Genomic DNA, 111966 nt, shown 5'->3' on the forward strand with positions numbered 1-111966 from the left:
TTGAGCCTGTTCGACCTTTACAACACCCTGGCGCTGGGCATTGATGGCACCGAAATGCCGTCCTTCGCCGACCAGCTGGATGAGCGCCAGCGCTGGGACGTGGCGGCCTACATCGCCAGCTTCACGGCCAAGCCTGAAGCCGCCAAGGGCGACAAGACCTGGAACATCGCCGACCTGGCACGGCAGACCCCGGCCGAAGTGGCCGCCAACGAAGGCGCCGCGTCGGTCGAGGCGTTCCGTGCCCAGCGTGCCCAGCCGCCGCAGGTCAAGCGCGGCCCGTCGCAGTTGCTCGCTTACACCGCCAGCACGCTGGACAAGAGCCTGGCGGCTTACCGTGCAGGTGATCGTGATCAGGCCTACGACCTGTCGGTAGCGGCTTATCTGGAAGGCTTCGAACTGGTCGAAAGTTCGCTGGACAACATCGATACCGTAGCGCGCAAGAGCACCGAAAAGGCCCTGATGGCCTACCGTCAGTCACTGCAGGACGGCCTCTCGGTGGCCCAGGCTGAGCAACGCCTTAGCGAAGCGAAGACCAAGCTCGACCAGGCCGCCAAGCTGCTGGGCAGTGATGGCTTGAGCTGGTCGCTGAGCTTCATTTCCGGCCTGCTGATCCTGCTGCGTGAGGGCCTCGAAGCGATCCTGGTGCTGGCCGCTGTGCTGGCCTTCTTGCGCAACACGGGCCAGCAGTCGGCCATACGCAGCGTCAACATCGGCTGGGGCCTGGCGCTGGTTGCAGGTTTTGCCACCTGGGCCGTGGCCGCCTATGTGATCGACGTCGGCGGTGCCCAGCGTGAGCTGCTGGAAGGCAGTACCGCCTTGTTTGCCAGCGTGATGGTGCTGTGGTTGGGCGTGTGGATGCACGACCGCCGTCATGCGGCTGCCTGGCAGGACTACATCAAGAGCAGCCTGGTCAGCGGTGGCGGGCGCTTTGGCTTTGCCGTGCTGGCGTTTTTCTCGGTGTACCGTGAGCTGTTCGAAGTGATCCTGTTCTACGAAACCCTGTGGCTGCAGGCTGGCCCGGCGGGCCACCAGGCGGTGCTGGCCGGAGGGGCCACCGCGCTGGTGCTGCTGGTGGGGTTGGCGTGGGTGATCCTGCGCGGTTCGGCCAAGCTGCCACTGTCGCTGTTCTTCAGCATCAACGCCGGGCTGCTGTGTGCCCTGTCGGTCGTATTCGCCGGACATGGCGTGAAGGCCCTGCAGGAGGCGGGCGTGCTGGGCACGCGGCCAATGGCGTTCTTCGAGTTCGACTGGCTGGGGATTCACCCCGATGTGTATTCGCTGAGTGCGCAGGCAGTGGCGTTGCTGGCGATTCTGGTGTTGTATGGGCGTAGTCGCCTGGCCGAGAAACGTCGGGCTGCCGTTTAAGGTTGATGCTGCTGGCCTCTTCGCGGGTAAACCCGCTCCCACAGGTACTGCACAGGTCTCAGATACTGTGCGATCCCTGTGGGAGCGGGTTTACCCGCGAAGAGGCCAGTGCGGGAAAATAGAGATCTAACTGAATGCGCATCTGGATCGACGCCGATGCCTGCCCCAAGGCAGCCAAGGACCTGATCGTCAAATTCGCCCTCAAGCGCCAGCTCGAGGTGGTCATGGTGGCTGGCCAGGCCGTTGCCAAACCGGCCTTCTCGATCGTCCGCCTGATCGTGGTGCCTAGCGGCATGGACGCGGCCGACGATTACCTGGTCGAGCACGCCGTGCCCGGCGAACTGGTGATCTGCAGCGACGTGCCGCTGGCTGACCGGCTGATCAAGAAGGGCGTGGCCGCGCTGGATCCGCGTGGCCGCGAGTTCGACGAACGCAACATGGGCGAGCGCCTGGCGGTGCGCAACCTGTTCACCGAACTGCGTGAACAGGGCCAGGTCGGCGGCGGGCAGGCGCCCTATGGCGACCGCGAGAAGCAGGCGTTCGCCAATGCTCTGGACCGTATCCTCACCCGCCTGAGCAAAGGCTGATCACTCCCCTTCGTGGGTCAGCTCCAGCACCCGGTCCACCAGTTTGTAGATGCCACTGGCGGCTTCACTGATCGACTTGGCCACCATGTAGGCCGGGGTGGTCACCAGCTTGCGCTGGGGGTCTTCGACGATGTCATGCACATCACACACTTCGTGCTTGCCGCCCATCTTTTCCACCGCCGCCGCGGTACCCGCGTCATTGCCGATGGTGCAGACCACGCCCGGGCCATAGATCTTCGCCGCCAGCGCCGGCGAGATGCAGATCAGGCCGATCGGCTTGCAGGCTTCGGCAAAGGCTTCGGCCAGGCTCAGCACGTCCGGGTTCACGGTGCATTCGGTACCTTCCACGGCAAAGTTGGACAGGTTCTTCGCTGCGCCGAAACCGCCGGGCACGATCAACGCATCGAAATCCTCGGCCCTGGCCTCACGGATGTCCTTCACTTCGCCACGGGCGATTCGCGCCGACTCGGTCAGCACATTGCGTGACTCGGGCATTTCCTGGCCGGTCAGGTGGTCGATCACGTGCATCTGCGCAATGTTCGGCGCAAAGCACTGCACCTGTGCGCCGCGCTGGTCCAGGCGCAGCAGGGTGATCACGCTTTCGTGGATTTCCGCGCCGTCGTACACACCACAGCCGGAAAGAATCACCGCTACTTTCTTGGTCATGCTCATTACTCCATTTTCGAGGCGCTAAATGTCGTCTAGTTTGGCAGATGTGGCCATAGGGATTACGCCGGGCGCATCCTAATCTCTGTGGATAACCCTATCGAGCGTTGCCCATGGACCTGATACTGCTGGCCGTGCCGTTCTTCTTCGTGCTGATCGCTGTGGAACTGCTTGCCGACCGTGTGCGCGGTCAACGCAACTTCACCCTTGCCGATTCGATCAACAGCCTCAGCACCGGCGCGCTGTCCACCAGCACCGGCCTGTTGACCAAAGGGGTCGGGCTGTTGACCTATGCGCTGGCCTGGGAGCACCTGGCGCTGCTGCGTCTGCCGTCGAATGCCATGTGGGTCTGGCTGCTGGCCTTCGTGCTGTACGACCTGTGCTACTACTGGCTGCACCGCCTGGGCCATGAGCGCAACGTCCTGTGGGCGGCGCACTCGGTTCATCACCAGAGCGAGGAGTACAACCTCACCACCGCCCTGCGCCAGACCAGCAGCGGCTTCATCTTCTCGTGGATCTTCTACTTGCCGCTGGCGCTGATCGGCGTGCCGCCCGTGGTGTTCATCACCGTGGCGTCGCTGAACCTGCTGTATCAGTTCTGGGTACATACCCGGCATATCCCCAAGCTTGGCTGGCTCGAGTGGGTGTTGATCACGCCCTCCAACCATCGCGTCCACCATGCACAGAATCCTGTCTACTTGGATCGCAACTACGGCGGCGTGTTCATTGTCTGGGACCGTCTGTTCGGCACGTTCAAGGAGGAAGACCCGGCCGAGCCGGTCGTGTTCGGTGTGACCACACCCTTGGCCAGCTGGAATCCGCTGTGGGCCAACCTGCAGTTCTACGCCCAGTTGTACGGCGACGCCCGCCGCACGCGCAGCTGGAAGGACAAGCTGCGCATCTGGTTCATGCCCACTGGCTGGCGCCCGGCCGATGTCGCGACAGCTTATCCACAGGCGAAGCAGAACCTGGCGTTGTTCCGCAAGTTCGAGATTCCCCTGGGCCGGGCGTGGCAGGTGTACGTGGCAGTGCAGTTCGCGGTCTACATCGCGTTGGGCAGTTATCTGATGGACGTGGCCGAGCGTGTGCCGAGCGCCGCGCTGGTGCTGGGTTGGTCGCTGATGGCGTTTGGCTTGTTCGTGCTGGGTGCGGCCCTGGAAAACCGGCCGTGGGCGGTGCGCCTGGAACTGGCGCGCCTGCTGACGCTGGTGCCGGCGCTGTACCTGGCCGGCACGCTGGGCTTAGCGGTGGTCGTGCCCGTGTTCTGGCTGCTTCTCGGTTTTTACCTGCTGTTCAGCGCTGGCGGGCTGTTCTTCTGCCGCCGCGCGGCGCTCGGCGCGCAGAGTGCGGAAACGCCGGCGCAGCCAGAGCAGGCCACCCAGCAGCAACAGGCCGCCGAGCACCCATAGCTCGTACTTCTTGATGCTGCCCAGCATGCCTTCGAGGATGGCGCCGAAGTGATAGGCCGCCAGGCCCAATACCAGGGCCCAGACGGCGGCGCCGATGCCGTTGAGCAGCAGGTAGCGACGCGGCGAGTAGCCAGACAGGCCGATGGCGATCGGCATCACCGTGCGCAAGCCGTAGACGAAGCGGAAGCTCAGCACCCAGATGTCCGGGTGGCGGCGGATATGCTCCAGCGCGCGGTCACCCATGGCCTGCCAGCGCGGCTTGCGCGCAAGGATCTTGCGCCCGTGGCGTCGGCCCATGAAGTACCACAACTGGTCGCCAGCGTAGCTGCCACAGAAGGCCACCAGCACCACCAGCTTGATGTCCATGTATTCGCGGAACGCAAGGAATCCCGCAAGGACCAGAATGGTCTCGCCTTCGAAGAAGGTGCCTAGAAAAAGGGCAAAGTAGCCGAAATCCTGCAGGAATTGTTGGAGCATTTTCTGAGGTGCTGGCGAAATGAACGCGCAGCCTACCCCTTCGCGCGCATTCGTGAAAGTGTCCAAATGTGTCTCGACGTGAACAATTCCTACACGGACAATACCGGCGGCCTTAAGTCGCGGCTTGCGCGAAGCGGTAACACAGCCGTCATAATGGGCGCTTATCTTGCCGCTCAATTGATCATAGGGCGTTAACGTCCTCAGGAACGTCAGATGAATAATGAAGTGCTAACCCCTGTCGCGATCAAGGACGCCCAGGCAGTCCCCGAACAGATGGTACAGACCCCGCCAGACCTGCCCGAGGTCGTCGAGCCGGTGGTCGAAGTCGCCGCTCCGGCCCCGACGCCGACGCCGGCCATTGCCGTCCCGAGCCTGGACGACAGCAGCCTGTACATTCATCGCGAACTTTCCCAGCTGCAATTCAACATCCGTGTGCTGGAGCAGGCGCTGGACGAATCGTACCCGCTGCTCGAGCGCCTCAAATTCCTGCTGATCTTTTCCAGCAACCTCGACGAGTTCTTCGAGATTCGCGTCGCCGGCCTGAAGAAGCAGATCAACTTCGCCCGCGAACTGGCCGGCGCCGATGGGCTGCAGCCGCATCAGGCGCTGGCACGTATCAGTGAGCTGGTGCACATCGAGGTCGAGCGCCAGTACGCGATCCTCAACGATGTGCTACTGCCGGAGCTGGAAAAGCACGCCATCCGCTTCATTCGGCGCCGCTACTGGACACCCAAGCTCAAGACCTGGGTGCGCCGTTACTTCCGCGACGAGATCGCGCCGATCATCACCCCGATCGGCCTTGACCCGACCCACCCGTTCCCGCTGCTGGTGAACAAGAGCCTGAACTTCATCGTCGAGCTCGAAGGCGTCGACGCCTTCGGCCGCGATTCCGGTCTGGCGATCATCCCGGCGCCACGCCTGTTGCCGCGCGTGATTCGTGTGCCGGAGGACGTTGGCGGCCCAGGCGACAATTATGTCTTCCTGTCGTCGATGATCCATGCCCACGCCGATGACCTGTTCCAGGGCATGAAGGTGAAGGGTTGCTACCAGTTCCGCCTGACCCGCAACGCCGACCTGGCGCTGGACTCCGAAGAGGTCGACGACCTTGCCCGTGCGCTGCGCGGTGAACTGTTCTCGCGCCGCTACGGCGATGCCGTGCGACTGGAAGTTGCCGACACTTGCCCGAAACACCTGTCGGACTATCTGCTCAAGCAATTCAGCCTGAGCGAGAGCGAGCTCTACCAGGTCAACGGCCCGGTCAACCTGACCCGCCTGTTCAGCATCACCGGCCTCGACAGCCACCCGGAGCTGCAGTACACGCCGTTCACCCCGGCGATCCCCAAGCTGCTGCAGAACGCAGACAACATCTTCAGCGTGATCGGCAAGCAGGACATCCTGCTGATGCACCCGTTCGAGTCCTTCACCCCGGTGATCGACCTGCTGCGCCAGGCCGCCAAGGACCCGCACGTGCTCGCCGTGCGCCAGACCCTGTACCGTTCCGGGGCCAACTCGGAAATCGTCGACGCCTTGGTGGATGCGGCGCGTAACGGCAAGGAGGTCACTGCGGTGATCGAATTGCGCGCGCGCTTCGACGAAGAGTCCAACCTGCAGATGGCCAGCCGCCTGCAGGCTGCTGGTGCGGTGGTGATCTACGGTGTGGTCGGTTTCAAGACCCACGCCAAGATGATGCTGATCCTGCGCCGCGAGCAGGGCGAGATCGTGCGCTATGCGCACCTCGGTACCGGCAACTACCACGCCGGTAACGCCCGCCTGTACACCGACTACAGCCTGCTGACCTCCGACGATGCCCTCACCGAGGACGTCGGCAAGCTGTTCAGCCAGCTGATCGGCATGGGCAAGACCCTGCGCATGAAGAAGCTGCTGCACGCGCCATTCACCCTGAAGAAGGGCATGCTCGACATGATCGCCCGGGAGACTCAGTTCGCCCTGGAAGGCAAGCCCGCGCACATCATCGCCAAGTTCAACTCGCTGACCGACGCCAAGGTCATCAAGGCGCTGTACAAGGCCAGCCAGTCGGGCGTGAAGATCGACCTGGTGGTGCGCGGCATGTGCTGCCTGCGTCCAGGCATTCCGGGGGTTTCGCACAACATCCAGGTGCGCTCGATCATCGGCCGCTTCCTCGAGCACACGCGGGTGTTCTACTTCCTCAACGGCGGCGAAGAGCAGATCTACCTGTCCAGTGCCGACTGGATGGAACGCAACCTCGACAAGCGCGTCGAGACGTGCTTCCCGGTCGAGGGCAAGAAGTTGTTGCTGCGGGTGAAAAAGGAGCTGGAAGGCTACCTGACCGACAACACCCACGCCTGGACCTTGCAGCCTGACGGGCGTTACGTGCGCAGCACCCCGACCGGCAACCAGAACCCACGCAGTGCCCAGGCGACCCTGCTGGAGCGCCTGAGCAACCCGGTCCTCAACGTACGCTGAGGACGAAGCCGACCCGGGCCAGCCACTCCGCCTCATTGGCGAAGTCGGCCTGGGTCAGCTGGTTCTGTTCCAGCCAGCCTTCAGGGAACACCACTTCAAGGCTGTCTTCGCCGGCCTGCAGCTCTACCTTGGGCATCTGCTGGTTGCCACGGATGTGGTGGAACAAGATGGCGAAGCGCAGCAGCACGCACAGGCGGATCAGCTGCACGGCTTCGTCGCCAAACTCCGCAAACTTGTCCTTGGGGATGTTGCGCCGATGGCCGCGCACCAGCAGCGCCATCATCTGCTGCTCGTCGCGAGAAAACCCCGCCAGGTCGGAGTGCTCGATCAGGTAGGCACCATGCTTGTGATAATGGTAATGGGCGATATCCAGGCCGATTTCATGGATTTTCGCCGCCCAGCCCAGCAGGTCGCGCCAGTTGCCTTCCTCAAGCTTCCAGGCCTTGGCCACCTGGTCGAAGGCGTGCAGTGCCTTGCGTTCGACGCGTGCCGCCTGGCCCTGGTCGACGTGATAACGCTCCATCAGCGAATTGAGGGTGCGCTCGCGTACATCCTCGTGGTGATGGCGGCCGAGCAGGTCGAACAGCACGCCTTCACGCAAGGCGCCGTCGCAGTGGTCCATGCGCTGCAGTTCCAGTGCGTCGAAAATGGCTTCGAGAATCGCCAGGCCGGCCGGGAAGATGGTACGCCGGTCGGGTTTGATGCCTTCGAAATCAATCTTGTCGGCCTCGCCGAGCTTGAACAGCTTGCGCTTGACCCAGGCCAGGCCCTCGGCATTCACCTCGCCATTGCCCAGGCCGCCGGCCTTGATTGCGGCGCCGATGGCGCGGATGGTGCCGGACGAGCCGATGGCCTCGTCCCAGGTCAGGCGATGCAGGGCGTTTTCGATGCTCATCAGCTCCAGGCGTGCGGCGGTGTAGGCCTGGGCGTAGCGCGCCGGGGTGATCTTGCCGTCGCGGAAGTAGCGCTGGGTGAAGCTCACGCAGCCCATTTGCAGGCTTTCGCGCAGCAGCGGTTCGAAGCGCTGGCCGATGATGAACTCGGTACTGCCGCCGCCAATGTCGGCGACCAGACGCTTGCCGGGCGTGTCGGCCAGGGTGTGCGACACGCCGAGGTAGATCAGGCGTGCCTCTTCACGGCCGGAGATGACCTCCACCGGGTGGCCGAGAATGGCTTCGGCGCGCTGGATGAATTCGTTGCGGTTGCGCGCTTCGCGCAAGGCATTGGTGCCGACGATGCGCACGGAGCCTGCCGGCATGCCGTTGATCAGTTGGGCAAAACGCTTGAGGCATTCCAGGCCTCGCTCCATGGCTTCTTCGCTGAGCTTGCGCTCATCGTCGATGCCGGCGGCCAGCTGAACCTTCTCGCCGAGCCGCTCGAGAATGCGGATTTCGGTATGGTGAGCCTTGGCCACGACCATGTGGAAGCTGTTGGAGCCCAGGTCGATGGCGGCGATCAGGGACAGGTTCTTCGCGGAGGTATGCGGCATTCTGTGTGTTCTCGGTCGGTAACCCGGCAATCGTGCCACGATCCTTGGCTGACGCCAACGCGCACCGCACCGGGCCTTGATGCAAGGCAATGTGCCATTCCATGCTATGACACTTGTGTGACAGTTTGGATTCGTGGTGTCTTGCACAACTATAGTTACACTCAATCGTCCGTGACTTCCTGTAGGGCCTGGGTGCCGCTATCATGGGCCACGTTTTTTTGCTTACGACCCTGGAGATATCCATGAGCAGCGATCTGATCAAACACGTCACCGACGCCACCTTCGATGCCGAAGTCCTGCAGGCTCAAGGCCCGGTGCTGGTCGACTACTGGGCTGAATGGTGCGGTCCATGCAAGATGATCGCTCCGGTTCTGGACGACATCGCCTCCTCCTACGAGGGCAAACTGACCGTCGCCAAGCTGAACATCGACGAAAACCAGGAAACCCCGGCCAAGCACGGCGTGCGTGGCATCCCGACCCTGATGCTGTTCAAGAACGGCAACGTCGAAGCCACCAAGGTCGGCGCTTTGTCCAAATCGCAGCTGGCCGCGTTCCTCGACGCCCACCTGTGATGTGAAGAAAAAACCCCGCAAATGCGGGGTTTTTTCTTTTTCAGAGCACTAGACGCAGAAAAAAGCAAGTGTTACATTCGGCCTCGCACTGCTTCTTCAGTGCCCTCTGCACGCCGTCGCCGAAGCATCCCTAATTCGAATCAGTACGCGATCCTGTCGCCATCAAGCGGCGCGGCCTCATTAAGCCAAAGCTTAATTCTCCCTTCTTACATGATTACGTCACTCCCCTTATGAACCTGACTGAACTCAAGCAAAAGCCGATTACCGATCTTTTGGAAATGGCCGAACAGATGGGCATCGAAAACATGGCCCGTTCGCGCAAACAGGACGTGATTTTCGCCCTGCTGAAAAAGCACGCGAAAAGCGGCGAAGAGATCTCGGGTGACGGCGTGCTGGAGATTCTCCAGGATGGTTTCGGTTTCCTGCGTTCGGCTGATGCGTCCTACCTGGCCGGCCCTGACGACATCTACGTCTCGCCCAGCCAGATCCGCCGTTTCAATCTGCGTACCGGCGACACCATCGTCGGCAAGATCCGCCCACCGAAGGAAGGGGAGCGTTACTTCGCCCTGCTGAAGGTCGACACCATCAACTTCGACCGCCCGGAAAACGCGAAGAACAAGATCCTCTTCGAAAACCTGACGCCGCTGTTCCCGAACAAGCGCCTGAAGATGGAAGCCGGCAACGGCTCCACCGAAGACCTGACCGGTCGCGTCATCGACCTGTGCGCCCCGATTGGCAAAGGCCAGCGTGGCCTGATCGTCGCTCCGCCGAAAGCCGGTAAGACCATCATGCTGCAGAACATCGCGGCGAACATCACCCGTAACAACCCAGAGTGCCACCTGATCGTCCTGCTGATCGACGAGCGCCCTGAAGAAGTGACCGAAATGCAGCGCACCGTGCGCGGCGAAGTGGTCGCTTCGACCTTCGACGAGCCGCCAACCCGCCACGTGCAAGTTGCCGAGATGGTGATCGAGAAGGCCAAGCGCCTGGTCGAGCACAAAAAGGACGTGGTCATCCTGCTGGACTCCATCACCCGTCTGGCCCGTGCCTACAACACCGTGATCCCGAGCTCCGGCAAGGTACTGACCGGTGGTGTCGACGCCCACGCCCTGGAGAAGCCGAAGCGCTTCTTCGGCGCCGCGCGTAACATCGAGGAAGGCGGCTCGCTGACCATCATCGCCACCGCGCTGGTCGAAACCGGCTCGAAGATGGACGAAGTGATCTACGAAGAGTTCAAGGGTACCGGCAACATGGAACTGCCCCTGGACCGTCGTATCGCCGAGAAGCGTGTGTTCCCGGCCATCAACATCAACCGTTCCGGTACCCGCCGCGAAGAGTTGCTGACCGCCGACGACGAACTGCAGCGCATGTGGATCCTGCGCAAGCTGCTGCACCCGATGGACGAGATCGCCGCCATCGAGTTCCTGGTCGACAAGCTCAAGCAGACCAAGACCAACGATGAGTTCTTCTTGTCGATGAAGCGCAAGTAAGATCGTCATACCACGCAACAGGCCGGGGAAACCCGGCTTTTTGCTATCTGTACTTTGGCTATTGCGGCCCTATCGGCGCTACACTCAGCACCCCGACCGATACGGCCAACACGAGGCTCATGCATGCAGTATCGCGATTTGCGCGACTTCATCCGTGGCCTGGAGCAGCGCGGTGAACTCAAGCGCATCCAGGTTCCGATTTCCCCAGTCCTGGAAATGACCGAGGTCTGCGACCGCACCCTGCGCGCCAAGGGCCCGGCCTTGTTGTTCGAAAAACCCACCGGCTTCGATATGCCGGTGCTCGGCAACCTGTTCGGCACGCCAGAGCGCGTGGCCATGGGCATGGGCGCCGAGTCGGTCGACGAACTGCGCGAGATCGGCAAACTGCTGGCTTTCCTCAAGGAGCCCGAGCCGCCGAAAGGCCTGAAAGATGCCTGGTCCAAGCTGCCGATCTTCAAGAAGGTCGTGTCGATGGCACCCAAGGTGGTCAAGGACGCGGTGTGCCAGGAAGTGGTCGTCGAGGGTGACGATGTCGACCTCGGCCAGTTGCCGATCCAGCACTGCTGGCCGGGCGACGTGGCGCCGCTCATCACCTGGGGCCTGACGGTGACGCGTGGTCCGAACAAGGACCGCCAGAACCTGGGCATCTACCGCCAGCAGGTGATCGGCCGCAACAAGGTGATCATGCGCTGGCTGAGCCACCGAGGCGGCGCGCTGGACTACCGTGAGTGGTGCGAAAAGAACCCGGGCCAGCCGTTCCCGGTCGCCGTGGCCCTGGGCGCTGACCCGGCCACCATCCTTGGCGCCGTGACGCCAGTACCGGACACCCTCTCCGAATACGCCTTTGCCGGCCTGCTGCGTGGCAATCGTACTGAGCTGGTCAAGTGCCGAGGCAGCAACCTGCAGGTACCCGCCACCGCCGAGATCATCCTCGAAGGCGTGATACACCCGGGCGAAATGGCCCCGGAAGGCCCTTATGGCGACCACACCGGCTATTACAACGAGGTGGACAGCTTCCCGGTGTTCACCGTCGAGCGCATCACCCACCGGCAAAACCCGATCTACCACAGCACCTACACGGGCCGGCCGCCGGATGAGCCGGCGATTCTGGGCGTGGCACTGAACGAAGTATTCGTGCCGATCCTGCAGAAGCAATTCCCGGAAATCGTCGATTTCTACCTGCCGCCTGAAGGCTGCTCGTACCGCATGGCGGTGGTGACCATGAAAAAGCAGTACCCAGGCCACGCCAAGCGCGTGATGCTGGGGGTGTGGTCGTTCCTGCGACAGTTCATGTACACCAAGTTCGTTATCGTCACCGACGACGACATCAACGCTCGCGACTGGAACGACGTGATCTGGGCCATTACCACGCGCATGGACCCCAAGCGTGATACGGTGATGATCGACAACACCCCGATCGATTACCTCGACTTCGCGTCGCCGGTATCCGGGCTGGGGTCGAAGATGGGCCTGGACGCCACGCACAAGTGGCCGGGCGAGACTACACGCGAATGGGGCCGGGTTATCGTCAAGGACGAGGCCGTCACCCGCCGTATCGATGAGCTGTGGGATCAGTTGGGAATAGATTGATGCAGGTAACGTTGCAGCCGTCCGGGGCGGTGCTGGCGCTTGAACCCGGGGAACGGATCCTGGATGGGGCGCGGCGGCTGGGCTATGACTGCCCGAATAGCTGCCGCAATGGCAATTGCCATGTCTGCGCCGCGTTGTTGGTCGAAGGAAGCGTGCGTCAGGACGGTGAAGTCCGTGACCATGGCGAGTTGTTTACCTGCATTGCCGAACCGCTGGAGGACTGTGTGTTGCTCTGGGATGGTGTGCTGGCCCCGGGCGAGCTGCCAGTGCGCAAGCTGGCGTGCAGCCTGAGCGAATGCGTCGAGGTCGGCGGCGACGTCTGGCGCGTGCGCCTGCTGGCGCCAGCCGGCAAGCCGCCGCGGTACCATGCTGGGCAGTACCTGATGATCGAGCGCGAGGGCGGCAAGCCGGCGGCCTTTTCGCTGGCCTCTGCGCCACATTCCGGGCGCGAGCTCGAGCTGCATGTGCTGGGCCGCGAGGCTAGCGCGCTGCAGTTGCTGGCGCAGTTGCAGCGTGACCGCATGGCGCGTATCGAAATGCCATTCGGCGATACCCACCTCGCTGAACTGCCTGACGGGCCGCTGGTGCTGATTGCCGCTGGCACCGGCATGGGCCAGATGCACAGCTTGGTCGAACATTGCCGCGCCCAGGGTTTCAAGCACCCGGTGCACCTGTACTGGGGCGTGCGCCGCCCGGAAGACTTCTACAGCATCGAGCATTGGGCTGAATGGGAGCGCTTGCCCAACCTGTTCTTGCACAAAGTGGTCAGTGACCTCTGTGGCTGGGAAGGGCGTTGCGGCATGCTGCACGACGCGGTGCGTGAAGATGTGAAAGACCTCAATACCGTGCATGTGTATGCCAGCGGTTCTCCGAACATGGTCTACGCCACCCTCGATGCACTGGTCGAGGCTGGCATGGATGCGCATCGCATGCGCGCCGATGTGTTTGCCTACGCACCACGCAGTTAATAACCGAAGTTTGAAGTAGTGGGTATAAGGCGGTCATTGTTACCGCCTGGGCCATTAACTTTCGCGGCCACACAAACAATACTTCCCAGTCGTCGGAACTGTACGTGAAACACTGTTCATGGGACTTGAGTATTGCTGCGGTTCTATCCTATGGTTACTGCAAGCGCCCGTGGCGCGGCCGCGCAGGCCGCGTCGCCAGCGCCTCCAGCTTTATACGTAGTACACAGGGAATAATGGCGGCAGCTTATGTCGGCACTTGAAAGTTTGTCCTGGGAAGTTACCTATCCACCGACGCTCGACTTCGGCCAGCAACTGACCCGTGAGCAATTGCTCAACTCCATGAAAACGACCATGTCCCGTCATGAAGGTGGCCCGGTCTGGTTGTTCGCCTATGGTTCGTTGATCTGGCGCCCGGAATGCAATTCCGTGGAGCGCCAGCGGGCTCGAGTGCATGGTTATCACCGCGGGTTGTACCTGTGGTCGCACGAGCACCGGGGTACGCCGGAAACGCCAGGCCTGGTGTTCGGCCTTGATCGCGGCGGTTCTTGCAGCGGTTTTGCCTACCGTCTGGAGGAAAGCAACCTCGACGATTCACTGATGGCCCTGTGGCAGCGGGAGATGCCTTATCCAGCTTATCGGCCGCACTGGCTTAGCTGCCGACTGGGTGATGGCAGCAAGGTCCAGGCCTTGGGCTTCGTACTGGAGCGGCACTTGCCGTGTTATGCAGGCAACTTGCCGGATACGTTGCTTAGCCAGATTCTGGCCAGTGCCAAAGGGCGCTACGGCACCACGCGGGATTATGTCGAGCAGACATTGAATGCGCTGCGCAGCCATCAGATGCCCGATCGCAACCTCGAGGCGCGGTTCCGGCGCTGTCATGGCTTGCACGGGCCTCTTCGCGGCGGTTCGGCGCCCCGATAAACCCGCTCCCACAGGGATCGCACAATCCTGTAGGTGCGGGTTTACCCGCAGGAGGCCGGTCCTGCCTACCTGGCCAGTACAACCAACTTACCCACAGCCCGCCGCTGCCCCAACGCGTCAATGGCGGCCCCGGCTTCAGCCAGTGGATAAGTCTTCGACACCAAGGGTTTCAGCTTGCCCTCGGCATGCCAGGCAAACAGCTGCCGGAAGTTCGCCGCATTGTCCTCGGGCTGGCGCTGGGCAAAGGCCCCCCAGAACACCCCAAGCACCGCGGCCCCCTTGAGTAGCACCAGGTTTGCCGCCATCTGCGGAATCGTCCCGCTGGCAAACCCCACCACCAGTAGTCGGCCCTGCCACGCCAGTCCGCGCACGGCCTGGTCGAACAGCCCACCGCCTACCGGATCGTAGATCACATCCACGCCCTGGCCGCCGGTCAGGCGTTTGATTTCTTCCTTGAGGCTGGCCTGGCTGTAGTCGATCGTTTCGTCAGCCCCTGCGGCCTTGGCAACGGCAAGTTTCTCGGCGCTGCTGGCTGCGGCGATCACTCTTGCGCCCATGGCCTTGCCAATTTCTACCGCTGCCAAGCCAACACCACCGGAGGCACCGAGCACCAGCAGGGTTTCGCCGGGCTGCAGCTGGCCGCGCTGCTTCAATGCATGCATCGAGGTGCCATAGGTCATGCCGAACGCGGCGGCGGTGGCAAAATCCATGTGCTCGGGGATTGGCATCACGTTGTAGAACGGCACCGCCACCTGCTCGGCAAATGCTCCCCAGCCGGTCAGGGCCATCACCCGGTCGCCGACTTTGAAGGCCCCAGCCCGTTCGCCGACCGCTGCGATCACCCCAGCGGCTTCGCCACCCGGTGAAAAAGGCAGGGGGGGCTGGAACTGGTATTTGCCTTCGATGATCAGCGTGTCGGGGAAGTTGACACCGGCGGCCTGCACATCGAGCAGGATCTCGTTCTTCTTCGGCACCGGACTGGCCACGTCCTCCAGCACCAGGTCACAAGCTGGGCCCAGGGTTTTGCACAACACAGCTTTCATCGGGCTATTCCTTTGCGTGTAGTGGCCGATAAGTGTAGGAGGGTCGTCTGCCGGGTCAACGAGCATGGCCCGCCCTGATGTGCTGGCATAAGCCTGGGCTTGGGTTTGAACGGCATGCTGGGTAAGCTGGCGCCAATTGTTTTGAGGAGCGAATTCGTGAAAGCGTGGATCTTGATGGTACTGGCGCTGATGCTGCCAGCGGCGGCCATGGCCGAGGAAGCCAAGGAAGGGGAGCCGAAGGTTTCCTACATCACCCTGAGCCCGCCCTTCGTCGGCAACTACGCCCTCGATGGCAGCCCCAAGCTGCGCGTGTACAAGGCCGATGTGGCCCTGCGCGTAACCGGCGACGCCGCGGCGGCTGCGGTCAAGCACCAGGAGCCGTTGATCCGTAATCAGCTGGTCGCACTGTTCACCCAGCAGACGGTGGATAGCATGAGCAACGTCGAGGCCAAGGAGAAGCTGCGCCAGGAAGCGTTGAAGCAGGTGCAGCAGGTGATGGAATCGGAAGAGGGTAAGCCGATTGTCGAGGATCTGCTGTTCAATAACTTGATTGTGCAGTGATTTGATTTTGCCGGTGGCGCCTATGGCGTAGGAGAAATCTAACTTTCCTGTAGGTCTGCCAATTTTCGACTCGTAATGTCTCGACCACGCTAGATTGCGCATGGTTTCAGATGTTCGAGGGAAGCTGGCTATGCCATTGAAGTATCAGCCGAAGGAAGCGACTGTTCTGATGTGCGACTTCTCGGGTTTTCAGGTACCCGAGATGGTCAAGGTTCGACCGGTCGTTGTCCTTCGCAAACATGACCACACTCAACAACTGGTCACGATAGTACCGCTGAGTACGACGGAGCCTGAGCGGTTGGCCAAGCATCATGTCGTCCTGCCTAGCTATCTGCCAGGCTCCGCTTTGGCATGCTGGGCCAAGTGCGACATGGTTTACACCGTATCCATATCCAGATTGGACCGGTGTCGTATCAGGTCGCGCCGAGGTGGTGGCCGAGAATATGTGGTGTTGACGATGCAGCCTGAGCATTTCGCTGCCGTACGGGGTGCTGTCGGCTTTGCGCTTGGCTTCACACATTCGGCAACAGTGTCGGCAGTTGTCAGTGGCATGCAGGATGCACCATACTGAGTGCGTTCCCGAGAGGGGCTTGTGAGACTCTGCGGATCCTGGTCTTTCCAGCAATTACAGAGCCGGGCAGGTAAAAGGCGATAACAAGTCTACCTGTCTGTGAGTAGGGCGCCGCAAGGCGCCCTTTTGTCTTTGTGGGCCTAGGTGCTATTGCTTTAGCGCGCCAGCGCTATGATCGCCGCCCACTGCTCCTCAGTCACCGGCATCACCGACAACCGCGTGCCTTTCTGCACCAGCGGCAGCTCTGCCAGAGCACTCTGCTGCTTCAGCAAACCCAGCCCCAGCACCTGACGGAAAGTTTTCACGTGGGCCACATCTACCGCGCTCCACGGGTTCTTCTCGGCATTGGCCTTGGCGTCGAAATAGTGGCTTTCCGGGTCCAGTGCCGTCGGGTCCGGGTAGGCCGCTGCAGTGATTCGAGCGATGCCGGCTATGCCCGGCTGCGGGCAGCTGGAGTGATAAAAGAAGAACTCGTCGCCTACGCTCATGGCCCGTATGAAATTGCGCGCCTGGTAGTTGCGTACGCCATCCCAGCGCGCCTCGCCCAGCCGACCAAGGCCTTCGATCGAGAGCTCGTCGGGCTCGGACTTCATCAGCCAATAGGCCATAGATACTGCTCCTGAAAAGGTTTGAAATAACCTGTTGCACGAAACCGACAGCCGGTTGGCGTCAACGTTTGCGTTGTCGACTCAGGTTGTCGGAAAATGCGCCGATTTTAAAGCTAGACGCTCCGGCGGCACCGAGAAGGTCGCCGAGCCTGAACGTATGCCTAGGGGGGCATTCTTCGATGAACCAACGCAAACCGGATCTACTGTGGATCCTGGTCTTCATCTTTGGCCTTGGTGTGGTCACCACCGGTTATGCCCAGGGTATCTGGGAGCGCAAGCTGGATACCGCCTATCAGACACCGGTCGACGCTACCCTGCAGAAACGCTGAACTACCCGCTAACGCCGCTCAGGTCGGCGCCAGGTACCAGCTGCGGTCGCTGACCGTCCCTTGCAGCGGTACGTCCCAACTGGCTTGCGCCAGTCGCTCGACCTTCTGGCACTCATGCGCCAGCCCCAGCAGCAATGGTTTCTTCCAGGTCTTGCGACGTGCCTGGTAGGCCAGGCTGCGGTCGTAGAACCCCCCGCCCATGCCCAGTCGCCCGCCGACCTCATCGAAGCCGACCAGTGGCAACAGGATCAGGTCCAGCGACCAGACCGGGCGCTGGCGCCGACGGTCGGTCAATGGCTCGGCAATACGGAAGCGGTTGCGCTTGAGTTTTTCGCCCTGCTCGAAACGCTGGAACACCATGCGTGTGCGCGGCCAGGCGTGCAGTACCGGCAGGTAAGTGCGCTTGCCCCGGCGCTGAGCCTCGCGCAGCAGCAGGCGCGGGTCGATTTCACCGTCGTTGGGCAGGTACAGGGCGATATGCCGGGCGCGGCGGAACAAGGGGTGCTGCGCCAATTGGCGGTACAGGCCGCGTGAGGCCTGGTGCTGCTGTGCGGGTGTCAGGGCGCGGCGGGCATTGCGAAGCAGGCGACGAAGCTGGGGGCGGGAAAGCGACGCAGTTTCGGTCATGGCACTGGTTATCCCAAGTGTCGGATTGCCCAGCTGAGCGCTCGGCAGGAGGAATCAGGCTCCCCGATAAGACCGCTATCGGTGTAGCCCTTGAACCCGAAAGTTCAAGGTGGAGATTGCAGGGGGCGTTAAGGCTTTCCGTCTGGCGGACATGCACACCGGCCCCAGCGTGCAACCCCCGTGGTTGTGCGTATCGGCTCAGGGACATAACCGACTGGCGCATCCCCCAGGGAGTGGCGCCAGTATACCAATCTCAGCCGTTTTTGGTACCCGCATCGTCGGACAACGCCTGATCGACCCGCTCCAGCAGGTCCCGCACCTGCTCACGGCTGGTGCCACTCACTGGGGCGTCGGCGCGATCCTCCTGGCGGTGCAGCATCTCGTGAGTGATATTCAACGCCGCCATGACCGCAATGCGGTCTGCACCGATCACCTTGCCGCTGCTGCGGATCTCGCGCATCTTGCCGTCCAGGTAGCGCGCGGCGCTGACCAGGTTGTTGCGCTCTTCCGGCGGGCAGATGATCGAATACTCCTTGTCGAGGATCTGCACGGTGACGCTATTGCTTGAACTCATGAGTCTTGCTCCAGGGCCTTCAGGCGTAAAATCATCGACTCGACCTTGCGCTTGGCGATCTCGTTCTTTTCGATGAGGTGGGCGCGCTCTTCGCGCCAGGATTTTTCCTGAGCTACTAGGAGTGCATTTTGCCGTTTTAGTTGCTCGATGCGTTCAATCAGCAACTCGAATCGGCTCATCAGCGCTTGCAGGTCGTTCTCTTGCGTGGGTTGCACTCGATTCGCTCCGTCGTTGAATCACCCTGCGAGGATGCCTCTCCCGGCGCAGCGGCGGCCAGTGCCGATGGTCTTGGCGCGCCTGCCGGTGCTAGGATACAAGGTCTTCATTCTAGTCAAATGCGCCGTCTGGCGCCTAGCCGACCATGCCTAATACTCAATCGCCTTACGTTGCCTTCGCCATGCTCCTTTCCAGCAATGGCCACCCTGTAACCCCTGCCGAACTGCACGGCCTGCTGATTGGCCGCAGTTGTGCCGGCGCAGGCTTCGATGCCGAGGCCTGGCTGGCTGATGCCGCCCAACTGCTGGAAACCGAACCCGGTGACGCCGTGCGCAATGCCCTGATCGGCCTGCAGGAGATGGTCAAGGGCGAGCTGAGCAGCGAAGACATGGCCATTGTCCTGCTGCTGCCGAGCGACGATGCGGCACTTGCCGACCGCGCCGAAGCGCTGGGCCAGTGGTGCCAGGGTTTCATCACCGGCTTCGGCCTGAACGCCGGGGGGCAGGACCTGTCTACCGAAGCCAAGGAAGTGCTGCAGGACCTGGTGGCCATTTCCCAGGTCCAGGAAGCCCTCGAGGAATCCGAAGACGGCGAAAGCGACTACATGGAAGTCATGGAATACCTGCGCGTCGCACCGCTGCTGCTGTACACGGAGCTGGCCGCGCCTGCCGCACCCGCACCAAAACCTTCGCTGCACTGATCAACCGGGGGTAGTTCTGCCCATGAGCCACATACCCAAGGCCGAGTATGCCCGTCGGCGCAAGGCGCTGATGGCGCAGATGGTCCCCAACAGCATCGCCATTCTGCCCGCCGCCGCCGTTGCCATCCGCAACCGCGACGTCGAGCACGTGTACCGCCAGGACAGCGATTTCCAGTACCTCAGCGGCTTCCCCGAGCCTGAGGCGGTGATTGCACTGATCCCTGGCCGCGAGCATGGCGAGTACGTGCTGTTCTGCCGCGAGCGCAACCCGGAGCGTGAGCAGTGGGACGGGCTGCGTGCCGGCCAGGAAGGCGCAATCCGTGACTATGGCGCGGACGATGCCTTCCCGATCACCGATATCGACGAGATCCTGCCGGGCCTGATCGAAGGCCGCGAGCGGGTCTACAGCGCCATGGGCAGCAACCCTGAGTTCGACCGCCGGTTGATGGACTGGATCAACGTGATCCGCTCCAAGGCGCGCCTCGGCGCCCAGCCGCCAAACGAGTTCGTTGCGCTGGATCATCTGCTGCACGATATGCGCCTGTATAAATCGGCAGCGGAAGTGAAGGTGATGCGTGCGGCTGCGCAGATCTCTGCGCGCGCCCATGTGCGCGCCATGCAGGCCTGCCGGGCCGGGTTGCACGAGTACAGCCTGGAAGCCGAGCTGGACTACGAATTCCGCAAGGGTGGGGCGAAGATGCCGGCCTATGGCTCGATCGTCGCCGCCGGGCGCAATGGCTGCATCCTGCACTATCAGCAGAATGATGCGCCGCTCAAGGATGGCGACCTGGTGCTGATCGATGCCGGTTGCGAGATCGATTGCTACGCCAGCGACATCACCCGGACCTTCCCGGTCAGCGGGCGTTTTTCACCCGAGCAGAAGGCGATCTATGAGCTGGTGCTCAAGGCGCAGGCTGCCGCCTTTGCCGAGATCGCCCCGGGCAAGCACTGGAACCACGCCCATGAGGCGACCGTGCGGGTGATCACCGAGGGCCTGGTGGCGCTCGGTTTGCTCAAGGGTGAGGTGCAGGCGCTGATCGACAGCGAGGCTTACCGGGCTTTCTACATGCACCGCGCCGGGCACTGGCTGGGCATGGACGTGCACGATGTCGGCGAATACAAGGTCGGTGGCGAGTGGCGGGTGCTGGAGCCCGGCATGGCACTGACTGTCGAGCCAGGCATTTACATAGCCGCCGACAACCAGGAGGTCGCGAAGAAATGGCGCGGCATCGGTATCAGGATCGAGGACGACGTGGTAGTGACCAAGCAAGGTTGTGAAATTCTGACCTCGGGTGTGCCCCGTACGGTCGCCGAGATCGAGGCGCTGATGCAGGCTGCGCGCAAGGACGCGGCATGAGTCGGGTCAACCTGGCGATCATCGGTGGCGGGCTGGTGGGCGCGAGCCTGGCTTTGGCCCTGCAGGCAGGCGCCAAGGCGCGCGGCTGGAAGATCCTGCTGATCGAGCCGTTCGCCCCCGGCGACAGCTTCCAGCCCAGCTACGATGCGCGCTCTTCGGCACTGTCGTTCGGTACTCGGCAGATCTACCAGCACCTCGGCCTTTGGCAAACCATCAGCCCGCGCGCCGAGCCGATCCGGCAGATCCAGGTTTCCGACCGTGGCCGTTTCGGCGCCACCCGCCTGGACGCCATGGAAGAAGGCGTGCCGGCCCTGGGATACGTGGTGGAGAACGCCTGGCTCGGGCAGTGCCTGTGGCAAGGGCTGGACAGTGAGGTGGTGAGCTGGCGCTGCCCGGCCGAAGTGAAGGCGATGCAAGCCATCGAGGGTGGCTACCGCCTGCTGCTGGACGACGACACCAGCCTGGAGTGTGACCTGGCGGTGCTGGCTGACGGTGGCCGCTCCGGCCTGCGTGAGCAGTTGGGTATCCACGTGCGCCGTACGCCCTACGAGCAAAGCGCGCTGATCGCCAACATCACACCCGGCGAGGCCCACCGCGGCCAAGCCTTTGAGCGTTTCACCGAGCAGGGTCCCATGGCCTTGCTGCCACTGCCGGAAAACCGCTGCGCGCTGGTCTGGACGCGCCAGGGGATGGATGCCAAGCGTCTGGCCGAGATCGACGAGCGCAGTTTCCTGCGGGAGTTGCAGGATGCCTTTGGTTATCGGCTCGGCGGCCTGCGCCAAGTCGGTGCCAGGCATCTCTACCCGCTGGCACTGATCGAAGCCCAGGAGCAGGTTCGTCCACACCTGGTGGTGCTGGGCAACGCCGCGCACAGCCTGCACCCGATTGCCGGCCAGGGTTTCAACCTGTCGCTGCGTGATGTGCAGGCGCTGGCCGACGCGCTGCTGCTCGGCCCGCAGCATCCGGGCGATCTCGCCACTTTGCAGGCCTATCACCAGCGCCAGCGCCTCGACCAGGCCCTGACCATCGGCTTCTCCGACCAGGTCACCCGCCTGTTCGGCAGCAACCAGCCACTGCTGGCGGCCGGGCGCAACATCGGCCTGCTCGGGCTTGACCTGTTGCCACCGGCAAAAAGCTGGTTCGCTCGCCAGGCCATGGGCCTCGGGACCCGCCCCGATCCGCGGGGCCAGGCATGAGCAACCCGCGCAGGCTGGCGCGCCGCGCGCGCATGTTGCGCTGGCTGCTGAATGTCTACCCGCCGTACCTCGGCGCAGGCATCCACATCCAGCACATCAGCCCGGACATGCGCAGCGTCAAGGTACGCATGAAGCTGACCCGCTGGAATCGCAACTACGTCGGTACCCAGTTCGGCGGCAGCCTGTATTCGATGGTCGACCCGTTCTACATGTTGCTGCTGATCGAGCAGCTGGGCCGCGAATACATTGTCTGGGACAAGGCTGCCAGCATCGATTTCATTGCGCCGGGCAAGGGCACGGTGTACGCCGAATTCCACGTCGATGACGCGCTGCTGGACGACATCCGCCAACAGACGGCCACCGGCAAGAAGTACCTGCCGCGTGTGCAGGTCGATATCCGTGACGAAGCCGGCGAGCTGGTGGCACGGGTCGATAAAACCCTATACGTGCGGCTCAAGCCGCAAGCGAGGCAGGCGTAAGGCATGGAAATGCGCGCAGATCTGTTGATTGTCGGTGCCGGTATGGTCGGCAGCGCCCTGGCCCTGGCGCTTCGCCATAGCGGCCTGGAAATTGTCCTGCTCGACGGCGGCTCGCTGTCGGTCAAACCGTTCGACGCCGATGCACCGTTCGAGCCGCGGGTCAGTGCCCTGTCGGCGGCCAGCCAGCGCATCCTCGAACGCCTCGGGGCCTGGGACGGCATCGCCGGGCGGCGCGTGTCGCCGTATTCCGACATGCATGTGTGGGACGGCAGCGGTACCGGTCAGATACATTTCTCGGCCGCCAGTGTGCATGCCCAGGTGCTCGGCCATATCGTCGAGAACCGGGTGGTGCAGGACGGGCTGCTGGAGCGCCTGCACGATAGCGACATCGGCCTGCTGCCCAATGCCCGCCTGGAGCAGCTGCGCCGCTCCGGTGACGAGTGGCTGCTGACCCTGGCCGATGGCCGTCAGTTGCGTACGCCGCTGGTGGTGGCCGCCGACGGTGCCAACTCGGCGGTGCGCCGCCTGGCTGGCTGCGAGACGCGGGAGTGGGACTACCTGCACCATGCGATCGTCACCAGTGTGCGCTGCAGCGCTGCGCACCAGGCCACCGCCTGGCAGCGCTTCACCGACGAGGGGCCGCTGGCCTTCCTGCCGCTGTCGCGTGACGGCAAGCAGGATTGGTGCTCGATTGTCTGGTCGACGACTCCGGAGCAGGCCGAGCAGATCATGGCGCTGGATGAGCCGGCCTTCCTCAAGGCTTTGGCGCGGGCCTTCGAGGGGCGACTGGGTGAGGTGCTGGAGGCCGACCCGCGCGTCTGCGTGCCGTTGCGCCAGCGTCACGCCAAGCGCTACGTGGACGAAGGGCTGGTGCTGATTGGCGATGCCGCACACACCATCCACCCGTTGGCCGGGCAAGGCGTCAACCTGGGCTTTCTCGATGCTGCGGTGTTGGCCGAGGTGCTGGAGCATGCCAGCGAGCGTGGCGAGCGGTTGGCGGATGTGAAAGTGCTCAGCCGTTATGAGCGCCGGCGCATGCCGCACAACCTTGCGTTGATGGCGGCAATGGAAGGTTTCGAGCGGTTGTTCCAGGCCAATCCGTTGCCGTTGCGCTGGTTGCGTAACAGCGGGTTGAAGCTGGTGGAGCAGATGCCGGAGGCCAAGGCGATGTTCGTGCGCCAGGCGTTGGGGCTGACCGGGGACCTGCCGGAACTGGCCAAGGCTTGAGACCACGGGGGCGCTTTGCGTCCCTCTGCAACATCCGGTAACTGCTCTGATGATGAGCTGGAAAATGGGATTCACTACCATTTGCGCCTCTCATACGATCCGAGGAGTGCTTTCCATGTTGCCACGCAAGCCCCTACTGGCCGCCCTGGCCCTGACCCTGTTCGGCGGCACCGCTCAGGCGGCGGACGAAGTGGTGGTGTACTCCTCGCGCATCGACGAGCTGATCAAGCCGGTATTCGACGCCTACACCGCCGAGACGGGGGTCAAGGTCAAGTTCATCACCGACAAGGAAGCCCCGCTGATGCAGCGCATCAAGGCCGAGGGCGAGAACGGTGTGGCCGACTTGCTGCTCACCGTCGATGCCGGCAACCTGTGGCAGGCCGAGCAGATGGGCATCCTGCAGCCGATCAAGTCGGCCATCATCGACCAGAACATCCCACCACAGTACCGTGCCTCATCCCATGACTGGACCGGCCTGAGCCTGCGCGCACGGACCATCGTCTACTCCACCGAACGGGTAAAACCGGCTGAGCTGAGCACCTACGAAGCCCTTGCCGACAAGCACTGGGAAGGCCGCCTGTGCCTGCGCACGGCGAAGAAAGTGTACAACCAGTCGCTGACCGCCACGCTCATCGAGAACCACGGTGAGGCCAAGACCGAGCAGATCGTCAAAGGCTGGGTCGGCAACCTGGCCACCGATGTGTTCTCTGACGACAATTCGGTGATCCAGGCCATCGAGGCCGGCCAGTGCGATGTCGGGGTGGTCAACACCTACTACTACGGTCGCCTGCACGCGCAGAACCCAAAACTGCCGGTGAAGATATTCTGGCCCAACCAGGGCGACCGCGGCGTGCATGTCAACCTGTCGGGCATCGGCCTGACCAAGCATGCGCCGCACCCGGAAGCCGCGAGGAAGCTGGTGGAATGGATGACTGGCGAGAAGGCGCAGAAGCTGTTTGCCGACATCAACCAGGAGTTCCCGGCCAACCCGAAGGTCAAACCGTCGGACGAAGTGGTGGCTTGGGGAAGCTTCAAGGCTGACAGCATTCCCGTTGAAGTGGCCGGCAAGCGCCAGGCCGAAGCTATTCGCCTGATGGATCGCGCTGGCTGGAATTAAGTAGCAGGCCGCCAGCGCAATCGAGAATCCAACCTTGCCCCATACTGCCCAACGCCGCTGGTATCTCCCGGTCACCCTGACCGCCGCCCTGGTGCTCCTGCCCCTGAGCGTGCTGCTGCTGTCCTGGCAGTCGGTCGACCTGCAGATCTGGTCGCACCTGCTCGACACCCAGATGGGACGCCTGCTGGGCAATACCGCGACCTTGGTGGTCGGCGTTGGTATCGGGGTGACCCTGCTCGGCGTCAGCCTGGCCTGGCTGACCAGCCTCTGCGAGTTCCCCGGCCGGCGCTGGCTCGACTGGGCGCTGATGCTGCCGTTCGCCATCCCGGCCTATGTGCTGGCCTTTGTCTTCGTCGGCTTGCTGGACTTTGCCGGCCCTGTGCAGAGCGCCTTGCGCGAGGTGTTCGGGCCCATGCGCCTGCCACGGGTCCGCTCCACCGGTGGGGTGATCTTCGTCCTGGTGCTGGTGTTCTACCCCTACGTCTACCTGTTGGCGCGCTCGGCGTTCCTGGCCCAGGGCAAGGGTTTGATGGAGGCCGCCCGGGTACTCGGCCTGTCGCCCGTGCAGGCCTTCTGGCGGGTGGCTTTGCCAATGGCGCGGCCTGCGATTGGCGCGGGCGTCGCCCTGGCGCTGATGGAGACCCTGGCCGATTTCGGTGCAGTGGCGGTGTTCAACTTCGATACCTTCACCACGGCGATCTACAAGACCTGGTACGGCTTCTTCAGCCTGTCCAGCGCAGCCCAGCTGGCCAGTCTGCTGTTGCTCGCGGTAATGCTGGTGCTGTACGGCGAGCGCCGCGCCCGTGGCGCAACCCGCAGCGGCAACGAACGCCCGCGCGGGCATGCGCTCTATCACTTGCGCGGGGCCAAGGCGCTGCTCGCCAGCGGCTGGTGCCTGCTGGTGTTCGCCTGCGCATTCGTCATTCCACTGCTGCAGTTGCTGGTGTGGTGCTGGCAGCGCGGTCGGCATGACCTGGACGAGCGGTATGTCGGCCTGGTGCTGCACACGCTGTACCTGGGCGGCATGGCCGCTCTGATTACCGTTTGCGTGGCATTGCTGCTGGCTTTCGCCCGCCGTCAGGCGCCGACGGTCGGCATTCGCGCTGGCGTTGGCCTGGCCAACCTGGGCTATGCCTTACCTGGCTCGGTGCTGGCGGTCTCCATCATGCTGGCGTTCAGTTACCTCGACAATCAGCTGGTCATTCCGCTTTCCAGCTGGTTGGGTGGTGCAGGCAAGCCGCTGCTGTTGGGCAGCCTGGCGGCCTTGCTGCTGGCTTACCTGGTGCGCTTCATCGCCGTGGCCCATGGCCCGTTGGAGAGCAGCCTGGAGCGCATCCGCCCCTCCTTGCCGGAAGCCTCGCGCAGTCTTGGCGTCGGTGGCGTGCGGTTGTTTTTCAAGGTGTATCTGCCGCTGCTGGTGCCAGGGGTCTTGAGCGCCGCGTTGCTGGTGTTCGTCGATGTGCTCAAGGAAATGCCCGCCACCTTGCTGATGCGCCCGTTCGGCTGGGACACCCTGGCAGTCAGGGTGTTCGAGATGACCAGCGAAGGCGAATGGGCGCGTGCCTCGCTGCCGGCGTTGACGTTGGTGCTGGTAGGGTTGCTGCCGGTCATCGGGCTGATCCGTCGTTCAGCGCGTCGTCCGGGTCACAGTCACTAAGGATGCCAGCTTGCGCCCTTGCCGCTACAATGCGCGGCATTCGCGCGGCGGGTCCTACAAGAAGAGCTGACGATCAAACGTCATCGACCGCCGCCGCTTCGCCACGCCCGGAAGGAGAAACCCATGGGACAGCGCACGCTTTTGTACGACTTGCACCTGGCGCTCGGCGCCAAGACGGTCGATTTCGGCGGCTGGGACATGCCGCTGCACTATGGCTCGCAGGTCGAGGAGCACCATCAGGTGCGCAGCGACTGCGGTGTCTTCGATGTTTCCCACATGACGGTCATCGACATTGCCGGTGAAGATGCCACTCCCTGGCTGCAGCGTTTGCTGGCCAACGACGTGGCCCGTCTCGACAGCACTGGCAAGGCCCTTTACAGCCCATTGCTCAACGAAGACGGCCGGGTCATCGACGATCTGATCGTTTACCGTACCCAGAGCGGTTACCGCCTGGTCACCAACGCGGCCACGCGGGACAAGGTCAAAGCCTGGCTGGAGCTGCAGAGCGCCGGTTTCAGCGTATCGTTCGACGTTCGCCCCGACCTGGCCATCCTCGCCATCCAGGGGCCGAATGCCCGCGAGAAAGTCGCCGCGCTGCTGAGCCCTGCCCGTGCCGCGCTGATCCGTGAACTGCGCCCGTTCGAAGGTGTTGCCGAAGGCAACTGGTTCATCGCCCGTACCGGCTACACCGGTGAAGACGGCCTGGAGATCATCCTGCCGGGCGATCAGGCCGTCGCCTTCTTCAACGACCTGGTCGGCGCCGGCATCGCGCCGAGCGGCTTGGGCGCGCGCGATACCCTGCGTCTGGAAGCCGGCATGAACCTGTACGGCCAGGACATCGACGAAAGCCACACCCCGTTGACCTCGAACCTCGGCTGGTCCATTGCCTGGGAGCCGGCAGAGCGCAACTTTGTCGGCCGTACCAGCCTGCTGGCGGAAATCGAGCGTGGCGTGCAGGAAAAACTGGTTGGCCTGGTGCTGGAAGAGCGCGGCGTTCTGCGGGCTCACCAGGTGGTTCGTGTAGCCGGGATTGGCGAAGGAGAGATCACCAGTGGTAGTTTCTCGCCTACGCTGAGCAAGTCCATCGCCTTGGCGCGCGTGCCCATGGCCACCGGTGACCGCGCCGAGGTCGAGATCCGCGGCAAATGGTACCCGGTGCGGGTGGTCAAACCGACCTTCGTGCGCCATGGCAAGATTTTGATCTGAACATTCAACGGCGGGCCGAACCGCTGACCCAAACGAGGAATTCAAGACATGAGCAATATCCCCGCCGATCTGCGTTTCGCCGAAAGCCACGAGTGGGCGCGCCTGGAAGCCGACGGCACTGTTACCGTCGGCATCAGCGACCACGCCCAGCAGGCGCTGGGTGACGTGGTGTTCGTCGAGCTGGCCGAAGTCGGCAAGGTGTTCGCTGCTGGCGACGCTGCTGGCGTGGTCGAATCGGTCAAGGCCGCTTCCGACATCTATGCCCCGGTTGCCGGCGAAGTGATCGCGGTCAACGAAGAGCTGGCCGACAGCCCGGAACTGCTCAACGAAGAACCTTACGCGTCGTGGATCTTCAAGCTCAAGCCAAGCAACCCGGCTGATCTGGACAAGCTGCTGGATGCCGCTGGCTACAAAGCCGCTATCGGCGAGTAAAACCGCGTCGCCTGCTTCGCGGCTGAAGCCGCTCCTGCAGGTACAGTGCCGCATTCAAGGCCTGTGCATTCCCCTGCAGGAGCGGCTTTGGCCGCGAAGACGCGAGCCTGCTGAAACAAGTTTTCCCGCACCATCGCCGATCCCTTCCTAGACTTATAAGTCTCCATGAGACCTGGCTAGGAAGAGAGCGTCGACATGTCCCAGTCGCCATCCCTGCATCAACTGCAAGAGCTCAACCCTTTCCTGCGCCGCCATCTGGGGCCCGATGCCTCGGAGCAGCAAGCAATGCTCAGCACCCTTGGCCTCGACAGCCGCAGTGAGCTGATCGAGCAGACCGTGCCGCCTGGCATCCGCTTCAACCGCGCCCTTGACCTGCCACCGGCCCTCGATGAACAGGCTGCGTTGGCCAGGCTCGCCGGCTTCGCCGAGCAGAACCAGGTGTGGACCAGCCTCATCGGCATGGGCTACCACGGCACCGTCACGCCTACGGTCATCCTGCGCAATGTGCTGGAAAACCCCGGCTGGTACACCGCATACACGCCCTATCAGCCCGAAATCGCCCAAGGCCGCCTGGAGGCGCTGCTCAACTTCCAGCAGATGGTCATCGACCTCACTGGCCTGGCGCTGGCCAACGCGTCACTGCTCGACGAGGCCACGGCAGCTGCCGAAGCCATGGCCCTGGCCAAGCGAGTGGCGCGCAACAAGAGCAACGCGTTCTTTGCCGATGAACATTGCCATCCACAGACCTTGTCGGTGCTGAAAACCCGCGCCGAAGGGTTTGGTTTCCAGTTGATCATCGACGCGGTGGATAACCTCTCCAGGCACCAGGTCTTCGGTGCCTTGCTGCAATACCCGGATACCCACGGCGAGGTGCGCGACCTGCGCCCGCTGATCGACCAGTTGCACAGCCAGCAGGCCTTGGCCTGCGTCGCTGCCGACCTGCTCAGCCTGGTGGTGCTGACACCGCCCGGCGAGCTGGGTGCCGATGTGGTGCTGGGTTCGACCCAGCGTTTTGGCGTACCGATGGGCTACGGAGGTCCGCACGCGGCCTACTTCGCCTGCCGTGACGAGTACAAGCGAGCGATGCCCGGGCGCATCATCGGCGTGTCCCGCGATGCGCGTGGCAACACGGCACTGCGCATGGCCCTGCAGACGCGAGAGCAGCATATCCGCCGCGAAAAGGCCAACTCCAACATCTGCACCGCTCAGGTGCTGCTGGCCAATATCGCTGGCTTCTACGCGGTGTATCACGGCCCGGAAGGCCTGCAGCGCATTGCCCAGCGGGTGCACCGGTTGACCTTTGTGCTAGCCGCAGGCCTTGAGGCCAAAGGCATCAAGCGCCTCAATCAGCACTTTTTCGACACCCTGACCCTCGATGTCGGTGGCGCCCAGGCAGCGATCATTGAAAGCGCCGAGGCTGCGCGCATCAACCTGCGCATCCTGGGGCGCGGCCATCTGGGCGTGAGCCTGGACGAAACCTGCAACGAAGCCACCGTGCAGCGGCTGCTCGACATTTTCCTGGGCGTCGATCACGGCCTGGTCATCGCCGCGCTCGACCAGCAGGCGCTGCCCGAAGGCATCCCCGCTGCGCTGGTGCGACGCACGCCATTCCTCAGCCACCCGGTGTTCAACCTGCATCACAGCGAAACCGAGATGCTGCGCTACCTCAAACAGTTGGAAAGCAAGGACCTGGCGCTGAACCAGTCGATGATCCCGCTCGGCTCCTGCACCATGAAGCTCAATGCCACCAGCGAGATGATTCCCATCACCTGGCCTGCCTTCGCCCAGCTGCACCCCTTTGCCCCCGCCGCGCAGGCCATGGGCTACAAGGCGATGATCGATGAGCTGGAAGGCTGGTTGTGCGCGATTACCGGCTTCGACGCCATCTGCATGCAACCCAACTCCGGCGCCCAAGGTGAATACGCCGGGCTCATGGCCATCACCCGTTATCACCGCAGCCGCCATGAGCCCCAGCGCACGCTTTGCCTGATTCCATCGTCGGCCCACGGCACCAATCCAGCCTCGGCGCAGATGGCTGGCATGGAGGTGGTGATCGTCGATTGCGACGATGCTGGCAACGTCGACCTCGAAGACCTCAAGGCCAAGGCCCATGCCGCCGGGGCCAGGCTGTCGTGCCTGATGATCACCTATCCCTCGACCCATGGTGTGTATGAAGAGGGCATCCGCGAAATTTGCGAGGTGGTTCACCAGCACGGTGGCCAGGTGTACATGGATGGCGCCAACCTCAACGCTCAGGTCGGTCTGGCGCGGCCGGCGGACATTGGCGCCGATGTTTCGCACATGAACCTGCACAAGACGTTCTGCATCCCTCATGGCGGTGGTGGCCCAGGCATGGGGCCGATTGGCATTCGTGCTCATCTGCAGCCGTTCGTCGCCAGCCATCCGGTCGTCCCGGTGCCGGGGCTGGACCCGAACAACACTGCAGTCAGCGCCGCGCCCTGGGGCAGTGCGAGCATCCTGCCGATCAGCTGGATGTATATCGCCATGATGGGCCCGCAGCTTGCCGATGCCAGCGAGGTGGCGATCCTCTCGGCCAACTACCTGGCCAGCCAGCTCGGTGGCGCGTTCCCGGTGCTGTATCGCGGGCGCAATCAGCGCGTGGCCCATGAGTGCATCCTCGACCTGCGGCCGCTCAAGGCGCAGACCGGCATCACCGAGGAGGACGTTGCCAAGCGCCTGATGGACTATGGCTTCCATGCCCCGACCATGTCGTTCCCGGTGCCGGGAACCTTGATGGTTGAGCCCACGGAAAGCGAGTCGAAGGCCGAACTGGACCGGTTTGTCGACGCGATGTTGGCGATTCGGGCAGAGATTGCCGAGGTGCAGGAGGGTAACTGGCCGGCAGAGGACAATCCGCTCAAGCATGCGCCACACACCCTGGCCGATGTATTGGCACCCTGGAACCGGCCTTACAGCCTGGAACAGGCCATTGCGCCCAGTGCCCACGTGCGCTTGCACAAGTACTGGCCAGCGGTGAACCGGGTCGACAATGTGTATGGGGACAGGAATCTGTTCTGTGCTTGCGTGCCGGTAGAGGCTTACCGGTAAGGCACAGGATCGGCGTAGGCCTCTTCGCGGGTAAACCCGCGAAGCAGGCGGCGCGGTTATTCGGCTACCGCGTTCTTGGCCAGGATGGCGTTGGCCAGATCCATGTCAGAGGCCTCAAGGCCTGGGTTTTCAGCGCGCACCTGCTGCAGCGCCTGCTCCAGGAACGGCCCGCGGATTGCGCCCTCGCTGGCGACGAAGCTGCCGGCGTCATCCTGCGCCGCGAGTACCAGCTTGTGATCGTGCGAAGTGATATAGCTCGACGCGGTGGTCGCGCCAGAGGTCATTACGTTACGCCAGAAGGTATCGGCCATGGCAGAGCCAACGGGCAGCGAAAGCAGGGCAGCCGCTGCAATGGCGGTTTGGAGACGCATGATGAAACACCTCGAAGGGTGAGGGTTGGGGGATGGCCGCTTTGATCCAGAGAAACGGGCGCAAGTTCCTTGAATACATAGGTTTTTTGCTCAGGAGCAGACCCGCAATACCTCCTCGGGACGGGTCAGCCCACGGGCCGCTTTCGCCTCCCCGCAGCTGCGTAAATCCTGTAACCCGTCGGCTAGAGCCTGGCGCTGCAGTTCTGCCAGGTCGGTGCTGGCGCTTATCCGTGCACGCAGGCTCTCGCTCGGGATCAACAATTCGAACAAGCCTGTGCGGCCACGGTAGCCGGTACCCCGGCAGCCCTGGCACGGATCGCTCGATGGGAGGCCCTGGCACGTGTCGCACAACAAGCGCACCAGGCGTTGGGCCATGATTCCGCCCAGGGTCGCGCGGATCAGGTAGTCGGCCACGCCCAGCTCCAGCAGGCGGGTAATGGCGCTACACGTGTCATTGGTATGCAGGGTCGAAAGCACCAGATGCCCGGTGAGCGCAGCCTAAACGGCCACCAGTGCAGTCTCGCGGTCGCGAATTTCGCCGATCATGATGATGTCCGGGTCCTGGCGCAGCAGCGCGCGCACGCCATCGGCAAAACCCAGGCCCAGGGCAGGCTGCACCTGCAACTGGTTGAACGCCGGCTCCAGCCGCTCGATCGGGTCTTCGATGGTGCACAGATTGACCTGTGGCGTAGCCAGTTGCTTGAGGCTGGCGTACAGCGTGCTGGTTTTGCCGGAGCCGGTAGGCCCGGTGACCAGCAGGATGCCCTGGCGGCGCTGCAGCAGTGTTTGCCACTGGGCCAGTTGTTCGCCCTCCAGGCCCAACTGGTCGAAGTTTTCCTGCAATTGCCGAGGGTCGAACAAGCGCAGCACCAGCTTTTCACCAAAGGGTGTAGGCAGTGTCGAAAGGCGCAGCTCCACCTCGCTACCGCCTGGCAGGCTGCTCTTTACCCGGCCATCCTGCGGCCGGCGCTTTTCCGCAACATCCATGCGGCCCAGGTGTTTCAGGCGGCTGACCACGGCGAGCGTGACGTTGGCCGGAAAGGTGTAGACCGTGTGCAGCAGCCCGTCGATGCGGTAGCGCAGATGGCCTTGTTCGCGACGCGGCTCCAGATGGATATCGCTGGCGCGTTGCTCGATGGCGTACTGCAGCAGCCAGTCGACGATATGCACGATGTGCGCGTCGTCTGCCGTGGCCTGCGCCTGACGCTTGCCGAGTTCAAGCAAATGCTCCAGCTCGCCCAGGCTGGCGGCTTGCTGGTGCTGCGCACCTTGTACCGAGTGCGCCAGGCGAAACAGCGACTGGCCCAGTTGGCGGAGTTGCAGCGGGCTGGCCAGTACGCGGCGTATTGGCTTGCCCAGGCTGCGCGCCAGGTCGGCCTGCCACAGCTGTTGACAGGGCTCAGCGCTGGCCACGGTGATGGCGTTGGCGTCGTTGGCCACGATCAGGATGCCGTGGCGTTGCGCGAAGGCCGGTGAGATCAGGCCATTGACCTGGGCCAGGTCGAGTTGCATGGGGTCGAGGTGCAGGTAAGGCTGGCCGACCTTTCGCGCCAACCACTGGCAGAGGGTATCCAGATTCAGCCATTGACCGGGCTGACTGCGGTCTTCCAAGCCCACGGCCGCGATGGTTTCAAGCGGGTGGTGAGCACTGTAGCGAGACGCCTGTTCGCGAACCTGGCAGCAATCGTTGGCGTTCAGGTGCTGGTCGGCTTGCAAGGCATCCAGCAGGGTTTTGAGGTCGAGGGGTTGCTCGTTGGGGAGGAACATAACGGCGTCCGTACCTTCGGGGATCCTGATGCAAGGCTAGCCGGGCCAGGCTGGGCGAGGCGCGGCAAAGGTTTTCAGGATTTTGCGCGACCGGAGGTCAGATCACCGCCAGCTCCAGGCGCGCCAGGTTTTCCAGGCTCACGTCCGCGACGCACACCAGGTTGCGCAGTTTTTGTGCAATCACCTCCGCCCGATGCCAGCTCAGCCCGCCGATACCGACTTCGATATCGAGCCAGTCATCCTGCTGGCGGACATGCACCGTGTGCGGCGTGAGGAACTGCAAGGCAAACAAGTTGAGCACCCGGCACAGGGTATCCGGCTCGGCTTCGGCCTGCAGGCGATAGCGTACGTTGCTGTGGCTGGCGTTGGCGGCCCAGGCATCGCTGCGGGGCTGTGGGCGTTCGAGTGCGTTCATGCTGGTCTCCGCAAATATGGGAGAAATTTTTGCACGTCCGGGCCGGTATTTTTTCGCTATGATTCCATCAAATCCCGTGTACTACCGATCGTTCAATTCGAATAAGTGTGGTTTGGAGAATTATTCATGCAAGGCGAACTGGATGCCTATGACCGACGCATTCTCGAACTCCTGCAAGAGGATGCATCGCTGTCCAGTGCGCAGATCGCCGATCGCGTAGGGCTGTCACAGTCCCCCTGCTGGCGCAGGATTCAACGGTTGAAAGAGGAGGGTGTGATCCGAGGGCAGGTGACCCTGCTGGATCGCAAGAAGGTCGGCCTTAATACGCAGATCTTCGCCGAGGTGAAACTGAACGCCCACGGCCGTTCCAACTTCGCCGAGTTCACCGAGGCGATCCGCGGCTTTCCGGAAGTGCTGGAGTGCTATGTGCTGATGGGGGCGGTGGACTTTTTGCTGCGTATCGTCACTGCGGATATCGAGGCTTATGAACGCTTCTTCTTCGAAAAGCTATCGAACGTGCCAGGGATCCAGGAAGTGAACTCGATCGTGGCGCTGTCGGAGATCAAGTCTACTACCAGCTTGCCACTATCGAGATGAGGCCTTCGCGGGCTCGCCCGCTCCCACAGGAATTGCACGAAGCCTGAATGCTGCGCAGGGCCTGTAGGAGCGGATTTATCCGCGAAGCGAATCAAGCCTTGAGCAGGTGCTTCCAGCCCCGGCTTTGATCTACAGCCCGAGCCTGCTCGACCCGCGCTTCCAGCACTTCATCGCTGATCGGCAGTTCCGCCAGCTCGTGCAGTTTTTTCAGGTCGCCATACAGCCGGTCCATTTGCGGCGCTTCGAGCACCTGGCGGGCATGGTGCAGCCAGGCCAGCAGCTGTTCGATACGCGGCAGCTGCTCGGCCAGGTCTTCCGGGCGCTGGGTATACAGCGGCAGCTTCAGCGAGCGGCCTTCTTCGCCCAGCAGGTGCGCCAGCCAGCTGGCCAGCTGCGCCTTGCCCTGGCGCTCGCCACGGCCCTTGCGCTCCACGGTCCAGGCACGGGCCAGCAGCCAACGCGAAGTTTCCAGGGAGAACTGGCCCCAGCGTACGTCTTCGAGTTCGTCGCTGAACTGCTCTGGCGCCGCACGGCGGATGTCTTCGTCGTCATTGCCGGCCTGCACCAGCGGGCGCCAGTCTTCCAGCAGCGCATCGAGGCTGGCGCGCAATTCGCGGGTGGTGGCGCGTGGCGCAGCCTGGCCCAGGCTGGCAACCAGTGCGCGCAGTTCGGCCAGGCACTGCACCCAGTCTTGCAGCAGGCGCCAGTGGCCATTGTGGCGGTACTGTTCGGCCAGGCGCTGGCTGCTGCCCAGCAATTGCCAGGCGAGCGCGGTGAAGGCATCGTCCACGGCCATATCGGGGCTCAGCTCGGTCGCCGGCAGGCCCAGCTCGTAGCTGTCCGGCTCCAGCAGGCGGTAGCCGCGTTCGGCCTTGCTGATGTCGCACGGCATCAGTGGCAAGCTTGCGGCCAGTTCGGCGGCCAGCTCCAGCAGCGCTTCAGGGGCGCCTTCGCGCAGCTCCAGCTCCACCTCGCAGATTGCTTCCTTGCGCTTGCCAGCAATCACGAAGCCCTGGTCCAGCGCCGCTTCGATCACCACCTTGCTCTTGCCGCGGCCCCAGCTGATTTCAGCGTATTCGCGGGTGAAGTCGGTGGTGAACAGCGGCTTGATGGTTTTTTTGTCCAGCTCGGCCAGCTGCTCGGGCCAGCAGGTGGCGTCGAGTTTTTTCAGGTCGAGCTTGACCTTGTCCAGGTGCCATTCGTATTCGTTGCGTTCGGACAGCCCGGCGACGCTCTGGCCGCGGCACTTCAGGGTCTGGATGACCTCCTCGCCGTCGCGGCGCAGGCGCAGGGCGACACGGGCGGCGGAGAGGTCGCGCTCGGGGGTGTCGAAGTACTGATTCAGCAGCTCGCGGGTCTGCCAGCCGGACTTGTTGCGCTTTTTCAGCAGGGGGTGTTCACGCAGGGCGGCCAGGGTATCGCGGCTGGCGCGGAGCTTGAGTTCGGTTTCTTTGTGCATCACAGGCTCGAAGGAGGGGCGTCGTTGCAGGGCAGTCTACAGGAGTCGGCCGCCAACGGTTTATTCCAGACGGCGGATAGTCCTATGATGGGCAACGCTTCCGAGGAGTATGCGCATGCCGTTGCCGACGCTGAAAGACCAGTTTGCCGCCTTGATCGCCGCGCCCTCGGTCAGTTGCACCCAAGCCGCCCTGGACCAGTCCAACCGCCAGGTCATCGACCTGCTGGCCGGTTGGCTGGGCGATCTGGGCTTCCGTTGTGACATCCAGCAGGTCAGCCCTGGCAAGTTCAACCTGATGGCTGGCCGCGGTAGCGGCCCTGGTGGCCTGGTGCTGGCCGGTCACAGTGACACGGTGCCCTACGATGAACAGCTGTGGTCCAGCGACCCGCTCAAGCTCACTGAGGTTGATGGCCGCTGGGTGGGCCTGGGCAGCTGCGACATGAAAGGCTTTTTCGCCTTGGTCATCGAGGCGGTGATCCCGCTGCTGGAGCACGACTTCAAGCAGCCGCTGCTGATCCTCGCCACCTGTGATGAAGAAAGCTCCATGTCCGGCGCTCGCGCTCTGGCTGCAGCCGGCCAGCCGCTCGGCCGCGCGGCGGTGATCGGCGAGCCCACGGGCTTGCGGCCGATCCGCATGCACAAGGGCATCCTCATGGACCGCATTGACATCCTCGGGCGCAGCGGCCATTCGTCCGACCCGAGCCTGGGCCATAGCGCGATGGAGGCCATGCATGAGGTGATGGGTGAGTTGATGGGGCTGCGCCGGCAGTGGCAGGCGACCTTCAGCAACCCGCAGTTCACCGTACCCACGCCAACCATGAACTTCGGCTGCATCCACGGCGGTGACAACCCCAACCGCATTTGCGGCCAGTGCGCCCTGGAGTTCGACCTGCGCCCCCTGCCAGGCATGGATGTCGAACAGCTGCGCGCCGCCATCCGTGGCAAGTTGCAGCCGGTGGCCGAGCGCCATGAGGTGCGTATCGACTACGCACCGCTGTTCCCTGAGGTGCCACCGTTCGAGCAGGCCGCCGATGCCGAACTGGTACAAGTGGCCGAGCGCCTCACCGGCCACCGCGCCGAAGCGGTAGCATTCGGTACCGAAGCGCCTTATCTTCAGCAGCTTGGTTGCCAGACCATCGTACTGGGCCCAGGCGACATCGCCTGCGCCCACCAGCCTGGCGAATACCTTGAAATGTCGCGAATCGAGCCTACCGTGCGTCTATTGCGTGACCTGATCCGGCATTATTGCCTGAGCTAAACGTCCACCCTGTTGATTCGTTCTTGCCTAGAGGAGACCGCGCGTGACCGCAAGCCTGTTCCGACGATGATCCTGAACGCCGTGTCATCCACCGTTCTCCGTCCCCTTTATCCACAGGCCCTGTCATGCCCGAATACGTCAACTGGCTGCGTCATGCCTCCCCCTACATCAATGCCCATCGCGATTGCACGTTCGTGGTCATGCTTCCCGGCGATGGGGTTGAACACCCGAATTTCGGCAATATCGTCCACGACCTGGTGCTGCTGCACAGCCTGGGTGTGCGCCTGGTGCTGGTGCATGGTTCGCGTCCGCAGATCGAAAGCCGCCTCGCGGATCGCGGCCTGACCCCGCATTACCACCGGGGCATGCGCATTACCGATGCCGCCACCCTGGACTGCGTGATCGACGCTGTCGGCGCCCTGCGCCTGGCCATCGAGGCGCGCCTGTCGATGGACATCGCTGCCTCGCCGATGCAGGGTTCACGCCTGCGCGTGGCCTCCGGCAACCTGGTCACGGCACGGCCGATCGGTGTGCTCGAAGGGGTGGATTACCACCACACTGGCGAAGTGCGCCGGGTCGACCGCAAGGGCATCAGCCGCCTGCTCGACGAGCGCTCCATCGTGCTGCTGTCGCCACTGGGCTATTCGCCGACCGGGGAAATCTTCAACCTGGCCTGTGAAGACGTTGCCACTCGCGCAGCCATCGAACTGGGCGCCGACAAGCTGCTGCTGTTCGGCGCCGAGCCCGGGCTGCTGGACGAAAACGGCAAGCTGGTGCGTGAACTGCGCCCACAGCAGATCGCCCCGCACCTGGCGCGCCTGGGCAGCGATTACCAGGGCGAACTGCTGGATGCCGCCGCCGAGGCGTGCAAAGGTGGCGTGGCGCGTAGCCACATTGTCAGTTATGCCGAGGATGGTGCGCTGCTGACCGAGCTGTTCACCCGTGAGGGTGGCGGTACGCTGGTGTCGCAGGAGCAGTTCGAAGTGGTGCGCGAGGCGACCATCGACGATGTCGGTGGCTTGCTGGAGTTGATCAGCCCGCTCGAAGAGCAGGGTATTCTGGTGCGTCGTTCGCGTGAGGTGCTGGAGCGTGAGATCGAACAATTCAGCGTGGTCGAGCGTGAGGGCATGATCATCGCCTGTGCGGCGCTGTACCCGATTGCCGATTCCCAGGCGGGAGAACTGGCGTGCCTGGCGGTAAACCCGGAGTACCGCCATGGCGGGCGCGGGGACGAGCTGCTCGAACGCATCGAGGGGCGGGCGAAGCAGTTGGGGTTGAATACCTTGTTCGTGCTTACCACGCGCACGGCGCACTGGTTCCGTGAACGCGGGTTTGCGCCCAGCGGCGTAGAGCGCCTGCCGGCGGCACGAGCTTCGCTGTACAACTACCAGCGTAATTCGAAGATTTTCGAGAAGCCTCTGTAAGCCTGCACCGGCCTATTCGCGGGTTTATCGGGGCGCCGAACCGCCGCGAAGCAGGCGACGCGGTCCGCGATGAAAAACGCCGCCCCAAAGGGCGGCGTTCTTGCTTACACGGTATGCAGATACCAGTTGTACTCGAGGTCGGAGATCGAGTGCTCGAACTCCTCCAGCTCGCTCTCCTTGCACGCGACGAAGATGTCGATGTACTTCGGATCGATGTACTTGTTGAGGATCTCGCTGTCGTCCAGCTCGCGCAGGGCATCGCGCAGGTTGTTCGGCAGACTTTGCTCCAGCTGTTCGTAAGAGTTGCCTTCGATGGGCGCGCCTGGCTCGATCTTGTTGGTCAGGCCATGGTGCACGCCTGCCAGCACCGCAGCCATCATCAGGTACGGGTTGGCGTCGGCACCGGCTACGCGGTGCTCGATACGCACGGCATCGGCAGAGCCGGTCGGCACGCGCAGGGCCACGGTGCGGTTGTCCAGGCCCCAGCTCGGCGCATTCGGTACGTAGAACTGCGCGCCAAAGCGGCGGTACGAGTTGACGTTCGGGCAGAGGAACGCCATGGACGCAGGCAGGGTCTCGAGCACACCGCCGACAGCGTGACGTAGCGCGGCGTTCTGCTCGGGATCCTCGCTGGTGAAGATGTTGTTGCCATCTTTGTCCAGCACGGAGATGTGTACATGCAGGCCGTTGCCTGCCTGGCCCGGGTAGGGCTTGGCCATGAAGGTGGTGTCCATTTCATGGTCGTAGGCGATGTTCTTGATCAACCGCTTGAGCAATACCGCGTAGTCACAAGCCTTGAGCGGGTCGGCAACGTGGTGCAGGTTGACTTCGAACTGCGCCGGGGCGCTTTCCTTGACGATGGCGTCGGCCGGGATGCCTTGCTCTTTGGCGCCTTCCAGGATGTCCTGCAGGCAGTCGGCATATTCGTCGAGGTCGTCGATCAGGTACACCTGGGTCGACTGTGGGCGCTTGCCCGAGATTGGCGAGCGTGGTGGCTGCGGACGGCCGTTCACGTTCTCCTGGTCGATCAGGTAGAACTCCAGCTCGAACGCGGCGCAGATGGTCAGGCCCATATCGGTGAATTTGCTCACCACCTGACGCAGCACTTCGCGCGGGTCGGCGAAGAACGGCTCGCCTTCCAGTTCGTGCATGGTCATCAGCAGTTGCGCGGTCGGGCGCTTTTGCCATGGTTCATTGCAGAGTGTATCGGGGATTGGATAGCAGATGCGGTCAGCATCGCCGATGTCCAGGCCCAGCCCGGTGCTTTCGACGGTGGAACCGTTGATGTCCAGGGCGAAGAGGGAGGCCGGCAGGTTGATGCCTTTCTCGTAAACCTTGTGGAGGCTGGTGCGCTCAATGCGCTTGCCACGCACCACACCATTCATATCTGCAATCAGAAGGTCAACGTAGAGAACCTCAGGATGTTCCTTAAGGAACGCGTTCGCTTCGTTAAGCTGAACGGCACGCGGGGGTACCGACATGATGCAACACCTTTGTTGTTAAAAATATCAATCAAGGGGGGCTTGCAGGACCAGTCAATCGAAAAGACAAACTGATGTCAAGCCAACCCCATGATGCCTCGAAATGGCACATCGACGGCAGATTTGCTGCATATCGGGGCGTGCCATTATCCGCTATTTCCTTCACAAAGGGCTATCTCCGACAGGCCGTGTTTTATTTTTTACGGAGGTGTTGTGTAAAAAAATTAACAAGGCTAAGCTCGGACTCAACCCAAAACACAATAATACGAGGGTCACATGGTCCGCTTGTCGCGACCTGAACGCGCTGCCTATGCAGTGCAGTCGGGTATCCTTGCCGTTCCCGCACGCATCCGTCGAGCTGTGGCCTGCATGGCCGCAATAATTGACGCTTTGCGTATCTGGACCACACCTCGTAACGCCTTTTCGTTGCTCTTATCGTCTATCTGCCCTTTGAAACCGCTGCGGACACGCTCATTCTCAGTGTATCCACAGTGCGCCTGCGCGTGGGTTTTTGCTTTAGCCATCTACTCCATCCAGAATCAGGGCGCGGACCACCTTACCTCCTGAGGTATTTATGAGTAACAACCTCGACCAGCTCACCGATTGGTTGAAAGAGCACAAGATCACCGAAGTCGAATGCCTGATCAGCGACCTGACCGGCATCACCCGCGGCAAGATCTCGCCGACCAACAAATTCATCGCCGAAAAAGGCATGCGCCTGCCCGAGAGCGTGCTGCTGCAAACCGTGACCGGCGACTATGTCGACGATGACATCTATTACGACCTGCTCGACCCGGCCGACATCGACATGATCTGCCGCCCCGACCAGGATGCCGTGTTCCTGGTGCCGTGGGCCATCGAGCCGACCGCCCAGGTGATCCACGATACCTACGACAAGAAGGGCAACCCGGTCGAACTGTCGCCGCGCAACGTGCTGAAGAAAGTCCTCAAGCTCTACGCCGACAAGGGCTGGCAGCCGATCGTCGCGCCGGAGATGGAGTTCTACCTGACCAAGCGCAGCGAAGACCCGGACTTCCCGCTGCAGCCGCCGGTCGGCCGCTCCGGCCGCCCGGAAACCGGCCGCCAGTCGTTCTCGATCGAGGCCGCCAACGAATTCGACCCTTTGTTCGAAGACGTCTACGACTGGTGCGAACTGCAGCGCCTGGACCTTGACACGCTGATCCACGAAGACGGCACGGCGCAGATGGAGATCAACTTCCGTCATGGCGATGCCCTGCACCTGGCCGACCAGATCCTGGTGTTCAAGCGCACCATGCGCGAGGCGGCGCTCAAGCACAACGTGGCCGCGACCTTCATGGCCAAGCCGATGACCGGCGAGCCGGGCAGCGCCATGCACCTGCACCAGAGCGTGATCGACGTGGCTACCGGCAAGAACATCTTCAGCAATGAAGACGGCAGCATGAGCGAACTGTTCCTGCACCACATCGGTGGCCTGCAGAAGTTCATCCCCGAAGCGCTGCCGCTGTTCGCCCCCAACGTCAACTCGTTCCGCCGCTTCCTGCCCGACACCTCGGCGCCAGTGAACGTCGAGTGGGGCGAGGAGAACCGCACCGTCGGCCTGCGCGTACCGGATGCCGGCCCGCAAAACCGCCGCGTCGAGAACCGCCTGCCAGGCGCCGACGCCAACCCTTACCTGGCCATCGCCGCCAGCCTGCTGTGCGGCTACATCGGCATGGTCGAGGGCATCGAGGCCAGCGCGCCAGTCCAGGGCCGTGGCTACGAGCGCCGCAACCTGCGCTTGCCGCTGACCATCGAGGACGCCCTCGAGCGCATGGAAAACAGCCGTGCGCTGGTGCAGTACCTGGGCAAGAAGTTCATCACCGGCTACGTCGCCACCAAACGCGCCGAGCACGAGAACTTCAAGCGCGTCATCAGCTCCTGGGAGCGTGAGTTCCTGCTGTTCGCTGTCTGATCAACCCTGAGGCCGCGGGTGCGGCCGCCGGAAAATGGAGAGGCACATGAGCGTCAACAACCCGCAAACCCGTGAATGGCAGACCCTGAGCGGCGAGCACCACCTTGCACCCTTCTCTGACTACAAACAGCTGAAGGCGAAGGGGCCGCGCATCATCACCAAGGCGCAGGGTGTGCATTTGTGGGACAGCGAGGGGCACAAGATCCTCGACGGCATGGCCGGCCTGTGGTGCGTGGCGGTCGGCTATGGCCGTGAAGAACTGGTGCAGGCGGCAGAACAACAGATGCGCGAGCTACCGTACTACAACCTGTTCTTCCAGACCGCTCACCCGCCAGCGCTGGAGCTGGCCAAGGCGATCACCGACGTGGCGCCTGAAGGCATGACCCATGTGTTCTTCACTGGCTCCGGCTCCGAAGGCAACGACACCGTGCTGCGCATGGTTCGCCATTACTGGGCGCTGAAGGGCAAGCCGCATAAGCAGACCATCATTGGCCGTATCAACGGTTACCACGGCTCCACCTTCGCGGGTGCGTGCCTGGGCGGCATGAGCGGCATGCACGAGCAGGGCGGCCTGCCGATTCCGGGCATCGTGCACATTCCGCAGCCGTACTGGTTCGGTGAGGGCGGCGACATGAGCCCCGACGATTTCGGCGTGTGGGCGGCCGAGCAGCTCGAGAAAAAGATTCTGGAGGTGGGCGAAGACAACGTCGCCGCCTTCATCGCCGAGCCGATCCAGGGCGCCGGCGGGGTAATCATTCCGCCGGAAACCTACTGGCCGAAGGTCAAGGAGATCCTGGCCAAGTACGACATCCTGTTCGTCGCCGACGAGGTGATCTGTGGCTTTGGGCGCACCGGCGAGTGGTTCGGCTCCGACTACTACGACCTCAAGCCCGACCTGATGACCATTGCCAAGGGCCTGACCTCTGGTTACATCCCCATGGGCGGCGTGATCGTGCGTGACAAGGTGGCCAAGGTGATCAGCGAAGGTGGCGACTTCAACCACGGGTTCACCTATTCCGGCCACCCGGTGGCGGCTGCGGTGGGCCTGGAAAACCTGCGCATCCTGCGTGACGAGAAAATCGTCGAGAAGGCGCGTACGGAAGCGGCACCGTATTTGCAAAAGCGTTTGCGTGAGCTGCAAGACCACCCACTGGTTGGCGAGGTACGTGGCCTGGGCATGCTCGGCGCGATCGAGCTGGTCAAGGACAAGGCGACCCGCAGCCGTTACGAGGGCAAGGGCGTCGGCATGGTCTGCCGCAACTTCTGCTTCGACAACGGCCTGATCATGCGTGCGGTCGGCGACACGATGATCATCGCTCCGCCGTTGGTGATCAGCCATCAAGAGATCGACGAGTTGGTGGAAAAGGCGCGCAAATGCCTCGATTTGACGCTGGAAGCGATTCGATAAGCGTTTGCTAGGCTAGCGATGTGACATTAAGTCGTTACAAGGCCCTGCTTTCCTTGAAACAGAGCCTTGTAACTTGCCAGACTAGCGGTTGTTTCAGTCGCCGCGCGCTCTGCACCGTGGGTTCTGGCTGCTGGACAGTTGCTAACATAAAAATTCTGGAGCACTACGCATGAATAAAATGGGCAAAACGTTGCTGGCCGCCGCCCTGATGGGTGGCATGGCTACCGCTGTTCACGCTGACGATACCGTGTTGAACGTCTACAACTGGTCGGACTACATCGCTCCGGACACCATCGCCAAGTTCGAGAAGCAGACCGGTATCAAGGTCAAGTACGACGTGTTCGACAGCAACGAAACCCTGGAGGCCAAACTGCTGGCCGGCAAGTCGGGCTACGACATCGTCGTGCCGTCGAACAACTTCCTCGCCAAGCAGATCAAGGCGGGTGTCTACGAGGAGCTGGACCGCTCCAAGCTGCCTAACTGGAAGAACCTCGACAAAGACCTGCTCAAGGCCGTAGGCGATGCCAGCGACAAGGACAACAAGCACGCCTTCCCGTACATGTGGGGCTCGATCGGCATCGGCTACAACCCGGAGAAGGTCAAGGCCGCGCTGGGCGTGGACAAGATCGACTCGTGGGACGTGGTGTTCAAGCCTGAGAACATCGCCAAGCTCAAGAGCTGCGGCGTAAGCTTCCTGGATGCCCCGACCGAAATGCTCCCGGCCGCGCTGCACTACCTGGGCAAGCCGACCAACAGCACCAGCAAGGAAGACCTGAAGGCCGCCGAGGAGCTGTTCCTCAAGGTCCGTCCTTCGATCACCTATTTCCACTCGTCCAAGTACATCGGCGACCTGGCCAACGGCAACATCTGTGTAGCCGTCGGTTACTCGGGTGACGTCGAGCAGGCCAAGGCCCGCGCCCACGAAGCTGGCGACAAGGTCAAAGTGGACTACATCATTCCGAAAGAAGGTGCCGGTACCTTCTACGACATGGTCGCCATCCCTAAAGATGCCGAGCACAAGGAAGCTGCCTACAAGTTCATGGACTTCCTGATGCAACCGGAAGTCATGGCTGAAATCACCAACGCCGTGCGGTTCCCTAACGGCAACGAGGCCGCTACCCCGTTGGTCGACAAGGCCATCACCAGCGACCCGAGCATCTATCCGCCAGCTGAAGTGAAGAAACAGCTGTACGCCATCGCTGCACCGGATGCCAAGGTCCAGCGTGACATCACCCGTAGCTGGACCAAGATCAAATCGGGCAAATAAGCCCCGATGCGTGACCTCTGGGCCGGGGTTTCCCGGCCCAGAGCCAGTGAATGGCAATTGATGATTGCGGCAACGAAGCTGCGCAGGTAAGTTGCGCGCCGGTTTTGTGTGCGCGGCAGTGCTTGTACCAATAAGCACGCCGTCACCGAGGCACTGATTGTGAGGACCACCCACTTGTCTATTTCTGTACTACGCAAGGCCTTGATGGCTGGAGCGGGCCTGACGCTGGCATGCAGCGTCCAAGCGGCGCCTACGGTGCACTTCTACAACTGGTCGGACTATATCGGCCCGAACACCCTTGCGGACTTCGAGAAAGCAACCGGCATCAAGCCCGTGCAGGATGTTTTCGATTCCAACGAAACCCTGGAAGGCAAGCTGCTGGCCGGCAACACCGGCTATGACGTGGTAGTGCCGTCCAACCATTTCCTCGGCAAGCAGATCAAGGCGGGCGCATTCCAGAAGCTCGACAAGCACCTGCTGCCCAACTATTCCAACCTCGACCCGGCGCTGATGAAGCGCCTGGAAAAGAACGACCCCGGCAACCAGTACGCCGTGCCTTACCTGTGGGGCACCAACGGCATCGGTTACAACGTCGACAAGGTCAAGGCCACGCTGGGCGTGGACAAGATCGACTCCTGGGCCGTGTTGTTCGAACCCGAGAACATGAAGAAGCTCTCCAAGTGCGGTGTGGCCTTCCTCGACTCGGCGGACGAAATGCTCCCGGCGGTGCTCAACTACATGGGACTCAACCCCAACAGTACCGACCCCAAGGATTACGCCAAGGCCGAGCAGAAGCTGCTGGCCGTACGCCCATACGTGACCTACTTCCACTCGTCCAAGTACATCACCGACCTGGCCAACGGCGACATCTGCGTCGCGGCAGGTTTTTCGGGTGATGTGTTCCAGGCCAAGTCCCGCGCCATCGAGGCGAAAAAGGGCGTGAACCTGGCCTACGCCATTCCCAAGGAAGGCGGCAACCTCTGGTTCGACGTGCTGGCGATCCCCAAGGACGCCAGGAACGTCAAGGAGGCCCATGCCTTCATCAACTATTTGCTGAAACCTGAGGTTATCGCCCAGGTCAGTGATTACGTCGGTTACGCCAACCCGAACCCAAAGGCTGGCGACCTGATGGACCAGGCCGTGAGGACTGACGCTGCGGTTTACCCACCGCAGGAAGTGCTGGACAAGATGTTCGTGAACTCAGAGTTGCCACCCAAGGTGCAGCGTCTGATGACCCGTAGCTGGACCAAGGTCAAGTCGGGCAAGTAATCATCCAGACCCGTAGCGGTACCTGGAACACAGGCCGCGCGGGCACAAAAATCTTGTTGGGAGTTTCACTCATGGCAGTTGCCTCCGGTGCCTATAAAAAAGCCCTCGAGGGTGGCCAGCAACCCAAGCAGGTGCTGGTCAAGATCGACCGGGTTACAAAAAAGTTCGACGAAACGGTGGCCGTGGACGATGTGTCCCTGGAAATCCGCAAAGGCGAAATCTTCGCCCTGCTGGGTGGCTCCGGTTCCGGCAAGTCGACCTTGCTGCGTATGCTGGCCGGCTTCGAGCGCCCGACTGAGGGGCGCATCTTCCTCGACGGCGTCGACATCACCGATATGCCGCCGTACGAGCGGCCGATCAACATGATGTTCCAGTCCTATGCACTGTTCCCGCACATGACCGTGGCGCAGAACATCGCCTTCGGCCTGCAGCAGGACAAGATGCCCAAGGCTGAGATCGACGCCCGCGTGGCCGAGATGCTCAAGCTGGTACACATGACCCAGTACGCCAAGCGCAAGCCACACCAGCTCTCCGGTGGCCAGCGTCAGCGGGTGGCTCTGGCCCGTTCCCTGGCCAAGCGTCCCAAACTGCTGCTGCTCGACGAGCCGATGGGTGCGCTGGACAAGAAACTGCGTTCGCAGATGCAGCTGGAACTGGTGGAAATCATCGAGCGCGTAGGGGTGACCTGCGTGATGGTGACCCACGACCAGGAAGAGGCCATGACCATGGCCCAGCGTATCGCCATCATGCATCTGGGCTGGATCGCCCAGATCGGCTCGCCGGTGGATATCTACGAGACCCCGACCAGCCGCCTGGTGTGTGAATTCATCGGTAACGTCAACCTGTTCGAGGGTGAAGTGGTCGACGACGCCGAAGGCCACGCGATCATTGCCAGCCCGGAGCTGGAGCGCAAGATCTACGTGGGCCACGGCATCACCACCTCGGTGGAAGACAAGCACATCACCTACGCCCTGCGCCCGGAGAAGATGCTGGTCACTTCCCAGCAACCGACCTGCGAGCACAACTGGTCGCGTGGCAAGGTCCACGACATCGCCTACCTGGGCGGCCACTCGGTGTTCTACGTCGAGCTGCCGAGCGGCAAGGTCGTCCAGTCGTTCGTCGCCAACACCGAGCGCCAGGGCGCACGCCCGACGTGGGGCGATGAAGTGTACGTGTGGTGGGAAGACGACAGCGGCGTGGTACTGCGGTCATGAAACCTCGCAAGCTCAAGCGAGCCTTCCAGCGCCTTATCCCGGAGGGACGGCACCTGGTGATCGGCGTGCCGTTCATCTGGCTGTTCCTGTTCTTCATGCTGCCGTTCTTCATCGTGTTGAAGATCAGCTTCGCCGAAGCCGACGTGGCGATCCCGCCGTATACCGAGATCTACACCTACGTCGAAGACAAGATCCAGTTGGTGCTCAACCTGGCCAACTACGGCCTGTTGACCGAGGATGAGCTGTACATCTCGGCCTATCTGGGCTCGTTGAAGATGGCCTTCTTCAGCACCCTGCTGTGCCTGCTGATCGGCTACCCGATGGCCTATGCCATCGCCAACGCCAAGAAGGAGACCCAGACGGTCCTGCTGCTGCTGATCATGATGCCGACCTGGACTGCGATCCTGATCCGCGTCTATGCCTGGATGGGCATCCTCAGCAACAACGGGCTGCTCAACGGCTTCCTGCTGTGGACCGGCTTGATCGATCAGCCACTGCAGATCCTCAACACCAACCTGGCGGTGTACATCGGTGTGGTCTATTCGTACCTGCCGTTCATGATCCTGCCGCTGTTCGCCAACCTGGTGAAGCACGACCCGAGCCTGCTCGAAGCGGCTTCGGACCTGGGGTCGAGTACCTTCAACAGCTTCTGGAAAATCACCGTGCCGCTGTCGAAGAACGGCATCATCGCCGGCTGCATGCTGGTGTTCATCCCGGTGGTGGGCGAGTTCGTCATTCCTGAACTGCTTGGCGGCCCGGAAACCCTGATGATCGGTAAAGTGCTGTGGCAGGAATTCTTCAACAACCGTGACTGGCCGGTGGCATCCGCCCTGGCGGTGGTGATGCTGGCGATCCTGATCGTGCCGATCCTGCTGTTCAACCGCAGCCAGGCCAAAGAAATGGAGGGCAGGGCATGAAGCGTTTCAGTTTTTCCAAGCTGATGCTGGTGCTCGGCTTGCTGTTCATCTACCTGCCAATGCTGATCCTGGTGATCTACTCGTTCAACGCCTCCAAACTGGTGACGGTGTGGGGCGGCTGGTCGGTGAAGTGGTACGTCGGCCTGCTCGACAACACCCAGCTGATGGGTTCGGTGATGCGCTCGCTGGAAATCGCCTGCTACACGGCGGTGGCTGCGGTGGCGCTGGGTACCCTGGCGGCCTTCGTGCTGACCCGGGTCACCCGTTTCAAGGGTCGCACGCTGTTCGGCGGCCTGGTCACCGCACCGCTGGTCATGCCCGAAGTGATCACCGGTCTGTCGCTGTTGCTGCTGTTCGTGGCCATGGCACAGATGATCGGCTGGCCTCAGGAGCGTGGCATCGTCACGATCTGGATCGCGCATACCACGTTCTGCGCGGCGTATGTGGCGGTAGTGGTGTCGGCACGCCTGCGCGAGCTGGACCTGTCGATCGAGGAAGCGGCGATGGACCTGGGAGCCAAGCCGTGGAAGGTGTTCTTCCTGATCACCATCCCGATGATCGCGCCGTCGCTGGCGGCAGGCGGCATGATGTCGTTCGCCCTGTCGCTGGACGACCTGGTACTGGCGAGCTTCGTGTCCGGCCCAGGTTCGACCACCTTGCCGATGGAGGTGTTCTCGGCGGTGCGTCTGGGCGTGAAGCCTGAGATCAACGCCGTGGCCAGCCTGATCCTGCTGTCGGTGTCGCTGGTGACCTTCTTTGTCTGGTTCTTCAGCCGCCAGGCCGAAGAGCGTCGGCGCAAGGCGATCCAGCAGGCGATCGAAGAGGGTGCGGCGGCCAACGCCTCGCAGCCACAGGTCAAGCGCCCGACGCAGGTGGCTGCGTCGGCCTGACCCGGCCCTTTCGCGGGTAAACCCGCTCCCACAGGGATACCACAGCCTCCAGGTTTGCGGTGACCCTGTGGGAGCGGGTTCACCCGCGAATGCCCCAGTACACATTCAAAGCCAGACTGCATCCCAGTGTGGATAGTCCCTGACACTTTTGACCAGGCCTGCCCGCAAGGGGTTTGCCACAATGTACCGGGCTACATGCACCATGCTTGCTTCTCGCCTCAAAGCCCGGTCCTGATACCCAGGCTGCCATACCGGATCTTCCTCAACCCCCGCCCGATGCAGTACCAGACTGGACCTGGACTTGAACCTGCGCATCAAGGTTCCCAGTGTCGTACCCTTCAACTCGATCAGCCAATGCAGGTGGTCCGGCATCAGCACCCAGGCCAGTGACCTGCAGGCATGCTCCTGATCTGACTGGCGCAATTGGTGAATGACTAGCCGGGCATGGTGGAAGTTAAGGAACAGTGGCTTGCGTTGATGGGTGACGGTGGTCAGCAGATAGAGCCGGCCAAGTTCTGAATAGCGACCACGGCGCAGTAGATGGGATTGGGCCCGAGAGATTTACTTCTTCCTTGAAAGCATGTGTGTTCTCAAAGGTAGTGGCTGGAAGGCAGGTCCCGTGTAGAGGATGGTTTCTGGATATGGCAGAGATCTGTGGTTGGCTGTACCGGCCTCTTCGCGGGTAAACCCGCTCCCACAGGTACAGCACAAGCCTTGAAGTCTGCATATGACCCTGTGGGAGCGGGTTCACCCGCGAAAGGGCCGGCGCAGCCGCTGAAAATGCCTAACTGATCCCGATCAGTGCCGTTTATCGAACCCTGAACTACGCTGACAGTCGCATCCCAAGAATCATTTGCGCGCAAAGCAAGGAGCCTGCATGACGTTGATGCGTCCGCTGTCGGTAGTTTGCCTGGGGCTGCTGTATCTGCTCGCTGGCTGTAGCAAGGAAGAAACCACCGAAACGCTGCCGCGGGTCGGCGTGCAGCAGGTAACGCCCACCGACTTCGCTGCCAGGGTCACCCTGACGGGCGACGTGCAGGCGCGGGTGCAGACCGACCTGTCGTTCCGCGTGGGCGGCAAGATCATTTCCCGTAGCGTCGATGTGGGCGATCACGTCAAGGCCAACCAGGTGCTGGCGCGGCTCGACCCGAAAGACCTGCAGAACAATGTCGACTCGGCCAAGGCCGAGGTGTTCGCGGCGCAAGCGCGGGTCACCCAGGCCAGCGCGGCCTTTGTCCGCCAGCAAAAATTGCTGCCCAAGGGCTACACCAGCCAGAGCGAATACGATGCCGCCGAAGCTGCGCTGCGCAGCAACCAGAGCGCGCTCAAGGCTGCCCAGGCAGAGCTGGCCGATGCCAATGAGCAGCTGAGCTACACCGCGTTGGTGTCCGATGCCGATGGCGTGATCACCGAGCGCCAGGCCGAGGTGGGCCAGGTGGTGCAGGCGACCATGCCGATCTTCAGCCTGGCCCGTGATGGCGACCGCGATGCGGTGTTCAACGTCTACGAATCGCTGCTGGTGGCGCCACCCAGCGACGCTGGGGTCATCGTCAGCCTGCTGGATGACCCCAAGGTCCAGGCTCACGGCTTTGTCCGTGAAATCACCCCCACCGTGTCCGCGCAAAGCGGCACCGTGCAGGTCAAGGTGGCGCTGAAGGATGTGCCGCCAGACATGCAGTTGGGCGCGCCGGTCACTGCCAGCACCAATGCGGTGGGGCGGCCCAGCGTCGAGCTGCCATGGTCGGCATTGACCAAGGCGCTACATGAGCCAGCAGTCTGGGTGGTGGGCGAGGGCGACAAGGTCGAACTGCGCAAGGTCGAGGTCAGCCGTTATCTGACCGGCAAGATCGTGGTTGCCAGCGGCCTGAAGGCCGGTGAAACCGTGGTGGTGGTCGGTGGCCAGCTGCTGCACCCCGGCATGCAGGTGCAGAAGGTCGATGCCAGGTCCCAGGGAGGTGAGCTATGAAGCGCCTGCTGCTGATACTGTCGGCCGGCATGCTGCTGGCCGCCTGTGGTAGCGATGAGCAAGCGCCCGAGCCGATCCGGCCGGTGCTGTCGGTCAAGGTGGAACCACAGATGCAGTCGCAGCTGGGCCGCTTCGCTGGCCTTATCGAAGCGCGCTTCGAAAGCACCTTGGGCTTCCGGGTTGGCGGGCGCATCGCTCGGCGTTGGCTGGATGTGGGCGCCCAGGTCAAACCGGGCGATACCCTGGCCACGCTCGACCCCACCGACCAGCAGAACCAGCTGCGAGCCGCCGAAGGCGACCTGGCCAAAGTGCAGGCGCAGTGGATCAACGCCCAGGCCGATGCCCGCCGCCAGCAGCAGCTGTTTGACCGCGGCGTCGGGGCCCAGGCCCAGCTGGATATCGCCCAGACCAACCTGAAAACCACCAGCGCCGCACTGGAGCAGGCGCGCTCGGCGCTCAGCCAGGCCCGCGACCAGCTCGACTACAGCACCCTGCGCACTGATCATGCGGCGGTCATCACTGCCTGGCAGGCCGAAGCCGGGCAGACCGTCACCGCCGGCCAGGCCGTGGTGACCCTGGCGCGGCCGGATGTGAAGGAAGCGGTGATCGACCTGCCGATCGGCCTCGCCGAGCAATTGAACAAAGGCCTGACCTTCACCGTTGCCTCGCAGCTCGACCCGACCATCAACACCACCGCCACCCTGCGTGAACTGGAGCCACAGGCCGACGCAACCACCCGCACCCGCCGCGCGCGCCTGACATTGGCCAGCACCCCGCCGGCCTTCCACTTGGGCACCGCGATCAGCGTGACCCTGAGTTCTGAAGTGAGCCCGCGCAGCGAGCTGCCGCTCAGTGCCTTGCTCGAGCGTGATGGCAAGACTCAGGTCTGGGTGATCGACACCGAGCAGAAAACCGTAGGTACCCGCGACGTCACCCTGATCGACCGTACCGCCGACAGCATCGTCCTGGCGTCGGGCGTACAGCCGGGCGAGCGTGTGGTGACGGCGGGTGTGAACAGCCTCAAGCCTGGCCAGAAGGTCACCTTCGACGAGGATGCGCAATGAAAGGAAGCTTCAACCTGTCCGAATGGGCGCTCAAGCATCAATCGTTCGTCTGGTACCTGATGTTCGTTGCCCTGCTGATGGGCATTTTCTCGTACTTCAACCTTGGCCGGGAGGAAGACCCTTCGTTCACCATCAAGACCATGGTGATTCAGACCCGCTGGCCGGGTGCGACCCAGGACGAAACCCTGTACCAAATCACCGACCGCATCGAAAAGAAGCTCGAGGAACTCGATTCCCTCGACTACACCAAGAGCTATACCCGCCCGGGCGAGTCGACGGTGTACGTGTACCTGCGCGACACCACCAAGGCCAAGGACATCCCGCAAATCTGGTACCAGGTGCGCAAGAAGATCCAGGATATCCGCGGTGAATTCCCGGCCGGCATCCAGGGGCCTGGGTTCAACGATGAATTCGGCGACGTGTTTGGTTCGATCTACGCCTTCACCGCCGACGGCCTCACCCTGCGTCAGTTGCGTGACTACGTGGAGCAGGCGCGCGCGGAAGTGCGCGATGTCCCCAACATCGGCAAGATCGAGCTGGTCGGCACCCAGGACGAAGTGCTGTACCTGAACTTCTCGACCCGCAAGCTGGCGGCCCTGGGCATCGACCAGCGCCAAGTCATGCAAGCCCTGCAGTCGCAGAACGCGGTGACCCCGGCCGGGGTTATCGAGGCTGGTCCCGAGCGCATTTCGGTACGCACCACCGGGCAGTTCGCTTCGGAAAAAGACCTGCAGACGGTCAACCTGAAGATCAACGACCGTTTCTTCCGCCTGGCCGACATCGCCGACATCCAGCGCGGCTATGTCGACCCACCCTCACCGATGTTCCGTTACAACGGCCAGACCGCCATCGGCCTGGCCATCGGTATGAAGGCCGGCGGCAACATGCAGGTATTTGGCGCGGCGCTGAAAAAACGCATGGACCGGGTGATAGAGGACCTGCCGGTTGGCGTTGGCGTGCACACCGTGTCGGACCAGGCCGTGGTGGTCAAGCAGGCCGTAGGCGGCTTCACCAGCGCGCTGTTCGAAGCGGTGGTGATCGTGCTGGCGGTGAGTTTCGTCAGCCTTGGCATGCGCGCTGGCTTGGTGGTGGCCTGTTCGATTCCGCTGGTGCTGGCGATGGTGTTCGTGTTCATGGAATACAGCGGCATTACCATGCAGCGGATTTCGCTGGGTGCGCTGATCATCGCCCTCGGCTTGCTGGTGGATGACGCCATGATCACGGTCGAGGTGATGGTCACGCGGCTGGAAATGGGCGAGAGCAAGGAGCAGGCGGCGACGTTCGCCTATACCTCGACGGCGTTCCCCATGCTCACCGGTACCCTGGTGACGGTTGCCGGCTTCGTGCCCATCGGCCTCAACGCCAGTTCCGCGGGTGAATACACCTACACGCTGTTTGCGGTGATCGCCGTGGCGCTGATGGTCTCGTGGGTGGTGGCGGTGTTCTTCGCCCCGGTGCTGGGCGTGCACATTCTCAGCAGCGCCAAGCTCAAGGCCCATGAAGCCGAGCCAGGGCGCGTCGGCCGGGCCTTCGAGCATGGCCTGCTGTGGTGCATGCGCAACCGCTGGCTGACCATCATCGGCACTGTCGTGCTGTTTGCCCTGGCGATCTTTTGCGAGCGTTTCGTGCAGAACCAGTTCTTCCCTTCATCGGACCGTCCGGAAATCCTCGTCGACCTCAACCTGCCGCAGAACGCTTCGATCGAGGAAACCCGCAAGGTGGTCGACCGCTTCGAGGCCCGCATCAAGGATGACCCGGACATGGTGAGCTGGAGCACCTACATCGGCCAGGGTGCGATTCGTTTCTATCTGCCCCTCGACCAGCAGTTGCAGAACCCGTACTACGCGCAGCTGGTGATCGTCAGCAAGGGCTTCGAAGAACGCCAGGGCATGATGCAGCGGCTGCAGAAGATCCTGCATGAAGAGTTCGTCGGCATCGGCGTCAACGTGCAATCGCTGGAAATGGGCCCGCCGGTGGGCAGGCCGATCCAGTACCGGGTCAGTGGCGCCAATATCGACGAGGTGCGCAAGCACGCCATCGACCTGGCCACCTTGCTCGACCAGAACGAGCACATCGGCGAGATGATCTACGACTGGAACGAGCCCGGTAAGGTGCTGCGGGTGGAAATCGCCCAGGACAAGGCGCGTCAGCTAGGGTTGTCGTCGGAAGACGTGGCCAATGTCATGAACAGCATCGTCAGCGGCGTGGATATCACCCAGGTCAACGACAACATCTACCTGGTCGATGTGGTCGCCCGTGCCGAGGACAGCGAGCGCGGCTCACCTGATACCCTGCAGAACCTGCAGATTCTCACGCCCAGCGGTACCTCGATCCCGCTGCTGTCGTTCGCCACCGTGCGTTACGAACTGGAGCAGCCGCTGGTATGGCGCCGTGACCGCAAGCCGACCATCACCATCAAGGCCTCGGTCAACGGCGATATCCAGCCGACCGACCTGGTGGCCCAGCTCAAGCCGAAGATCGACGAGTTCGCCAGCAAGCTGCCGGTGGGCTTCGAAGTGGCCACCGGCGGTACCGTGGAGGAGAGCGCCAAGGCCCAGGGGCCGATCCGCAAGGTCATCCCGTTGATGCTGTTCCTCATGGCGACCTTCCTGATGATCCAGCTGCACAGCGTGCAGAAGCTGTTACTGGTGGTCAGCGTGGCGCCACTGGGGCTGATCGGCGTGGTGCTGGCACTGGTGCCGACGGGCACGCCGATGGGCTTTGTGGCGATCCTCGGCATCCTCGCCTTGGCGGGCATCATCATTCGTAACTCGGTGATCCTGGTGACCCAGATCGACGAGTTCGAGGCCCAGGGCCTCTCGCCGTGGGATGCAGTGGTGGAGGCGACCAACCACCGACGTCGCCCCATCCTGCTGACGGCGGCGGCAGCGAGCCTGGGCATGATCCCGATTGCCCGCGAGGTGTTCTGGGGGCCGATGGCCTACGCGATGATTGGCGGGATCATTGTCGCGACCCTGCTGACGCTGCTGTTCCTGCCGGCGCTGTACGTAGCCTGGTACAAGATCCGCGAGCCTGAACACAGCACCAAAACCCAGCACTGATCCCTGTGGGGGCGGGCACGCCCGCTCCCACAGAGGTATTTTCTCGCCCTCACGATCATCACGTAAATTTGGTTATATAAACATTCTTAAACAGTATTTTTAAGAATAATCCCGCCTCACTACTATTGCCCTCAAGCCAGGCAATGAACCCCTTCACATCCATGCCCGGCACCCTCATTCCAAGGAGAACGAGCATGAGTGCATCGCTGCGTAGCATCGACGGTCAGGACGAAGCCACCATTCTGCGTGAGATCCAGAGCGCCTTGCGCGACCTGCGTTTCGGTGCGGTGGAAATCACCGTGCACAACGCTCAGGTCGTGCAGATCGAGCGCAAGGAGAAGTTCCGCCTGCAACAGCCAGGCAACAAGGCCGGCTGATTCGCACCACAACATCCAAAACTAGAAAAATGCCAATCGGGAGCTTCACCATGTCCATCCGCCGTTATGCGCTTGCCGCCCTGGCCAGCGCTGTTTTTGCCGGTTCCGCCATCGCCAAGGACTACGAACTGCTGAACGTGTCATATGACCCGACCCGTGAGTTGTACCAGCAGTACAACGCCGAATTCATCAAGCACTGGCAACAGGCCCATCCGGGCGACAAGGTGAAGATCCAGCAATCCCATGGCGGCTCGGGCAAACAGGCTCGTGCGGTGATCGATGGCCTGCGCGCCGACGTGGTGACCTTGGCCCTGGCCGGTGACATCGACGAAGTCGCCAAACTCGGCAAGACCCTGCCCGAGGACTGGCAGAAGCGCCTGCCGGATGCCAGCACCCCGTACACTTCGACCATTGTGTTCCTGGTGCGCAAGGGCAACCCGAAAGGCATCAAGGACTGGGGCGACCTGATCAAGAAGGATGTGTCGGTCATCACGCCCAACCCGAAAACCTCCGGTGGCGCCCGCTGGAACTTCCTCGCCGCCTGGGCCTACGGCCTGAAGACCGGCGGCAGTGAAGACAAGGCCAAAGCCTACGTGCAGGAGCTGTTCAAGCACGTGCCAGTGCTGGACACCGGTGCCCGCGGCTCGACCATCACCTTCGTCAACAATGGTCAGGGCGACGTGCTGCTGGCCTGGGAAAACGAAGCCTTCCTGGCGCTCAAGGAAGACGGGGGCGCCGACAAGTTCGACATCGTCGTGCCGTCGCTGTCGATCCTTGCCGAGCCGCCGGTGGCGGTGGTCGACAAGAACGCCGAGAAAAAGGGCAACACCGAGATTGCCACTGAATACCTCAAGCACCTGTACAGCCCGGCCGGGCAGAAGATTGCCGCCGAGAACTTCTACCGCCCACGTGACGAGAAAGTCGCTGCCGAATTTGGCAAGCAATTCCCTAAACTGGACCTGGTGACCATCGACAAGGACTTTGGTGGCTGGAAGACTGCACAACCGAAATTCTTCAATGATGGCGGTGTGTTCGACCAGATCTATCAGGCACAGTAAGGCGGTCACCGTAGGAGCGGCCTTCAGCCGCGAAAGGGCTGCGTAGCAGCCCCAGGATTCAGAAGCCTGCACCGGCCCGGAATTGTTTCCGGGCTTCGTGCGTTCAACCAGGGATATTTATGTCACGTCGCATTTCCCCCGTCATACCCGGCTTCGGGCTGACGCTGGGCTACACCTTGGTGTACCTCAGCCTGATTGTGCTGATACCGCTGGCGGCCATGTTCGTGCATGCCGCGCAGCTCACCTGGGAGCAGTTCTGGAACGTCATCAGTGCGCCGCGGGTGATCGCCGCGCTGCAGTTGAGTTTCGGCACCGCCCTGTTCGCCGCCATCATCAACGGAGTGATCGGTACCCTCCTGGCCTGGGTGCTGGTGCGCTATACGTTCCCGGGGCGCAAGGTCATCGACGCGATGATCGACCTGCCGTTCGCCCTGCCCACCGCCGTTGCCGGTATTGCCCTGACCGCGCTGTACGCGCCTGCGGGCTGGGTTGGCCAGTTCGCCACCGACCTCGGTTTCAAGATCGCCTACACGCCGCTGGGCATCACCCTGGCGCTGACCTTCGTTACCCTGCCGTTCGTGGTGCGCACGGTGCAGCCAGTGCTGGCCGACATCCCGCGTGAAGTCGAAGAGGCCGCGGCATGCCTGGGTGCGAAACCGTTGCAGGTGTTCCGCCACATCCTTGCGCCGGCGCTGTTGCCCGCCTGGCTCACCGGTTTCGCCCTGGCCTTCGCGCGCGGTGTCGGCGAGTACGGTTCGGTGATCTTCATCGCCGGCAACATGCCGATGAAGACCGAGATCCTGCCGTTGCTGATCATGGTCAAGCTCGACCAGTACGACTACACCGGCGCCACGTCCATCGGCGTGCTGATGCTGGTGGTTTCCTTCATCCTGCTGCTGCTGATCAACCTGCTGCAGCGCCGCATCGAAACCCCTTGAAGGAGGCCGCATGTCCGGTTCAACCCTGAGTGCAAGCGCTGCCGCCAACGCCGCCCGACGTGGCAGCGCCACCTCGCGGCGCGTGCTGATCGGCCTTGGCTGGCTGGTGTTCGCGCTGTTCCTGCTGCTGCCCCTGGTGATCGTGGTGTCGCAGGCGCTGAAGAATGGCTTCGGCACCTTCGTCGAGGCGATCTTCGAGCCTGATGCCTTGTCGGCGCTCAAGCTCACTTTGCTCGCCGTCGTCGTTTCGGTGCCGCTGAACCTGGTGTTCGGTGTCAGTGCCGCGTGGTGCGTGAGCAAGTACAGCTTTCGCGGCAAGAGTATCCTGGTGACGTTGATCGACCTGCCGTTCTCGGTGTCGCCGGTGATCGCCGGCCTGGTCTACGTGCTGATGTTCGGTGCCCAAGGTCTTTTCGGCCCATGGCTGCAGGACCATGACATCCAGATCGTGTTCGCCCTGCCGGGCATCGTGCTGGCGACCATTTTCGTCACCGTGCCGTTCGTCGCCCGCGAGCTCATCCCGCTGATGCAGGAGCAGGGCACGCAGGAGGAGGAAGCTGCGCGGCTGCTCGGCGCCAACGGCTGGCAGATGTTCTGGCATGTGACCCTGCCGAACATCAAATGGGGCCTGATCTACGGCGTGGTGCTGTGCACCGCGCGGGCCATGGGTGAGTTTGGTGCAGTGTCGGTGGTTTCGGGCCATATCCGTGGCGTGACCAACACCTTGCCGCTGCACGTGGAGATCCTCTACAACGAGTACAACCACGTCGCGGCCTTCAGCGTGGCCAGCCTGTTGCTGATCCTGGCGCTCTTCATCCTGCTGCTCAAGCAGTGGAGCGAGAACCGTATTAACCGCCTGCGCCACAGCGCCGCGGAGGAATGATTCATGTCGATCGAAGTTCGTAACGTCAGCAAGCGCTTCAACAGCTTCCAGGCCCTGAACGCTATCAACCTGGACATCAACAGCGGCGAGCTGGTGGCCCTGCTTGGCCCGTCCGGCTGCGGCAAGACCACCCTGCTGCGCATCATCGCCGGCCTGGAAACCCCGGACCAGGGCAACATCGTGTTCCATGGCGAGGACGTGTCCGGCCACGACGTGCGTGATCGCAACGTCGGCTTCGTGTTCCAGCACTACGCGTTGTTCCGCCACATGAGCGTGTTCGACAACGTCGCCTTCGGCCTGCGCATGAAGCCCAAGGGCGAGCGCCCGAGCGAAAGCAAGATTGCCGAGAAAGTCCACGAACTGTTGAACATGGTACAGCTCGACTGGCTGTCCGACCGCTACCCCGAGCAGCTGTCCGGTGGCCAGCGCCAGCGTATCGCCCTGGCCCGCGCCCTGGCGGTGGAGCCCAAGGTGCTGCTGCTGGACGAGCCGTTCGGTGCGCTCGACGCCAAGGTGCGCAAGGAGCTGCGCCGCTGGCTGGCGCGGTTGCACGAGGACATCAACCTGACCTCGGTGTTCGTCACCCACGACCAGGAAGAGGCCATGGAAGTGGCTGACCGCATCGTGGTGATGAACAAGGGTGTGATCGAGCAGATCGGTTCGCCGGGCGAGGTGTACGAGCAGCCAGCCAACGATTTCGTCTACCACTTCCTCGGCGACTCCAACCGCCTGGCCTTGAGCGAGGGCCAGCATGTGTTGTTCCGCCCGCACGAAGTGTCGCTGTCGCGGCATGAGACCGAGGGGCACCATGCGGCCGAAGTGCGCGATATCCGCCCGCTGGGCGCGACCACCCGGGTGACCTTGAAGGTGGAAGGGCAGAGCGAGCTGATCGAGGCCGAGGTGGTCAAGGACCACGACAGCCTGACCGGGCTGGCGCGTGGCGAAACGCTGTTCTTCCGGCCGAAGGTCTGGCAGAAGGTGGCGGATGTCTGAGTCGCTTTGAGCAATAAGGAACCCGGGCATGGTCCCGGGTTTTTTTTGCCGCCAAGCCTGACGCGGCCCCCTGTAGGAGCGGGTTTACCCGCGATCGAGCGCACAGCGCTCGCAGCGATCTGATGCCTTGCACGAATATTTCATATGCCTGCAAAGCATCGCCTGATCGCAGTAGACCCACACCCCGCGAATCCCGCGGCCTAGAGCGATCCCCATAAAAATTATATTCCTAAAAAATCTAACTTTAATTTTAAACATTACTTTAAGAGATAAGCCCCTGCCCGCGATGATTCAGCCACACACCTGAATCAAGAACCCCAGGAGTTTGATCAATGGGTAATGTCCAGTCGGCCGTCAGGGCCTACGACCAGCCATGGCGCCCGAGCCCGGGTGACCTGGTCGACCTTGGACGGACGCTTCGCCTGCCACTGGGTCAGCTGCGCCTGCAACGCACCCCGGTCAGCGGCCTCAAGCGCCGCGACAAGCTGGCGCTGGGCCTGCTGGTACTGGCCTTGCACGGTGCCGCCGCCTACTGGGTCAGCCAGGCACCCACGCCCACGCTGCCCGTGGTGCCGCCCCAGATTCCGCCCATGACCATCGAGTTCGCCGCGCCCGCACCGCCGGTCGTGGAGCCGCCGCCACCTGCGCCTGCACCGCCAGTGGTCGAGCCACCCCCGGTGATCGACGAATTGGCCGCCAAGCCCAAGCCCAAGCCCAAACCTGTGCCCAAGCCAGTGGCCAAGCAACCGCCCAAGCCACAGCCCAAGCCGGTCGAGGCGCCACCGCCTGCGCCGGTTGCTGCGCCGGCGCCCCCTGCGCCACCTGCGCCAGCCCCGGTCACGCCGCCGTCTGCCAACGCCGCGTACCTGAAAAAACCTGCGCCGGAGTACCCGCAGATGGCGCTGCGTCGTGGCTGGGAAGGCACCGTGCTGCTGCGCGTCGAGGTGCTGCCCAGCGGCAAGCCGGGGCAAATCCAGATCCAGCAGAGCAGCGGCCGCGATGCCCTCGACGCCGCCGCCCTCGCTGCGGTCAAGCGCTGGAGCTTCGTCCCCGCCAAGCAGGGCGATGTGGCCCAGGCCGGCTGGGTCAGCGTGCCGATCGATTTCAAGCTTCGCTAACTTTTTCGCAGAACACAGGAAGACATCATCATGAGCCTGCTGGCATCTCCCCTCGAATCCGTTGAAAGTGCAGTCATCTGGCTGCTGGTCGGTTTTTCCGTCGTCACCTGGGGCCTGGCCCTGGTCAAGATCGTTCAGTTCGTACGGCTGAAGCATCAGGACAAGCGCTTCCACCAGCAATTCTGGGCCGCATCGAGCCTCGACTCGGCGGCGGAAATCAGCCACGAGCTGCCAGGCCCGGCCGCCCGTGTCGCCCAGTCCGGTTATGCGGCGATTGCGGTCGGTGAAGCGCACGCCAATGACCTGAGCCACGCCATCAACCACCAGGACCGCCTCGAACGTGCCTTGCGCCAGCAGATCGTGCGTGAGCGTCGCTCGCTGGAAACCGGCCTGGCAGTGGTTGCCAGTATCGGCAGCACCTCGCCCTTCATCGGCCTGTTTGGCACCGTGTGGGGCATCATGGAAGCGCTCAAGGGTATCAGCGCGGCCGGCTCCGCCAGCCTGGAAACCGTGGCCGGGCCGATCGGCGCAGCGCTGGTCGCCACCGGTGTGGGTATCGCCGTCGCGGTGCCGGCGGTGCTGGTCTACAACTACTTCCTGCGCCGCCTCAAGCTGACGGCGGCCGACCTCGATGACTTCGCTCACGACTTCTACAGCCTGGCGCAGAAGAGTGCCTTCCGCGTGCTGGTGCACCCGGCTGTGCACAAGGCCCAGGGTGGTTTCACCCAGCCGGTGAAGGAGGCGTCCTGACATGGCCTTTTCAACCCAGGATAGCGACGAAGTCCTCAGTGAAATCAACGTCACGCCGCTGGTGGACGTCATGCTGGTACTGCTGGTGGTGTTCATCGTCACCGCGCCGCTGCTGACCAACGCCATTCCGATCAACCTGCCCAAGACCGAGGCCGTGGCGCCAGTGGAGCAGAAGGACCCGTTGGTGGTGAGCATCGATGGGGGTGGCAAGCTGTTCATCAACAAGGACGAGATCCAGCCGGACCTGCTGGAAAGCAACCTCAAGGCGGCCAAGGACAAGGACGCCGACGTGCGTGTGCAGCTGCAGGCCGATGATGGCGTGAACTATGGCGAAGTGGCGCGGGCCATGGCTGCGATCGAGCGCGCCGGGATCAGCAAGCTGGCGGTAATAACTGCACGGTAATCTTCACCTTCTTCAGGCAAGTGCTTAAGGGCCACATCTCTTGGCAGGGGTTGGCCCTTTTTTTTGCCTGATATCGACGTGCAATTTTAGTTATTAATAAATAGCTTCTTATTCCTTTACGAATATAAATGCCTCCCTATACTGATTCCCAAGCACGCAAACTTACTGGAGGCGTCCCCATGCGCAATGAGTCAATCCGTTACCTGATTGTGCCGGGCTGGCAAGGATCGCCAGACAACCATTGGCAGAGTCACTGGCAGCGCACGCTGCCCAACAGCGCCCGGGTCGAGCAGCAGGACTGGCTCACTCCACAGCGCGGCGATTGGGTGCAGGCGCTGGAGCAGGCGATTGCCGCCGAACGCTCGCCGGTGATTCTCATCGCTCATAGCCTCGGCTGCATCACCGTCGCCCACTGGGCCGCACACGCCAGCCCGGCCCTGCTGCGCCGGGTGCGCGGCGCGTTGCTGGTGGCGCCGGCGGATGTCGAGCGGCCCGCCTGTGCGCCGGCCTTGCGCAACTTCGCGCCGATCCCGCTGCAGGCGCTACCGTTCCCAAGCCAGGTGGTCAGCTCGGACAACGATCCGGCGGTCAGCGTGCCACGTGCGTTGTACCTGGCCCAGGCCTGGGGCGCCGAGGCGGGCCTGCTGAGCAATGCCGGGCATATCAACGTGAAGTCCGGCCACGAGCGCTGGGAACAAGGCTTCGCCTACCTGTACCGCCTGCAGAGCCGGGTCGAGCAGCGCGCATTGCGTCGCGCCTGACCGGCCCCGATCGTTCAACGTTTGCCTGACGCCCGGCCACGATGGCCTGGGGCGGGAGTTCGTCATGACTTTTCAAAACCCGTTCGGCCAGCCATTGCTGACCTTTCCTGAGCTGGACAAGAGCCCACTGAGCATCCGTGCCAAGGCGCTGGTGTTCATCGACCCGCGCTCGCAGCAGTTACGCCAGGCCCTGGAGCAGCTGGCGCCGCAGCCCGTACCGGTGCTGATACGCGGCGAGACGGGTACCGGCAAGGAGTTGCTGGCAAGGCAGATCCACCGGGCCAGTGACCGCCCCGGACTGTTCGTCTCGGTCAACTGCGCGGCCATCAGCCCGACCTATGCCGACGCCGAGCTGTTCGGCTACAGCGCCGGCAGCCAGGGCGGTACGGCCAGCAGCCGCGCCGGTTGGTTCGGTTCGGCGAATGGTGGCACCTTGTACCTGGACGAGATTGCCGACTTGCCGCTGGCGATCCAGGGCAAGCTGCTGGCGGCGTTGGAGAACCGCGAGGTGACCCGTGTCGGCGCGCAGCAACCACAGCCGGTGGACGTCCGCCTGGTAGCCGCGACCAGCATCGACCTGGCGCGGGTGGTGAAGGCCGGGCGCTTCAATGAGCGCCTGTACCAGTACCTGCGCGAGGGTGCGCTGGAGCTGCCGCCACTGCGTGAGCGCCCGGGCGATATCCTGCCATTGGCCGAGTATTTCGTGGGTATCTATAGCGTGCGCCTGCAGCGCCCACTGGCGCTGATCAGCGAGGCCGCGCAACAGCTGCTTGAAGACCATGCCTGGCCGGGCAACACCCGCGAACTGGAGAATGTGATCCACTTCGCGCTGTTGGTGAGCGACGGCGACGAGCTGCTGCCGCAGGACCTCGATTTGCCCAACCCCGCGGGCTAGACGAGCTATAAGCAAACTGGATGGTGGCATTTTGTTTTTGGAATAAGCAGCTAATTAAAAGATATTGTTAGGGAATAAAAAATCTCGGTATCGTCCGCATCACGCCCTCCAGTGAAACGGTTGGGCATCCGACTTCGCCATCCGCGATGGCCCAGATCCAGAACAAGGAACACCATGAAAAAGACCCTGCTGACCACTGCCCTGGCCGCCGCTCTGTCGTTCGCTGGCCTGGCATCCGCCGCCGAGAAACTGGTCGTAGCCGCGACCCCGGTACCGCACGCCGAGATCCTCGAGCTGATCAAGCCGACCCTGGCCAAGGAAGGTGTGGACCTGCAGATTAAGGTGTTCACCGACTACGTGCAGCCGAACGTACAGGTTGACCAGAAGCGCCTGGACGCCAACTACTTCCAGACCCTGCCGTACCTGCAGAACTTCAACGAAGGCAAGGGCACCCACCTGGAAACCGTGATCGGCGTACACGTCGAGCCGTTCGGTGGCTACTCGAAAAAGGTCAAGAGCCTGAGCGAGCTGAAAGAAGGCGCCAGCGTTGCCATCCCGAACGAGGGCAGCAACAGCGGTCGCGCCCTGCTGCTGCTGCAGAAGGCTGGCCTGATCACCCTGAAAGACCCGAAGAATGCCCTGGCAACCCCGAAAGACATCGCCGAGAACCCGAAGAAGCTGAAGTTCCGCGAGCTTGAATCGGCCATGCTGCCGCGCGTGCTGGACCAGGTCGACCTGGACATGATCAACACCAACTACGCCCTGGAAGCCGGCCTGAACCCGGCCAAGGACGCGCTGGTGATCGAAGGCAGCGACTCGCCGTACGTGAACTTCCTGGTAGCCCGCCCGGACAACAAGAACAGTGAGGCTATCCAGAAGCTGGCCAAGGCGCTGACCAGCCCTGAGGTGAAGGAATTCATCGCCAAGAAATACCAGGGTGCGGTACTGCCTGCGTTCTGATTGTTTGATCGGTGTATGAAAGTGCCGACGCCTGTGCGTCGGCATTTTTTTGGGTGGCTGGGGGAAGGTTGAGCTGCCCTCACTGGCCTCTTCGCGGGTTTACCCGCGAAGAGGCCAGCGCACGCTTATGCCGAAGGCAGCCCGCCCAAGGCCCGGCGCAATGCCAGCAGCCACAGCAATTGTTCGTTCGAATCAGGTGAGCAGGGGCTATTCATCGTTGTCGTCCTTGTGGGGATGGCCTTGCTGTCTGAAGCTGTTTGAAAGGCGTGACGCAGAAAAGTTTCGATAGCCCGGAGAGTGATATCGATATGCAATAAAGGTATTTAGAAAAGTTTTTTTATACCTTTAGAGTCTACTGATCGCGCTTGGCGCATCGTTCAGACGTTCCTATGTCGTACTTCGCAAACCGGATGTCGAGGCAGAATCCATGACCTTCGACACCGCGTTCATTCTTAGCACATTGCCAGCCTTCTTCAAGGCGGTCGGCGTGACCTTGCAGGTCGGGCTGATTGCCATCGCCACCTCGCTGCTGGTGGCGCTGCTCAATGCCACGGTCCTGGTGCTACGCACGCCCTACCTGCGGCACCTGGTCAAAGGCTATGTGGAACTGGCGCGTAACACCCCCCTGCTGATCCAGCTGTTCTTCGTCTACTTCGCGTTGCCGAGCCTGGGCCTGAAGATCTCCGGTTTTGCCGCAGCGATCATCACCATGACCTTCATGGGCGGTGCCTACCTCACCGAGGTGCTGCGTGCCGGAGTCGAGGCCGTGCCGCGTGCGCAGCTGGAATCGGGCCGCTCCATCGGGCTGTCGGAAGGGCAGCTGCTGCGCCACGTGATCCTGCCCCAGGCCGGCATCCTCAGCCTGCCGGCACTGTTCGCCAACTTCGTCTTCCTGCTCAAGGAAACCACCGTGGTCTCGGCCGTGGCGGTGCCTGAAATTCTCTACACCACCAAGAGCTACATCGCCCTGTACTACAAGACCTACGAGATGCTCGCGGTGCTGACGCTGCTCTGCGTGCTGCTGTTCCTGCCGCTGTCGCTGCTGCTGCGCTACCTGGAAAGGAGGCTGCAACATGGCCAGTTCGGCAATTGAGCTGTTGCTGACGTCTTTGCCGCTGCTGGCCAAGGGGGCGGCGCAAACGTTGGCCATTTCGGCACTGGGGATTGTCTTCGCAACGCTCGGTGGCGTGCTGTATGGCACGTTGGCCACCCTGGGCAATCGCCTGCTGAACATCGCCTTGCAGGTGTACCTGGAGCTGTTTCGGGCGATCCCGGTACTGGTCTGGCTGTACCTGGTGTTCTTCGGTTTGCCGATCTTCTTCGCCCTGAGCATTCCCAGCTTCTGGTGCGCAGTACTGGTGCTGGGCTTGTGGGGTGCCAGCGAGGTCGGCGAGGTGGTGCGGGGAGCGCTGCAATCGCTGCCGCGTGGACAACGCGAGGCCGGGCTGTCGATCGGGCTTTCCACTGGCCAGCTTTACGGCTACGTGCTGCTGCCCCAGGCCCTCAAGCGCATGACGCCACCGACCATCAACATCTACACGCGGATCATCAAGACCAGTTCGCTGGCGGTGCTGATCGGCGTGGTCGAAGTGATCAAGGCCGGCCAGCAGATCATCGAGCGCACCTACGAATCGCTGCTGATCTACGCCGTGCTGTTCCTGTTCTTCTTTATCGTCTGCTACCCGCTGTCCGCCGCCTCGCGCGTGCTGGAGCGCCGCTGGGCCCACTCATGACCGCACTGATCGAATTCCAGGGTTTCAACAAGTATTTCGGCGCTCACCAGGTGCTGGATAACATCGACCTCAAGGTCCGCACCGGCGAAGTGGTGGTGATCCTCGGCCCCAGCGGCTGCGGCAAGAGCACCTTGCTGCGTTGCCTCAATGGCCTGGAGCAAGCGCATGGCGGGCACCTGCGCCTGGAGGGCCAGGAACTGTTGAGCGCGGATACCGACTGGCGCCAGGTGCGCCAGCGGGTGGGCATGGTGTTCCAGAGCTATCACCTGTTCGGCCACATGAGCGTGATGGACAACCTGCTGCTCGGCCCGCTCAAGGTGCAGAAACGCGAACGCGCCGAAGCCCAGGCTCAGGCCGAAGCGCTATTGGCGCGGGTCGGCCTGCTGGACAAGCGTGACGCCTACCCGCGGCAGTTGTCCGGTGGCCAGCAGCAGCGCATCGCCATCGTCCGTTCCCTGTGCATGAACCCGCAGGTGATGCTGTTCGATGAAGTCACCGCAGCGCTCGACCCGGAAATGGTCAAGGAAGTGCTGCAGGTGATCCAGGGCCTGGCCCGCGACGGCATGACCCTGCTCATCGTTACCCACGAAATGGCCTTCGCTCGCGCGGTGGCCGACCGCATCGTGTTCATGGAGGCCGGCAGGATCCTTGAACAAAGCGACCCCGAGAGCTTCTTCAGCCAACCGCGAACCGCACGCGCGCAGCAGTTCCTGGACAAATTCTCCTTTGTCGAAAGCCTGCCGAAGACAACACAAAAGGAACTGTCATGAAAACTGCCCCGCTTACCAAACTGCTGGCGCCGTTGTTCGGCCTGGCCCTGCTGGCCGGCTGCAACAAGGCCGAGGAGCCGCCAAAGCCCGCAGCTGCATCGCCGGCCACCAGCTACCTGGAAACCATCAAGGCCCGCGACAAGCTGATTGTCGGCGTGTTCACCGACAAGCCGCCGTTCGGCTTCGTCGACGCAAGCGGCCGTTACGTCGGCTTCGACACCGACATCGGCCGGCGTCTGGCCAAGGACCTGTTGGGCGACGAGAACAAGGTGGAGTTCGTCGCCGTCGAGCCGGCCAGCCGTATTCCGTTCCTGCAGAGCGACAAGGTCGACCTGATTCTCGCCAACATGACCGTGACCCCGGAGCGCAAGGAGGCGGTGGACTTCACCAACCCCAACCTGCGCGTGGCCGTGCAGGCCATCGTTGCCGACGGCAGCCCGGTGCAGAAGCTCGATGACCTGGCGGACAAGACCATCATCGTCACCACCGGTACCACGGCCGATATCTGGCTGACCAAGAACCACCCGGACTGGAAACTGCTCAAGTTCGAGAAGAACAGCGAGTCGCTGCAAGCGCTGGCCAATGGCCGTGGCGATGCCTATGCCCAGGACAACCTGATCCTGTTCAGCTGGGCCAAGCAGAACCCAGGGTACCGCGTGCTGCCGCAGTTGCTGGGTGAGGAGGCGCCGATTGCGCCGGCAGTGAAGAAGGGTAATACCGAACTGCGCGACTGGGTGAATGCCGAGCTGGCCAGGCTGGGGGAGGAGAAGTTTCTGCTGAAGCTGTATGACCAGTATGTGCGCAAGGAACTGAGCGATGACACCAAGCCGGAAAGCGTGATCGTCGAAGGCGGAAAGTGGCAGGGTTGACCGGCTGATTGCGGCCGCTGTGGGAGCCGGCGCGCCCGCGCAGCAGGCGACGCGGCGCATGGCACCGGCTGCGCCGGCGTTCGCGGCGCTTCGACGCCTCGGCATGCCCGCTCCCACATGGGCCGCCAGGCGGCCGAGCAAAGGCTATTCGAAATCACCTGGCGGTGGGTACCAGCCTCAGCGTGCTCTGCGCAGGAATCACGCCCATCTGCGCGCGCTGGTACTTGCCTTCGACATACCCCTCGGCTTGGTCCGAGAAATACCGGTCGAACGGCACGCCGCTTTGCCCTACCGGGTTGCTGGTCAGTGCCTGCCCGGCATCGGCGAAATCGATCAGGCGCCGGGTCGATGGCCCGTAGGTCACCGGCCACGGCGCCGGGCCAATCTTCGCCGACAGGTTGTTCGGCACCTCGTGGGTGCCGGGGGCGGCAAACGGGCCGACATTGAACAGCAGGTTCAGCGGTTTTTTCGAACCCAGTGGGTGGTTGTGGGTCAGGGTATGCGCCTTGCCCCATTGCCAGCTGGCCGGGTCTTGGCCGAGGGTGATGCGCAGGTGGGCAAGGCTCTTCTGCCACGCCACGCGCACGATGGCGGTGCGGTCGGTGCGCTGGTTGGCGCCGCGGGTATTCCACCAGGGCGAATCGGCGTCTGCAGCCAGGCGCGGCAGCGCGGCATCGATGGCGCGTGTGCTGATCAGCACCGGGAACCAGGTGTCGCCCAGTTCGTCATGTAATGCGGCATAGGCCAGCTCGTAGAGGAACTGGTTGAACAGCGTGGCGCTGGTGGAATCCAGCGGATAGTCACCGCGCCAGGCGGCAAGCTGCTCGACCAGTTCCTTTTCCTCGTCACCCTGGGCGACCTGGCGCAGGGTCGCCAGCAGCGGTGCCAAGGTGCGCGGGCCGTAATCGCTGGCCGTGTCGAGTTGCAGCGCCTGGCTGTTTTGCATGTCCCATTTCACCTCGGGGTTGCCCAGCTGGCGATCGAGCTGACGGCCGCGGTCGGCGAGGTTGTAGTATCCCGGTATCGGCACCACGGCCTGAGGCTGATAGTTGGCCGAAACGATGTAGCCGCTGGCCGGGTTTTCCTGTTGCGGGTTGACGCTGAACGGGTAGAAACCGTGTTTGTCGGCCTGGCTGCTGGCGCCGTCGAGGATGAACGCCGGGTTCACCCCGTCCGGGCGAATCGGCAACTTCGCTGCCGCCCACCAGCCGATGTCGCCACGGGCGTTGGCCCAGACGAAGTTCAGCCCCGGCGCCTGCACCTTGGCAGCCGCTTCGCGCATCTTGCCCAGGGTGTCGGCGCGGTTGAGCTGGTAGAAGCCTTCGAGGATCGGGTTTTCGGTTTCGAGGAATGCCCACCACATGGCAATCGGCGTGGCCCCGGCCGTGGCGCCGAGGACTTCGTTGACGATGGGCCCGTGTGGGGAGCGGCGCAGGTTGATGGTGACGGGTGGCTCGCCTTTGACTGCAATCTGCTGCGCGGTCTTTTCCAGCGTTTGCCACTGGCCGTCGATCATCACTTGGTCAGCGTTGGCAGGGTTGGTCTTTTCCGCGATCAGGTCGACGTCATCGTTCTGGAACATGGTCAGGCTCCAGCCGAAATCACGGTTGTGCCCCAGCATCGCGAACGGGTTCAGCGCCTGGAAGTAGCCGTACAGGTTGAAGCCGGGCGCCGAAAGCTCAGCCTCGTACCAGACGGCGGGCACGGCAAAACTGATGTGCGGATCGCCCGCCAGCAAGGGTTTGCCGCTGCCGGTGCGGCTGCCGGAAACGGCCCAGGCATTGCTGCCTTCGAACTGCGGGATGCCGGCATCGACCAGCGCCTCGTGGCTGGCGCGGGCCAAGGCTTCGAGGCTGTGCCAGTCGGTCGCCGCCAGGGGCGTGCCCAGGGCGCCCTGCGGTTGCCAGTCGAGGTCGAAAATCTTCAGGTATTGCGGGCCGAGCTGGTCGCGGATGTAGGTCAGTGCCGGTTCGGTGCGAAACGCTGCGGCGAAACTGTAAGCCAGGTAACCGGCGATGCTTAGCGTGTCTTCGGCAGTGAACGGCCGTGGGGTGATACCGATCAGGTCGAATTCCATCGGTTTGGGGTGGCTGGCCTGCCAGGCGTTGACGCCCTCGAGGTAGGCCTGCAAGGCTTGCCAGGCGGGCGATTGGGGGTCCTGGCGCTGAGCCATCAGCGCAGCCTGCTCGCGGATGCGCAGGCTGCGAAACAGGGTGTCGGTGGGCAGCAGCTTTTCGCCCAGCACTTCGGCCAGCTCGCCACGGGCCAGGCGGCGCATGATCTCCATCTGGAACAAGCGGTCCTGGGCATGCACGTAGCCCAGGGCGCGGTACAGATCCGCTTCGCTCCCTGCTTGCAGATGAGGCACGCCACGGGCGTCGTAGCGCACGCTGACCGGGCCTTGCAGCCCGGCCATGGCCACTTCGCCCTCACGCTGCGGCAGCTTGCCATGCACGTACCAGTAACCGGCGCCAGCGGCCACGGCAACGACCACGGCCAACAGGGTCAGGCTGCGCTTCATCGAAACTCCTTGTGCATTCGAAGGGAAACTGTGGTCCGATCATCGACGGATTCGCGAACAGAGCATAGCCCTCTCAAAGGAGTTTCCATGTCCCTCAGCGAAAAACAGAAAATGCTCAGTGGCCAGCTCTACCACGCCGGCTGCCCCGAGCTGCAGGCCGAACAGATTGCCAACAAGCACTGGATGCACCGCTACAACAACAGCGTCGAGCTGCTCAACGACGCGCGCAACGGCCTGCTGGCCGAGCACTTCGGCCATGTCGGCGAAGGTGCGGTGATCCGCCCGCCGTTCTACTGCGACTACGGCTACAACATCAGCGTCGGGCGCAACACGTTCATGAACTTCAACTGCGTGATCCTCGATGTGGTGCCGGTGCGCATCGGCGACGACTGCCAGATCGGCCCCAACGTGCAGATCTACACGGCCGACCACCCGCTCGACCCCGAAGTCCGCCGGAGCGGGCTAGAGAGCGGGCGACCGGTGACCATTGGCAACAACGTGTGGATCGGCGGCGCGGCGATCATCCTGCCGGGGGTGACCATTGGTGACAATGCCGTGATTGGAGCTGGCAGCGTGGTGACCCGTGATGTACCCGCGGGGGCGACGGCGGTGGGCAATCCGGCGCGAGTGCGTCAGCCTGCCCATGGGCAGTAGCAGCCCAGGGCCAGGGTGTTGGAGGCGCTGACTTTGCGGCCGGCCAGCAGCGCCTTTATGATCGGTTCGATGATGCTGTTGCTGGCGTTGCACACGGCGCCTTCGCTGTAGGGGCCGAAGTAGGCCAGGTTACCTTGGCGGTCCCAGATGGCCACGGCGGGAGAGGCGGGCAAATGTTCGCTGCCGGGCAAGTGGGCGATGGGTTGCAGACTGCTCAGGTTGGCAGGTAGCTGGCCGTGGCTGCCAGCCTTCTGCACGACATGGAAGGCCACGCCCTGGCCTGCGAACTGGGCAATCAGGTCGCCCAGGTGCTGCTGGTTGCCGACGTTGCACGGGCAGGCCGGGTCCCAGAAGTGCACCACGCGAATTGGCCCGGGGCCGGCGAGTTCAGGGGGGAGTCCCACCTCGCTGCCGTTGAACAGCGTGGTCTGGTTGTCGAACGGGCGCAGGTAGCGGGACTGGAAGGTGGCGTAGGCCTGCCAGAGTACAATGGCGCAGAGCACCAGCACTAACACCATCAGTGTGCGTTTGACACGGTTCGACATGAGTTATCCACAGTGCCGGCGATGAGACCGGTGCAGGCAGCGCATCTGCCTGATGAAAAGGTGCCCAAGCTTGCCACGATGCGGCCAACAGCTGAATATCCCAGATCAATACTCGCTCCGCCTTGGATGTACTCAATGCCCGCTGCCTTTCACCCCGATCTCCTGCGTGCCAGCCTCGCGCCGTTGGCCAGACGCCAGCCGTTGGCCGCGCAGGCGCAGGACTACCAGCGCTTCTATGGCCTGAACCTGGCGGCGCAGAGCTGGCTGGGCGGTTTCCAGGCCGCGGGGTTCGAGTTGGTCGGGCAGGTCTGGTTGCCTGAACAGCCGGTCGCGACGCTATTCTTGCTGCACGGCTACTACGACCACATGGGCCTCTATCGCCATGTGATCGACTGGGCGCTGAAACTCGGTTACGCGGTGATCAGCTGTGACCTGCCAGGCCACGGCCTGTCCAGTGGCGAGCGCGCCAACATCAGCGATTTCGCGCTGTACCAGCAGGTGCTGGAGGCCTTGTTCGAACAGGCGCGTGGCCTGGAACTGCCACGGCCTTGGCACCTGTGCGGGCAGAGCACCGGTGGCGCCATCGCTGTCGATCACTTGCTGAACGAAGGCGAGCGCAGTCCCATCGATGGCGAGGTGATCCTGCTGGCGCCGCTGGTGCGCCCCCGGTCCTGGCGCTGGTCGAAATTCAGTTATCGGGTATTGCGCCACTTCGTCAACGGCATCGAGCGGCGCTTCAGCGAGAACACCAACGACCCGACTTTCCTGCCCTTCCTCGAAGCCGACCCGCTGCAACCGCGGCGGCTGCCCACGGCCTGGGTCGGCGCCTTGATTGCCTGGGTCAAGCGTATCGAGGCGGCGCCGCACTGCGCGCGACGGCCGTTGATCGTGCAGGGCGAAGCGGACGGTACGGTGGATTGGCCCTACAACCTCGAAGTGCTCAAGGCCAAGTTCAGCGAGCCACAGATCCTGATGTTGCCCGAAGCTCGCCATCACCTGGCCAACGAGCTGCCGGACATTCGCCGGCGCTACTTCGATTTCATCGAGCAGCGCCTGGGCTGATCATTTGAGGTCGGCGCTGTTCTGGCCCACCGCCAGGCCGGCACGCACCGCAGCCACGGCGGCCTGGTAATAAGCCTTGCCGTCTGGCGACTCGGCGAAGGTGGCGAATTCTTCAAGCTCGTCGTCGGACAGGTCGCGGTAGACGTACAGCAGGGTGTTGTTCAGGTCTTCGCCGATCTGCCCCATCAGACGCTGGCGCTGGCCGTCGAGCAGGCTTTGGGCCTGGCTGGCGCCGAACAGGCCGGGGATCATCGAGCTCAGGCTGTCGGCAGCTACGCCGGCGATCGCCAGGCTGACTTCGGCGCCGGCTTCGCGGGCTGGCAGGGCCCGGGCCAGGTGGCCTATGACCAGCAAGCGATTGTCGCTGGCCTGCATCTTCGGCAGGCCCTTGGCGTTCTTGGCCAGCTGGTCCTTGCGCGTGGCCAGCAGCTCGGCGGCGACAATCTTGCGCCCCAGCGGCGACTGGAAGAAGGCCAGCGCCGGCGCCGGGTTGGGCAACGTACTGCGCAGCTTGGCCAAGGCACGGTTGTCCATCGCCTGGGCCTGGAAGCGCTGGTTGCTGTTGTTGACCAGCGCCTGGTAAACCGCAGGCGGCAGGCTGTTGCGGTAGCGCTGCTGGGCCGCGCTCACGGCATCGGAAAAGTGGGCGCGCTGGTCGGGCCAGCCGGCGGCCTTGTACAGTTGATCAAGGGTGTCTGCCCAGACAGGCATGGTGCAGATCATCAGCAGAAGCAGGGAAAACAGACGGTGCATTCAGGACTCCTGTCGGCAGGTGGCTATTGTCCTAGGCCCGGCGCCGTTTTGTCGAGCAATCCGAGCGCTTCTCAGCCAAGTGGCGCTGTGCGCCGACAGGGCGAATGGATATGATGCGCGCCATGCACATCTCCCCTGAAAACCCGATGCTTGCGGCCGTCGTCGACGATCTGGCCACCCGTGGCTGGTCGCAGCAGGCGCTCTTCCTGCCTGCCGACCTGGTGCGCGCGCTGGCGGCCGAATGCCGGCGCCGTGATGCCGAAGGCGAACTCAACCCGGCCGGCGTCGGGCGCGGTGATGGCCAGGAGGTGCGCGAGAGCATTCGCGGTGACCAGATCCAGTGGATCGACCCCGGCCAGGCCGAGGCCTGCGACCAGTACCTGGCGGCGATGGACCAGTTGCGTCAGGCCATCAACCAGGGCCTGTTCCTGGGCCTGGAAGATTTCGAATGCCACTTCGCCCTGTATCCACCGGGGGCGTTCTATCGCCGGCATCTGGACCGCTTCCGCGACGATGACCGGCGCATGGTGTCGGCGGTGCTCTATCTGAACGAAGACTGGCTGCCGGAGGACGGCGGGCAGCTGCGCATGTTCCTGGCGGACGATGTCGAGCACGATGTGCAGCCGGTGGCAGGTTGCCTGGCGATATTCCTTTCCGGTGAGGTGCCGCACGAAGTGCTGCCGGCCAGGCGCGAGCGCCTGTCGTTGACCGGCTGGTTCCGGCGCCGTGGCAATGACCCGTTCTGATCTGCCCAAGGTGCTGGTGAGCGCCTGCCTGCTGGGCCAGCCGGTGCGCTATGACGGCCGGGCCAGCGGGCATCCCGATGTGTTGCGGCAGTGGCAGGCTGAAGGGCGTGTGGTGCCCTTGTGCCCGGAGGTGGCGGGCGGTTTGCCGACACCGCGGCCACCGGCGGAGATCCCCGGTGGTCAGGGCTCGCAGGTGCTCGCGGGTGACGTGCAGGTGCTGACGGTGACCGGCGAGGATGTCACTGGCGAATTTCTCGCCGGGGCACAGCAGGCGCTGGCGCTGGTGCGGCGGCATGGCATTCGGGTGGCGGTGCTGAAGGCAGGCAGCCCTTCGTGTGGCAACCGCTTGACCTACGATGGCACCTTCAGCGGGGTGAAGGTACCGGGCGAGGGGGTGACCACGGCGTTGCTGCGGCGTGAGGGCGTGCAGGTCTTCAGTGAGTTGGAGCTGGAACAAGCGCAGCAGGCGTTGGCTCGCCTGCCTGCATGGCCTTGAACCACTTCTTCTCCAGCTCCTCCGTGCGTCCTTTTTCCTTAAGGCGATCAAGCGCTTTGTTCAACGCGGTCTCGAACGCCGGGTTGTCCTTCTGGAATGGGATCACCAGCTTCTTGTCGCCAAATGCCTGGCTCACATCGAACGAGCCATCCGACTTGAGCGATTCGCTCGCCGGGGTCAGGGCGATGTCGTACGTGCCCTTTTCCACACCTGGCAGGACTTCCGCTGCCGTCGCCTCGACAAAATCGGCACGCAGGCCCAGTTCACTGGCCAGGTCCTGGCCAAACTCGATTTCAAAGCCGGTCAGGCGTTCGCTCTGCTGATCCTTGAATGAATAGGGTGCGTTGTCGGGCTGCACGGCAATGCGCAGTTCGCCCCGGTCGTTGATGTCGTCTATCAGCTCGGCCTGAGCCAATGGAGTGATCAGTACTGCCAGCAGCACGCCTATGGTCGAACGCATGTATTGCCCCTTTTCCTTCAGCAGATGAGTAACTTTCGCCGCGACTTTCTTCCCCGTCGCAGTCGAGCGCAGCCTATGACCTTGAAGCCTTGGCGAGGTTTAACCCTAACTGAAATATTTGTCTTTGTGGGCTATCGTGAACTTCCGCCGCCATTCGTTTAACGGGCAGCGGTCATTAAGTGAATCAAGGAGAAGTGAATGAACAGCCTATTTTCGCGTGCTGCCGTAGCGGGTTTGCTGATGGGCGTCTCGGTGTTCGCCAGCGCCGCTGATGCCCTGAAGAGCCAGGAGCCGCCGGCGGGTGCCAAGGTTTCCATCCTTTCCCCCAAAGATGGCGAGCAGGTCGACGCGACATTCACCGTCAAGTTCGGCATCGAGGGCATGCAACTCAAGCCTGCGGGAGACCAGACCCCGCATACCGGCCACCATCACCTGCTGGTGGATGTGGACAAGGAACCTATCGCCGACATGCCGCTGCCGACCAGCCTGATGCCGGCAGCCGGTACCGCGTTGCCGGCCGGCCCGCAAGTGCTGCACTTCGGCAAGGCGCAAACCGAAACGACCATCACCTTGACGCCGGGCAAGCACACCCTGCAGCTGGTATTGGGTGACCAATATCACGTGCCATTCAAGCCAAGTGTCGAATCGAAGAAGATCACTGTTGAAGTGAAATAAAAAAGGGAGGCCGCCAGGGCCTCCCTTTTTCTTGCTGCCAGCGACCTTAGAACAGGACGCGCGAACGGATGGTGCCCTTGACCTGTTGCAGTTTTTCTTGCGCCAGGTCGGAGTACTCGGCGTCAACGTCGATCACCACGTAACCCACTTTCTCGTTGGTCTGCAGGAACTGACCGGAGATGTTGATGCCGTTCTCGGCGAAGACCTTGTTGATCTCGCTGAGCACGCCCGGGATGTTTTCGTGGATGTGCAGCAGGCGGTGCTTGCCTGGGTGTGCTGGCAGGGCAACTTCCGGGAAGTTGACCGAGGAAACGGAAGTACCGTTGTCGCTGTACTTGACCAGCTTCTCGGCGACTTCCAGGCCGATGTTGGCCTGGGCTTCGGCGGTGGATCCACCGATGTGCGGGGTCAGGATCACGTTGTCCAGGCCACGCAGCGGGCTTTCGAACTCTTCGTCGTTGGAGCGCGGCTCGACCGGGAACACGTCGATGGCAGCGCCGATCAGGTGCTTGTCCTTGATTGCGGCAGCCAGGTGGTCCAGTTCGACCACGGTGCCACGGGCGGCGTTGATCAGGATCGAGCCCTTCTTCATCGCACGGATTTCTTTCTCGCCGATCATCCACTGGGTGGACGGCAGTTCAGGCACGTGCAGCGAAACGATGTCGGCCAGGCCCAGCAGCTCGTTGAGGCTGGTGACCTGTACAGCGTTGCCCAGCGGCAGCTTGGTCAGCGGGTCGTAGAAGTACACTTGCATGCCCAGGTTTTCTGCCAGGACCGACAGTTGGGTACCGATCGAGCCGTAGCCGACGATGCCCAGCTTCTTGCCGCGGATCTCGAACGAGTTGGCCGCGCTCTTGATCCAGCCGCCACGGTGGCAGGAAGCGTTCTTCTCAGGGATGCCGCGCAGCAGCAGGATGGCCTCGGCCAGCACCAGTTCGGCCACCGAACGGGTGTTGGAGTAAGGTGCGTTGAAGACGGCGATGCCACGCTCGCGGGCCGCTGCCAGGTCGACCTGGTTGGTGCCGATGCAGAAGCAGCCGACGGCGACCAGTTTCTTGGCGCAGTCGAAGATTTCTTCGGTCAGTTGAGTGCGCGAGCGGATGCCGATGAAGTGGGCATCGGCGATCTTTTCCTTCAGCTCGGCATCCGGCAATGAACCGGTGAGGTATTCGATGTTGGTGTAGCCGGCAGCCTTGAGGGTATCGACTGCGTTCTGGTGCACACCTTCAAGAAGAAGGAACCGGATCTTGCTCTTGTCGAGAGAAGTCTTGCTCATCTGCGTAAACCTGTATCCCGGAGAAAAAATGGCGAGGACTGATGCCAGGCGCTACGGCAGCCTTAGCATGAACAGCGGGAGGGCTATGCTAGCATACGCGACACAATCTGAGCTTATCCCGACAGGTGAAGTGTGCTCAGGGTGACTATGAATAAGTCGAGAGTTCCAGCGATGACCCACCCCGCTGTAATTGATGAACTGATGACCCTTGTCGACCCTGGCAAGGTCCTGACCGACCCCGTTTCCCTGGACGCCTACGGCAAGGACTGGACCAAGCACTACCCTCCCGCGCCCACGGCCATCGTGTTCCCCAAGACGGTAGAACAGGTGCAGGCCATCGTCCGCTGGGCCAACCAGCACCACGTTGCACTGGTACCGTCCGGCGGGCGTACCGGGCTTTCCGCCGGGGCTGTCGCGGCCAATGGCGAAGTCGTGGTCGCTTTCGACTACATGAACCAGATTGTCGGTTTCAATGCCTTCGACCGCACCGTGGTGTGCCAGCCCGGGGTGATCACCCGGCAGCTGCAGGCCTTTGCCGAAGAACAGGGCCTTTATTACCCGGTGGACTTCGCCTCCAGCGGCTCCAGCCAGATTGGCGGCAATATTGGCACCAATGCCGGCGGCATCAAGGTCATCCGTTACGGCATGACCCGCAACTGGGTGGCTGGCCTGAAAGTGGTCACCGGCAAGGGCGAACTGCTGGAACTGAACAAAGACCTGATCAAGAACGCCACCGGCTACGATCTGCGTCAGCTGTTCATCGGCGCCGAAGGTACCCTGGGCTTCGTGGTGGAAGCGACCATGCGCCTGGACCGTGCCCCGCGCAACCTCACGGCGATGGTGCTGGGCACGCCGGATTTCGACTCGATCATGCCGGTGCTGCATGCCTTCCAGGGCAAGCTCGACCTGACCGCCTTCGAGTTCTTTTCCGACAAGGGCCTGGCCAAGATCATGGCCCGTGGCGATGTGCCAGCCCCGTTCGATACCGACTGCCCGTTCTACGCCTTGCTGGAGTTCGAAGCCAGCACCGAGGAGGTTGCCAACCAAGCGCTGGCCACCTTCGAGCATTGTGTCGAGCAGGGCTGGGTGCTGGATGGGGTGATGAGCCAGAGCGAAACCCAGCTGAAGAACCTGTGGAAACTGCGCGAGTACCTGTCCGAGACCATCTCCCACTGGACGCCCTACAAGAACGACATTTCCGTCACCGTTTCCAAGGTGCCGGCGTTCCTGCGCGATATCGATGCCATCGTCAGCGAGCATTATCCGGACTATGAGGTGGTCTGGTACGGCCACATCGGCGACGGCAACCTGCACCTGAACATCCTCAAGCCCGAGCACATGAGCAAGGATGACTTCTTCGCCTCGTGCACCAAGGTCAACAAGTGGGTGTTCGAGATCGTCCAGCGCTACAACGGCTCGATCTCTGCCGAGCACGGCGTGGGCATGACCAAGCGCGACTACCTGGGCTACAGCCGCTCGCCCGAAGAAATTGCCTGCATGAAGGCAATAAAGGCCGTCTTCGACCCTAACGGCATCATGAATCCGGGTAAGATCTTCGCTCCTGAACAAGAGCAGTAATCAAAGGAGTCGGCCATGAGTTACCAGCACCAGTATGTAGACGGCACGCGCATTCATTTCCCGCTGGGCAAAGTGGTGTGCATCGGCCGCAACTACGCTGAACATGCCAAGGAACTGGACAACCCCATTCCTAGCGAGCCGCTGCTGTTCATCAAGCCGGGCAGCTGCGTGGTGCCACTGGAAGGCGGGTTCAAGATCCCGACCGACCGTGGCTCGGTGCACTACGAGGCTGAAATCGCCGTACTGCTGGGCAAGCCGCTGTCGTCCAGCGCCTCCGAGGAAGAAGTGCTGGACGCCATCTCCGGCTACGCCCCGGCGCTGGACCTGACCCTGCGCGACGTGCAGGCCAAGCTCAAGGAAAAGGGCCTGCCGTGGGAGCTGTGCAAGAGCTTTGACGGCGCTTGCGTGCTGCCGCCGTTCGTTTCCGCGGCGTCCTTTGAAGACGTGACCGATATTCCGGTGCGCCTGACCATCAATGGTGAAGTGCGCCAGGATGGCAACAGCGCGATGATGCTCAACCCGATCGTGCCGATCATCCAGTACATGGCGGCGCATTTCTCGCTGCAGGCGGGGGATGTGATCCTGACCGGCACACCGGCCGGTGTCGGGCCGTTCAATGTCGGTGACGAGCTGGTGCTGGAACTGCCGGGCGTCTGCCGCTTCGAGAGCCGGGTGCTCTGACCTGAAACCGTGTCGCCTGCTTCGCGGGTGAACCCGCTCCCACAGCTACAGCGCAGGCATCAGATGCGGCGCGATCCCTGTAGGAGCGGGTTTACCCGCGAAGAGGCCGGCCCTGTTTACCGTTTTTTCACACCCGATGCGGATAATGCGCAGACATTTGCCCGTACCCCCAGGACTTCCGCATGCCAGCACACTCTAGCGCCCCCGCATCCCCCAAGCGCCGCTTCTACCTGCGCTGGCCCTTCGGCCTGGCCGTTGCGGCTGTGATCGGTTACGGCGCGGCGGTTGCCATGCACTGGGATGACCGCGGCCTGCTGTGGGTCAAGGAAGGCTTCGAAACCAGCGCCGAGCGTAGCGAAAGCGTGTGGCTGCCGGACTATCAGGTCGACATCGACGCCAAAGTGTTACCGGGCATGGACGATGACGAAGCTTCGGACATCGCCTACAGCCCGCACACTCGCACGTTGTTCGCGGTGATGGGCAAGAACGCGTTCCTGGTCGAGCTCAGTCTCGACGGCGACGTGCTGCGCAAGATCCCGCTGGTGGGCTGGAACAACCCGGAAGGCGTCGCCGTGATGGAAGATGGCCATTTGGCGATCACCGATGAACGCCTGCACGACCTCACCGTGGTCAAGGTGGACGCCCAGACCGCTTCGCTGAACCACGCGGATTTCCAGAGTTACGACCTGGGCGAGTCGGTGAAGCGCAACAAGGGCTTCGAAGGCGTGGCCTGGGACCCGATGCGCCAGCGCCTGGTGATCGGTGAGGAGCGGCCGCCGAAGCTGTACACCTGGAGCAGCGACGGGCGCAGCCCGCTCAAGGGTGACAAACAGGTCTTGGCCAACGACGAACTCGACTTGCGTAACCTGTCGGCCCTGGGCGTAGACCCACGCACGGGGCATCTGCTGGTGTTGTCGGCCGACTCCAACATGCTGCTGGAGCTTGATGAGCAAGGTCAGCAGGTCAGCTTCATGACCTTGTTGGGTGGTTTCAACGGCCTGCAGCACACCATCCCGCGTGCCGAAGGCGTTGCCATGGACGATCAGGGCAACCTGTACATGGTCAGCGAGCCGAACCTGTTCTATCGCTTCAAGAAGAACGACTGACCGGGTTTCTCGGCTCGCTCGCGCACGCCGTTACTCGGCCTTGAGGGTCTTCACGCCTTCGGCGGTACCCAGCAGCAGCAGGTCCGCCGGGCGCGCCGCGAACAGGCCGTTGGTTACCACGCCGACAATGGCGTTGATCTGTGCTTCCAGCTCCACCGGGTTGCTGATCTGCAGGTTGTACACATCGAGGATCACGTTGCCGTTGTCGGTCACCACGCCTTCACGGTACACCGGATCGCCGCCCAGCTTGACCAGCTGACGCGCCACGTGGCTGCGGGCCATCGGAATCACCTCGACCGGCAGCGGGAAGGCGCCCAGCACCGGCACCAGCTTGCTGCCGTCGGCGATGCAGATGAAGGTCTTGGCCACGGCCGCGACGATCTTCTCACGGGTCAGGGCTGCGCCGCCGCCCTTGATCAGGTTCAGGTGCGCGTCGCTTTCGTCGGCGCCATCGACATAGAACTCCAGCTCGCTGACGCTGTTCAGCTCATAGACCGGGATGCCATGGCCCTTCAGACGCTGGGCGGTGGCTTCGGAGCTGGCGACCGCGCCATCGAAGGCGGCCTTGTGCTGAGCCAGGGCGTCGATGAAGAAATTGGCGGTCGAACCGGTGCCGACGCCGACGACGCTCTTTTCATCCAGCTTTGGCAGAATGAAGTCGACAGCGGCCTGGGCGACGGCCTGTTTGAGTTGGTCCTGGGTCATGCGGGCTCCGGAAAGGGGCAGGGCGGTAGTCAAAGGAGCCTAGTATAACGGCTCGGGCGGCTTTGCTGTGGTCGCCCGACGTAGCGCTGGGGTAGACTCGCAGCCCTTGTCCCGCGGCCAGTGATGCTTTCCCGATGCTCGAACAGTACGTCAAGAAGATCCTCACCTCGCGCGTCTACGACGTCGCTGTCGAAACCCCGTTGCACAGCGCCGGGCAGCTGAGCAAGCGCCTGGGCAACCAGATTCTGCTCAAGCGCGAAGACCTGCAGCCGGTGTTCTCGTTCAAGATCCGCGGGGCGTACAACAAGCTGGCGCAACTGACCCAGGATGAGCTGGCCCGCGGCGTGGTGACTGCTTCGGCTGGCAACCACGCCCAGGGCGTGGCCCTGGCGGCCCGCGAGCTGGGCATCAAGGCCACCATCGTGATGCCCAAGACCACCCCGGAAATCAAGGTCGAAGGCGTACGCTCGCGCGGCGGCAAGGTAGTGCTGCATGGCGACTCGTTCCCGGAAGCGCTGGCCTACTCGCTGAAGCTGGTCGACGAGAAAGGCTTCGTCTATATCCACCCTTATGACGACCCGCACACCATTGCCGGCCAAGGCACCGTGGCGATGGAAATCCTCCGTCAGCACCCTGGGCAGCTGGACGCGATCTTCGTCCCGGTGGGCGGCGGGGGCCTGATTGCCGGTATTGCGGCCTATGTGAAGTACCTGCGCCCGGAAATCAAGGTGATCGGCGTCGAGCCGGACGATTCCAACTGCCTGCAGGCAGCGATGGCTGCGGGCGAGCGCGTGGTGCTGCCACAGGTCGGGCTGTTCGCCGACGGCGTGGCGGTGGCGCAGATTGGCCAGCACACTTTCGACATCTGCCGCCACCATGTGGATGAGGTAGTGACTGTCAGCACCGATGAAATCTGTGCGGCGATCAAGGATATCTACGATGATACCCGCTCGATCACCGAACCTGCCGGCGCCTTGGGCGTGGCGGGCATCAAGAAGTATGTCGAGCTCAAGGGTGTGACGGGGCAGACCCTGGTTGCCATCGACTCGGGCGCCAACGTCAACTTCGACCGCCTGCGCCATGTGGCCGAACGCGCCGAACTGGGCGAAAAACGCGAAGCCATCATCGCCGTGACCATCCCCGAGCGCCCGGGCAGCTTCAAGGCCTTCTGCGAGGCCATCGGCAAGCGCCAGATCACCGAATTCAACTACCGCAAGCACACCTCCGATGAAGCGCACATCTTCGTCGGCGTGCAGACCCACCCGGAAAACGACCCGCGGGCGGCCCTGGTGCAGCAGCTGATCGAGCAGGGCTTCCCGGTGACCGACCTGACCGACAACGAACTGGCCAAGCTGCACATCCGCCACATGGTCGGTGGCCATTCGGCCGGCGCCAGCGACGAGATCGTGCTGCGCTTCGAGTTCCCCGAGCGGCCGGGGGCGTTGTTCAACTTCCTCACCAAACTGGGTGGGCGCTGGAACATCTCGATGTTCCACTACCGCAACCACGGTGCGGCTGACGGTCGCGTGGTGGCCGGCTTGCAGGTGCCGGAGGACGAACGCCACCTGGTGCCGGCGGCGCTGGCCAAGATCGGTTACCCGTACTGGGACGAGACAGACAACCCGGCGTACAAGCTGTTCCTGGGTTGAGCGGCTAAGCTTGGCTTATCGCTCAAGGACGTGAAGACATGGAACACCTGACCACCCTCAAGGCCCTGCACATCATCGCCACCGTGCTGTTGCTGCTGGGCGCCCTCGGGCTGACGGCCTGGACCGTGCGTGCCCGTCGCCACGGCGATGCCCAGGCCTACGCCAAGCTGCTGCGCCGCCCGCTGGTGTTCGTTTGGGGGGTGATGGGGCTGTGCCTGTTGAGCATGCCGTTCACCGGCTGGTGGCTGGTGCATCTGGTCGGGTGGCCGCTGGGGCAGACCTGGGTGCTGGCCTCCAGCGTCCTCTATACCTTGGGCGCGTTTGCCGGATGGTGGCTGCTGGTGCGGCTGAACCGGCTGCGCAAGGCTGAAGCGGTGGGGTTGCGCTTCACCCTGGCCCTGGCGGTGTTCAGTGCGGTGTGCTTGCTGTCCATCGCCGGGTTGATGGGCGCCAAGCCGGTCTGAAGCCTGGGCAGGGCTTCGTGCGCCATTGCGATACGAGGAGTTTTCACCGCACTGCACATAAGCGTGGCGGGCGCGTTGCTGCGCTCGCAGGCTTTGTGGAACAATGCGGTGACATGCGTTTGCGAGGTTGCTGCCGTGATCGACCCCGATGGTTTTCGCCCCAATGTTGGGATCATTCTCACGAATGATGCCGGGCAGGTGCTATGGGCTCGACGGATCAACCAGGATGCCTGGCAATTCCCCCAGGGTGGTATCAACCCTGACGAGACGCCAGAAGATGCCCTGTACCGCGAGCTGAACGAAGAAGTTGGCCTTGAACGCGACGATGTGGAAATTCTTGCCTGCACCCGCGGCTGGTTGCGTTATCGTTTACCCCAGCGGCTGGTCCGCACCCACAGCCAACCGCTGTGCATCGGCCAGAAGCAAAAGTGGTTTCTGCTGCGCCTGGTGAGCAATGAACAACGGGTGCGGATGGACCTGACCGGCAAGCCGGAATTCGACGGCTGGCGCTGGGTCAGCTATTGGTATCCGCTGGGCCAGGTGGTGACATTCAAACGTGAAGTCTACCGCCGCGCCCTGAAAGAGCTTGCACCGCGTCTGCTGACGCGCGACTGACGACGGAGTTCGACCCCGAGCCATGCTCAATACGCTGCGCAAGATCGTCCAGGAAGTGAACTCCGCCAAAGATCTCAAGACGGCGTTGGGGATCATTGTCTTGCGCGTCAAGGAGGCCATGGGCAGCCAGGTCTGCTCGGTGTACCTGCTCGACCCGGAAACCAACCGCTTCGTGCTGATGGCCACCGAGGGCCTGAACAAGCGCTCCATCGGCAAGGTCAGCATGGCCCCCAACGAGGGCCTGGTCGGCCTGGTGGGTACCCGGGAAGAGCCGCTGAACCTGGAAAACGCCGCCGATCACCCGCGTTATCGCTACTTCGCCGAAACCGGCGAAGAGAAATTCGCCTCTTTCCTCGGTGCGCCGATCATCCACCACCGGCGTGTAGTGGGTGTACTGGTCATCCAGCAGAAGGAACGCCGCCAGTTCGACGAAGGCGAAGAAGCCTTCCTCGTCACCATGAGCGCGCAGCTCGCCGGGGTTATTGCCCACGCCGAAGCCACGGGCTCCATTCGTGGCCTGGGCCGCCAGGGCAAGGGCATTCAGGAAGCGCGCTTCGTCGGTGTGCCGGGCTCGCCGGGGGCTGCTGTGGGGCGTGCCGTGGTCATGCTGCCACCGGCCGACCTGGAAGTGGTGCCGGACAAGACCGTCGATGACATCGACGCCGAGCTGAAACTGTTCCAGAACGCCCTCGAAGGCGTGCGAGAAGACATGCGCAAGCTGTCGGCCAAGCTGGCGACCCAGCTGCGCCCGGAAGAGCGCGCACTGTTCGATGTGTACCTGATGATGCTCGAAGACGCCGCCCTCGGTGGCGAAGTGATCGAAGTCATCAAGACCGGCCAATGGGCTCAAGGTGCCTTGCGCCAGGTGGTTGGCGAGCACGTCAACCGTTTCGAGCTGATGGACGACGACTACCTGCGCGAGCGCGCCTCGGATGTGAAGGACCTTGGCCGGCGCCTGCTGGCCTACCTGCAGGAAGCGCGCTCGCAGTCGCTGGTATATGCCGACAACACCATCCTGGTCAGTGAAGAACTGACCCCGGCGATGCTCGGCGAAGTGCCGGAAGGCAAGCTGGTGGGCCTGGTTTCGGTACTGGGTTCGGGCAACTCCCACGTCGCCATCCTCGCCCGCGCCATGGGCATCCCGACGGTCATGGGCCTGGTCGATCTGCCATATTCCAAGGTCGACGGCATCGAGATGATCGTCGACGGCTACAAGGGCGAGGTGTTCACCAACCCCAGTGACGTGCTGCGCAAGCAGTACAGCGATGTGGTCGAGGAAGAACGCCAGCTGGCTCAAGGCTTGGACGCCCTGCGCGAACTGCCGTGCGTCACCCCCGACGGCCATCGCATGCCATTGTGGGTCAATACCGGTCTGCTCGCCGATGTGGCCCGCGCCCAGCAGCGCGGTGCCGAAGGGGTTGGCCTGTACCGTACCGAAGTGCCGTTCATGATCAACCAGCGCTTTCCCAGCGAGAAGGAGCAGCTGGCGATCTACCGCGAGCAGCTGGCGGCCTTCCACCCGCTGCCGGTGACCATGCGCACCCTCGACATCGGTGGCGACAAGGCGCTTTCGTACTTCCCGATCAAGGAAGAAAACCCGTTCCTCGGCTGGCGCGGCATCCGCGTCACCCTCGATCACCCGGAAATCTTCCTGGTGCAGACCCGCGCCATGCTCAAGGCCAGCGAGGGTCTGAACAACCTGCGCATCCTATTGCCGATGATTTCCGGCATTCACGAGCTGGAAGAGGCGCTGCATCTGATCCACCGTGCCTGGGGCGAGGTACGCGACGAAGGTACCGACGTGCCGATGCCGCCAGTGGGCGTGATGGTGGAAATTCCTGCGGCGGTGTACCAGACCAAGGAGCTGGCGCGGCAGGTGGACTTCCTCTCGGTCGGTTCCAACGACCTCACCCAGTACCTGTTGGCGGTGGACCGCAACAACCCGCGGGTCGCCGACCTATACGACTACCTGCACCCGGCGGTGCTGCAGGCGCTCAATACCGTGGTGCGTGATGCGCATGGCGAAGGCAAGCCGGTGAGCATCTGTGGCGAGATGGCCGGCGACCCGGCGGCAGCGATCCTGTTGATGGCCATGGGCTTCGACAGCCTGTCGATGAACGCCACCAACCTGCCGAAGGTGAAGTGGATGCTACGCCAGGTGAACATGAGCAAGGCCAAGGAGTTGCTGGTCGAAGCCTTGAGCCATGACAACCCGCAAGTTATCCACAGCTCCCTGCAACTGGCCCTGAAGAACCTCGGGCTGGCGCGCATGATCGGGCCTGGGGCCAACAAGACCCTCTGAATTCGAGGTTGTCTGTACCGGCTTCTTCGCGGGTGAACCCGCTCCCACAGGTAAAGTGCAGCTTTCAGTTGCGGCGCGGTCCCTGTGGGAGCGGGTTTACCCGCGAAGAGGCCGGTGAATTCAGCATCAGACGTCCAGGCTGACTTCGCCCAAATGCCCACCAAAGGGCCCGAAACTACGCTCAACCAGCCGCCTTCTGCCCTGATCATCGACAATCAGCACGGTACTCGCCCGCGTGCCATAGTTCTGGCTGGCAATAAACACACTCGAAAGCAACTTCTCTGTCGCCATTCCCACGCCAGTCTCCGGTAGCTCAGCGTCGGCTGCCGGCTCGTTATCGGCCAGCAACGCCAGCAATCGCTGCGGATCTGCCGACTCAAGCAGCGCCTCCAGCCCAGCGCGCGCTTTCACCAGCTTCGGCCATGGCGTATCCAGCCCGGCATTGGACAGCCCATACACCCCGGGCTCCAGCAAGCGAGGCGCCACGTCGCGGGCATGCAGGTAGCCCAATTGATGGCCATCACCCACCAGCAGGTTGAACCCGGAATATTGGCCGCTGCGGCTGGCTACCTGGTCGAGGTAGGCCTCCACCCCCAGTTCCCCCTGCAGATAAGCCGCCACCAGCTCGCCCCGCGAACGCGGCCCCGGCACCTGCCCAGGGTCGCGGATATTGGTCAGCGCCGCAAAGCGCCCCTGAGGGCCAACGCCCAGCCAGGTACCGCCTGCTTCAAGGTCGCGCCCGGCATATACCCCGGGCGCATCGTCCCAGGCAGCCAGGGCCAGGGTCGGGCGGGCGTAGAACTCGTCACGGTTGGCCGCGACGATCAGTGGCAGGGCCTGCCCGGGCCGCCAGGCGAATACGATCAGGCACATAGGTTGGGCCTCTGTGTTTTTGCCCACTGTACCCACTGCACGGGTGTCGATCCATCCTGTCACAGACTTCACTAGAGCCCCGAGCCCGGCTTCCGTTACCATGCCGGATTGTTTTCTCGGGGACGACGAATGGAATTCGTGCTCTATCTGCTGTTGGGCGCCTGTGCCGGTGTGCTGGCCGGGCTGTTCGGCGTGGGCGGCGGCATCATCATCGTGCCGGTGCTGGTGTTCAGCTTCACCCTGCAAGGTTTCGACGCATCAGTGCTGACTCACCTGGCGGTCGGCACCTCGCTGGCAACCATTGTCTTCACCTCGATCAATGCCGTGCTCGAGCACCACCGCAAGGGCGCCGTGCAATGGCCGATCTTCGCCTGGATGACCCTCGGGATCCTCATCGGCGCCGGGGTCGGCGCCAAGACCGCTTCGCTGATCCAGGGCCCGCACTTGCAGAAGATCATTGGCGTATTTGCCCTGATCATCGCCGCGCAGATGGCCTTGGACCTCAAGCCCAAGGCCAGCCGTGACATCCCTGGCAAGCCGGCGTTGATTGGCGCCGGCGGGGTGATCGGTTGGGCTTCGGCGATCTTCGGCATCGGTGGCGGCTCGCTGACCGTGCCGTTCCTGACCTGGCGCGGCCTGCCGATGCAAAAGGCCGTGGCGACCTCGTCAGCCTGCGGCCTGCCGATTGCCCTGGCCAGTGCTCTGAGCTTCATGCTGCTGGGCTGGCATGAGGAACACCTGCCGCCCCACAGCCTGGGTTTCGTCTACCTGCCGGCGCTGATCGGCATTGCCGTGACCAGCATGTTTTTCGCACGCTTCGGCGCACGCCTGGCGCACAAGCTGTCGCCACGCCTGTTGAAACGCCTGTTCGCAGCCTTGCTGTTCTGCGTCGGCCTCAGCTTTCTGATTTGAATCGAGAGGAAGTTCCATGCTGCCTTACCCGCAGATAGACCCCGTGGCCGTAGCCCTCGGGCCACTGAAAATCCACTGGTACGGCCTGATGTACCTGGTCGGCATCGGCGGTGCCTGGCTGCTCGCCTCGCGCCGGCTCAACCGCTTCGACCCGACCTGGACCCGCGAGAAACTGTCCGACCTGGTGTTCTGGTTGTCGATGGGGGTGATCGTCGGTGGGCGCCTGGGCTACGTGCTGTTTTACGACCTGCACGCCTACCTGGCCAACCCGACGCTGATCTTCGAGGTGTGGAAGGGTGGCATGTCGTTCCACGGTGGCTTCATCGGCGTGATGCTGGCCGCGCTGTGGTTCGGCAAGCGCAACAACAAGTCGTTCTTCGAGCTGATGGACTTCGTCGCGCCGCTGGTGCCGATCGGCCTGGGCGCCGGGCGCATCGGCAACTTCATCAACGCCGAGCTTTGGGGCAAGCCTACCGACGTGCCATGGGCGATGATCTTCCCACCGTTCAGCGACCCGGCCCAGCTGCCGCGACACCCGTCCCAGCTGTACCAGTTCGCCCTGGAAGGCGTGGCACTGTTCCTCATCCTCTGGCTGTTCTCGCGCAAGCCGCGGCCGACCATGGCGGTATCCGGGATGTTCGCGCTGTTCTACGGCATCTTCCGCTTCATCGTCGAGTTCGTCCGGGTGCCGGACGCCCAGCTCGGTTACATCGCCTGGGGTTGGCTGACCATGGGTCAGATTCTCTGCGTGCCGATGATCCTGGCTGGCCTCGGCCTGATCTGGTGGGCTTATAATCGCAAGCCCACGGCGAAACCCGCCTGATTATTCCCACGGCAGGGGTGATCCCCCTGCCGTTTTCGTTACAGGTAAGCCATGAAACAGTATCTGGACCTGGTCCGCGACGTCATCGAAAACGGCACCCTGCAGGGCAATCGCACCGGCATCCGCACCATCAGCCTGCCGGGCGCCATGTTGCGTTTCGACCTGCAAAAAGGCTTCCCGGCCATCACTACGCGCAAGCTGGCGTTCAAGTCGGCGATCGGCGAGATGGTCGGCTTCCTGCGTGGCGTGAAGAACGCCGGTGAATTCCGCGAACTGGGCTGCAAGGTCTGGGACCAGAACGCCAACGAGAACGCCCAGTGGCTGGCCAACCCGTTCCGCCAGGGCCATGACGACCTCGGCGAGATCTACGGCGTGCAATGGCGCCAGTGGCCGGGCTACAAGCGCATCCCGTTGAGCAACCCGGCAGCCATCGAAATGGCCGAGCAAGCCGGTTTCCGCCGCATCGCCCAGGACGAAGAGGATGGCGTGGCCTTCGTCATCCTGTACAAGGCCATCGACCAGGTGCGCCAGTGCCTGGACACCATCGCCAACGACCCGGGCAGCCGGCGCATCCTGTTCCACGGCTGGAACTGCGCCCAGCTCGACGAAATGGCCCTGCCACCGTGCCATCTGTTGTACCAGTTCCACCCGAATGTCGAGACCAGGGAAATATCCCTGACCCTTTACATCCGCTCCAACGACCTGGGCCTGGGCACGCCGTTCAACCTCACCGAAGGCGCGGCGCTGCTGTCGCTGTTCGGCCGCCTCACCGGCTACACCCCGCGCTGGTTCACCTACTTCATTGGCGATGCCCACGTGTATGAAAACCACCTGGACATGCTCAACGAGCAGCTCAAGCGCGAACCGCTGGAAGCGCCGAAGCTGGTGATCAGTGACCGTGTGCCGGAGTTCGCCAAGACCGGCAAGTACGAGCCGGAGTGGCTGGAGAAGATCGAGCCGAGCGACTTCAGCCTGGAAGGGTATGAGCACCATGCGCCGATGACGGCGCCGATGGCGGTCTGATAGTTGCAGATCGCCTGAGCTGGCCTGTTCGCGGGCGTGCCCGCGAACGCTTTGTCATCTAGTGCCCATGGCTTCGGCCCACATGCGAATGCTCGGTATCCGGCACCGATACCGCGCCGTTCGTCTCCAGCTGCTGCAAGATCGCGCACTCCGCCCCCTGCGCATTGCAGCGCCGCCGCAGCTCCACCAGCTGCTCCTGCAACGCCACCAGGCCATCAATCCGCGCTTGCACATGGTCGATGTGTTCATCGATCAACGCATTGACGCTGCCGCACGCGTCGTCGGGGCTGTCGCGCAGGCGTAGCAGGCTGCGGATCTCGTCCAGGGTCATGTCCAGCGTTCGGCAGTTGCGGATAAAGGTCAGCCGCTCGACATGGGCCTGGGTGTACTGCCGGTAGTTGCCCTCGGTGCGCGCCGGTTCTGGCAGTAACTGTTCTCGCTCGTAGTAGCGGATGGTTTCCACGGCGCAATCGGTGGCTTTGGCCAGTTCTCCGATCTTCATCACGAAATCTCCAGCAAGTGGCTTGACCCTATAGTGGCTACAGGGTGTTCACTTGGCAACAGGCTCAATTTAAGGATGACCCCATGAACCAGCCTGTCAGCCACGAACACAAGCATCCACACGATCATGCCCATGGCGAACAAGACCATGGCCATGTCGCCCACGGTCACTGCTGTGGCGCAAGCGCTGCGCCCGCGTGGGTGCAACTGAGCGAGAAGGCCAGCAGCCACGCCCAGCTCAGCCGCTTTCGCATCGACGCCATGGACTGCCCCACCGAGCAGACCCTGATCCAGGACAAGCTGGGCAAGCTGGCGGGCATCGAGCAACTGGAGTTCAACCTGATCAACCGCGTGCTCGGCGTGCGTCATACCTTGAACGGTACCGTAGAGATCGAGCGTGCCATCGACAGCCTGGGCATGAAGGCCGAGCCGTTGACTGCTGAAGACGACGGCAGCGGCGCCGCAGCGCAGCCGCACAAGGCCCGTTGGTGGCCGCTGGCCCTGTCGGGTATTGCCGCGATCGCCGCCGAAATCGTGCACTTCGCCAGCCTCGCGCCGCAATGGCTGGTGGCTGCGCTTGCCCTGGCTGCGATCCTCGGTTGCGGTCTGGGCACTTACAAGAAGGGCTGGATCGCCCTGAAAAACCGCAATCTCAACATCAATGCACTGATGAGCATTGCCGTGACCGGCGCCGTGCTGATTGGCCAGTGGCCGGAAGCAGCCATGGTCATGGTGCTGTTCACCGTCGCCGAGCTGATCGAGGCGCGCTCGCTGGACCGTGCGCGCAATGCCATCGGCGGGCTGATGCAGCTGACTCCGGACATGGCCACGGTGCAGCAGGCCGATGGCCAGTGGCGCGAGGTGGAGGTGCGCGAGGTAGCTATCGGTGCTTTGGTGCGGGTGCGCCCGGGCGAACGCATCGGCTTGGATGGCGAAGTGGTCAGCGGGCAATCCAGCGTCGATCAGGCGCCGATCACCGGCGAAAGCCTGCCTGTGGAAAAGGCGGCGGGCGACAAACTGTTCGCCGGCACCATCAACCAGGCTGGTGCCCTGGAATACCGCGTAACGGCCGCTGCAGGGCAATCGACCCTGGCGCGCATCATCAAGGCCGTCGAAGAAGCACAAGGTGCGCGTGCGCCCACGCAGCGTTTCGTCGATCAGTTCTCGCGCATCTACACCCCGGTGGTGTTCGCCGTGGCCTTGGCGGTAGCGGTGATTCCACCACTGCTGACGGCCGGCGCCTGGTTCGACTGGGTATACCGTGCGCTGGTCCTGCTGGTGGTGGCGTGCCCGTGCGCGCTGGTCATCTCTACCCCGGTGACCATCGTCAGTGGCCTGGCCGCTGCAGCGCGCAAAGGCATCCTGATCAAGGGCGGGGTGTACCTGGAAGGCGGCCGCAAGCTGGACTTCCTGGCCCTGGACAAGACCGGCACCATCACCCACGGCAAACCGGTGCAAACCGATGCCAAGGTGCTTGACCCGCTGTTCGAGGGCCGCGCCCAGGCGTTGGCGGCGAGCCTGGCCGACCGTTCCGATCACCCGGTGTCGGGCGCCATCGCCCAGTTTGCCAAGGCGCAGAACCTGCCGCTGAGCGAGGTCAGCGAATTCGCTGCCTTGACCGGCCGTGGCGTGCGCGGTGATATCGACGGCCAAACCTACCACCTGGGCAACCATCGCTTGGTCGAGGAGCTGGGCCTGTGCTCGCCGGAGCTGGAGGCCCAACTGGACACACTGGAGCGCCAGGGCAGGACGGTGGTGCTGCTGCTCGACCGTTCCGGGCCGTTGGCCCTGTTCGCCGTGGCCGACACGGTCAAGGACAGCAGCCGCCAGGCCATTGCCGAACTGCACGCGCTGGGTATCCAGACCGTCATGCTGACCGGCGACAATCCGCACACTGCCCAGGCCATTGCCGCGCAGGTGGGCATCGACCGGGCCGAGGGCAACCTGCTGCCGGCCGACAAGCTGCACAGCATCGAACGGTTGTACGCCGAAGGGCACCGGGTCGGCATGGTCGGCGATGGTATCAACGACGCGCCGGCACTGGCCCGTGCGCAGATCGGTTTCGCCATGGCGGCGGCAGGTACCGACACGGCGATCGAGACTGCCGACGTGGCGCTGATGGATGACGACTTGCGTAAAATCCCGGCGTTCGTCAGGCTGTCGCGCCAAAGTGCGGCGATCCTGAGGCAGAACATCGTTCTGGCGCTGGGCATCAAGGCGATATTCCTGGCGATCACCTTTGCCGGCATGGCGACCATGTGGATGGCGGTGTTCGCCGACATGGGCGTGAGCCTGCTGGTGGTGTTCAACGGTCTGCGCCTGTTGCGCAAATGAGGTCCTGCAATGCTGAGTGCCGAGCTCAAAGCCTTCTACATGGTGGCCCGCCTGGGCAGCATCACCCTGGCGGCGAAGAAGCTCGGGCTCAGCCAGCCGACGGTGACAACACAGATCCGCAGCCTGGAAAGCCACTATGCGGTGGAGCTGTTCTACCGCGGCGGTCGGCGCCTGGTGTTGAGCGAGGAGGGCGTGCGGCTGTTGCCAATGGTCAAGGCGCTGCTGCAGCAAGAGGCCGACATCGAGTTCGAGCTGCGTAACAGCGGCCAGGCCCAGGGCAGTTTGCGCATCGCTGCCACCGCGCCGTACTACATCCTCGACTTGGTGAAGATCTTTCGCGAGCGCCTGCCCCAGGTCGAATTGACGGTGGAGATCGGCAACTCGCAGCAAGTGCTGGAGATGCTCGAAGACTACCGGGTGGATATCGCCGCCTCGTCGCAGCTGGTGGAAGATGCCCGGCTGGTGCGACGGGTGTTGGGCACCGACCCGCTGGTGGTGGCGGTGCATCGCAATCATCCGTTGGCGCATCGGCAGGCGGTATCCATCGAGGTGCTGGCAGGGCATTGCCTGCTGATGCGCGAGAAGGGCTCGACCACCCGCCAGCTGACCGAACAGATGATGCATGAGGCGGGGGTGAAGGCCGGTTCGTTGCTGGAGATCGGCAGCCGCGAGTCGATCCGCGAGGCGGTACTGCGCAATATCGGCATCAGCGTGATTGCCCGCCATGAGGTGCCGCACAACCCGGAATTGCGGGTGCTGGCGCTGGAAAATGCGCCGGTGATGCATGAGTACCTGTATTGCCTGAAGGAGCGGCGCCAGGCCAGGTTGCCGGCGGCCTTTCTTGGCGTGGCGCAGGAAGTGGTGGGGTCGCACCTGTAGGTCAGGCCATTACAAAATCTGCCTATATCACTATCACCGGCTTTTGCCCTAAAGCCACAGAACCTTCGCACAGCCTTCCTAGCATGGCCCTCACTTGTTCGATGAGGCCTTGCCATGAACCACGCCACTCCGGGCGCACCGATAAAAGTGCGCGGTATCCACAAGCGTTTCGGTGCCTTCACCGCGCTCAACGACGTGTCTCTGGACATCGCTGCGGGCGAGCTGGTCTGCCTGCTCGGCCCGTCCGGTTGCGGCAAGACCACCCTGCTGCGCTGCATTGCCGGCCTCGAGCGCCAGGACCGTGGTGCGCTGTACATCGGTGAACGCGATATTTCCGAGCTGCCTCCCCAGGCACGGGACTACGGCATCCTGTTCCAGTCCTACGCGCTGTTCCCCAACCTTACTGTCGAAGCCAATATTGCCTACGGCTTGACTGGCAGCAGTCGCGACGAGAGCCGCCAGCGCGTAGCTGACATGCTCGAACTGATTGGCCTGTCCGGTAGCGAAAAGAAATACCCCGGCCAGCTGTCCGGCGGCCAGCAGCAGCGCGTGGCCTTGGCCCGCGCGCTGGCACCGTCGCCGTCGCTGCTGCTGCTCGACGAACCGATGTCGGCGCTGGATGCCCGGGTGCGCGAGCACCTGTGCACCGAGCTTCGCCAGTTGCAGCGCCAGCTGGGCATCACCACGTTGATGGTCACCCACAATCAGGACGAGGCCATGCTCATGGCCGATCGCATTGCGGTGATGAACAACGGTCACGTCGAGCAGTACGCGACCCCGCAAGCCATCTACGACCAGCCGGCCACGCCGTTCGTCGCCGAGTTCGTCGGCCAGGGCAATTGGCTACCGTTCCAGCGCAGTGGCGACAGCCATGCCCAGGTCGGCGCGATGAGCATGCGCTTGGCGGCGGACGCCGGCTCCGCCCGCAGTGGCCGGTTGTTCTGTCGGCCGGAAGCCATCACGGTAAACCCGGTGATGCATGAGGAAAACCTGTTCCCGGCCAAGGTTCGCGAAATCACGTTCCTGGGCAACCGCTGCCGCATGAGCTTCGAGCTCAAGGCCCTGCCGGGTCATGCGTTGCTCGCCGAACTGGCGCCGGAAGCCATGCCCCGCCTGGGTTCGCAGGATATCTGGGTGGCCTTGCCGCCGCAGAGCCTGCAGGTGTTTGCCTGAATGGCCGCGCCAATGTCCCTGCCGTTGACCCAGCCCAAGGATGCGCGATGCGGCGACGTCGCCCTGGGCGACCGCCTGTTCGTCATCGGCGGGAAGAGCCTGCTGTTGGTCCTGTTGCTGCTGGCCGTGGTGCTGCCGCTGCTGGCCATATTCTGGAAAGGCTTCAGCGGTGAAGCCGGCCAAGGTGGAGGCTGGTTGGCCGCCCGTGAACTGTTCGCCAGTGAAAACTTCCACTGGCTGCTCGGCAACAGTCTGTCGGTGGCGTTCACCGTGGCGGCCATCGTGGTGCCGCTGGCGTACCTGTTCGCCTACGCCCTGCAGCGCACGCTGATCCCGGCCAAGGGCCTGTGGCGCGGCATCTCGCTGCTGCCGTTGTTGGCGCCGTCGATGCTTCCGGCGATTGCGCTGGTCTACCTGTTCGGCAACCAGGGCGTGCTGCGTAGCCTGCTCAGCGACAACATCTACGGCTTCTGGGGTGTCGTGCTCGGCGAGGCCATCTACACCTTCCCCCATGCGCTGATGATCCTGCTCTCGGCCCTGGCGCTGGCCGACGCACGGCTGTTCGACGCGGCATCGAGCATGGGCGCCGGGCCGTGGCGGGCGTTCTGCAGCATCACCTGGCCCGCCACCCGTCAGGCGGTGTTCGCCGCGTTCTGCCTGGTATTCACCCTGACCATCACCGACTTCGGCGTGCCGGTCGTGGTCGGTGGTGACTACCAGGTGCTGGCGCTGGAAGCCTACAAGGCGGTGGTCGGCCAGCAGCAGTTCGGCCGCGGTGCGTTGATCGGCATGGTGTTGCTGCTGCCAGCGCTGCTCAGCTTCGGCGTCGATGCCTGGCTCCGTCGGCGCCAGGCAGAGGCAATGAGCGGCCGCGCCCACGTGTTCGAGCCCAAGCCATCGCGCTGCCGGGATATCGGCTTTCTGGCCATCGTGCTGCTGGTTTGCGCGGTGCTGCTGGTGGTGATCGGCATGGCGGTGTACGCGTCGCTGGTGACGTTCTGGCCGTACAACCTGACCCTGTCGTTCAGGCACTACCTGTTCGATGACACTGCCGGTGGCGGCTGGCTGGCCTATCGCAACAGTGTGACCATGGCCCTGTGCACGGCGCTGATCGGCAGCCTGGTGATTTTCACTGGCGCCTACCTGATGGAGAAAACCCAGGGCCAGCGCCTGCTCAACCAGGCCCTGCGGCTGCTCAGCTTCATCCCCATGGCGGTGCCTGGCTTGGTATTGGGCCTGGGCTACGTGTTCTTCTTCAACCTCAATGGCAACCCGCTGCACGTGTTCTATGGCGGTATGACGCTGCTGGTGCTGTGCACCATCGCCCATTACCTGACCACCGCGCAGATGACCGCTGCCACTGCGCTGCGCCAGCTCGACGACGAGTTCGAGGCTGCCGCGCTGTCGCTCAAGGCGCCGCTGTACAAGCACTTCGTGCGGGTCACCGTGCCGATCTGCCTGCCGGCGCTGCTGGACATCATCCGGTACTTGTTCGTCTCGGCGATGACCACCGTGTCGGCGGCGATCTTCCTCTATAGCCCCGACACCATCCTCGCCGCCGTCGCCGTGTTGAACATGGACGATGCCGGCAACGTCGGCGGTGCCGCTGCCATGTCGACCCTGATCCTGCTGACCAGCGCCGCTGCTTCTCTGCTGCTGGCCGGTGCTTCACGCGGCCTGCTGCGCCGCTCCCAGGCCTGGCGCCAGCGCGCCCCCGGCCATTGACCGACTGCCCACTCCCACAGGAACCGCATCATGTTCAAGCCCCTGGTACTTGCCGCTGCCGTATCCACCGTCTTCAGCCTGCAGGCATCGGCCGCAGCCACCCAGCTGACGGTGTATACCGCCCTGGAAGCCGAGCAGCTCAAGCGCTACAAGCAAGCCTTCGAAAAAGCCAACCCGGACATCGAGATCAAGTGGGTGCGTGATTCCACCGGCATCATCACTGCCAAGCTGCTGGCCGAGAAAGACCGCCCGCAAGCCGACGCGGTGTGGGGCCTGGCCGCCTCCAGCCTGGCCATCCTCGACCAGAACGGCATGCTCGAAGCCTACGCGCCGAAAGACCTGGGCAAGATTTCCGCCAACTACCGCGACGCCGCCAACCCGCCCGCCTGGGTCGGCATGGACGTGTGGGCCGCGACGCTCTGCTTCAATACCGTCGAAGCCGAAAAGCAGGGCCTGAGCAAGCCGGTGAGCTGGCAGGACCTGACCAAGCCTGAATACAAAGGCAAGATCGTCATGCCCAACCCGGCTTCGTCCGGCACCGGCTTCCTCGACGTGAGCGCCTGGCTGCAGACCTTCGGCGAGCCGCAGGGCTGGGCCTACATGGATGCCCTGCACCAGAACATCGGCCAGTACGTGCACTCCGGCTCCAAGCCCTGCAAGCTGGCGGCAGCGGGTGAATTTCCGATCGGCATTTCGTTCGAGTACCCGGCCGTGCAGCTCAAGCGCCAGGGCGCGCCGCTGGATATCGTGCTGCCGAAGGAGGGGCTGGGCTGGGAGATCGAGGCGACCGCCGTGATCAAGGGCTCGCCCAGGGCTGACGCGGCCAAGCGCCTGGCCGATTTCTCGGCAAGCCCGGCGGCGATGGAGCTGTACAAGGACAACTTTGCCGTACTGGCCGCGCCAGGCATTGCCAAGCCGCAGACCGAGCTGCCGGCCGACTATGAGCAGCGCCTGATCAACAACGACTTTGCCTGGGCCTCGAAGAACCGCGACCAGATCCTGAGCGAATGGCGCAAGCGCTATGACGGCAAGTCGGAGAAAGTGGCCCAGCAATAAGCCCGGACCCGACCCCTTCGCGGGCATGCCCGCGAAGAGGCCGAACCTGCTGATTCAGATCTGTGAAGCCAACCCCTCAAGCTGTTCCTGCCGCTCGGCCTGGTTGAGCTTCGCCCCAGGGTTGAGCGTCGACCACTGCGGATGCGCCCGGGCCCTGTTCAAGGCTTCCGGCAGCTTGCCTTCGCGCCACATCTTCTCATCCAGTTCGCCTAGCCGAATGCTGTCCTGCGCCGCATGCCCGCGGCCATCCAGCGCCACCATCAACTGTTGCTGACGCAAGGCCAGCAACCGCAGCACGGTGTCATCCACCGTCAGCTCGCGCTGCCCCTTCAGCTTGCCCATCAGCCGCGACCCATAGTTACGTGCGGTCTGTAGCGCGCCCCCGGCAATTGCGCCCGCCAACGCTGCGGCGCCTAGCGTCAGCCCGCCAACCAGCAGATCCACCCCGGCACCGGCCGCCGCCCCGGCCGCGACGCCGCTACCCAGGCGCACGCCCAGCAACTTCAGGGTCTCGGGATTGAACAGGTCATCGCCCCAGCGCCCGCCCAGCAGCGGCAGATCACCGGCGTTGGCATCTTCCCGGCGGAAGGCATAGAGCTTGAGCAGCGCCTCCACGCAACGCTGCTCACGCTGGCGCACATCCTGACGCAAGGCTTCGATAGCCTTGGCTTCAGCCGCTGGGTCGGCCGCGACGCTGCGTCGGCAGGCGGCGCAATCGAGCAGCAGTTCGGCGATCAGGCGCTTGCCGCTGTGCTGGCGTGCCAGGCGCTGGGCCTGCTGGTCATCGATCAGCCGTTGCAGGGCCGGGCGGGCGTCTTCCAGCAGCAGTGCCAGGCTCTCGTATAACCGGCGCTCACCCTCTTCGGGGGGCGCCACGCTATCGAACCGCACCAATGCGTGAAGCCCAAGCCGGGCAAGGGCTTCACGCCATTCCGCTTCGCGGTGCTGGCTGCTGGCGACGAAGTTGAGCACCGGCAGCAGTGGCTTGCCGCAATCGGCCAGCACTTCCAGTTCGTCGCGGTACTTGGCCAGCACCGGCTCGCGGGCGTCGATCACATACAGGCCGGCATTGCTTGCCAGCAACTGGCGCAGCACCTTGGCTTCCTGTTCGAAGCGCTGACGTGCCTCGCTGCCCTGCAGGAAACGATCGAGGCGGGCCGGGCCATCCAGGCGTTCGCCGGGGCGTTCCAGCCGTTCGAGGTAGTCGAGCAGGGCGATGGCGTCTTCCAGGCCGGGGGTGTCGTAGAGTTCCAGCAGCGGTTCGCCGTCCACCGACAGCCGCGCACCCTCGACATGGCGGGTGGTGCTGGGGCGGTGCGAGACCTCGCCGAAGGCGACGTCGCGGGTGAGCGTGCGCAGCAGCGAGGTCTTGCCGACGTTGGTGTGGCCGACCACGGCCAGTTTCAGCGGCTCAGTCATGGCCATGCTCCAGCCAGGTCAGGGGCGAGGTGTCGGCGTGGGGCAGGCCGAGGCGGTCGAGGGCCTCGTGCCAGTCGCCCAGGCGTTCGGCATCCAGGGCCTGGCCGGGGGCGGCCTGGAGCAGCCAGATACGTGTGGCCCCGGCATTGCGCGCCAGCTCTGCGAGCAGCGCCAGGCTGCCGCGGTCGGGGGAGCGGCGGGGGTCACAGGCGATGGCCAGGCGTGCCGGCGGGAATCGGCTGAGCTGCTCCAGCAGCTTGTTGCGCGATTCGCGGCTGTCGAGCACGCCAGCGTCGGTCACCGCCTTGGGCAGGACGGGTGGCCAGGGGCGCTGGTCATCGAGTTCCAGGCCTACCAGCAAAGCGAAGCTGCTGCCGCTCTCCAGCTGGCCGGCCTGGAACTGCGGCAGCGCATCGGGGGCGGCATCCTGCACGCCGATGCGTTCGCTGCGCGGCATCAGGGCGTCGCGCAACTGCGCATAGCCCGGCAGGCTGAGATCGAGCGTCAGCCGGGCACGGCCCTGCTGCCAGCGCCACAGGCACAACCCGGCCAGCAGCAGGCGTGGCAGCAGGCCGTACACCAGCACCACGCCGAGCAGCCAGCTGGCCCAGGCCTGGCGGGCGGCATCCAGGGCGGGGAAGGTATCGCCGCTGGCGCGGATCATGGCTTCGTCCGGCACGGCGAAGCCGAGCAGCGAGGGCAGAGCGCCGAGGGCTTGGGTCAGGTGAACGAACGGGTCGGCGGCCAGCAGGGTGGTTTCCCAGACGAAACCGTACCGGCGGGTTGCCAGCAGGGTAAGCAGCAGGCCCAGGGCCGTGACCATCGCCAGTAGCCACAGGCCGTGCACAAGGGCACCCAGCAGCCAGCGGTTCAGGCGCTGGCGTTGCAGCAGCACCAGCAGTGCTGGTGCCAGGTGTGCGGCCTTGGCATCGCGGGCGAAGCGCTCACTCAACCACAACCATAGGCGGCCGAGGCTGGCGCCGTGCTCGCCGCTCAAGGCAAAGCCCACGGCCCAGCCCAGCAGCATCAGCAGGTTCAGCCCGAGCAGGCTGCCCAGGGCCCAGAACACATTGACCGGTCGCTGCCCGTCGCCCAAGGCGGCAAAGGCCAGGCCTGCGCCGCTGAATACGGCCAGCAGCAGCAGGGCCAGCAGCGCCAGGCGGGCGCCCTGCTTCCAGTGGTGCAGGGCCGTGGTCATGCCATCGCGTTCGGCGAGGAACAGCGCGCGGCTTTCGATGCGTGCTGCCAGGTCGCCGCCTTGCTGTCGGGCGTGGCGGTTGGCCTCCTGGTCGTCCAGCAGGCCTGCGTGTTCCTCGCGCAGGCGTACCGCTTCGGTGAGCCAGCGCGTGTCCAGTGGAGTGGGTGCAGTCACAAGGTCTTCCATTGCGTGGTTCAGGGCAGAAGCATAACCCACACGCCGGGTGCTATCCTCGCTGGCATGAATACATCACTCCCCCTCAGCCTGATCGCGGCTCACGCCGAAAATCGCGTGATCGGCATCGACAACTCCATGCCCTGGCACCTGCCGGGGGACTTCAAGTACTTCAAGGCCACCACCCTGGGCAAGCCGATCATCATGGGGCGCAAGACCTGGGATTCGCTGGGCCGGCCGTTGCCGGGGCGGTTGAACATCGTGGTCAGCCGGCAGGCCGGTCTGGAACTGGTCGGGGCCGAGGTGTACGCCTCGCTGGAGGCGGCGGTGGCCCGGGCCGAGCAGTGGGCACGTGAGCAGGGCGTCGGCGAGCTGATGCTGATTGGCGGGGCGCAGCTCTATGGGCAGGCGCTGGAGAAGGGGCTGGTGAGCCGGATGTACCTGACGCGGGTCGAACTGTCGCCGGAAGGGGATGCCTGGTTTCCCGCGTTTGACCAAAGCCAGTGGACGTTGGTGTCGAGCGAGGCCCAGGCCGAAGAAGGCAAGCCTGCCTATCACTTCGAGGTCTGGGACAAGGTTTGAGCGGTTTGGGGCCGCCCAGCGGCCCCGATTGTCGTCAGCTATGGCTCAGCTCGGCATGCTCATCGCCGGTCAGCACTGCCTTGTCGGTCTCTTTCAGCAGTTGGCTGGTCACCACGCCCGCCGTCATCGACCCATTCACGTTCAACGCCGTGCGGCCCATGTCGATCAGCGGCTCCACTGAAATCAGCAGCGCCACCAGCTCGACCGGCAAGCCCATGGCCGGCAGCACGATCAGCGCGGCGAAGGTTGCACCACCACCGACGCCAGCCACGCCCGCCGAACTCAGCGTCACGATCGCCACCAAGGTCGCGATCCACAGTGGGTCGAAGGTATCGATGCCCACCGCTGGCGCTACCATCACCGCCAACATGGCTGGATAAAGGCCCGCGCAGCCGTTCTGGCCAATGGTGGTGCCGAACGATGCACTGAAGCTGGCAATCGACTGCGGCACACCCAGGCGACGCGTCTGCGCCTCGATGTTCAATGGGATGCTCGCGGCGCTGGAGCGGCTGGTGAAGGCAAAGGTCAGCACTGGCCAGACCTTGCGATAGAAGCGCAGCGGGCTCACGCCCGTGATGGCGAGAATGATGCCATGGACCCCGAACATCAAGGCCAGGCCCAGGTACGATACCACCACGAAGCTACCCAGCTTGAGGATGTCTTCCAGGTTCGAACTGGCCACTACCTTGGTCATCAGCGCCAGTACGCCATAGGGGGTGAGCTTCATCACCACGCGTACCAGGCGCATTACCCAAGCCTGCAGGGTATCGATGGCCGACAGGGCGCGCTCACCCTTCTCGGCGTCGTCCTTGATCAGCTGCAGTGCGGCCAGGCCAACGAACACGGCAAAAATCACCACGCTGATGATCGAAGTCGGCTTGGCCCGTGCCAGGTCACCAACCGGGTTGCTCGGGATGAACGACAGCAGCAGCTGCGGGATATTCAAGTCGGCAACCTTGCCTGCATAGTCGCTGTGGATAACCTGCATGCGCGCGCTTTCCTGGGCGCCGGCCACCAGCCCATCGGCGCTCAGGCCGAACAGGTTGGTCAGGACGATACCGATCAAGGCGGCGATGGCCGTGGTCACCAGCAGGGTACCAATGCTCAGCACGCTGATGCGGCCGAGCGACGACGCATTGTGCAAACGGGCCACGGCGCTGAGGATCGAGGCGAAGATCAGCGGCATGACGATCATCTGCAGCAGGCCGACGTAGCCGTTGCCGACCAGGTCCAGCCAGCTGATAGTGGCCTTGAGTACCGGGTGCCCGGCGCCGTAGATAGTGTGCAGGGCCAAGCCGAACGCGACGCCCAGTGCCAGGCCCAGCAAGACTTTCTTGGCCAGGCTCCAATCGGTGCGGCCGGTTTGCGCCAGGCCTAGCAGCAGGGCCAGGAACGCCAGCAGGTTGAGGGACAGCGGCAGATTCATTGAAGCTCCAGGAAAAAGCAGAAGAGGCATCGCCTCTGGTGAGCGATTGCGAACGGAAATGCTAACAGCCTGAAAAGAAACGAATTTATATCCATAAGTCATTTGCTTAGTCGTATATGGAATAACAGGCTGTCGCGGATAGCAATGAACACGACGTTTATGGTTCTGTCAGGGTCGTTGTGAGAGGCAGGAATCGGCGCGTGTTGCACTAGTTTTTCCGGGTCATTTCAGGAGATTCGCACATGAAGTTCGCTCCGAAAGCCCTCGCCCTGGGTTTGTCCCTGCTGTTCAGTGTCGAAAGCTTCGCCACCGAGCTCAAGCATTGGCCTGCTGATGCCGCCAAACAGCTCGACGCGATGATTGCCGCCAATGCCAACAAAGGTAACTACGCCGTCTTCGACATGGACAACACCAGCTACCGCTACGACCTCGAAGAAGCGCTGTTGCCGTTCATGGAAAACAAGGGCCTGCTGACCCGCGACAAACTCGACCCGTCACTCAAGCTGATCCCGTTCAAGGACACGGCCGAGCACAAGGAAAGCCTGTTCAGTTACTACTACCGGCTGTGCGAGATCGACGACATGGTCTGCTACCCATGGGTCGCGCAGGTGTTTGCAGGCTTCACCCTCAAGGAGCTCAAGGCTCAGGTCGATGAGATGATGGCCTTGAACAAGCCAATCCCCAGCACCTACTTCGAAGGCGACCAGGTCAAGACCATCGAGGTACAGCCGCCGAAGGTCTTCACCGGCCAGGCCGAGCTGTACAACAAGCTGATGGAGAACGGCATCGAGGTCTACGTGATCTCGGCAGCGTCCGAAGAGCTGGTGCGCATGGTCGCTTCCGACCCCAAGTACGGCTACAACGTCAAACCGCAGAACGTGATTGGTGTCAGCCTGTTGCTCAAGGACCGCGCCAACGGCCAGCTGACCACGGCGCGCAAGCAGATCAGCGCCGGGCAATATGACGCCAGGGCCAACGAAGGGCTGGAGCTGACGCCTTACCTGTGGACCCCGGCCACCTGGATGGCAGGCAAGCAGGCGGCGATCCTGACCTACATCGACGAATGGAAAAAGCCTGTGTTGGTGGGCGGCGATACCCCAACCAGTGATGGTTACATGCAGTTCCATGGCGTGGATGTGAACAAGGGCGGCATCCACCTGTGGATAAATCGCAAGGCCAAGTACATGGACCAGTTGAACGGCATGATCGCGAAGCACGCGGCGGCGCAGGCCAAGGAAGGGTTGCCGGTGACGGCCGACAAGAACTGGGTGATCGTGACGCCGGAGCAGATTCAGTAGATCTCAGTCAGAAATCACAATGAGCAGCTACGCTAATGGCTAAATGGTATCTTTTTGCCATCCAAGGATAGGGAAATGCCTGAGGAAATCCAAAGCGGTAAGCTGCTCTATCACCTGACAAGTCTGGAGAATATCCCTTCTATTTTCGAGCATGGTTTGCTGCCTCGTTCTCAGCTGACAGGCTTTCATGATGTGGCTGACCGAGAAATCATCAAAGGGCGTGGTACTCACGGCTTGGAGAACTACGTTCCATTCCACTGGTTTGCTCGCAACCCCTTTGACGGGCGTGTCCAGCGCGATCACTTTCACAAGCAATTTGTCTTAATCACAGTTCGTCGATCCTTGGCGGAGCGTGCTAACTGGAAGGTCATTCCTTGTCACCCTTTGGCAGGCACGGAATTCAGGCTTCTCGATTACCATGCAGGCTTTGCTGCTATAGACTGGCAAATGATGAACAGACGTGACTATCAAGACCAAGACTGCAAGAACGTATGCATGGCAGAGTGTCTGTCTCCGCATGCGGTGCCGGCAGCATCGTTCTTCATGATTTTTGTTCCTTCAGAAGAGGTTGCTGAAGCGGTGAACGCTAACAGGGGTAGCAAGGTTGGCACTGAGGTCAAGGTCATGAGAGCCATGTTCTCCTGATGCTTTACAGCAACCTGAACGCTTCCAAAGCGCTGATTTGGCGAATCGTGCACCGAGACAACCTGGGCTGGCTGCTGGATAACGGTCTATTCCCCATGTCGTCCGATCGTCATTCGGGGCACTACGTGAGCATTGGTAATCCTGACCTCATAGACAAGCGAAGCCACAGGGTCGTGCCTGTCTCTCCAGGTGGCACATTGTCTGATTATGTTCCCTTCTACTTCACCCCGTTCTCCGTGATGATGAAGAACATCCACTCGGGGTGGGGCGTTCCCCAGCGGCGGAACGAAGAGATCGTGATTCTTGTCTCCAGCCTGTACCATGCGCAGTCGCTAGGTCTGCGATTTGTCTTCACGGACGCCCATGCCTACCCGCATTGGGCTGGCTACTACAGCGACCTCACGCAGCTGGACAAGATCGATTGGGAGATTTTGCAGCGCAGGGACTTCAAACGTGATCCTGATGACCCTCGAAAAATGGAGCGTTATCAGGCTGAGGCCCTAATCCATGGACATGTCCCGGTCGCTGGCCTTCTGGGCATTGTCTGCTACAACGAAGCTTTGAAGAGTCGTGTCGACAAGGAGGTTCAGCAGCGTCAGCTGAATCTCCCGGTATATGCTCGCCCTGGGTGGTATTTCTGATGATTCGCTTTATGCAAGGTAACCTGCTGGAGGCCAAGGCCGAAGCGCTGGTTAATACAGTCAACACCGTAGGGGTGATGGGGAAGGGTATTGCGCTGATGTTCAAGGAGCGTTTTGCCGAGAACTATCGCCAGTATGCTGCTGCCTGCAAAGCGAAAGAAGTAGTTACCGGGAAGATGTTTGTCACTGAAGTACGTGAGCTGGACGGGCCGCGCTGGATTGTGAATTTTCCAACCAAGCAACACTGGCGTTCACCCTCGCAAATTGGCTGGATCGTCGATGGTCTCCATGATTTGCGCAACTTCATTGTCGAAAACCAAGTGGCATCGATTGCCATCCCTCCCCTTGGCGCTGGCAACGGAGGGTTGCCTTGGGCTGTGGTGCGAGAACAGATTCAGAGCGTTCTGAATGATCTGGATGCGGATATTCTTGTTTTCGAACCCACTGCAAATTATCAAAACGTTTCCAAACGCAGTGGTGTTGAGGAGCTAACCCCGGCTCGAGCCTTGATTGCAGAGCTGGTGCGCCGCTATTGGGTGCTTGGCATGGAGTGCAGTTTGCTCGAAGTCCAAAAGCTTGCCTGGTTTCTGGAGCGATCAATCGAGCGATTCACGCCAGGCATCAACCCATTGGCGTTGAAGTTTGTTGCTCATAAGTATGGCCCTTACGCGAACCGACTTGAGCACCTGCTAGATAACCTTGATGGCAGCTATTTGCACTGCGGAAAGCGGATCAGCGATGCAGGCCCTCTGGACGTGATCTGGTTTGATGAGGGGCGCAAGTCATTTGTGCAGGCGTATTTGAACAGTGAAGCCAAGGCCTATTTGCCGGCGTTGGAATTCACGGCTGATTTGATCGATGGTTTCGAGTCTCCCTTTGGTATGGAGCTACTGGCCACTGTTGATTGGCTTTTGCATGTGGATGGTGTAGAACCGACAGTCCCGGCAGTTCGCGCACATCTGAAAAGTTGGTCTGGAGGGGCTGGTGCCGCTGCTCGAAAAAGCAAATTGTTCGATGATGAGTCACTTGGGATCGCTCTTCACAAGCTGTCAATGTTTCGCTCTGGCTCAGCCGCCTCGCTTCATTGATCATTAATGAACAATAAAAACCGGCGCTCCAGGCGCCGGTTTTTTATGCGGTCAGAGCCTCACAGCCCTTCGAGCATCGCCTTGTTACGCACAGCACCCTTGTCGGCACTGGTCGCCAGCAGGGCGTAGGCCTTCAGTGCGGTGGTCACCTTGCGTGGGCGCACTTCAGCCGGCCTCCAGCCTTTCTTGTCCTGCTCGATGCGCCGGTGTGCCAGCTCTTCGTCGCTGACCAGCAGGTTGATCGACCGGTTCGGGATGTCGATCAGCACCTTGTCGCCGTCGCGCACCAGGCCGATGGCGCCGCCAGCAGCGGCTTCCGGCGAGGCGTGGCCGATCGACAGGCCCGAAGTACCGCCGGAGAAGCGGCCGTCGGTGAGCAGGGCGCAGGCCTTGCCCAGGCCCTTGGACTTCAGGTATGAGGTCGGGTAGAGCATCTCTTGCATGCCCGGGCCGCCTTTCGGGCCTTCGTAACGGATGATCACGATGTCGCCGGCCTTCACTTCGTCGGCGAGGATGCCACGCACGGCGCTGTCCTGGCTTTCGAAGATCTTCGCGGTGCCTTCGAACACGTGGATCGACTCGTCGACGCCGGCGGTTTTCACCACGCAGCCATCCAGGGCGATGTTGCCGTACAGCACGGCCAGGCCGCCTTCTTGCGAGTAGGCGTGCTCGAAGCTGCGGATACAGCCGTTTTCACGGTCGTCGTCGAGGGTTTCCCAACGGGTCGACTGGCTGAACGCGGTCTGGGTCGGGATGCCGGCCGGGCCTGCCTTGAAGAAGGTGTGCACGGCTTCGTCATCGGTCTGGGTGATGTCCCACTTGGCGATGGCTTCCTCCATGCTGCGGCTGTGCACGGTCGGCAGGTCGGTGTGCAGCAGGCCGCCACGAGCCAGCGAACCGAGGATGCTGAAAATGCCACCCGCGCGGTGCACGTCTTCCATGTGGTACTTCTGGATGTTCGGCGCCACCTTGCACAGCTGCGGTACCTTGCGCGACAGGCGGTCGATGTCGCGCAGGTCGAACTCGACTTCACCTTCCTGGGCTGCAGCCAGCAGGTGCAGGATGGTGTTGGTCGAACCGCCCATGGCGATGTCCAGCATCATGGCGTTCTCGAACGCCTTGAAGTTGGCGATGCTGCGCGGCAGCACCGACTCGTCGTTTTCCTGGTAGTAGCGCTTGCACAACTCGACGATGGTGCGGCCTGCAGTAAGGAACAGCTGCTCGCGGTCGGCGTGAGTGGCCAGGGTCGAACCGTTGCCCGGCAGGGCCAGGCCCAGGGCTTCGGTCAGGCAGTTCATCGAGTTGGCGGTGAACATGCCGGAACACGAACCGCAGGTCGGGCAGGCGCTGCGCTCGTACTCGGCGACTTTCTCGTCACTGGCAGTGGAGTCGGCGGCGATGACCATGGCATCGACCAGGTCCAGGCCGTGGCTGGCCAGCTTGGTCTTGCCGGCTTCCATCGGGCCGCCGGAGACGAAGATCACCGGGATGTTCAGGCGCAGGGCGGCCATCAGCATGCCGGGGGTGATCTTGTCGCAGTTGGAGATGCAGACGATGGCGTCGGCGCAGTGGGCGTTGACCATGTACTCGACGGCGTCGGCGATGATCTCGCGGCTCGGCAGCGAGTAGAGCATGCCATCATGGCCCATGGCGATGCCGTCATCGACGGCGATGGTGTTGAATTCCTTGGCCACGCCACCGGCGCGTTCGATCTCGCGGGCGACCAGCTGGCCCAGGTCCTTCAGGTGCACATGGCCCGGGACGAACTGGGTGAACGAGTTGGCGATGGCGATGATCGGTTTCTTGAAGTCTTCGTCCTTCATCCCGGTGGCGCGCCACAGGGCGCGGGCGCCGGCCATGTTGCGGCCTTGGGTGGAAGTCTTGGAACGGTAATCAGGCATGAAACACTCCTGGCGGCTTAATCAGGTCACAAAAAGGGGAGTGAGCTTCTCTTGTCCTTTGTACCGCAGGCCGGTTGCCACTGGCACGGATGGGGCCGAAGACCGCGCGGGATCGCCGCGTGCTTGGCCAGAGCTCATAAACCCGCCGGGGATGACTGGCGATGAATAGCCCGATTCTACACCGCTGGCGCGGAGAGGGAATGAAGATGTGTCTGGGCGGTGGTTTGGGATGGATTCCCGACTGCTTGTAGGGCGCGTCCGAAACACCCCTCGCGGTGCAGACCTCGCCAGCCGCACTGGCTATTATCCGCCGCGCCGCATGTGCGGCTTCACGAGAAATCACCTCAATGGACCTTCCCAGTTTCAGTTCATCGCGAACTTGCAAATTGGCACTGAGCGCGTCGTCGCCAGGGCTTGCGAAGGCTTGACCCCCTGGGTTCGAGGCTCGTGGGTGCCTGCGTCGGCGCCTGGAGACTCGCATGTACTCTATCTGCACGAACTGCATCCGCTGCAAAGAACCACTCTCGCATCGCCAGACCAACGAAGCGCTGGAAAAGCTTCGCCAGGAGGCAACCGAAGACTTCCACAAAGGCGCTTCGATCACCAATCACGTCGGCAACTTGCGCAATGCCACTGTCGGCCTGCTTTACCGCAAGCGGGTTCTCTGGCTGGTGCTGCTGGTGTTCGGCAACCTGTTTTCCGGGGCTGGTATCGCAGCCTTTGAAGAAACCATTGCCGCGCATATCGTACTGGTGTTCTTCCTGCCGCTGCTGGTCGACAGCGGAGGCAACGCCGGGGCGCAGTCGGCCACCCTGATGGTGCGGGCGCTGGCGACGGGGGAGGTGGTCATGCGCGACTGGATGCGCATGCTCGGCCGCGAATGTGCGGTGGCGCTGGCGCTCGGCGGCACCATGGCCCTGGCGGTGGCATCGCTGGGGGCATTGCGAGGTGGCGCGGATGTCGCATTGATCGTGGCCTGCAGCATGCTGGTGATCGTGTTGATCGGTAGCCTGATCGGCATGAGCCTGCCGTTTCTGTTCACTCGCCTGAAGCTCGACCCGGCGACTGCCAGTGGTCCGCTGGTGACCTCGATCGCCGATGCGGCGGGGGTGCTGGTGTACTTCGGGATCGCGTCGCAGGTGCTGGAAATCTGACACCGATCCGGGGCGCGTCGCGCCCCGGCCGTGCGTATCAGCTGTTGGGCAGCAACCGGCAGGTGATGCTCTTGATGTAGCGGGTTTCGGTAATGGCCGGGTGCACCGGATGGTCCGGCCCCTGGCCGCCACGCTCGAGCAGTTGCAGGTTACGGTCCAGGTGACGGGCGCTGGTCAGCAGGATGTTGTGCAGGTCGTCCTCGGGCAGGTGCATCGAGCACGAGGCGCTGACCAGGATGCCGTCCTTGCTCAGCATGCGCATCGCCTGCTCGTTGAGGCGGCGGTAGGCCGCTTCGCCGTTTTTCAGGTCCTTCTTGCGCTTGATGAAGGCGGGTGGGTCGGCAATGATCACGTCGAAGCGTTCTTCGGCGGCCTTCAGCTCACGCAGCGCCTCGAACACGTCGCCTTCGATGCAGGTCAGTTTCTCGCTGATGCCGTTCAGCGCAGCGTTGCGTTCGACGCCGTCCAGGGCAAAGCCCGAGGCATCGACGCAGAACACTTCGCTGGCGCCGAACGCGCCAGCCTGCACGCCCCAGCCACCAATGTAGCTGAACAGGTCGAGCACACGCTTGCCTTTGACATACGGTGCCAGGCGCGCGCGGTTCATGCGGTGGTCGTAGAACCAGCCGGTCTTCTGGCCTTCACGTACCGGAGCTTCGAACCTGACGCCGTTCTCTTCCAGCGGGACCCAGTCCGGCACTTCGCCGTAGACGGTTTCGACGTAGCGCTGCAGGCCTTCGGCGTCGCGGGCGGCGGAGTCGTTCTTGAACAGGATGCCGCCAGGCTTGAGCACCTGGATCAGTGCCGCGATCACGTCGTCCTTGTGTGCTTCCATGGTGGCCGAGGCCAGCTGCACCACGAGGATGTCGTAGAAGCGATCAACCACCAGGCCAGGCAGCAGGTCGGAATCTCCGTACACCAGGCGGTAGCACGGCTGGTCGAACAGGCGCTCGCGCAGGGACAGGGCGACGTTCAGGCGGTGCACCAGCAGCGACTTGTCCAGCGGCAGCTTGATGTCACGCGACAGCAGGCGGGCGCAGATCAGGTTGTTCGGGCTCAGCGCGACAATGCCCAGCGGCTTGCCGTTGGCAGCCTCGAGCACGGCCTGCTGGCCGGCCTGGAAGCCTTGCAGTGGGGTCGCGGAGACGTCGACTTCGTTGCTGTAGACCCACAGGTGGCCGGCGCGCAGGCGGCGGTCGGCATTGGCTTTGAGGCGAAGGCTGGGCAGGGACATGACGTCGCTCCGGGAAAAAGAGCGGGATTATAGCGTGTCTGCCTTGTTTTCGCCTTTAGAGGAGTGGCGCTCGATCTCCCAGGCGCTGCACCTGTCAAGGCGAGCCTCATGGGGTTAAACTCGCTCGTCCTCAACGAGTATGCACGTATGTCCCAAGAACTCAGCGCCGAACAGATCCAGCAAGCCTTGCAAGGCATCACCATTCCGCCGCAACCGCAGATCCTGGTAGACCTGCAGTTCGAGCAGTACATGCCTGACCCGGACCTGGAAACCATCGCCAAGCTGATTTCCCAGGACCCAGGCCTCGCCGGTGCCTTGCTCAAGCTGGTCAACTCGCCGCACTTCGGCCTGTCGAACAAGATCGGTTCGATCCAGCGAGCGGTCAATCTGCTGGGCAGCCGTTCGATCATCAACCTGATCAATGCACAGTCGATCAAGGGCGAGATGAGCGACGAGACCATCGTCACCCTCAACCGCTTCTGGGATACCGCTCAGGACGTGGCCATGACCTGCCTGACGCTGGCCAAGCGCACCGGCATCCAGGCCGCCGACGAGGCCTATACCCTCGGGCTGTTCCATGACTGCGGCGTACCGCTGATGCTCAAGCGCTTCCCCGAGTACATGCAAGTGCTGGAAGAGGCCTACGCCAAGGCTGGCGAGGAAACTCGCGTGGTCGATACCGAGAACCGCGCCTTCAACACCAACCATGCCGTGGTGGGCTATTTCACGGCCAAGTCGTGGCGCCTGCCGGAGCACATCAGCGGCGCCATCGCCAACCACCACAATGCCCTGGCGGTCTTCCGCGAAGAGTCGTCGCGCAATACCCAGAGCCAGTTGAAGAACCTGCTGGCCGTGCTGAAGATGGCCGAGAACATCTGCGCTTCGTACCGTGTGCTGGGCAATCAGAGCGTCGATCATGAGTGGAACGTGGTCGGCCCGCTGGTGCTGGACTATATCGGTTTGTCGGAGTACGACTTCGAGATCTTGAAACAGAACATTCGCGAGCTGGGCGGGCACTGATCCATGCCGGAATTACCAGAGGTCGAAACTACCCGGCGCGGGATTGCGCCCCATCTGATAGGCCAGCGTGTCAGCCGCGTGGTGGTGCGAGACCCTCGCCTGCGCTGGCCGATACCCGAGGACCTCGACGTACGCCTGTCCGGGCAGCGCATCGTCAGCGTCGAGCGGCGGGCCAAGTACCTATTGATCAACGCCGAGGTGGGCACCTTGATCAGCCACCTGGGCATGTCGGGCAACCTGCGCCTGGTGGAGCTGGGCTTGCCGGCGGCCAAGCACGAGCATGTCGATATCGAACTGGAATCGGGGCTGATGCTGCGCTACACCGACCCACGCCGGTTCGGTGCCATGCTCTGGAGCCTCGACCCGCTCAACCATGAGCTTTTGCTGCGGCTGGGGCCAGAACCGTTGACCGAGCTGTTTGACGGCGAGCGGCTGTTCCGGCTGTCGCGCGGGCGTTCGATGGCGGTCAAGCCGTTCATCATGGACAACGCGGTGGTGGTCGGGGTGGGCAATATCTACGCGACCGAGGCGCTGTTTGCCGCCGGCATCGACCCGCGCCGCGAGGCGGGCGCGATTTCCCGCGCGCGTTACCTGAAGCTGGCGATCGAGATCAAACGGGTGTTGGCCGCGGCCATCGAGCAAGGCGGTACGACTCTGCGCGATTTTATCGGTGGCGACGGGCAGCCGGGCTACTTCCAGCAGGAATTGTTCGTCTACGGGCGGGGCGCAATGCCATGCAAGCTGTGCGGCACGACCTTGCGCGAGGTCAAGCTGGGGCAGCGGGCGAGCGTGTTCTGCCCGCGCTGCCAGCGCTAGCCGCCTGCGATCAGGCCTTGCCGGTGATGCGGCGGTACTTGGCCATCAGTTCTTCCTGGGTTTCCGGGTGCGCTTCATCCAGCGGGATGCAGTCGACCGGGCAGACCTGCTGGCACTGCGGCTCGTCATAGTGACCCACGCACTGGGTGCACAGGTTCGGGTCGATCACGTAGATCTCTTCGCCTTGGGAGATGGCCTCGTTCGGGCACTCGGGTTCGCAGACGTCGCAGTTGATGCAATCGTCGGTGATGATCAGGGACATGGGGACTCCGGCCGGGGCGCATCGCCCGGGCATGTTCAACGCTTTGGGCACAATTGTGCCGCATTCGCGCCCGCAGTGCACGCGGGCGCGATGATCAGGCGTTCGAGGTTACTTCTTGAAGCGTTCGGTCAGCGCCTCGGCCACCACAGGGTGGACGAATTTGCTGATATCGCCGCCCAGCGCAGCTATTTCCCGCACCAGCGTCGAGGAAATGAACGAATAGCGCTCCGAAGGCGTGAGGAACAGGCTTTCGACGTCGGGCGCCAATTGCCGGTTCATGTTCGCCAGCTGGAACTCGTACTC

The 111966-nt window shown here is 62.9% G+C and carries 105 protein-coding genes, 1 other RNA gene and 2 pseudogenes (2 of these 108 running past the window's edge); 78 read left to right on the plus strand and 30 right to left on the minus strand.

Annotation, left to right across the window (positions count from 1 at the left end; all coding sequences use genetic code 11):
- Together L6D64_RS18885 and L6D64_RS18890 are read left to right on the plus strand one after the other, a co-directional pair.
- Window positions 1–1365, plus strand: the 3' portion of a protein-coding gene (locus L6D64_RS18885) for an FTR1 family protein (protein WP_176507528.1). It extends 576 nt beyond the left edge of the window; the window shows 1365 of its 1941 coding nt (coding positions 577–1941); the start codon falls outside the window, past its left edge; the stop codon is at window positions 1363–1365.
- Window positions 1366–1499: 134 nt separating this feature from the next.
- On the plus strand, window positions 1500–1952 hold the full coding sequence (locus L6D64_RS18890) for a YaiI/YqxD family protein (RefSeq protein WP_176507529.1): 453 nt from the start codon (window positions 1500–1502) through the stop codon (window positions 1950–1952).
- Here L6D64_RS18890 and elbB read toward each other — a convergent pair whose 3' ends face one another.
- The gene (gene elbB, locus L6D64_RS18895; RefSeq protein ID WP_176507530.1) at window positions 1953–2618 is read right to left on the minus strand and encodes an isoprenoid biosynthesis glyoxalase ElbB; all 666 of its coding nucleotides are present in this window, start codon (window positions 2616–2618) and stop codon (window positions 1953–1955) included.
- A 341-nt stretch (window positions 2619–2959) separates the two neighbouring features.
- On the opposite strand from elbB, the pseudogene L6D64_RS18900 reads away from it, so the two are divergent.
- Window positions 2960–3358 (plus strand): annotated as a pseudogene (locus L6D64_RS18900) (sterol desaturase family protein); the annotation flags it as partial.
- Window positions 3359–3859: 501 nt separating this feature from the next.
- Here L6D64_RS18900 and L6D64_RS18905 read toward each other — a convergent pair.
- The gene (locus L6D64_RS18905; protein ID WP_176507531.1) at window positions 3860–4504 is read right to left on the minus strand and encodes a DedA family protein; all 645 of its coding nucleotides are present in this window, start codon (window positions 4502–4504) and stop codon (window positions 3860–3862) included.
- Between the two features lie 213 nt (window positions 4505–4717).
- On the opposite strand from L6D64_RS18905, the gene ppk1 reads away from it, so the two are divergent.
- Window positions 4718–6949, plus strand: a complete 2232-nt coding sequence (ppk1, locus tag L6D64_RS18910; protein WP_176507532.1) for a polyphosphate kinase 1 — start codon at window positions 4718–4720, stop codon at window positions 6947–6949.
- On the opposite strand, the gene ppx is transcribed toward ppk1, so the two are convergent.
- Complete coding sequence (gene ppx / locus L6D64_RS18915) at window positions 6936–8438, minus strand: exopolyphosphatase (RefSeq protein WP_176507533.1); 1503 nt, start codon at window positions 8436–8438, stop codon at window positions 6936–6938. The two genes, ppk1 and ppx, sit on opposite strands and share 14 nt — an antisense overlap.
- A gap of 242 nt (window positions 8439–8680) precedes the next feature.
- On the opposite strand from ppx, the gene trxA reads away from it, so the two are divergent.
- From trxA to L6D64_RS18940, 5 genes are all read left to right on the plus strand, one after another.
- Window positions 8681–9010, plus strand: a complete 330-nt coding sequence (gene trxA / locus L6D64_RS18920) for a thioredoxin TrxA (protein ID WP_054883904.1) — start codon at window positions 8681–8683, stop codon at window positions 9008–9010.
- A 230-nt stretch (window positions 9011–9240) separates the two neighbouring features.
- Complete coding sequence (gene rho / locus L6D64_RS18925) at window positions 9241–10500, plus strand: transcription termination factor Rho (RefSeq protein WP_003253661.1); 1260 nt, start codon at window positions 9241–9243, stop codon at window positions 10498–10500.
- A gap of 123 nt (window positions 10501–10623) precedes the next feature.
- Entirely contained in the window at window positions 10624–12090 is a 1467-nt protein-coding gene (ubiD, locus tag L6D64_RS18930; RefSeq protein WP_099814417.1) for a 4-hydroxy-3-polyprenylbenzoate decarboxylase, read from the plus strand.
- Complete coding sequence (locus tag L6D64_RS18935) at window positions 12090–13058, plus strand: CDP-6-deoxy-delta-3,4-glucoseen reductase (protein ID WP_176507534.1); 969 nt, start codon at window positions 12090–12092, stop codon at window positions 13056–13058. The genes ubiD and L6D64_RS18935 overlap by 1 nt, the downstream gene beginning before the upstream one ends.
- Before the next feature lie 246 nt (window positions 13059–13304).
- Window positions 13305–13979 carry a gamma-glutamylcyclotransferase gene (locus L6D64_RS18940; protein ID WP_176507535.1) on the plus strand — a complete coding sequence of 225 codons (675 nt, stop codon included), beginning with the start codon at window positions 13305–13307 and terminating at the stop codon, window positions 13977–13979.
- A gap of 65 nt (window positions 13980–14044) precedes the next feature.
- Here L6D64_RS18940 and L6D64_RS18945 read toward each other — a convergent pair whose 3' ends face one another.
- A complete protein-coding gene (locus L6D64_RS18945; RefSeq protein ID WP_176507536.1) occupies window positions 14045–15022 on the minus strand; it encodes an NADPH:quinone oxidoreductase family protein in 978 nt (325 codons plus the stop codon).
- Between the two features lie 156 nt (window positions 15023–15178).
- Here L6D64_RS18945 and L6D64_RS18950 point away from each other — a divergent pair, with 156 nt between their 5' ends.
- The gene (locus L6D64_RS18950) at window positions 15179–15583 is read left to right on the plus strand and encodes a flagellar basal body-associated protein FliL (protein WP_176507537.1); all 405 of its coding nucleotides are present in this window, start codon (window positions 15179–15181) and stop codon (window positions 15581–15583) included.
- Between the two features lie 169 nt (window positions 15584–15752).
- The gene (locus L6D64_RS18955; protein ID WP_276575177.1) at window positions 15753–16154 is read left to right on the plus strand and encodes a type II toxin-antitoxin system PemK/MazF family toxin; all 402 of its coding nucleotides are present in this window, start codon (window positions 15753–15755) and stop codon (window positions 16152–16154) included.
- 155 nt (window positions 16155–16309) lie between these two features.
- Here L6D64_RS18955 and L6D64_RS18960 read toward each other — a convergent pair whose 3' ends face one another.
- Window positions 16310–16762: an EVE domain-containing protein gene (locus L6D64_RS18960; RefSeq protein WP_176507539.1), complete on the minus strand. Its 453-nt coding sequence runs from the start codon at window positions 16760–16762 to the stop codon at window positions 16310–16312.
- Window positions 16763–16941: 179 nt separating this feature from the next.
- Between L6D64_RS18960 and L6D64_RS18965 the strand changes: the two genes are divergently transcribed.
- Window positions 16942–17091, plus strand: coding sequence for a hypothetical protein (locus L6D64_RS18965; protein WP_176507540.1), 150 nt, complete (start codon window positions 16942–16944; stop codon window positions 17089–17091).
- 18 nt (window positions 17092–17109) lie between these two features.
- Here the strand turns inward: L6D64_RS18965 and L6D64_RS18970 are convergent, their stop codons facing one another.
- The 4 genes from L6D64_RS18970 to L6D64_RS18985 form a co-directional block, all read right to left on the minus strand.
- Window positions 17110–17718 carry a 5-formyltetrahydrofolate cyclo-ligase gene (locus L6D64_RS18970; RefSeq protein WP_176507541.1) on the minus strand — a complete coding sequence of 203 codons (609 nt, stop codon included), beginning with the start codon at window positions 17716–17718 and terminating at the stop codon, window positions 17110–17112.
- Window positions 17719–17774: 56 nt separating this feature from the next.
- A non-coding RNA gene (gene ssrS, locus L6D64_RS18975) (6S RNA) lies at window positions 17775–17954 on the minus strand.
- Window positions 17955–17971: 17 nt separating this feature from the next.
- Complete coding sequence (locus L6D64_RS18980) at window positions 17972–18292, minus strand: cell division protein ZapA (RefSeq protein WP_054883897.1); 321 nt, start codon at window positions 18290–18292, stop codon at window positions 17972–17974.
- The gene (locus L6D64_RS18985) at window positions 18289–18471 is read right to left on the minus strand and encodes a TIGR02449 family protein (protein ID WP_031322377.1); all 183 of its coding nucleotides are present in this window, start codon (window positions 18469–18471) and stop codon (window positions 18289–18291) included. Before L6D64_RS18985 ends, L6D64_RS18980 begins: the two co-directional genes overlap by 4 nt.
- A 182-nt stretch (window positions 18472–18653) precedes the next feature.
- On the opposite strand from L6D64_RS18985, the gene L6D64_RS18990 reads away from it, so the two are divergent.
- From L6D64_RS18990 to gcvP, 10 genes are all read left to right on the plus strand, one after another.
- Window positions 18654–19208 carry a YecA/YgfB family protein gene (locus L6D64_RS18990; RefSeq protein ID WP_176507542.1) on the plus strand — a complete coding sequence of 185 codons (555 nt, stop codon included), beginning with the start codon at window positions 18654–18656 and terminating at the stop codon, window positions 19206–19208.
- A gap of 22 nt (window positions 19209–19230) precedes the next feature.
- Complete coding sequence (pepP, locus tag L6D64_RS18995; protein WP_176507543.1) at window positions 19231–20565, plus strand: Xaa-Pro aminopeptidase; 1335 nt, start codon at window positions 19231–19233, stop codon at window positions 20563–20565.
- Window positions 20562–21761 carry a 2-octaprenyl-6-methoxyphenyl hydroxylase gene (gene ubiH / locus L6D64_RS19000; protein ID WP_176507544.1) on the plus strand — a complete coding sequence of 400 codons (1200 nt, stop codon included), beginning with the start codon at window positions 20562–20564 and terminating at the stop codon, window positions 21759–21761. The genes pepP and ubiH overlap by 4 nt, the downstream gene beginning before the upstream one ends.
- On the plus strand, window positions 21758–22240 hold the full coding sequence (locus L6D64_RS19005) for a DUF4442 domain-containing protein (protein ID WP_176507545.1): 483 nt from the start codon (window positions 21758–21760) through the stop codon (window positions 22238–22240). Before ubiH ends, L6D64_RS19005 begins: the two co-directional genes overlap by 4 nt.
- A 9-nt stretch (window positions 22241–22249) precedes the next feature.
- Window positions 22250–23467, plus strand: a complete 1218-nt coding sequence (locus L6D64_RS19010; RefSeq protein WP_176507616.1) for a 2-octaprenyl-3-methyl-6-methoxy-1,4-benzoquinol hydroxylase — start codon at window positions 22250–22252, stop codon at window positions 23465–23467.
- 115 nt (window positions 23468–23582) lie between these two features.
- Window positions 23583–24584 carry an extracellular solute-binding protein gene (locus L6D64_RS19015; protein WP_176507546.1) on the plus strand — a complete coding sequence of 334 codons (1002 nt, stop codon included), beginning with the start codon at window positions 23583–23585 and terminating at the stop codon, window positions 24582–24584.
- A gap of 34 nt (window positions 24585–24618) precedes the next feature.
- Window positions 24619–26241: an ABC transporter permease gene (locus L6D64_RS19020; RefSeq protein WP_176507547.1), complete on the plus strand. Its 1623-nt coding sequence runs from the start codon at window positions 24619–24621 to the stop codon at window positions 26239–26241.
- 123 nt (window positions 26242–26364) lie between these two features.
- A complete protein-coding gene (gene gcvT, locus L6D64_RS19025; RefSeq protein WP_176507548.1) occupies window positions 26365–27447 on the plus strand; it encodes a glycine cleavage system aminomethyltransferase GcvT in 1083 nt (360 codons plus the stop codon).
- A gap of 48 nt (window positions 27448–27495) precedes the next feature.
- A complete protein-coding gene (gcvH, locus tag L6D64_RS19030) occupies window positions 27496–27879 on the plus strand; it encodes a glycine cleavage system protein GcvH (RefSeq protein WP_054883889.1) in 384 nt (127 codons plus the stop codon).
- A gap of 195 nt (window positions 27880–28074) precedes the next feature.
- Window positions 28075–30948 carry an aminomethyl-transferring glycine dehydrogenase gene (gene gcvP / locus L6D64_RS19035; protein ID WP_176507549.1) on the plus strand — a complete coding sequence of 958 codons (2874 nt, stop codon included), beginning with the start codon at window positions 28075–28077 and terminating at the stop codon, window positions 30946–30948.
- A gap of 56 nt (window positions 30949–31004) precedes the next feature.
- On the opposite strand, the gene L6D64_RS19040 is transcribed toward gcvP, so the two are convergent.
- From L6D64_RS19040 to L6D64_RS19050, 3 genes and pseudogenes are all read right to left on the minus strand, one after another.
- The gene (locus L6D64_RS19040) at window positions 31005–31319 is read right to left on the minus strand and encodes a DUF2388 domain-containing protein (protein ID WP_176507550.1); all 315 of its coding nucleotides are present in this window, start codon (window positions 31317–31319) and stop codon (window positions 31005–31007) included.
- 90 nt (window positions 31320–31409) lie between these two features.
- Window positions 31410–33086 (minus strand): annotated as a pseudogene (locus L6D64_RS19045) (GspE/PulE family protein).
- Between the two features lie 97 nt (window positions 33087–33183).
- Complete coding sequence (locus tag L6D64_RS19050; protein WP_176507551.1) at window positions 33184–33501, minus strand: hypothetical protein; 318 nt, start codon at window positions 33499–33501, stop codon at window positions 33184–33186.
- 126 nt (window positions 33502–33627) lie between these two features.
- Here L6D64_RS19050 and L6D64_RS19055 point away from each other — a divergent pair, with 126 nt between their 5' ends.
- Window positions 33628–34098 carry an Lrp/AsnC family transcriptional regulator gene (locus L6D64_RS19055; RefSeq protein ID WP_176507552.1) on the plus strand — a complete coding sequence of 157 codons (471 nt, stop codon included), beginning with the start codon at window positions 33628–33630 and terminating at the stop codon, window positions 34096–34098.
- A gap of 91 nt (window positions 34099–34189) precedes the next feature.
- Here the strand turns inward: L6D64_RS19055 and L6D64_RS19060 are convergent, their stop codons facing one another.
- Window positions 34190–35557, minus strand: coding sequence for a CYTH domain-containing protein (locus L6D64_RS19060; protein ID WP_176507553.1), 1368 nt, complete (start codon window positions 35555–35557; stop codon window positions 34190–34192).
- Between the two features lie 115 nt (window positions 35558–35672).
- On the opposite strand from L6D64_RS19060, the gene argE reads away from it, so the two are divergent.
- Window positions 35673–36815, plus strand: a complete 1143-nt coding sequence (argE, locus tag L6D64_RS19065; RefSeq protein ID WP_176507554.1) for an acetylornithine deacetylase — start codon at window positions 35673–35675, stop codon at window positions 36813–36815.
- 125 nt (window positions 36816–36940) lie between these two features.
- A complete protein-coding gene (gene argA, locus L6D64_RS19070; RefSeq protein ID WP_176507555.1) occupies window positions 36941–38239 on the plus strand; it encodes an amino-acid N-acetyltransferase in 1299 nt (432 codons plus the stop codon).
- A gap of 104 nt (window positions 38240–38343) precedes the next feature.
- On the opposite strand, the gene L6D64_RS19075 is transcribed toward argA, so the two are convergent.
- Window positions 38344–39720, minus strand: coding sequence for a glutamine synthetase family protein (locus tag L6D64_RS19075; protein ID WP_014592784.1), 1377 nt, complete (start codon window positions 39718–39720; stop codon window positions 38344–38346).
- Window positions 39721–40294: 574 nt separating this feature from the next.
- Between L6D64_RS19075 and L6D64_RS19080 the strand changes: the two genes are divergently transcribed.
- From L6D64_RS19080 to L6D64_RS19110, 7 genes are all read left to right on the plus strand, one after another.
- Window positions 40295–41653, plus strand: coding sequence for a glutamine synthetase family protein (locus tag L6D64_RS19080; protein WP_176507556.1), 1359 nt, complete (start codon window positions 40295–40297; stop codon window positions 41651–41653).
- Window positions 41654–41699: 46 nt separating this feature from the next.
- Entirely contained in the window at window positions 41700–43061 is a 1362-nt protein-coding gene (locus tag L6D64_RS19085) for an aspartate aminotransferase family protein (RefSeq protein WP_176507557.1), read from the plus strand.
- A 169-nt stretch (window positions 43062–43230) separates the two neighbouring features.
- Window positions 43231–44328 carry a polyamine ABC transporter substrate-binding protein gene (locus tag L6D64_RS19090; protein WP_176507558.1) on the plus strand — a complete coding sequence of 366 codons (1098 nt, stop codon included), beginning with the start codon at window positions 43231–43233 and terminating at the stop codon, window positions 44326–44328.
- Between the two features lie 174 nt (window positions 44329–44502).
- The gene (locus tag L6D64_RS19095) at window positions 44503–45597 is read left to right on the plus strand and encodes a polyamine ABC transporter substrate-binding protein (RefSeq protein WP_176507559.1); all 1095 of its coding nucleotides are present in this window, start codon (window positions 44503–44505) and stop codon (window positions 45595–45597) included.
- Between the two features lie 71 nt (window positions 45598–45668).
- Window positions 45669–46811 carry an ABC transporter ATP-binding protein gene (locus L6D64_RS19100; protein ID WP_176507560.1) on the plus strand — a complete coding sequence of 381 codons (1143 nt, stop codon included), beginning with the start codon at window positions 45669–45671 and terminating at the stop codon, window positions 46809–46811.
- A gap of 35 nt (window positions 46812–46846) precedes the next feature.
- The gene (locus L6D64_RS19105; protein WP_176507617.1) at window positions 46847–47728 is read left to right on the plus strand and encodes an ABC transporter permease subunit; all 882 of its coding nucleotides are present in this window, start codon (window positions 46847–46849) and stop codon (window positions 47726–47728) included.
- Window positions 47725–48618, plus strand: coding sequence for an ABC transporter permease subunit (locus tag L6D64_RS19110; protein WP_054885467.1), 894 nt, complete (start codon window positions 47725–47727; stop codon window positions 48616–48618). The genes L6D64_RS19105 and L6D64_RS19110 overlap by 4 nt, the downstream gene beginning before the upstream one ends.
- A gap of 105 nt (window positions 48619–48723) precedes the next feature.
- On the opposite strand, the gene L6D64_RS19115 is transcribed toward L6D64_RS19110, so the two are convergent.
- A complete protein-coding gene (locus L6D64_RS19115) occupies window positions 48724–49179 on the minus strand; it encodes an REP-associated tyrosine transposase (protein WP_176507618.1) in 456 nt (151 codons plus the stop codon).
- A 316-nt stretch (window positions 49180–49495) separates the two neighbouring features.
- Here L6D64_RS19115 and L6D64_RS19120 point away from each other — a divergent pair, with 316 nt between their 5' ends.
- The 18 genes from L6D64_RS19120 (at window position 49496) to L6D64_RS19205 (ending at window position 67218) form a co-directional block, all read left to right on the plus strand.
- Window positions 49496–50584 (plus strand): efflux RND transporter periplasmic adaptor subunit, encoded by a 1089-nt coding sequence (locus L6D64_RS19120; RefSeq protein ID WP_176507561.1) that lies wholly within the window; start codon window positions 49496–49498, stop codon window positions 50582–50584.
- A complete protein-coding gene (locus L6D64_RS19125; RefSeq protein WP_176507562.1) occupies window positions 50581–51648 on the plus strand; it encodes an efflux RND transporter periplasmic adaptor subunit in 1068 nt (355 codons plus the stop codon). Before L6D64_RS19120 ends, L6D64_RS19125 begins: the two co-directional genes overlap by 4 nt.
- On the plus strand, window positions 51645–54710 hold the full coding sequence (locus L6D64_RS19130; RefSeq protein ID WP_176507563.1) for an efflux RND transporter permease subunit: 3066 nt from the start codon (window positions 51645–51647) through the stop codon (window positions 54708–54710). The genes L6D64_RS19125 and L6D64_RS19130 overlap by 4 nt, the downstream gene beginning before the upstream one ends.
- A gap of 194 nt (window positions 54711–54904) precedes the next feature.
- Window positions 54905–55087: a sulfur starvation response protein OscA gene (gene oscA / locus L6D64_RS19135; RefSeq protein ID WP_016712582.1), complete on the plus strand. Its 183-nt coding sequence runs from the start codon at window positions 54905–54907 to the stop codon at window positions 55085–55087.
- A gap of 50 nt (window positions 55088–55137) precedes the next feature.
- A complete protein-coding gene (locus L6D64_RS19140; RefSeq protein WP_054885472.1) occupies window positions 55138–56145 on the plus strand; it encodes a sulfate ABC transporter substrate-binding protein in 1008 nt (335 codons plus the stop codon).
- A gap of 119 nt (window positions 56146–56264) precedes the next feature.
- A complete protein-coding gene (gene cysT, locus L6D64_RS19145; protein ID WP_176507564.1) occupies window positions 56265–57083 on the plus strand; it encodes a sulfate ABC transporter permease subunit CysT in 819 nt (272 codons plus the stop codon).
- A 10-nt stretch (window positions 57084–57093) separates the two neighbouring features.
- The gene (gene cysW / locus L6D64_RS19150; protein ID WP_176507565.1) at window positions 57094–57966 is read left to right on the plus strand and encodes a sulfate ABC transporter permease subunit CysW; all 873 of its coding nucleotides are present in this window, start codon (window positions 57094–57096) and stop codon (window positions 57964–57966) included.
- Window positions 57967–57969: 3 nt separating this feature from the next.
- Window positions 57970–58959 carry a sulfate/molybdate ABC transporter ATP-binding protein gene (locus tag L6D64_RS19155; RefSeq protein ID WP_176507566.1) on the plus strand — a complete coding sequence of 330 codons (990 nt, stop codon included), beginning with the start codon at window positions 57970–57972 and terminating at the stop codon, window positions 58957–58959.
- Between the two features lie 332 nt (window positions 58960–59291).
- Window positions 59292–60077 (plus strand): energy transducer TonB, encoded by a 786-nt coding sequence (locus L6D64_RS19160; protein ID WP_176507567.1) that lies wholly within the window; start codon window positions 59292–59294, stop codon window positions 60075–60077.
- A 30-nt stretch (window positions 60078–60107) separates the two neighbouring features.
- Window positions 60108–60827: a MotA/TolQ/ExbB proton channel family protein gene (locus tag L6D64_RS19165; protein ID WP_176507568.1), complete on the plus strand. Its 720-nt coding sequence runs from the start codon at window positions 60108–60110 to the stop codon at window positions 60825–60827.
- Window position 60828: 1 nt separating this feature from the next.
- Complete coding sequence (locus tag L6D64_RS19170; protein WP_054885478.1) at window positions 60829–61230, plus strand: ExbD/TolR family protein; 402 nt, start codon at window positions 60829–60831, stop codon at window positions 61228–61230.
- Window positions 61231–61409: 179 nt separating this feature from the next.
- A complete protein-coding gene (locus tag L6D64_RS19175) occupies window positions 61410–61991 on the plus strand; it encodes an alpha/beta hydrolase (RefSeq protein WP_176507569.1) in 582 nt (193 codons plus the stop codon).
- A gap of 64 nt (window positions 61992–62055) precedes the next feature.
- A complete protein-coding gene (locus L6D64_RS19180; RefSeq protein WP_176507570.1) occupies window positions 62056–62886 on the plus strand; it encodes a sigma 54-interacting transcriptional regulator in 831 nt (276 codons plus the stop codon).
- Window positions 62887–63060: 174 nt separating this feature from the next.
- Window positions 63061–63846: a MetQ/NlpA family ABC transporter substrate-binding protein gene (locus L6D64_RS19185; RefSeq protein WP_054885481.1), complete on the plus strand. Its 786-nt coding sequence runs from the start codon at window positions 63061–63063 to the stop codon at window positions 63844–63846.
- A gap of 427 nt (window positions 63847–64273) precedes the next feature.
- Window positions 64274–64939: an amino acid ABC transporter permease gene (locus L6D64_RS19190; RefSeq protein ID WP_054885482.1), complete on the plus strand. Its 666-nt coding sequence runs from the start codon at window positions 64274–64276 to the stop codon at window positions 64937–64939.
- Window positions 64920–65579 carry an amino acid ABC transporter permease gene (locus tag L6D64_RS19195; protein WP_176507571.1) on the plus strand — a complete coding sequence of 220 codons (660 nt, stop codon included), beginning with the start codon at window positions 64920–64922 and terminating at the stop codon, window positions 65577–65579. The genes L6D64_RS19190 and L6D64_RS19195 overlap by 20 nt, the downstream gene beginning before the upstream one ends.
- Window positions 65576–66349, plus strand: a complete 774-nt coding sequence (locus L6D64_RS19200; protein ID WP_176507572.1) for an amino acid ABC transporter ATP-binding protein — start codon at window positions 65576–65578, stop codon at window positions 66347–66349. The genes L6D64_RS19195 and L6D64_RS19200 overlap by 4 nt, the downstream gene beginning before the upstream one ends.
- Window positions 66346–67218, plus strand: coding sequence for a transporter substrate-binding domain-containing protein (locus L6D64_RS19205; protein ID WP_176507573.1), 873 nt, complete (start codon window positions 66346–66348; stop codon window positions 67216–67218). Before L6D64_RS19200 ends, L6D64_RS19205 begins: the two co-directional genes overlap by 4 nt.
- Window positions 67219–67372: 154 nt before the next feature.
- Here L6D64_RS19205 and L6D64_RS19210 read toward each other — a convergent pair whose 3' ends face one another.
- Window positions 67373–69739 carry a penicillin acylase family protein gene (locus L6D64_RS19210; protein ID WP_176507574.1) on the minus strand — a complete coding sequence of 789 codons (2367 nt, stop codon included), beginning with the start codon at window positions 69737–69739 and terminating at the stop codon, window positions 67373–67375.
- An 87-nt stretch (window positions 69740–69826) separates the two neighbouring features.
- On the opposite strand from L6D64_RS19210, the gene L6D64_RS19215 reads away from it, so the two are divergent.
- Window positions 69827–70393, plus strand: coding sequence for a sugar O-acetyltransferase (locus L6D64_RS19215; protein WP_176507575.1), 567 nt, complete (start codon window positions 69827–69829; stop codon window positions 70391–70393).
- Here the strand turns inward: L6D64_RS19215 and L6D64_RS19220 are convergent.
- Window positions 70372–70938: a DUF6436 domain-containing protein gene (locus L6D64_RS19220; protein ID WP_176507576.1), complete on the minus strand. Its 567-nt coding sequence runs from the start codon at window positions 70936–70938 to the stop codon at window positions 70372–70374. The two genes, L6D64_RS19215 and L6D64_RS19220, sit on opposite strands and share 22 nt — an antisense overlap.
- A 135-nt stretch (window positions 70939–71073) precedes the next feature.
- Between L6D64_RS19220 and bipL the strand changes: the two genes are divergently transcribed.
- A complete protein-coding gene (gene bipL / locus L6D64_RS19225) occupies window positions 71074–72000 on the plus strand; it encodes a phospholipase BipL (protein WP_176507577.1) in 927 nt (308 codons plus the stop codon).
- Here the strand turns inward: bipL and L6D64_RS19230 are convergent, their stop codons facing one another.
- On the minus strand, window positions 72001–72753 hold the full coding sequence (locus L6D64_RS19230; RefSeq protein ID WP_176507578.1) for a DUF2059 domain-containing protein: 753 nt from the start codon (window positions 72751–72753) through the stop codon (window positions 72001–72003).
- Between the two features lie 113 nt (window positions 72754–72866).
- Between L6D64_RS19230 and L6D64_RS19235 the strand changes: the two genes are divergently transcribed.
- Both L6D64_RS19235 and L6D64_RS19240 read left to right on the plus strand, forming a co-directional pair.
- Window positions 72867–73499: a 2OG-Fe(II) oxygenase gene (locus L6D64_RS19235; RefSeq protein ID WP_176507619.1), complete on the plus strand. Its 633-nt coding sequence runs from the start codon at window positions 72867–72869 to the stop codon at window positions 73497–73499.
- A complete protein-coding gene (locus L6D64_RS19240; RefSeq protein WP_176507579.1) occupies window positions 73486–73995 on the plus strand; it encodes a 2-thiouracil desulfurase family protein in 510 nt (169 codons plus the stop codon). Before L6D64_RS19235 ends, L6D64_RS19240 begins: the two co-directional genes overlap by 14 nt.
- Here L6D64_RS19240 and L6D64_RS19245 read toward each other — a convergent pair.
- Complete coding sequence (locus L6D64_RS19245) at window positions 73934–74455, minus strand: substrate-binding periplasmic protein (RefSeq protein WP_176507580.1); 522 nt, start codon at window positions 74453–74455, stop codon at window positions 73934–73936. The two genes, L6D64_RS19240 and L6D64_RS19245, sit on opposite strands and share 62 nt — an antisense overlap.
- Window positions 74456–74653: 198 nt before the next feature.
- Between L6D64_RS19245 and L6D64_RS19250 the strand changes: the two genes are divergently transcribed.
- Window positions 74654–75130, plus strand: coding sequence for a DUF4399 domain-containing protein (locus L6D64_RS19250; protein WP_176507581.1), 477 nt, complete (start codon window positions 74654–74656; stop codon window positions 75128–75130).
- A 46-nt stretch (window positions 75131–75176) separates the two neighbouring features.
- On the opposite strand, the gene serA is transcribed toward L6D64_RS19250, so the two are convergent.
- The gene (gene serA, locus L6D64_RS19255; protein WP_054885495.1) at window positions 75177–76406 is read right to left on the minus strand and encodes a phosphoglycerate dehydrogenase; all 1230 of its coding nucleotides are present in this window, start codon (window positions 76404–76406) and stop codon (window positions 75177–75179) included.
- 171 nt (window positions 76407–76577) lie between these two features.
- On the opposite strand from serA, the gene L6D64_RS19260 reads away from it, so the two are divergent.
- From L6D64_RS19260 to L6D64_RS19270, 3 genes are all read left to right on the plus strand, one after another.
- Window positions 76578–77984 (plus strand): FAD-binding oxidoreductase, encoded by a 1407-nt coding sequence (locus tag L6D64_RS19260; RefSeq protein WP_176507582.1) that lies wholly within the window; start codon window positions 76578–76580, stop codon window positions 77982–77984.
- A 15-nt stretch (window positions 77985–77999) separates the two neighbouring features.
- Window positions 78000–78665 (plus strand): fumarylacetoacetate hydrolase family protein, encoded by a 666-nt coding sequence (locus tag L6D64_RS19265; protein ID WP_027920927.1) that lies wholly within the window; start codon window positions 78000–78002, stop codon window positions 78663–78665.
- A gap of 182 nt (window positions 78666–78847) precedes the next feature.
- Window positions 78848–79771 (plus strand): SdiA-regulated domain-containing protein, encoded by a 924-nt coding sequence (locus L6D64_RS19270; RefSeq protein ID WP_176507583.1) that lies wholly within the window; start codon window positions 78848–78850, stop codon window positions 79769–79771.
- A gap of 30 nt (window positions 79772–79801) precedes the next feature.
- On the opposite strand, the gene rpiA is transcribed toward L6D64_RS19270, so the two are convergent.
- Entirely contained in the window at window positions 79802–80476 is a 675-nt protein-coding gene (rpiA, locus tag L6D64_RS19275) for a ribose-5-phosphate isomerase RpiA (protein WP_176507584.1), read from the minus strand.
- 134 nt (window positions 80477–80610) lie between these two features.
- Here rpiA and ilvA point away from each other — a divergent pair, with 134 nt between their 5' ends.
- From ilvA to ptsP, 4 genes are all read left to right on the plus strand, one after another.
- Window positions 80611–82125: a threonine ammonia-lyase, biosynthetic gene (ilvA, locus tag L6D64_RS19280; RefSeq protein ID WP_176507585.1), complete on the plus strand. Its 1515-nt coding sequence runs from the start codon at window positions 80611–80613 to the stop codon at window positions 82123–82125.
- 38 nt (window positions 82126–82163) lie between these two features.
- Complete coding sequence (locus L6D64_RS19285) at window positions 82164–82589, plus strand: DUF2269 family protein (protein WP_176507586.1); 426 nt, start codon at window positions 82164–82166, stop codon at window positions 82587–82589.
- Between the two features lie 135 nt (window positions 82590–82724).
- Window positions 82725–83204 carry an RNA pyrophosphohydrolase gene (locus L6D64_RS19290; RefSeq protein ID WP_003249017.1) on the plus strand — a complete coding sequence of 160 codons (480 nt, stop codon included), beginning with the start codon at window positions 82725–82727 and terminating at the stop codon, window positions 83202–83204.
- A gap of 22 nt (window positions 83205–83226) precedes the next feature.
- On the plus strand, window positions 83227–85506 hold the full coding sequence (ptsP, locus tag L6D64_RS19295; RefSeq protein ID WP_176507587.1) for a phosphoenolpyruvate--protein phosphotransferase: 2280 nt from the start codon (window positions 83227–83229) through the stop codon (window positions 85504–85506).
- 126 nt (window positions 85507–85632) lie between these two features.
- On the opposite strand, the gene L6D64_RS19300 is transcribed toward ptsP, so the two are convergent.
- Window positions 85633–86379 (minus strand): NRDE family protein, encoded by a 747-nt coding sequence (locus L6D64_RS19300; protein WP_176507588.1) that lies wholly within the window; start codon window positions 86377–86379, stop codon window positions 85633–85635.
- Window positions 86380–86508: 129 nt separating this feature from the next.
- Between L6D64_RS19300 and L6D64_RS19305 the strand changes: the two genes are divergently transcribed.
- Genes L6D64_RS19305 through L6D64_RS19315 form a run of 3 tightly spaced genes read left to right on the plus strand, consistent with a single transcriptional unit; the run spans window position 86509 to window position 89137 of the window.
- The gene (locus L6D64_RS19305; RefSeq protein ID WP_176507589.1) at window positions 86509–87291 is read left to right on the plus strand and encodes a sulfite exporter TauE/SafE family protein; all 783 of its coding nucleotides are present in this window, start codon (window positions 86509–86511) and stop codon (window positions 87289–87291) included.
- Between the two features lie 16 nt (window positions 87292–87307).
- Window positions 87308–88114, plus strand: coding sequence for a prolipoprotein diacylglyceryl transferase (gene lgt / locus L6D64_RS19310; RefSeq protein ID WP_054885505.1), 807 nt, complete (start codon window positions 87308–87310; stop codon window positions 88112–88114).
- A 51-nt stretch (window positions 88115–88165) separates the two neighbouring features.
- Window positions 88166–89137: a thymidylate synthase gene (locus tag L6D64_RS19315; RefSeq protein ID WP_054885506.1), complete on the plus strand. Its 972-nt coding sequence runs from the start codon at window positions 88166–88168 to the stop codon at window positions 89135–89137.
- 58 nt (window positions 89138–89195) lie between these two features.
- Here the strand turns inward: L6D64_RS19315 and cadR are convergent, their stop codons facing one another.
- The gene (cadR, locus tag L6D64_RS19320; protein ID WP_176507590.1) at window positions 89196–89639 is read right to left on the minus strand and encodes a cadmium resistance transcriptional regulator CadR; all 444 of its coding nucleotides are present in this window, start codon (window positions 89637–89639) and stop codon (window positions 89196–89198) included.
- 83 nt (window positions 89640–89722) lie between these two features.
- Here cadR and L6D64_RS19325 point away from each other — a divergent pair, with 83 nt between their 5' ends.
- The 5 genes from L6D64_RS19325 to L6D64_RS19345 all read left to right on the plus strand — a co-directional run bounded on the left by L6D64_RS19325 (window position 89723) and on the right by L6D64_RS19345 (window position 96805).
- Window positions 89723–91972 carry a heavy metal translocating P-type ATPase gene (locus L6D64_RS19325; RefSeq protein ID WP_176507591.1) on the plus strand — a complete coding sequence of 750 codons (2250 nt, stop codon included), beginning with the start codon at window positions 89723–89725 and terminating at the stop codon, window positions 91970–91972.
- A gap of 9 nt (window positions 91973–91981) precedes the next feature.
- The gene (locus L6D64_RS19330) at window positions 91982–92851 is read left to right on the plus strand and encodes a LysR family transcriptional regulator (RefSeq protein ID WP_176507592.1); all 870 of its coding nucleotides are present in this window, start codon (window positions 91982–91984) and stop codon (window positions 92849–92851) included.
- Between the two features lie 114 nt (window positions 92852–92965).
- Window positions 92966–94024: a putative 2-aminoethylphosphonate ABC transporter ATP-binding protein gene (locus L6D64_RS19335; RefSeq protein ID WP_176507593.1), complete on the plus strand. Its 1059-nt coding sequence runs from the start codon at window positions 92966–92968 to the stop codon at window positions 94022–94024.
- Complete coding sequence (locus L6D64_RS19340) at window positions 94025–95749, plus strand: putative 2-aminoethylphosphonate ABC transporter permease subunit (protein WP_176507594.1); 1725 nt, start codon at window positions 94025–94027, stop codon at window positions 95747–95749.
- Window positions 95750–95779: 30 nt separating this feature from the next.
- Window positions 95780–96805, plus strand: coding sequence for a putative 2-aminoethylphosphonate ABC transporter substrate-binding protein (locus L6D64_RS19345; protein WP_176507595.1), 1026 nt, complete (start codon window positions 95780–95782; stop codon window positions 96803–96805).
- A 54-nt stretch (window positions 96806–96859) separates the two neighbouring features.
- Here the strand turns inward: L6D64_RS19345 and L6D64_RS19350 are convergent, their stop codons facing one another.
- Together L6D64_RS19350 and L6D64_RS19355 are read right to left on the minus strand one after the other, a co-directional pair.
- On the minus strand, window positions 96860–98224 hold the full coding sequence (locus tag L6D64_RS19350; RefSeq protein WP_176507596.1) for a GTPase/DUF3482 domain-containing protein: 1365 nt from the start codon (window positions 98222–98224) through the stop codon (window positions 96860–96862).
- Window positions 98217–99608, minus strand: a complete 1392-nt coding sequence (locus tag L6D64_RS19355; protein WP_176507597.1) for a DUF2868 domain-containing protein — start codon at window positions 99606–99608, stop codon at window positions 98217–98219. The genes L6D64_RS19350 and L6D64_RS19355 overlap by 8 nt, the downstream gene beginning before the upstream one ends.
- A 54-nt stretch (window positions 99609–99662) precedes the next feature.
- On the opposite strand from L6D64_RS19355, the gene L6D64_RS19360 reads away from it, so the two are divergent.
- A complete protein-coding gene (locus L6D64_RS19360; protein WP_176507598.1) occupies window positions 99663–100178 on the plus strand; it encodes a dihydrofolate reductase in 516 nt (171 codons plus the stop codon).
- A 34-nt stretch (window positions 100179–100212) separates the two neighbouring features.
- On the opposite strand, the gene L6D64_RS19365 is transcribed toward L6D64_RS19360, so the two are convergent.
- Entirely contained in the window at window positions 100213–101604 is a 1392-nt protein-coding gene (locus L6D64_RS19365) for an L-cystine transporter (RefSeq protein ID WP_176507599.1), read from the minus strand.
- 242 nt (window positions 101605–101846) lie between these two features.
- On the opposite strand from L6D64_RS19365, the gene L6D64_RS19370 reads away from it, so the two are divergent.
- The 4 genes from L6D64_RS19370 (at window position 101847) to darG (ending at window position 105276) form a co-directional block, all read left to right on the plus strand.
- Window positions 101847–102902, plus strand: a complete 1056-nt coding sequence (locus L6D64_RS19370) for an HAD family hydrolase (protein ID WP_176507600.1) — start codon at window positions 101847–101849, stop codon at window positions 102900–102902.
- A gap of 75 nt (window positions 102903–102977) precedes the next feature.
- Complete coding sequence (locus L6D64_RS19375; protein WP_176507601.1) at window positions 102978–103547, plus strand: DarT ssDNA thymidine ADP-ribosyltransferase family protein; 570 nt, start codon at window positions 102978–102980, stop codon at window positions 103545–103547.
- On the plus strand, window positions 103547–104188 hold the full coding sequence (gene darT, locus L6D64_RS19380) for a type II toxin-antitoxin system toxin DNA ADP-ribosyl transferase DarT (RefSeq protein ID WP_176507602.1): 642 nt from the start codon (window positions 103547–103549) through the stop codon (window positions 104186–104188). The genes L6D64_RS19375 and darT overlap by 1 nt, the downstream gene beginning before the upstream one ends.
- Window positions 104188–105276, plus strand: a complete 1089-nt coding sequence (gene darG, locus L6D64_RS19385) for a type II toxin-antitoxin system antitoxin DNA ADP-ribosyl glycohydrolase DarG (protein ID WP_176507603.1) — start codon at window positions 104188–104190, stop codon at window positions 105274–105276. The genes darT and darG overlap by 1 nt, the downstream gene beginning before the upstream one ends.
- A 59-nt stretch (window positions 105277–105335) precedes the next feature.
- Here the strand turns inward: darG and ilvD are convergent, their stop codons facing one another.
- Entirely contained in the window at window positions 105336–107177 is a 1842-nt protein-coding gene (gene ilvD, locus L6D64_RS19390) for a dihydroxy-acid dehydratase (protein ID WP_176507604.1), read from the minus strand.
- Window positions 107178–107656: 479 nt separating this feature from the next.
- Between ilvD and L6D64_RS19395 the strand changes: the two genes are divergently transcribed.
- Window positions 107657–108331 carry a magnesium transporter gene (locus L6D64_RS19395; protein WP_236192531.1) on the plus strand — a complete coding sequence of 225 codons (675 nt, stop codon included), beginning with the start codon at window positions 107657–107659 and terminating at the stop codon, window positions 108329–108331.
- 37 nt (window positions 108332–108368) lie between these two features.
- Here L6D64_RS19395 and L6D64_RS19400 read toward each other — a convergent pair whose 3' ends face one another.
- Window positions 108369–109565 carry a class I SAM-dependent rRNA methyltransferase gene (locus L6D64_RS19400; RefSeq protein ID WP_176507605.1) on the minus strand — a complete coding sequence of 399 codons (1197 nt, stop codon included), beginning with the start codon at window positions 109563–109565 and terminating at the stop codon, window positions 108369–108371.
- A 201-nt stretch (window positions 109566–109766) separates the two neighbouring features.
- Here L6D64_RS19400 and L6D64_RS19405 point away from each other — a divergent pair, with 201 nt between their 5' ends.
- Together L6D64_RS19405 and mutM are read left to right on the plus strand one after the other, a co-directional pair.
- Window positions 109767–110585, plus strand: coding sequence for an HDOD domain-containing protein (locus L6D64_RS19405; RefSeq protein ID WP_176507620.1), 819 nt, complete (start codon window positions 109767–109769; stop codon window positions 110583–110585).
- Window positions 110586–110588: 3 nt separating this feature from the next.
- Window positions 110589–111401, plus strand: coding sequence for a bifunctional DNA-formamidopyrimidine glycosylase/DNA-(apurinic or apyrimidinic site) lyase (mutM, locus tag L6D64_RS19410; protein WP_176507606.1), 813 nt, complete (start codon window positions 110589–110591; stop codon window positions 111399–111401).
- Between the two features lie 10 nt (window positions 111402–111411).
- On the opposite strand, the gene L6D64_RS19415 is transcribed toward mutM, so the two are convergent.
- Window positions 111412–111663 carry a YfhL family 4Fe-4S dicluster ferredoxin gene (locus tag L6D64_RS19415; RefSeq protein ID WP_054885521.1) on the minus strand — a complete coding sequence of 84 codons (252 nt, stop codon included), beginning with the start codon at window positions 111661–111663 and terminating at the stop codon, window positions 111412–111414.
- A 108-nt stretch (window positions 111664–111771) separates the two neighbouring features.
- Window positions 111772–111966, minus strand: partial view of a pantetheine-phosphate adenylyltransferase gene (gene coaD / locus L6D64_RS19420; protein ID WP_014861498.1) — the end only. It continues 285 nt past the right edge of the window; only the last 195 of its 480 coding nucleotides appear in the window; its start codon lies off the right edge, out of view; the stop codon is at window positions 111772–111774.

The organism is Pseudomonas urethralis (assembly GCF_021602465.1).
In the GTDB taxonomy this organism is placed as follows: domain Bacteria; phylum Pseudomonadota; class Gammaproteobacteria; order Pseudomonadales; family Pseudomonadaceae; genus Aquipseudomonas; species Aquipseudomonas vlassakiae.

What these genes read in the sequence shown, in the direction of transcription:
- L6D64_RS18890 (WP_176507529.1), top strand. Translation starts at nt 1,500, where the DNA reads ATGCGCATCTGGATCGACGCCGATGCCTGCCCCAAGGCAGCCAAGGAC.
- elbB (WP_176507530.1), bottom strand. Translation starts at nt 2,618, where the DNA reads ATGACCAAGAAAGTAGCGGTGATTCTTTCCGGCTGTGGTGTGTACGAC.
- L6D64_RS18905 (WP_176507531.1), bottom strand. Translation starts at nt 4,504, where the DNA reads ATGCTCCAACAATTCCTGCAGGATTTCGGCTACTTTGCCCTTTTTCTA.
- ppk1 (WP_176507532.1), top strand. Translation starts at nt 4,718, where the DNA reads ATGAATAATGAAGTGCTAACCCCTGTCGCGATCAAGGACGCCCAGGCA.
- ppx (WP_176507533.1), bottom strand. Translation starts at nt 8,438, where the DNA reads ATGCCGCATACCTCCGCGAAGAACCTGTCCCTGATCGCCGCCATCGAC.
- trxA (WP_054883904.1), top strand. Translation starts at nt 8,681, where the DNA reads ATGAGCAGCGATCTGATCAAACACGTCACCGACGCCACCTTCGATGCC.
- rho (WP_003253661.1), top strand. Translation starts at nt 9,241, where the DNA reads ATGAACCTGACTGAACTCAAGCAAAAGCCGATTACCGATCTTTTGGAA.
- ubiD (WP_099814417.1), top strand. Translation starts at nt 10,624, where the DNA reads ATGCAGTATCGCGATTTGCGCGACTTCATCCGTGGCCTGGAGCAGCGC.
- L6D64_RS18935 (WP_176507534.1), top strand. Translation starts at nt 12,090, where the DNA reads ATGCAGGTAACGTTGCAGCCGTCCGGGGCGGTGCTGGCGCTTGAACCC.
- L6D64_RS18940 (WP_176507535.1), top strand. Translation starts at nt 13,305, where the DNA reads ATGTCGGCACTTGAAAGTTTGTCCTGGGAAGTTACCTATCCACCGACG.
- L6D64_RS18945 (WP_176507536.1), bottom strand. Translation starts at nt 15,022, where the DNA reads ATGAAAGCTGTGTTGTGCAAAACCCTGGGCCCAGCTTGTGACCTGGTG.
- L6D64_RS18955 (WP_276575177.1), top strand. Translation starts at nt 15,753, where the DNA reads ATGTGCGACTTCTCGGGTTTTCAGGTACCCGAGATGGTCAAGGTTCGA.
- L6D64_RS18960 (WP_176507539.1), bottom strand. Translation starts at nt 16,762, where the DNA reads ATGGCCTATTGGCTGATGAAGTCCGAGCCCGACGAGCTCTCGATCGAA.
- L6D64_RS18965 (WP_176507540.1), top strand. Translation starts at nt 16,942, where the DNA reads ATGAACCAACGCAAACCGGATCTACTGTGGATCCTGGTCTTCATCTTT.
- L6D64_RS18970 (WP_176507541.1), bottom strand. Translation starts at nt 17,718, where the DNA reads ATGACCGAAACTGCGTCGCTTTCCCGCCCCCAGCTTCGTCGCCTGCTT.
- L6D64_RS18980 (WP_054883897.1), bottom strand. Translation starts at nt 18,292, where the DNA reads ATGAGTTCAAGCAATAGCGTCACCGTGCAGATCCTCGACAAGGAGTAT.
- L6D64_RS18985 (WP_031322377.1), bottom strand. Translation starts at nt 18,471, where the DNA reads ATGAGCCGATTCGAGTTGCTGATTGAACGCATCGAGCAACTAAAACGG.
- L6D64_RS18990 (WP_176507542.1), top strand. Translation starts at nt 18,654, where the DNA reads ATGCCTAATACTCAATCGCCTTACGTTGCCTTCGCCATGCTCCTTTCC.
- pepP (WP_176507543.1), top strand. Translation starts at nt 19,231, where the DNA reads ATGAGCCACATACCCAAGGCCGAGTATGCCCGTCGGCGCAAGGCGCTG.
- ubiH (WP_176507544.1), top strand. Translation starts at nt 20,562, where the DNA reads ATGAGTCGGGTCAACCTGGCGATCATCGGTGGCGGGCTGGTGGGCGCG.
- L6D64_RS19005 (WP_176507545.1), top strand. Translation starts at nt 21,758, where the DNA reads ATGAGCAACCCGCGCAGGCTGGCGCGCCGCGCGCGCATGTTGCGCTGG.
- L6D64_RS19010 (WP_176507616.1), top strand. Translation starts at nt 22,250, where the DNA reads ATGCGCGCAGATCTGTTGATTGTCGGTGCCGGTATGGTCGGCAGCGCC.
- L6D64_RS19015 (WP_176507546.1), top strand. Translation starts at nt 23,583, where the DNA reads ATGTTGCCACGCAAGCCCCTACTGGCCGCCCTGGCCCTGACCCTGTTC.
- gcvT (WP_176507548.1), top strand. Translation starts at nt 26,365, where the DNA reads ATGGGACAGCGCACGCTTTTGTACGACTTGCACCTGGCGCTCGGCGCC.
- gcvH (WP_054883889.1), top strand. Translation starts at nt 27,496, where the DNA reads ATGAGCAATATCCCCGCCGATCTGCGTTTCGCCGAAAGCCACGAGTGG.
- gcvP (WP_176507549.1), top strand. Translation starts at nt 28,075, where the DNA reads ATGTCCCAGTCGCCATCCCTGCATCAACTGCAAGAGCTCAACCCTTTC.
- L6D64_RS19040 (WP_176507550.1), bottom strand. Translation starts at nt 31,319, where the DNA reads ATGCGTCTCCAAACCGCCATTGCAGCGGCTGCCCTGCTTTCGCTGCCC.
- L6D64_RS19050 (WP_176507551.1), bottom strand. Translation starts at nt 33,501, where the DNA reads ATGAACGCACTCGAACGCCCACAGCCCCGCAGCGATGCCTGGGCCGCC.
- L6D64_RS19055 (WP_176507552.1), top strand. Translation starts at nt 33,628, where the DNA reads ATGCAAGGCGAACTGGATGCCTATGACCGACGCATTCTCGAACTCCTG.
- L6D64_RS19060 (WP_176507553.1), bottom strand. Translation starts at nt 35,557, where the DNA reads ATGCACAAAGAAACCGAACTCAAGCTCCGCGCCAGCCGCGATACCCTG.
- argE (WP_176507554.1), top strand. Translation starts at nt 35,673, where the DNA reads ATGCCGTTGCCGACGCTGAAAGACCAGTTTGCCGCCTTGATCGCCGCG.
- argA (WP_176507555.1), top strand. Translation starts at nt 36,941, where the DNA reads ATGCCCGAATACGTCAACTGGCTGCGTCATGCCTCCCCCTACATCAAT.
- L6D64_RS19075 (WP_014592784.1), bottom strand. Translation starts at nt 39,720, where the DNA reads ATGTCGGTACCCCCGCGTGCCGTTCAGCTTAACGAAGCGAACGCGTTC.
- L6D64_RS19080 (WP_176507556.1), top strand. Translation starts at nt 40,295, where the DNA reads ATGAGTAACAACCTCGACCAGCTCACCGATTGGTTGAAAGAGCACAAG.
- L6D64_RS19085 (WP_176507557.1), top strand. Translation starts at nt 41,700, where the DNA reads ATGAGCGTCAACAACCCGCAAACCCGTGAATGGCAGACCCTGAGCGGC.
- L6D64_RS19090 (WP_176507558.1), top strand. Translation starts at nt 43,231, where the DNA reads ATGAATAAAATGGGCAAAACGTTGCTGGCCGCCGCCCTGATGGGTGGC.
- L6D64_RS19100 (WP_176507560.1), top strand. Translation starts at nt 45,669, where the DNA reads ATGGCAGTTGCCTCCGGTGCCTATAAAAAAGCCCTCGAGGGTGGCCAG.
- L6D64_RS19110 (WP_054885467.1), top strand. Translation starts at nt 47,725, where the DNA reads ATGAAGCGTTTCAGTTTTTCCAAGCTGATGCTGGTGCTCGGCTTGCTG.
- L6D64_RS19120 (WP_176507561.1), top strand. Translation starts at nt 49,496, where the DNA reads ATGACGTTGATGCGTCCGCTGTCGGTAGTTTGCCTGGGGCTGCTGTAT.
- L6D64_RS19125 (WP_176507562.1), top strand. Translation starts at nt 50,581, where the DNA reads ATGAAGCGCCTGCTGCTGATACTGTCGGCCGGCATGCTGCTGGCCGCC.
- L6D64_RS19130 (WP_176507563.1), top strand. Translation starts at nt 51,645, where the DNA reads ATGAAAGGAAGCTTCAACCTGTCCGAATGGGCGCTCAAGCATCAATCG.
- oscA (WP_016712582.1), top strand. Translation starts at nt 54,905, where the DNA reads ATGAGTGCATCGCTGCGTAGCATCGACGGTCAGGACGAAGCCACCATT.
- L6D64_RS19140 (WP_054885472.1), top strand. Translation starts at nt 55,138, where the DNA reads ATGTCCATCCGCCGTTATGCGCTTGCCGCCCTGGCCAGCGCTGTTTTT.
- cysT (WP_176507564.1), top strand. Translation starts at nt 56,265, where the DNA reads ATGTCACGTCGCATTTCCCCCGTCATACCCGGCTTCGGGCTGACGCTG.
- cysW (WP_176507565.1), top strand. Translation starts at nt 57,094, where the DNA reads ATGTCCGGTTCAACCCTGAGTGCAAGCGCTGCCGCCAACGCCGCCCGA.
- L6D64_RS19155 (WP_176507566.1), top strand. Translation starts at nt 57,970, where the DNA reads ATGTCGATCGAAGTTCGTAACGTCAGCAAGCGCTTCAACAGCTTCCAG.
- L6D64_RS19160 (WP_176507567.1), top strand. Translation starts at nt 59,292, where the DNA reads ATGGGTAATGTCCAGTCGGCCGTCAGGGCCTACGACCAGCCATGGCGC.
- L6D64_RS19165 (WP_176507568.1), top strand. Translation starts at nt 60,108, where the DNA reads ATGAGCCTGCTGGCATCTCCCCTCGAATCCGTTGAAAGTGCAGTCATC.
- L6D64_RS19170 (WP_054885478.1), top strand. Translation starts at nt 60,829, where the DNA reads ATGGCCTTTTCAACCCAGGATAGCGACGAAGTCCTCAGTGAAATCAAC.
- L6D64_RS19175 (WP_176507569.1), top strand. Translation starts at nt 61,410, where the DNA reads ATGCGCAATGAGTCAATCCGTTACCTGATTGTGCCGGGCTGGCAAGGA.
- L6D64_RS19180 (WP_176507570.1), top strand. Translation starts at nt 62,056, where the DNA reads ATGACTTTTCAAAACCCGTTCGGCCAGCCATTGCTGACCTTTCCTGAG.
- L6D64_RS19185 (WP_054885481.1), top strand. Translation starts at nt 63,061, where the DNA reads ATGAAAAAGACCCTGCTGACCACTGCCCTGGCCGCCGCTCTGTCGTTC.
- L6D64_RS19190 (WP_054885482.1), top strand. Translation starts at nt 64,274, where the DNA reads ATGACCTTCGACACCGCGTTCATTCTTAGCACATTGCCAGCCTTCTTC.
- L6D64_RS19195 (WP_176507571.1), top strand. Translation starts at nt 64,920, where the DNA reads ATGGCCAGTTCGGCAATTGAGCTGTTGCTGACGTCTTTGCCGCTGCTG.
- L6D64_RS19200 (WP_176507572.1), top strand. Translation starts at nt 65,576, where the DNA reads ATGACCGCACTGATCGAATTCCAGGGTTTCAACAAGTATTTCGGCGCT.
- L6D64_RS19205 (WP_176507573.1), top strand. Translation starts at nt 66,346, where the DNA reads ATGAAAACTGCCCCGCTTACCAAACTGCTGGCGCCGTTGTTCGGCCTG.
- L6D64_RS19210 (WP_176507574.1), bottom strand. Translation starts at nt 69,739, where the DNA reads ATGAAGCGCAGCCTGACCCTGTTGGCCGTGGTCGTTGCCGTGGCCGCT.
- L6D64_RS19215 (WP_176507575.1), top strand. Translation starts at nt 69,827, where the DNA reads ATGTCCCTCAGCGAAAAACAGAAAATGCTCAGTGGCCAGCTCTACCAC.
- L6D64_RS19220 (WP_176507576.1), bottom strand. Translation starts at nt 70,938, where the DNA reads ATGTCGAACCGTGTCAAACGCACACTGATGGTGTTAGTGCTGGTGCTC.
- bipL (WP_176507577.1), top strand. Translation starts at nt 71,074, where the DNA reads ATGCCCGCTGCCTTTCACCCCGATCTCCTGCGTGCCAGCCTCGCGCCG.
- L6D64_RS19230 (WP_176507578.1), bottom strand. Translation starts at nt 72,753, where the DNA reads ATGCACCGTCTGTTTTCCCTGCTTCTGCTGATGATCTGCACCATGCCT.
- L6D64_RS19235 (WP_176507619.1), top strand. Translation starts at nt 72,867, where the DNA reads ATGCGCGCCATGCACATCTCCCCTGAAAACCCGATGCTTGCGGCCGTC.
- L6D64_RS19240 (WP_176507579.1), top strand. Translation starts at nt 73,486, where the DNA reads ATGACCCGTTCTGATCTGCCCAAGGTGCTGGTGAGCGCCTGCCTGCTG.
- L6D64_RS19245 (WP_176507580.1), bottom strand. Translation starts at nt 74,455, where the DNA reads ATGCGTTCGACCATAGGCGTGCTGCTGGCAGTACTGATCACTCCATTG.
- L6D64_RS19250 (WP_176507581.1), top strand. Translation starts at nt 74,654, where the DNA reads ATGAACAGCCTATTTTCGCGTGCTGCCGTAGCGGGTTTGCTGATGGGC.
- serA (WP_054885495.1), bottom strand. Translation starts at nt 76,406, where the DNA reads ATGAGCAAGACTTCTCTCGACAAGAGCAAGATCCGGTTCCTTCTTCTT.
- L6D64_RS19260 (WP_176507582.1), top strand. Translation starts at nt 76,578, where the DNA reads ATGACCCACCCCGCTGTAATTGATGAACTGATGACCCTTGTCGACCCT.
- L6D64_RS19265 (WP_027920927.1), top strand. Translation starts at nt 78,000, where the DNA reads ATGAGTTACCAGCACCAGTATGTAGACGGCACGCGCATTCATTTCCCG.
- L6D64_RS19270 (WP_176507583.1), top strand. Translation starts at nt 78,848, where the DNA reads ATGCCAGCACACTCTAGCGCCCCCGCATCCCCCAAGCGCCGCTTCTAC.
- rpiA (WP_176507584.1), bottom strand. Translation starts at nt 80,476, where the DNA reads ATGACCCAGGACCAACTCAAACAGGCCGTCGCCCAGGCCGCTGTCGAC.
- ilvA (WP_176507585.1), top strand. Translation starts at nt 80,611, where the DNA reads ATGCTCGAACAGTACGTCAAGAAGATCCTCACCTCGCGCGTCTACGAC.
- L6D64_RS19285 (WP_176507586.1), top strand. Translation starts at nt 82,164, where the DNA reads ATGGAACACCTGACCACCCTCAAGGCCCTGCACATCATCGCCACCGTG.
- ptsP (WP_176507587.1), top strand. Translation starts at nt 83,227, where the DNA reads ATGCTCAATACGCTGCGCAAGATCGTCCAGGAAGTGAACTCCGCCAAA.
- L6D64_RS19300 (WP_176507588.1), bottom strand. Translation starts at nt 86,379, where the DNA reads ATGTGCCTGATCGTATTCGCCTGGCGGCCCGGGCAGGCCCTGCCACTG.
- L6D64_RS19305 (WP_176507589.1), top strand. Translation starts at nt 86,509, where the DNA reads ATGGAATTCGTGCTCTATCTGCTGTTGGGCGCCTGTGCCGGTGTGCTG.
- lgt (WP_054885505.1), top strand. Translation starts at nt 87,308, where the DNA reads ATGCTGCCTTACCCGCAGATAGACCCCGTGGCCGTAGCCCTCGGGCCA.
- L6D64_RS19315 (WP_054885506.1), top strand. Translation starts at nt 88,166, where the DNA reads ATGAAACAGTATCTGGACCTGGTCCGCGACGTCATCGAAAACGGCACC.
- cadR (WP_176507590.1), bottom strand. Translation starts at nt 89,639, where the DNA reads ATGAAGATCGGAGAACTGGCCAAAGCCACCGATTGCGCCGTGGAAACC.
- L6D64_RS19325 (WP_176507591.1), top strand. Translation starts at nt 89,723, where the DNA reads ATGAACCAGCCTGTCAGCCACGAACACAAGCATCCACACGATCATGCC.
- L6D64_RS19330 (WP_176507592.1), top strand. Translation starts at nt 91,982, where the DNA reads ATGCTGAGTGCCGAGCTCAAAGCCTTCTACATGGTGGCCCGCCTGGGC.
- L6D64_RS19335 (WP_176507593.1), top strand. Translation starts at nt 92,966, where the DNA reads ATGAACCACGCCACTCCGGGCGCACCGATAAAAGTGCGCGGTATCCAC.
- L6D64_RS19340 (WP_176507594.1), top strand. Translation starts at nt 94,025, where the DNA reads ATGGCCGCGCCAATGTCCCTGCCGTTGACCCAGCCCAAGGATGCGCGA.
- L6D64_RS19345 (WP_176507595.1), top strand. Translation starts at nt 95,780, where the DNA reads ATGTTCAAGCCCCTGGTACTTGCCGCTGCCGTATCCACCGTCTTCAGC.
- L6D64_RS19350 (WP_176507596.1), bottom strand. Translation starts at nt 98,224, where the DNA reads ATGACTGAGCCGCTGAAACTGGCCGTGGTCGGCCACACCAACGTCGGC.
- L6D64_RS19355 (WP_176507597.1), bottom strand. Translation starts at nt 99,608, where the DNA reads ATGGAAGACCTTGTGACTGCACCCACTCCACTGGACACGCGCTGGCTC.
- L6D64_RS19360 (WP_176507598.1), top strand. Translation starts at nt 99,663, where the DNA reads ATGAATACATCACTCCCCCTCAGCCTGATCGCGGCTCACGCCGAAAAT.
- L6D64_RS19365 (WP_176507599.1), bottom strand. Translation starts at nt 101,604, where the DNA reads ATGAATCTGCCGCTGTCCCTCAACCTGCTGGCGTTCCTGGCCCTGCTG.
- L6D64_RS19370 (WP_176507600.1), top strand. Translation starts at nt 101,847, where the DNA reads ATGAAGTTCGCTCCGAAAGCCCTCGCCCTGGGTTTGTCCCTGCTGTTC.
- L6D64_RS19375 (WP_176507601.1), top strand. Translation starts at nt 102,978, where the DNA reads ATGCCTGAGGAAATCCAAAGCGGTAAGCTGCTCTATCACCTGACAAGT.
- darT (WP_176507602.1), top strand. Translation starts at nt 103,547, where the DNA reads ATGCTTTACAGCAACCTGAACGCTTCCAAAGCGCTGATTTGGCGAATC.
- darG (WP_176507603.1), top strand. Translation starts at nt 104,188, where the DNA reads ATGATTCGCTTTATGCAAGGTAACCTGCTGGAGGCCAAGGCCGAAGCG.
- ilvD (WP_176507604.1), bottom strand. Translation starts at nt 107,177, where the DNA reads ATGCCTGATTACCGTTCCAAGACTTCCACCCAAGGCCGCAACATGGCC.
- L6D64_RS19395 (WP_236192531.1), top strand. Translation starts at nt 107,657, where the DNA reads ATGTACTCTATCTGCACGAACTGCATCCGCTGCAAAGAACCACTCTCG.
- L6D64_RS19400 (WP_176507605.1), bottom strand. Translation starts at nt 109,565, where the DNA reads ATGTCCCTGCCCAGCCTTCGCCTCAAAGCCAATGCCGACCGCCGCCTG.
- mutM (WP_176507606.1), top strand. Translation starts at nt 110,589, where the DNA reads ATGCCGGAATTACCAGAGGTCGAAACTACCCGGCGCGGGATTGCGCCC.
- L6D64_RS19415 (WP_054885521.1), bottom strand. Translation starts at nt 111,663, where the DNA reads ATGTCCCTGATCATCACCGACGATTGCATCAACTGCGACGTCTGCGAA.